At 72.4% G+C, this 115343-nt stretch carries 84 protein-coding genes, 3 pseudogenes and 1 riboswitch; of the genes and pseudogenes, 55 read left to right on the top strand and 32 right to left on the bottom strand.

Annotated elements, in window-relative coordinates; translation table 11 throughout:
- Positions 1-236 precede the first annotated feature (236 nt).
- Positions 237-548 carry a DUF3817 domain-containing protein gene (locus ACGF13_RS13105; RefSeq protein ID WP_392873025.1) on the top strand — a complete coding sequence of 104 codons (312 nt, stop codon included), beginning with the start codon at positions 237-239 and terminating at the stop codon, positions 546-548.
- A gap of 107 nt (positions 549-655) precedes the next feature.
- Here ACGF13_RS13105 and ACGF13_RS13100 read toward each other — a convergent pair whose 3' ends face one another.
- Together ACGF13_RS13100 and ACGF13_RS13095 are read right to left on the bottom strand one after the other, a co-directional pair.
- On the bottom strand, positions 656-2281 hold the full coding sequence (locus tag ACGF13_RS13100) for a M4 family metallopeptidase (RefSeq protein ID WP_392873022.1): 1626 nt from the start codon (positions 2279-2281) through the stop codon (positions 656-658).
- A gap of 463 nt (positions 2282-2744) precedes the next feature.
- Positions 2745-4373 carry a M4 family metallopeptidase gene (locus ACGF13_RS13095; RefSeq protein WP_392873019.1) on the bottom strand — a complete coding sequence of 543 codons (1629 nt, stop codon included), beginning with the start codon at positions 4371-4373 and terminating at the stop codon, positions 2745-2747.
- A 500-nt stretch (positions 4374-4873) separates the two neighbouring features.
- On the opposite strand from ACGF13_RS13095, the gene ACGF13_RS13090 reads away from it, so the two are divergent.
- The 3 genes from ACGF13_RS13090 (at position 4874) to ACGF13_RS13080 (ending at position 7788) form a co-directional block, all read left to right on the top strand.
- Entirely contained in the window at positions 4874-5410 is a 537-nt protein-coding gene (locus tag ACGF13_RS13090; RefSeq protein ID WP_392873017.1) for a MarR family winged helix-turn-helix transcriptional regulator, read from the top strand.
- Positions 5411-5486: 76 nt separating this feature from the next.
- The gene (locus ACGF13_RS13085) at positions 5487-5828 is read left to right on the top strand and encodes a DUF3817 domain-containing protein (RefSeq protein WP_392873015.1); all 342 of its coding nucleotides are present in this window, start codon (positions 5487-5489) and stop codon (positions 5826-5828) included.
- Between the two features lie 274 nt (positions 5829-6102).
- Entirely contained in the window at positions 6103-7788 is a 1686-nt protein-coding gene (locus ACGF13_RS13080; protein WP_392873012.1) for a methylmalonyl-CoA mutase, read from the top strand.
- Positions 7789-7878: 90 nt separating this feature from the next.
- Here the strand turns inward: ACGF13_RS13080 and ACGF13_RS13075 are convergent, their stop codons facing one another.
- Positions 7879-8520, bottom strand: a complete 642-nt coding sequence (locus ACGF13_RS13075) for a TetR/AcrR family transcriptional regulator (protein ID WP_392874195.1) — start codon at positions 8518-8520, stop codon at positions 7879-7881.
- Positions 8521-8948: 428 nt separating this feature from the next.
- Here ACGF13_RS13075 and ACGF13_RS13070 point away from each other — a divergent pair, with 428 nt between their 5' ends.
- The 4 genes from ACGF13_RS13070 to ACGF13_RS13055 all read left to right on the top strand — a co-directional run bounded on the left by ACGF13_RS13070 (position 8949) and on the right by ACGF13_RS13055 (position 13579).
- A complete protein-coding gene (locus tag ACGF13_RS13070; protein WP_392873009.1) occupies positions 8949-9950 on the top strand; it encodes a tetratricopeptide repeat protein in 1002 nt (333 codons plus the stop codon).
- Positions 9951-10682: 732 nt separating this feature from the next.
- Complete coding sequence (locus ACGF13_RS13065) at positions 10683-11345, top strand: DUF6230 family protein (protein WP_392873006.1); 663 nt, start codon at positions 10683-10685, stop codon at positions 11343-11345.
- A 132-nt stretch (positions 11346-11477) separates the two neighbouring features.
- Entirely contained in the window at positions 11478-12116 is a 639-nt protein-coding gene (locus tag ACGF13_RS13060; protein ID WP_392873004.1) for a DUF6114 domain-containing protein, read from the top strand.
- The gene (locus tag ACGF13_RS13055; protein WP_392873001.1) at positions 12113-13579 is read left to right on the top strand and encodes a hypothetical protein; all 1467 of its coding nucleotides are present in this window, start codon (positions 12113-12115) and stop codon (positions 13577-13579) included. Before ACGF13_RS13060 ends, ACGF13_RS13055 begins: the two co-directional genes overlap by 4 nt.
- A gap of 115 nt (positions 13580-13694) precedes the next feature.
- On the opposite strand, the gene pyk is transcribed toward ACGF13_RS13055, so the two are convergent.
- The 7 genes from pyk to ACGF13_RS13020 form a co-directional block, all read right to left on the bottom strand.
- Positions 13695-15122, bottom strand: coding sequence for a pyruvate kinase (gene pyk / locus ACGF13_RS13050; RefSeq protein ID WP_392872998.1), 1428 nt, complete (start codon positions 15120-15122; stop codon positions 13695-13697).
- 94 nt (positions 15123-15216) lie between these two features.
- Positions 15217-16440 (bottom strand): acetate kinase, encoded by a 1224-nt coding sequence (locus tag ACGF13_RS13045; RefSeq protein ID WP_392872996.1) that lies wholly within the window; start codon positions 16438-16440, stop codon positions 15217-15219.
- Positions 16437-18566: a phosphate acetyltransferase gene (gene pta, locus ACGF13_RS13040; protein ID WP_392872993.1), complete on the bottom strand. Its 2130-nt coding sequence runs from the start codon at positions 18564-18566 to the stop codon at positions 16437-16439. The genes ACGF13_RS13045 and pta overlap by 4 nt, the downstream gene beginning before the upstream one ends.
- A gap of 168 nt (positions 18567-18734) precedes the next feature.
- Positions 18735-21164 carry a 1,4-alpha-glucan branching enzyme gene (glgB, locus tag ACGF13_RS13035; protein WP_392872990.1) on the bottom strand — a complete coding sequence of 810 codons (2430 nt, stop codon included), beginning with the start codon at positions 21162-21164 and terminating at the stop codon, positions 18735-18737.
- A 140-nt stretch (positions 21165-21304) separates the two neighbouring features.
- A complete protein-coding gene (locus ACGF13_RS13030) occupies positions 21305-22786 on the bottom strand; it encodes a phosphotransferase (RefSeq protein ID WP_392872987.1) in 1482 nt (493 codons plus the stop codon).
- Positions 22787-23036: 250 nt separating this feature from the next.
- Positions 23037-24761 (bottom strand): maltose alpha-D-glucosyltransferase, encoded by a 1725-nt coding sequence (treS, locus tag ACGF13_RS13025; protein WP_392872984.1) that lies wholly within the window; start codon positions 24759-24761, stop codon positions 23037-23039.
- Positions 24758-26713, bottom strand: coding sequence for an alpha-1,4-glucan--maltose-1-phosphate maltosyltransferase (locus ACGF13_RS13020; RefSeq protein WP_392872981.1), 1956 nt, complete (start codon positions 26711-26713; stop codon positions 24758-24760). Before ACGF13_RS13020 ends, treS begins: the two co-directional genes overlap by 4 nt.
- 1030 nt (positions 26714-27743) lie before the next feature.
- Between ACGF13_RS13020 and glgP the strand changes: the two genes are divergently transcribed.
- On the top strand, positions 27744-30410 hold the full coding sequence (gene glgP, locus ACGF13_RS13015; RefSeq protein WP_392872979.1) for an alpha-glucan family phosphorylase: 2667 nt from the start codon (positions 27744-27746) through the stop codon (positions 30408-30410).
- Between the two features lie 194 nt (positions 30411-30604).
- On the opposite strand, the gene ACGF13_RS13010 is transcribed toward glgP, so the two are convergent.
- On the bottom strand, positions 30605-32452 hold the full coding sequence (locus ACGF13_RS13010) for an ABC transporter ATP-binding protein (protein ID WP_392872976.1): 1848 nt from the start codon (positions 32450-32452) through the stop codon (positions 30605-30607).
- Positions 32449-34308: an ABC transporter ATP-binding protein gene (locus ACGF13_RS13005; RefSeq protein ID WP_392872973.1), complete on the bottom strand. Its 1860-nt coding sequence runs from the start codon at positions 34306-34308 to the stop codon at positions 32449-32451. Before ACGF13_RS13005 ends, ACGF13_RS13010 begins: the two co-directional genes overlap by 4 nt.
- 232 nt (positions 34309-34540) lie before the next feature.
- Between ACGF13_RS13005 and ACGF13_RS13000 the strand changes: the two genes are divergently transcribed.
- Positions 34541-35968 carry a family 2B encapsulin nanocompartment shell protein gene (locus ACGF13_RS13000; protein ID WP_392872969.1) on the top strand — a complete coding sequence of 476 codons (1428 nt, stop codon included), beginning with the start codon at positions 34541-34543 and terminating at the stop codon, positions 35966-35968.
- A 4-nt stretch (positions 35969-35972) separates the two neighbouring features.
- Here ACGF13_RS13000 and glgX read toward each other — a convergent pair whose 3' ends face one another.
- Positions 35973-38150, bottom strand: a complete 2178-nt coding sequence (glgX, locus tag ACGF13_RS12995) for a glycogen debranching protein GlgX (protein ID WP_392872966.1) — start codon at positions 38148-38150, stop codon at positions 35973-35975.
- 180 nt (positions 38151-38330) lie between these two features.
- Here glgX and ACGF13_RS12990 point away from each other — a divergent pair, with 180 nt between their 5' ends.
- From ACGF13_RS12990 to ACGF13_RS12975, 4 genes are all read left to right on the top strand, one after another.
- A complete protein-coding gene (locus tag ACGF13_RS12990) occupies positions 38331-39566 on the top strand; it encodes an Ig-like domain-containing protein (protein ID WP_392872963.1) in 1236 nt (411 codons plus the stop codon).
- A 174-nt stretch (positions 39567-39740) separates the two neighbouring features.
- Positions 39741-40991, top strand: coding sequence for an Ig-like domain-containing protein (locus tag ACGF13_RS12985; protein ID WP_392872961.1), 1251 nt, complete (start codon positions 39741-39743; stop codon positions 40989-40991).
- Positions 40992-41201: 210 nt separating this feature from the next.
- Entirely contained in the window at positions 41202-42443 is a 1242-nt protein-coding gene (locus ACGF13_RS12980; RefSeq protein WP_392872958.1) for an Ig-like domain-containing protein, read from the top strand.
- A 200-nt stretch (positions 42444-42643) separates the two neighbouring features.
- Positions 42644-43141: an ATP-binding protein gene (locus ACGF13_RS12975; protein ID WP_392872955.1), complete on the top strand. Its 498-nt coding sequence runs from the start codon at positions 42644-42646 to the stop codon at positions 43139-43141.
- Positions 43142-43468: 327 nt separating this feature from the next.
- Here ACGF13_RS12975 and ACGF13_RS12970 read toward each other — a convergent pair whose 3' ends face one another.
- The 3 genes from ACGF13_RS12970 to ACGF13_RS12960 all read right to left on the bottom strand — a co-directional run bounded on the left by ACGF13_RS12970 (position 43469) and on the right by ACGF13_RS12960 (position 45601).
- Positions 43469-44323 (bottom strand): hypothetical protein, encoded by an 855-nt coding sequence (locus tag ACGF13_RS12970; RefSeq protein WP_392872952.1) that lies wholly within the window; start codon positions 44321-44323, stop codon positions 43469-43471.
- A gap of 208 nt (positions 44324-44531) precedes the next feature.
- The gene (locus ACGF13_RS12965; protein WP_392872949.1) at positions 44532-44792 is read right to left on the bottom strand and encodes a DUF397 domain-containing protein; all 261 of its coding nucleotides are present in this window, start codon (positions 44790-44792) and stop codon (positions 44532-44534) included.
- Positions 44789-45601, bottom strand: coding sequence for a Scr1 family TA system antitoxin-like transcriptional regulator (locus tag ACGF13_RS12960; protein WP_392872946.1), 813 nt, complete (start codon positions 45599-45601; stop codon positions 44789-44791). Before ACGF13_RS12960 ends, ACGF13_RS12965 begins: the two co-directional genes overlap by 4 nt.
- A gap of 162 nt (positions 45602-45763) precedes the next feature.
- Between ACGF13_RS12960 and ACGF13_RS12955 the strand changes: the two genes are divergently transcribed.
- A complete protein-coding gene (locus tag ACGF13_RS12955) occupies positions 45764-46198 on the top strand; it encodes an ATP-binding protein (protein WP_392872943.1) in 435 nt (144 codons plus the stop codon).
- Positions 46199-46459: 261 nt separating this feature from the next.
- Positions 46460-47767 carry a protein-L-isoaspartate O-methyltransferase gene (locus ACGF13_RS12950; protein WP_392872940.1) on the top strand — a complete coding sequence of 436 codons (1308 nt, stop codon included), beginning with the start codon at positions 46460-46462 and terminating at the stop codon, positions 47765-47767.
- A 68-nt stretch (positions 47768-47835) separates the two neighbouring features.
- Here the strand turns inward: ACGF13_RS12950 and ACGF13_RS12945 are convergent, their stop codons facing one another.
- Positions 47836-49092, bottom strand: a complete 1257-nt coding sequence (locus ACGF13_RS12945; protein WP_392872937.1) for a hypothetical protein — start codon at positions 49090-49092, stop codon at positions 47836-47838.
- Positions 49093-49590: 498 nt separating this feature from the next.
- Here ACGF13_RS12945 and ACGF13_RS12940 point away from each other — a divergent pair, with 498 nt between their 5' ends.
- Positions 49591-50451, top strand: coding sequence for a DMT family transporter (locus tag ACGF13_RS12940; protein WP_392872934.1), 861 nt, complete (start codon positions 49591-49593; stop codon positions 50449-50451).
- A 37-nt stretch (positions 50452-50488) separates the two neighbouring features.
- Here ACGF13_RS12940 and ACGF13_RS12935 read toward each other — a convergent pair whose 3' ends face one another.
- From ACGF13_RS12935 to ACGF13_RS12925, 3 genes and pseudogenes are all read right to left on the bottom strand, one after another.
- Entirely contained in the window at positions 50489-50713 is a 225-nt protein-coding gene (locus ACGF13_RS12935; RefSeq protein WP_392874292.1) for a hypothetical protein, read from the bottom strand.
- 21 nt (positions 50714-50734) lie between these two features.
- Positions 50735-51022 (bottom strand): annotated as a pseudogene (locus tag ACGF13_RS12930) (hypothetical protein); the annotation flags it as partial.
- Between the two features lie 128 nt (positions 51023-51150).
- A pseudogene (locus ACGF13_RS12925) lies at positions 51151-52134 on the bottom strand (IS630 family transposase); the annotation flags it as partial.
- A 191-nt stretch (positions 52135-52325) separates the two neighbouring features.
- Between ACGF13_RS12925 and ACGF13_RS12920 the strand changes: the two are divergent.
- Positions 52326-53087: a class I SAM-dependent methyltransferase gene (locus ACGF13_RS12920; protein WP_392872931.1), complete on the top strand. Its 762-nt coding sequence runs from the start codon at positions 52326-52328 to the stop codon at positions 53085-53087.
- Between the two features lie 430 nt (positions 53088-53517).
- Here the strand turns inward: ACGF13_RS12920 and ACGF13_RS12915 are convergent, their stop codons facing one another.
- Positions 53518-54258: a TetR/AcrR family transcriptional regulator gene (locus tag ACGF13_RS12915; protein ID WP_392872928.1), complete on the bottom strand. Its 741-nt coding sequence runs from the start codon at positions 54256-54258 to the stop codon at positions 53518-53520.
- A 145-nt stretch (positions 54259-54403) separates the two neighbouring features.
- Between ACGF13_RS12915 and ACGF13_RS12910 the strand changes: the two genes are divergently transcribed.
- Both ACGF13_RS12910 and ACGF13_RS12905 read left to right on the top strand, forming a co-directional pair.
- Positions 54404-54997, top strand: coding sequence for an NADPH-dependent FMN reductase (locus tag ACGF13_RS12910; RefSeq protein ID WP_392872925.1), 594 nt, complete (start codon positions 54404-54406; stop codon positions 54995-54997).
- Between the two features lie 25 nt (positions 54998-55022).
- Positions 55023-56636, top strand: coding sequence for an MDR family MFS transporter (locus ACGF13_RS12905; protein WP_392872922.1), 1614 nt, complete (start codon positions 55023-55025; stop codon positions 56634-56636).
- A 69-nt stretch (positions 56637-56705) separates the two neighbouring features.
- Here ACGF13_RS12905 and ACGF13_RS12900 read toward each other — a convergent pair whose 3' ends face one another.
- From ACGF13_RS12900 to gcvT, 4 genes are all read right to left on the bottom strand, one after another.
- Positions 56706-58073 (bottom strand): L-serine ammonia-lyase, encoded by a 1368-nt coding sequence (locus tag ACGF13_RS12900; protein ID WP_392872919.1) that lies wholly within the window; start codon positions 58071-58073, stop codon positions 56706-56708.
- Positions 58074-58243: 170 nt separating this feature from the next.
- Positions 58244-59524: a serine hydroxymethyltransferase gene (glyA, locus tag ACGF13_RS12895; protein WP_392872916.1), complete on the bottom strand. Its 1281-nt coding sequence runs from the start codon at positions 59522-59524 to the stop codon at positions 58244-58246.
- A gap of 78 nt (positions 59525-59602) precedes the next feature.
- Positions 59603-59977, bottom strand: a complete 375-nt coding sequence (gcvH, locus tag ACGF13_RS12890; RefSeq protein ID WP_392872914.1) for a glycine cleavage system protein GcvH — start codon at positions 59975-59977, stop codon at positions 59603-59605.
- A gap of 100 nt (positions 59978-60077) precedes the next feature.
- Complete coding sequence (gene gcvT, locus ACGF13_RS12885) at positions 60078-61199, bottom strand: glycine cleavage system aminomethyltransferase GcvT (RefSeq protein ID WP_392872911.1); 1122 nt, start codon at positions 61197-61199, stop codon at positions 60078-60080.
- A gap of 229 nt (positions 61200-61428) precedes the next feature.
- Positions 61429-61530, bottom strand: a riboswitch (glycine riboswitch).
- A gap of 408 nt (positions 61531-61938) precedes the next feature.
- On the opposite strand from gcvT, the gene ACGF13_RS12880 reads away from it, so the two are divergent.
- The 8 genes from ACGF13_RS12880 to ACGF13_RS12845 all read left to right on the top strand — a co-directional run bounded on the left by ACGF13_RS12880 (position 61939) and on the right by ACGF13_RS12845 (position 71167).
- Complete coding sequence (locus ACGF13_RS12880) at positions 61939-62742, top strand: enhanced serine sensitivity protein SseB C-terminal domain-containing protein (RefSeq protein WP_392872908.1); 804 nt, start codon at positions 61939-61941, stop codon at positions 62740-62742.
- Positions 62743-62859: 117 nt separating this feature from the next.
- Positions 62860-63801 carry an enhanced serine sensitivity protein SseB C-terminal domain-containing protein gene (locus ACGF13_RS12875; RefSeq protein WP_392872905.1) on the top strand — a complete coding sequence of 314 codons (942 nt, stop codon included), beginning with the start codon at positions 62860-62862 and terminating at the stop codon, positions 63799-63801.
- A gap of 445 nt (positions 63802-64246) precedes the next feature.
- Entirely contained in the window at positions 64247-65236 is a 990-nt protein-coding gene (locus ACGF13_RS12870; RefSeq protein ID WP_392872902.1) for an ABC transporter permease, read from the top strand.
- A gap of 90 nt (positions 65237-65326) precedes the next feature.
- A complete protein-coding gene (locus ACGF13_RS12865; RefSeq protein WP_392872899.1) occupies positions 65327-67090 on the top strand; it encodes an ABC transporter substrate-binding protein in 1764 nt (587 codons plus the stop codon).
- A 98-nt stretch (positions 67091-67188) separates the two neighbouring features.
- A complete protein-coding gene (locus tag ACGF13_RS12860; protein ID WP_392872896.1) occupies positions 67189-68199 on the top strand; it encodes an ABC transporter permease in 1011 nt (336 codons plus the stop codon).
- Complete coding sequence (locus ACGF13_RS12855; RefSeq protein WP_392872893.1) at positions 68196-69266, top strand: ABC transporter ATP-binding protein; 1071 nt, start codon at positions 68196-68198, stop codon at positions 69264-69266. Before ACGF13_RS12860 ends, ACGF13_RS12855 begins: the two co-directional genes overlap by 4 nt.
- A gap of 34 nt (positions 69267-69300) precedes the next feature.
- A complete protein-coding gene (locus tag ACGF13_RS12850; RefSeq protein ID WP_392872890.1) occupies positions 69301-70365 on the top strand; it encodes an ABC transporter ATP-binding protein in 1065 nt (354 codons plus the stop codon).
- A gap of 142 nt (positions 70366-70507) precedes the next feature.
- Positions 70508-71167 (top strand): trimeric intracellular cation channel family protein, encoded by a 660-nt coding sequence (locus ACGF13_RS12845; protein ID WP_392872887.1) that lies wholly within the window; start codon positions 70508-70510, stop codon positions 71165-71167.
- Here the strand turns inward: ACGF13_RS12845 and ACGF13_RS12840 are convergent.
- Entirely contained in the window at positions 71073-71840 is a 768-nt protein-coding gene (locus ACGF13_RS12840) for an IclR family transcriptional regulator (RefSeq protein WP_392872884.1), read from the bottom strand. The genes ACGF13_RS12845 and ACGF13_RS12840 overlap by 95 nt on opposite strands.
- A 193-nt stretch (positions 71841-72033) precedes the next feature.
- Between ACGF13_RS12840 and ACGF13_RS12835 the strand changes: the two genes are divergently transcribed.
- The 3 genes from ACGF13_RS12835 (at position 72034) to ACGF13_RS12825 (ending at position 74707) form a co-directional block, all read left to right on the top strand.
- Positions 72034-73215: a cysteine desulfurase family protein gene (locus ACGF13_RS12835; protein ID WP_392872881.1), complete on the top strand. Its 1182-nt coding sequence runs from the start codon at positions 72034-72036 to the stop codon at positions 73213-73215.
- A 35-nt stretch (positions 73216-73250) separates the two neighbouring features.
- A complete protein-coding gene (gene mnmA, locus ACGF13_RS12830; protein WP_392872879.1) occupies positions 73251-74387 on the top strand; it encodes a tRNA 2-thiouridine(34) synthase MnmA in 1137 nt (378 codons plus the stop codon).
- A gap of 65 nt (positions 74388-74452) precedes the next feature.
- The gene (locus tag ACGF13_RS12825; RefSeq protein WP_392872877.1) at positions 74453-74707 is read left to right on the top strand and encodes a hypothetical protein; all 255 of its coding nucleotides are present in this window, start codon (positions 74453-74455) and stop codon (positions 74705-74707) included.
- A gap of 50 nt (positions 74708-74757) precedes the next feature.
- Here the strand turns inward: ACGF13_RS12825 and ACGF13_RS12820 are convergent, their stop codons facing one another.
- The 4 genes from ACGF13_RS12820 to ACGF13_RS12805 form a co-directional block, all read right to left on the bottom strand.
- The gene (locus ACGF13_RS12820) at positions 74758-75912 is read right to left on the bottom strand and encodes a methyltransferase domain-containing protein (RefSeq protein ID WP_392872874.1); all 1155 of its coding nucleotides are present in this window, start codon (positions 75910-75912) and stop codon (positions 74758-74760) included.
- Complete coding sequence (locus tag ACGF13_RS12815) at positions 75909-76046, bottom strand: hypothetical protein (RefSeq protein ID WP_392872871.1); 138 nt, start codon at positions 76044-76046, stop codon at positions 75909-75911. Before ACGF13_RS12815 ends, ACGF13_RS12820 begins: the two co-directional genes overlap by 4 nt.
- A gap of 204 nt (positions 76047-76250) precedes the next feature.
- Positions 76251-76682: an ATP-binding protein gene (locus ACGF13_RS12810; protein WP_392872868.1), complete on the bottom strand. Its 432-nt coding sequence runs from the start codon at positions 76680-76682 to the stop codon at positions 76251-76253.
- Positions 76683-76786: 104 nt separating this feature from the next.
- Complete coding sequence (locus tag ACGF13_RS12805) at positions 76787-77971, bottom strand: helix-turn-helix domain-containing protein (RefSeq protein ID WP_392872866.1); 1185 nt, start codon at positions 77969-77971, stop codon at positions 76787-76789.
- A 101-nt stretch (positions 77972-78072) separates the two neighbouring features.
- Between ACGF13_RS12805 and ACGF13_RS12800 the strand changes: the two genes are divergently transcribed.
- From ACGF13_RS12800 to ACGF13_RS12705, 20 genes are all read left to right on the top strand, one after another.
- Positions 78073-78630, top strand: a complete 558-nt coding sequence (locus ACGF13_RS12800; RefSeq protein WP_392872863.1) for a flavoprotein — start codon at positions 78073-78075, stop codon at positions 78628-78630.
- A gap of 146 nt (positions 78631-78776) precedes the next feature.
- On the top strand, positions 78777-79754 hold the full coding sequence (locus ACGF13_RS12795) for a cytochrome P450 (RefSeq protein WP_392872861.1): 978 nt from the start codon (positions 78777-78779) through the stop codon (positions 79752-79754).
- 86 nt (positions 79755-79840) lie between these two features.
- Positions 79841-80365: a TIGR00730 family Rossman fold protein gene (locus tag ACGF13_RS12790; RefSeq protein ID WP_392872859.1), complete on the top strand. Its 525-nt coding sequence runs from the start codon at positions 79841-79843 to the stop codon at positions 80363-80365.
- Positions 80366-80378: 13 nt separating this feature from the next.
- Positions 80379-81068: an SDR family oxidoreductase gene (locus ACGF13_RS12785; RefSeq protein WP_392872857.1), complete on the top strand. Its 690-nt coding sequence runs from the start codon at positions 80379-80381 to the stop codon at positions 81066-81068.
- A gap of 77 nt (positions 81069-81145) precedes the next feature.
- Positions 81146-82156: a methionine synthase gene (locus tag ACGF13_RS12780; RefSeq protein ID WP_392872855.1), complete on the top strand. Its 1011-nt coding sequence runs from the start codon at positions 81146-81148 to the stop codon at positions 82154-82156.
- Between the two features lie 18 nt (positions 82157-82174).
- Positions 82175-84463, top strand: a complete 2289-nt coding sequence (gene ligA / locus ACGF13_RS12775; RefSeq protein ID WP_392872853.1) for an NAD-dependent DNA ligase LigA — start codon at positions 82175-82177, stop codon at positions 84461-84463.
- A gap of 322 nt (positions 84464-84785) precedes the next feature.
- Complete coding sequence (locus ACGF13_RS12770; protein WP_392872850.1) at positions 84786-86618, top strand: putative bifunctional diguanylate cyclase/phosphodiesterase; 1833 nt, start codon at positions 84786-84788, stop codon at positions 86616-86618.
- 246 nt (positions 86619-86864) lie between these two features.
- On the top strand, positions 86865-87161 hold the full coding sequence (gatC, locus tag ACGF13_RS12765) for an Asp-tRNA(Asn)/Glu-tRNA(Gln) amidotransferase subunit GatC (protein WP_030057414.1): 297 nt from the start codon (positions 86865-86867) through the stop codon (positions 87159-87161).
- Positions 87162-87166: 5 nt separating this feature from the next.
- The gene (gene gatA / locus ACGF13_RS12760) at positions 87167-88660 is read left to right on the top strand and encodes an Asp-tRNA(Asn)/Glu-tRNA(Gln) amidotransferase subunit GatA (RefSeq protein ID WP_392872847.1); all 1494 of its coding nucleotides are present in this window, start codon (positions 87167-87169) and stop codon (positions 88658-88660) included.
- Positions 88657-88917, top strand: coding sequence for a hypothetical protein (locus ACGF13_RS12755; protein WP_392872845.1), 261 nt, complete (start codon positions 88657-88659; stop codon positions 88915-88917). The genes gatA and ACGF13_RS12755 overlap by 4 nt, the downstream gene beginning before the upstream one ends.
- 83 nt (positions 88918-89000) lie before the next feature.
- The gene (gene gatB, locus ACGF13_RS12750) at positions 89001-90512 is read left to right on the top strand and encodes an Asp-tRNA(Asn)/Glu-tRNA(Gln) amidotransferase subunit GatB (RefSeq protein ID WP_392872842.1); all 1512 of its coding nucleotides are present in this window, start codon (positions 89001-89003) and stop codon (positions 90510-90512) included.
- A gap of 282 nt (positions 90513-90794) precedes the next feature.
- Entirely contained in the window at positions 90795-90953 is a 159-nt protein-coding gene (locus ACGF13_RS12745) for a hypothetical protein (RefSeq protein WP_158077676.1), read from the top strand.
- A gap of 152 nt (positions 90954-91105) precedes the next feature.
- The gene (locus ACGF13_RS12740) at positions 91106-94144 is read left to right on the top strand and encodes an AAA family ATPase (protein WP_392872839.1); all 3039 of its coding nucleotides are present in this window, start codon (positions 91106-91108) and stop codon (positions 94142-94144) included.
- Between the two features lie 494 nt (positions 94145-94638).
- Entirely contained in the window at positions 94639-97590 is a 2952-nt protein-coding gene (locus ACGF13_RS12735) for a putative bifunctional diguanylate cyclase/phosphodiesterase (RefSeq protein WP_392874192.1), read from the top strand.
- A 329-nt stretch (positions 97591-97919) separates the two neighbouring features.
- The gene (locus ACGF13_RS12730; RefSeq protein ID WP_392872836.1) at positions 97920-99773 is read left to right on the top strand and encodes an acetolactate synthase large subunit; all 1854 of its coding nucleotides are present in this window, start codon (positions 97920-97922) and stop codon (positions 99771-99773) included.
- An 85-nt stretch (positions 99774-99858) separates the two neighbouring features.
- Complete coding sequence (gene ilvN / locus ACGF13_RS12725; RefSeq protein ID WP_049657946.1) at positions 99859-100383, top strand: acetolactate synthase small subunit; 525 nt, start codon at positions 99859-99861, stop codon at positions 100381-100383.
- Positions 100384-100493: 110 nt separating this feature from the next.
- Entirely contained in the window at positions 100494-101492 is a 999-nt protein-coding gene (gene ilvC / locus ACGF13_RS12720) for a ketol-acid reductoisomerase (protein ID WP_097236149.1), read from the top strand.
- Between the two features lie 241 nt (positions 101493-101733).
- The gene (gene serA / locus ACGF13_RS12715; protein ID WP_392874189.1) at positions 101734-103323 is read left to right on the top strand and encodes a phosphoglycerate dehydrogenase; all 1590 of its coding nucleotides are present in this window, start codon (positions 101734-101736) and stop codon (positions 103321-103323) included.
- A 284-nt stretch (positions 103324-103607) separates the two neighbouring features.
- On the top strand, positions 103608-103769 hold the full coding sequence (locus ACGF13_RS12710; RefSeq protein ID WP_363382932.1) for a hypothetical protein: 162 nt from the start codon (positions 103608-103610) through the stop codon (positions 103767-103769).
- 227 nt (positions 103770-103996) lie between these two features.
- Positions 103997-107368 (top strand): S8 family serine peptidase, encoded by a 3372-nt coding sequence (locus tag ACGF13_RS12705; protein WP_392872832.1) that lies wholly within the window; start codon positions 103997-103999, stop codon positions 107366-107368.
- Between the two features lie 48 nt (positions 107369-107416).
- On the opposite strand, the gene ACGF13_RS12700 is transcribed toward ACGF13_RS12705, so the two are convergent.
- The gene (locus ACGF13_RS12700; protein ID WP_392872829.1) at positions 107417-109921 is read right to left on the bottom strand and encodes a YfhO family protein; all 2505 of its coding nucleotides are present in this window, start codon (positions 109919-109921) and stop codon (positions 107417-107419) included.
- Positions 109922-110024: 103 nt separating this feature from the next.
- Here ACGF13_RS12700 and ACGF13_RS12695 point away from each other — a divergent pair, with 103 nt between their 5' ends.
- The 4 genes from ACGF13_RS12695 to cimA all read left to right on the top strand — a co-directional run bounded on the left by ACGF13_RS12695 (position 110025) and on the right by cimA (position 115035).
- Positions 110025-110642 (top strand): Uma2 family endonuclease, encoded by a 618-nt coding sequence (locus ACGF13_RS12695; protein ID WP_392872826.1) that lies wholly within the window; start codon positions 110025-110027, stop codon positions 110640-110642.
- Between the two features lie 9 nt (positions 110643-110651).
- Positions 110652-111689, top strand: coding sequence for a 3-isopropylmalate dehydrogenase (locus ACGF13_RS12690; protein WP_392872823.1), 1038 nt, complete (start codon positions 110652-110654; stop codon positions 111687-111689).
- Positions 111690-111938: 249 nt separating this feature from the next.
- Positions 111939-113051 carry a branched-chain amino acid aminotransferase gene (locus tag ACGF13_RS12685; RefSeq protein ID WP_392872820.1) on the top strand — a complete coding sequence of 371 codons (1113 nt, stop codon included), beginning with the start codon at positions 111939-111941 and terminating at the stop codon, positions 113049-113051.
- 379 nt (positions 113052-113430) lie between these two features.
- Entirely contained in the window at positions 113431-115035 is a 1605-nt protein-coding gene (cimA, locus tag ACGF13_RS12680) for a citramalate synthase (protein WP_392872817.1), read from the top strand.
- 78 nt (positions 115036-115113) lie between these two features.
- On the opposite strand, the pseudogene ACGF13_RS12675 reads toward cimA, so the two are convergent.
- Positions 115114-115343: pseudogene (locus tag ACGF13_RS12675) on the bottom strand (ATP-binding protein); the annotation flags it as partial.

The raw sequence follows: 115343 nt of genomic DNA, 5'->3' as shown, positions 1-115343 counted from the left end.
TCCGGATCGGTGGGCGCGCGGGCAGCAGGATAGGGGTTTGCGGGGACGGGCGGTCGCGCCCGGTGGCGTTCCGGCACAGAGCTGTGACAGGGCGGCCGGAGCGCTGTGAGATCGGGCACGGTGGCCACCCCCGGCCGGGGGGCCGCACGTCCGCTCGGCGATAATGGCCCGAATGCTTGTGAGTCGCTTCACAAGCGTGCCCGCGCCGCCCACCCCCCTGTATCGAGGTATCCATCGTGAACAGCAGCGCCGTCCACCGCCTGCGCCTGGTCTCCGGCCCCGAAGGGGTCTCCTTCATCCTGCTGCTGATCTGCTCGGTGCTGAAGCGGACCACCTCGTTCGACGCCGTCCCGGTGATGGGCATGGTCCACGGCGTCCTGTTCATCCTGTACGTGGTCTTCTGGATCCAGGCCTGGCAGACGCAGAAGTGGGACGCCAAGCGCGGCGTCCTGCTGTTCGTGCTCGCGGTGCTGCCCACCGGCGGTTTCTTCGCCGAGCGGATGCTGGCCAAGGAGGAGCGGGGCGAGCCGAAGCCCGCCACCGCCTGATCCCGCCACTGCCTGATCCCGGCAGCATCGTGGACGGTCGACAGGCTGCCACGGCCTCCTCTCCCAAAGGGCCGCGGCAGCCTGTCGCCGTTTCTTACCGGGGATGGCTAGTTGACGCTCACCGCGCTCCAGGCCGCCGCGACCGTGTTGTACTCGGTGCTGGTCGCGCCGTACAGGTCGGAGGCCGCCTTCAGGGTCGCGGTGCGGGCCGCCTTGTAGTTGGTGGTGGAGGTCATGTAGACGGTCAGCGCGCGGTACCAGATCGCGGCCGCCTTGGTGCGGCCGATGCCGGTCACCGTCGAGCCGTTGGAGGTCGGGCTGTTGTAGCTGACGCCGTTGATGACCTTCGCGCCGCTGCCCTCGGACAGCAGGTAGAAGAAGTGGTTGGCGACGCCGGACGAGTAGTGGACGTCCTTGTTGCCGACGGTGGAGGACCAGTAGTCGGCCGAGGCGCCGTCCTTGGACGGCTTGTCCATGTACCGCAGCGGGGTGCCGTTGCCGTTGATGTTGAGCTTCTCGCCGATCAGGTAGTCACCCGGGTCGACGGACAGGTTGGCGGACCACTCGACCATGGTGCCGAAGATGTCCGAGGTGGCCTCGTTGAGACCGCCGGACTCGCCGGAGTAGATCAGGCCGGCGGTGGCGGAGGTGACGCCGTGGCTCATCTCGTGGCCGGAGACGTCGATCGCGGTCAGCGGGTGGGTGTTGCCGGAGCCGTCGCCGTACGTCATGCAGAAGCAGGAGTCGTCCCAGAACGCGTTGACGTAGTTGGTGCTGTAGTGGACCCGGCTCGCGGCGCCGACGCCGTTGTTCTTGATGCCGTTGCGGCCGAAGGTGTTCTTGTAGTAGTCCCAGGTGGCCGCCGCGCCGAACTGGGCGTCCACGCCGGCGGACTCGCGGTTGGACGGCAGGCCGTTGCCGAAGCTGTTGGTGGTGTTGGCGAAGAGCGTTCCGCTGCCCGAGGTGCCGCCCTTGAGGTCGGTGGTGGACTGGTTGCCCCGGGAGGCGTCCTTGAGCTGGTAGCTCGTGCCGCTCTGGGTGGTGGTCAGCGTGACGGTGCCGACGTTGACGCCCTTGCCGGTGCCGGTGGCGGTCTGCACCTTCTCGTCGGTGGCGAGCACCCGGCCGGTGGCGGCGTCGGTGATCACCTCCTGGCGGCTCGGGGTGCCGTCCGCGCGCTGGCCCTGGACCACCGTGCGGTGGGCCAGTCGCGGGCTGCCGTCGGCGGCCCAGACGACCAGCTCGGGCGCGCCGGCGCCGTCGACCCGGCTGAGCGCCGCCCCGTCCGCGTCGGCGGCGATGCCGACGGTCGCCCGCACCGCGGAGGTGGCCGCCTCGGCGGCCTGGGGTGCGGCGAGGCCCGGGGTCAGGCTGGGCACCGACAGCTGCCCGGCGAAGGCCCGGTCGACGGACTTCACCGAGCCGTCGGCCTTCTGGTGGACGACCAGGTCGCCGCCGATCACCGGCAGGCCCGCGAAGGTCCGGTCGTACCGCAGGTGCCGGGTGCCGTCCTTGTCGACCACCACGTCCTTGGGCACCAGCTGCTCCTGGCCGCCGAGGGCGAGGGCCCGGGCGACCGGGGCGCTCTGCCCGGAGGCCAGCGCGAGCAGCGCGGACTGCTGCTGCGCCGGCGAGGGGGCGGCGGCCTGGGCGGGGGCGGCGGCGATCTGGATGACGCCGGCCAGCAGGGCGGTGGCGGAGAGTACGGCTCCGACAGTCAGCTTTCGCTTCACGTGCGGGGTTCCTTCCACGAGACCCGCGGGTGCGTGCGGGTGCGCCGCGTACCGGGGCGCCGGGGTTGGCACCTTGGGGGCGGTAGGGCGCGGACGTGCCGGTCCCGCGCGGTTCCTGACGCTCCGCCGGAAGTGGGTGGGGCGGCGACGCGTCGGACGGGACTTGGTCAGAAGCATGACAATTGTTGGCAGGGATGGACAGGCGTCTCCGGGGATTGGCCAGGAACCGCCAGTCCCGGTACGGATGGTTCGGTTGCCGCCCGCTGCCCGGTTCGGGCGGTTCGTCCCCCTGGCGGGACTCCGCCAGCCGGGCGGCCTTGACAACGGTCCGCCCCCGCCCGTTCGCCCCGCCCGCCGGCCCCTGCCCGTCCGCCTCAGCCGTCCGGAACGGCCGTCCGGAACGGGCGGGCGCCCGGGCCCTCCGGCAGGAGGACCCGGGCGCCCGATGCGCCTGCGCGGTGCGTCAGTTGACGTTGACGCCGCTCCAGGTCGCGGCGACGGCGTTGTACTCGGCGCTGGTCGCGCCGTACAGGTCGGCGGCGGCCTTCAGGGTGCCGGTGCGGGCGCCCGCGTAGTTGGTGGTGGAGGTGAAGTAGGTGGTCAGCGCGCGGTACCAGATGGCCGCGGCCTTGTCCCGGCCGATGCCGGCGAGGGTCGAGCCGTTGGAGGTCGGGCTGTTGTAGCTGACGCCGTTGACGGTCTTGGCGCCGCTGCCCTCGGCGAGCAGGTAGAAGAAGTGGTTGGCGACGCCCGAGGAGTAGTGGACGTCCTTGTTGCCGACGGTGGAGGACCAGTAGTCGGCCGAGGCGCCGTCCTTGGAGGGCTTGTCCATGTAGCGCAGCGGGGTGCCGTTGCCGTTGATGTTGATCTGCTCGCCGATGAGGTAGTCCGGCTTGTCGGCGGGCAGGTTGGCGTACCACTCGACCATGGTGCCGAAGATGTCCGAGGTGGCCTCGTTGAGGCCGCCGGACTCACCGGAGTAGTTGAGGTTGGCGGTGGCCGAGGTGACGCCGTGGCTCATCTCGTGGCCGGCCACGTCCAGCGCGGTCAGCGGGTGGGTGTTGCTCGCGCCGTCGCCGTACGTCATGCAGAAGCAGGAGTCGTCCCAGAACGCGTTCACGTAGTTGGAGCCGTAGTGGACCCGGCTCGCGGCGCCGACGCCGTTGTTCTTGATGCCGTTGCGGCCGTAGGTGTTCTTGTAGAAGTCCCAGGTCGCCGCCGCGCCGAACTGGGCGTCCACCGCGGCGGACTCCGCGTTGGAGGCCAGGCCGTTGCCGAAGCTGTTGGTGGTGTTGGCGACCAGCGTGCCGGAGCCGGAGGTCTTGCCCTTCAGGGTGTAGGTCGCCTGCCCGCCGCGGGTGGCGTCCTTCAGCTGGTAGGAGCTGCCGCTCTGGGTGGTGGTCAGCGGGACGGTGCCGACGAAGACGCCCTTGCCGGTGCCGGCGGCGGTCCGCACCTGCTCGTGGCTGGAGAGCACCTCGCCGCTCGCCGCGTCGGTGACCAGCAGCTGGCGGCTCGGGGTGCCGTCGGCGCGCTCGCCCTCGACGGTGGTGCGGTACGCCAGGCGCGGGTTGCCGTCGGTGGCCCACACGACCAGCTCGGCCTTGCCGGTCTGGTGGACGGCGGTCAGCGGGGACTCGTCCTCGTCGGCGGCGATGCCCACGGTGGACTGCACGGCGCCGGTCGCCTGGGCGGCGGCCTGGTCGGCCGGGATCTGCGGGGCGAGGCTCGGCAGGGCGATGGTCGCGCCGGTGGCCTTGTCCACGGAGGTGGTCGTGCCGTCTGCCTTCTGGTGCACGACCAGGTCGCCGCCCAGGACGGGGAGGCCGGCGAAGGTGCGCTCGTAGCGGAGGTGGCGGGTGCCGTCGGCGTCCACCTGCGCGTCCTTGACCACCAGTTGCTCCTGGCCGCCCAGGGCCAGGGCGTGCGCGACCTTGCCGACCTGCCCGTTGGCGAGGGCCAGCAGGTCGGCGCGCTGCGCGGCGGAGGAGTGCGGGGCGGGGTCCGCGACGGCCACGGTGCTCACCTGGACGACACCGGTGAGCAGGGCGGTGGCGGAGAGTACGGCGACTGCGGCGAGCTTTCGCTTCACGAACGAGTCCTTCCGGGAAACCGCGAGCGGACGCGGTCGCGCCGCGCTCCGGGGAGCCGGGATCGGCACCTGCGGGGCGGAACGGGCGCTGACGTGCGGGTCCCGTGCGGTCGGAGCGGCTGCGCCACCGGTGGGTGGGGGTGGTGGCTACCGAACGGGGTTGGCCGAAAGCATGACAATCAAGCAATTCAAATGACAGGTCTTGCTCATGAATTGGCCAAGTCCCGCCAGGGCGAAGGATTGTGAACGGACGGACAAAGGGGGCGGATCGCCCGTTCCCGCAATGGGTTACCGTCCGAACCGACGCCTGCTGGCGGGGGCGGCGGAGTGATCAGAGGCCAACCCCGGTGCGCCGGGGGACGGTTGCCGCGCGTTCACGCCGGCGCAATGTCCTGGTATGGACCTGGCCGTCCCATTGGCGGGTTCCCGCCACGTGCCGCGCTTGTCCACCATCAGGGACGCCTGGTAACGCGCGCCCCTTCCGCCGGTACGGTAAGGAGGTGGCCAAGCCCCTCGCTCTCGACTTCGACCCGATCGCCCGCGCCGACGAGTTGTGGACCCGCCGCTGGGGCGGAGTCCCCTCGATGGCGGCGATCACCTCGATCATGCGCGCCCACCAGATCCTGCTCTCCCGGGTGGATGCGGTGCTCAAGCCGTACGGGCTGACCTTCGCCCGCTACGAGGCGCTGGTGCTGCTGACCTTCAGCCGGACCGGCGAGCTCTCGCTCTCCAAGATCGGCGAGCGGCTCATGGTCCACCCGACCAGCGTCACCAACACCGTCGACCGCCTGGAGCGGGCCGGCCTGGTCGCCCGTCGCCCCAACCCGCTGGACGGCCGCGGGGTGCTGGCCACGATCACCCGGCGCGGGCGCGAGGTGGTCGAGGAGGCGACCCGGGAGCTGATGGCGATGGAGTTCGGGCTGGAGGAGTACGGCGCCGAGCAGTGCCGGGAGGTCTTCGAACTGCTCCGGCCGCTGAGGGTGGCCGCCGGCGACTTCACCGAGTCCGACGAGGGGTCTGCGAAGGGGAGGGCGTGAAGGCGGCTACCCTCGTGTGAGCGGTGCGCGGATCCGGGCGTACCGGCCGATACTGCCGAGCGAGGCGAGGAAGATCATGAAGGCGACCCCCCTGCTGGGCTGGTACCGGGCCCTGGCCGTCGCGACCGGTGTGGCACTGCTGGTGTTCTGCGGCTTCATGGTCGCGAAGTACGGCTTCGACGCCGCCCAGGACGTGACCACGTACGTCGCGATGCTGCACGGCTACCTCTACATCGGGTACTTCGTGGTGACCTTCATGCTCGGGCAGAAGCTGAAGTGGCCGATGGGCCGGCTGGTGCTCACCCTGGCCGCGGGCTGCATCCCCTTCCTCTCCTTCGTCTTCGAGCGCAAGGTGGCCCGCGAGGCCGCCGGGAAGCTCCCGGCGGGCGACGGCGCCCGCCAGCCGGCCGGGGTCTGATCCCGACCGTCCGCGCGTTCCGAGAGCGCCCCTTCCCCGGCCACGGGGGAGGGGCGCTCCGGCGTTCCCGGGCGTTCCCGGGCCCCGGGGTCTCGAAGGCTTCCCGGCCGTCCGGGCGGTTTCCGGGCGCCTTCCGGGTGCTTTCCGGTGCTTTTCGGGCCGCGCGGGCGATCATCCATCGACAAGTACTAGGACGTCCGAGTAAATTGTTAGGACGTCCTACTAGCTGTGCCGCCCGTCGCAGTGGCGGCCGTACGGAGCGGAGTTCGGGGTCATGGACGCCGAGGAGATCGAGCGCGGCCGGCAGCGTTGGCAGCAGCGCTACGACAAGGCCCGCAAGCGCGACGCGGACTTCACCACCCTCTCCGGCGACGAGGTCGAGCCGGTCTACGGCCCGCCCGCCGGGCAGGCCTACGAGGGTTTCGAGCGGATCGGGTGGCCGGGCGAGTACCCGTACACCCGCGGTCTGCACCCGACCGGTTACCGGGGCCGCACCTGGACCATCCGCCAGTTCGCCGGTTTCGGCAACGCGCAGCAGACCAACGAGCGCTACCGGATGATCCTGGACGCGGGCGGCGGCGGCCTCTCGGTCGCCTTCGACATGCCCACCCTGATGGGCTACGACTCGGACGACCCGAAGTCGCTCGGCGAGGTCGGCCACTGCGGCGTGGCCATCGACTCGGCCGCCGACATGGAGGTGCTGTTCAACGGCATCCCGCTCGGCGAGGTCACCACCTCGATGACGATCAGCGGCCCGGCCGTGCCGATCTTCTGCATGTACCTGGTCGCCGCCGAGCGCCAGGGCGTGGACCCGGCGGTGCTCAACGGCACCCTCCAGACGGACATCTTCAAGGAGTACATCGCGCAGAAGGAGTGGCTCTTCGCCCCCGAGCCGCACCTGCGCCTGATCGGCGACCTGATGGCCTACTGCGCCGAGGGCATCCCCGCGTACAAGCCGCTGTCGGTCTCCGGCTACCACATCCGCGAGGCCGGGGCGACGGCCGCGCAGGAGCTGGCGTACACCCTGGCGGACGGCTTCGGCTACGTCGAGCTGGGCCTGTCCCGCGGCCTGGACGTGGACGTCTTCGCGCCCGGCCTGTCCTTCTTCTTCGACGCGCACGTGGACTTCTTCGAGGAGATCGCCAAGTTCCGCGCCGCGCGCCGGATCTGGGCCCGCTGGATGCGCGAGCGCTTCGGCGCCAAGACCGACAAGGCGCAGTGGCTGCGCTTCCACACCCAGACCGCCGGCGTCTCGCTCACCGCGCAGCAGCCGTACAACAACGTGGTCCGCACCGCCGTCGAGGCGCTGGCCGCGGTGCTCGGCGGCACCAACTCGCTGCACACCAACGCCCTGGACGAGACCCTGGCGCTGCCCTCCGAGCAGGCCGCCGAGATCGCCCTGCGCACCCAGCAGGTGCTGATGGAGGAGACCGGCGTCGCCAACGTGGCCGACCCGCTGGGCGGTTCCTGGTACGTCGAGGCGCTGACCGACCGGATCGAGGAGCAGGCCGAGGCGATCTTCCGGCGGATCCTGGACAAGGGCCGCGAGGACCACGAGATCGGCCCGATCACCTCCGGCATCCTGCGCGGCATCGAGGAGGGCTGGTTCACCGGGGAGATCGCCGAGGCGGCCTTCCAGTACCAGCAGTCGGTGGAGAAGGGCGACAAGCGCGTGGTCGGCGTCAACTGCCACCCGCGCAGCGTCACCCCGGAGCTGGAGATCCTGCGGGTCAGCCACGAGGTGGAGCGCGAGCAGGTCCGGGTGCTGCGGGAGCGCAAGGCGGCCCGGGACGAGGCGGCCGTGCGGGCCGGGCTGGACGCCATGCTGGCGGCGGCGCGCTCGGGCGAGTCGATGATCCCGCCGATGCTGGACGCGGTGCGCGCCGAGGCGACGCTGGGCGAGATCTGCAACGCGCTGCGCCAGGAGTGGGGGACGTACCAGGAGAACGCGGCCTTCTGAGGCCCCAGGCCGTGGCCGTCCGAGGCCGCGGCCGACGAGCAGCCGCCCGTACGGAACCCGTACGGGCGGCTGCGCCGTGCCCGGGCGTCCTCAGCAGGTGGTGAGCGGCCCGAGCAGCAGGTCGGTGAAGCGGCGGGTCCACTCCGGGGTGATCGGTTCGCCGCTGACCAGGACGCGGTGCTCGACGGTGCCCGCGATGGTGTCGAAGATGATGTCGACCTCCTCGTGGGCCGTCGCGCTGTCGGTGTCCGCGTCCAGCTCGCCGCGTGCCTGGGCGGCCGCCCGGCCCTGGCGGACCAGCCGCTTCTGCGGGTCCACGATGGACTCGCGGATCCGGCACCGCAGTTGCCGGTCGCGGGTGCCCTCGGCGAACAGCGCGAGCAGCGCGGCCTGGGTCTCCGGGCGGGCCAGCAGGTCGGCGAACTGGGCGACCACGGCCTCGATGTCGGCCCGCAGGCTGCCGAGGTCGGGCATCACCAGTTCGTCGAAGAGGCTGGCGACGGCGTCCACCACGAGCTCGTTCTTGGACGGCCAGCGGCGGTAGAGGGTGGTCTTGGCGACCCCGGCGCGGCTCGCGACGTGGCCCATGGTCAGTCCGCCCCAGCCGAGTTCGGCCAGTGCCTCGCGGGTGGCGTCGAGGATGGCGCGGTCGGCGGCGGCGCTGCGCGGGCGGCCCTTGGCCCGGGCGGTGCCCGCCGTTTCGGGGGCCCGGCCGGTCGGGGCGGGCCGCACCCGGCCCGTGTTCTCCGTGCTCTCCGTGCGGTCCGGGGTCGCTGGGGGCTGGGCGGCCGGCACCGGGCCTCCTTGCGCTTTACTGGTAAGTAACTTGGGTGGGGCTGGTAACGGTAGCGACTGTTCGCCCGTTCGGGCAGCGGGGCGGCCCGGGAAAGTGGGGCAGGTCACGTCCCCGAAGCGCCGGTGGGGCTTGCGGGCGGGGCACCGCCTCCAGTTACGCTACGACTCGTAGCGAAAGCAGTGACAACCAGGCGCCGCGTCCCGTGGGACGGGAGCGGCGCGGGCGCGGGTGGGGATCCGCGCCGAACGGTCCAGGCTACCGGGGGACGGGCACGACGCCAGGGAACCGGCACCGCGCGCCCCGCGCGGGGCGACTTTCCGGAGGTTGGTGCCCGCGAGCAGCGCGGACGGGGGAGGATGGTGCCATGCAGCCACGGAATTCGCGTCTCAACAGCTCCGCCCTGCGCGGCGCGGTCGACCTCGCCGCAGTGAAGGCGGCCGGCGAAGCCGCCCAGAAGGCCGAGCAGGCCAGGGCCGAGCGGGCCCGCCAGGCCGCCGCCGCCGAGTCGGGCGGAGCCGCCCCGGCCCCGTCCGCCTATCAGCTCGTCATCGACGTCACCGAGGACACCTTCGAGACCGAGGTCGTCCAGCGTTCCACCGAGGTGCCGGTCGTCATCGACTTCTGGGCCGAGTGGTGCGGGCCCTGCAAGCAGCTGAGCCCGGTCCTGGAGGGCCTGGTCGAGGAGTACGCCGGCCGCTTCGTGCTCGCCAAGATCGATGTGGACGCCAACCCGCTGCTCTCCCAGCAGTTCGGCATCCAGGGCATCCCGGCCGTGATGGCCGTGGTGGCCGGCCAGCTGGTGCCGCTGTTCCAGGGTGCGGAGAGCGCCGCCAACATCCGCAAGATCCTGGACCAGCTGATCCTGGTCGCCGAGCAGCGCTTCGGCGTGGCCGGCGTGGCCGGCGGTGCGGCCGCCCCGGGCGAGGTCGAGGCCGCCGCCCCGCAGCGCCCCGAGGACCCGGCGCTGTCCGCCGCCCACGAGGCGCTGGACGCCGGTGACCTGGGCGGCGCCATCCAGGCGTACCAGAACGTGCTGGCCGAGCAGCCGGGCAACACCGAGGCCAAGCTGGGCCTGGCCCAGGCCGAGCTGCTGAAGCGGATCGAGGGTCTGGACCTCCAGGCCGTCCGGGCGGCGGCTGCGGCCGACCCGAAGGACGTCGAGGCCCAGCTCAGGGCGGCCGACCTGGACCTGGTCGGCGGTCACGTCGAGGACGCCTTCGGGCGTCTGGTGACCACCGTCGGGCGGACGGTGGGCGAGGACCGGGACACCGCCCGGCTGCGCCTGCTGGAGCTGTTCGAGGTGATCGGCCCGGAGGACCCGCGGGTCGTCGCGGCCCGTACGGCGCTGGCGCGCGTGCTGTTCTGACACCGGTTCAGGTCGGGCCCGGGTCCGCTCGGTGCCCGGCCGGGGCGCGCCGTCTGGCACGGCGGATGACCTGCGGTGTCGCCTGGTGATTTGGCGACAATCCGGTCAACCGGACAGAGGTTTACCAAATCTTGATTTCACCCGCGGGTGGTCACCATGTGTGACCACCCGCGGGTGTTTCGCTTCTGTTTCCGGTGGATTTGGTCGTCACGATTCCTTCAAGGCGTCACGCAGGGTGCAACTGGGGCCGATTCCATGATCAACGCCACCTGATGTTGCATTACCCGTCAGTAAGGAACCTCTTGTGCTTCGCCCGGGATTCAAGCACGATCGGCCACGCCCGGTCCCAGACTCCACACCCGCCGACCCGGTCGGCCACGCGGAGCGCGGGATCCCCACCGGGTGATCCGCCGGCCCCGGCCGGCGGGAGGGAGGGCAGGGGGGTATCCGCGGTCCCACGGCGGTTCCTGTCCTTCGACCGGCCGCGCGGCCCTGCGCGGTCGCTGGTTGTCGCTCGGGGGTGATCGCCGATGTCGTCGGTCCTGCCCGCCGCCCCGCAAGGACGGCCGGTGCTTGGACGGGAGGCCCGCCGCAGGCAGGCCGTTCCCGCGTCCGACGACGCCCAAGGCGCTCTCCGCTACCGAGGACGTAGCTCTCTCCCATCCCAGGCCCCCACCGGTGCGGGACGCACCGCCGGGAGCCGGAGATGTACGTCCTAGAAGGAGGACTCGCATGTCCCAGACCTACGGCAAGACCCGCTGGAAGCGCTTCGCACTGGTGATGGTCCCGAGCGTCGCGGCCACCGCGATGGTCGGCATGTCGATCGCCAACAACGCGCTGGCGGCTTCGTTCAGCGTGTCCGGCCAGAGCTTCAAGGTCACCACGCCGGAGCTGCACGGCAAGAACTTCGCCCAGTTCGGCTCGATCGACGTGGAGCAGAACGGCACCCCGCACCCGGTCGCCGTCTCGGCCTTCGACGAGGCCACCATCAAGGGCCTCTGCCAGTCCGTGGTGACCGACCCCAACGTCATCCCCGGCCTGCCGTGGAAGCTGCCCAAGATCATCCTGCGCCTGGAGGCGGGCAACAGCGACGACGTCAAGAAGCAGGTCTACGCCAAGAACCTGCTGATCGACCTCGACCAGCTGAACGCAGACGCCGAGTTCAGCAACATCAACATCGGCCAGGACGCCTCGACCCTCAAGGGCGAGGCCACCCAGGGCTGGAAGTCCAAGCTCGGCGGCCTGCCCACCGGCGCGACCGGCTTCGCCCAGGCCGCCGAGAAGGCCGACCTGTACAACGTGCAGCAGACCGCCTGGGCCACCTCGGCCGGCACCTTCCGGCTCTCCGGCCTGAAGCTCGCGCTGCACACCGACGGTACCGGCGAGTGCTACTAGGCCGTTGACGGCGGCGGGCCGGACCCGGCCCGCCCGCCGTGACGGCACCTGCGGGACCGGGGGCGGCGCGTACGCCGTCCCCGGATCCCGCGTCTCGTCCATCCCTCGTTCACACCATCGAGGAGCTGCACCGTGTCCAGCGCCCTTGCCTCCTACCGGCCCGCCGAGCACGAGAACCCCGCCCAGTGGCTGCGCCGGGTGTTCCGTACGTTCCGCCGGACGCGGCCGTACTACGGCGGTCTGCTGGCCATGATCGCCGGCGTCCCGATCATGTACTTCCCTTACGCCCACCTCTCCTTGGGCGGCATGACGGTGGCCATGGCCACCACGGGGGGCGCCGGGGCGCTGATCATCGGCGTGCTGCTGATCGTGCTCGGGCTGACGGCCTGGTTCCAGCCGGCCGTTCGGGTCTTCGCCGGTATCGCCACCACCCTGCTGACGCTGGTCTCGATCCCGGTCTCCAATCTGGCGGGCTTCGGACTGGCCCTGTTGCCGGGCCTGATCGGCGGCGGGCTGATGGTCTCCTGGGCGCCGCTGCCCGAGACGGCGCAGGCGGAGGCCGCCCGGGGCCGGCGCCGACGCCGCGGCAAGGGCGGCGCCGAGGCCGCGGCGGCCGACAACGCCGTGGCACAGAGCGTCGCTGCTGAGAACGCCACCGGGCCCGCCACCGAGAACGCCACCGGGCCCGCCGTCGAGGCGCCCACCGCCGAGCTGCCCGCCCAGGCCGCGCCGCGGCAGGCCGGCACCGTGGACCAGGAGGAGGCACGGTGACCGGGCCGGCCGAGCAAGCCGACGGTACGACCGTTCCCGCGCAGCGCTCCGGCCGGCACGCGGCCCCGCGCACGCCCGTACGGGCCCGGCTGAGAGGCCGGGCGCTGGCCATGGCGGCGGTGCCGACCGCACTGCTGATGGCCGCCGCCTACACGCCCAACCCGGCGGTCGCCGAGTCCGCGGCGGGCAAGCCCTGCGGCACCGCTCCGGCCGCGGTGCCGGACGTGGCGCCGGTCGAGACGCCGGTGCCCAAGAGCGAGCTGCCCGAGCCGCCGCCGGGCCCGTCCGGTGCGCCGGGTTCGGCCCCGGCCACCGCGCCCCCGGCCGGCCCCTCGACCGACCCGGGCTCGGTGCCGGGTCAGGTGCCGAGCGCCGCGCCGACCGGGCAGCCCACCTCGCCGGTCAAGCCGTCGGCCACCGGCACGCCGGCCCAGCAGTCCGCCGTCCGTTCCGCCGCCACCGGTGGCGCGGGCGCGTCGAGCGCGGTCCTCCAGGGCAGCGGCACCGGTACCGGTACCGGAACGGCGGCCCGGGCCGGGCTGATCGACGACCTCGTCGGCGGCGTCAGCCGGCTGCTCGACCCGAACGGTTCGCCGAGCCAGAGCCCGAGCGGCGCCCCCGCCACCACCCCGGCGGCGCCCGCCAGCCCGGCCGCTCCGACCACCCCGGCCGCCCCTGCCACCCCGGCCCCGGGCACGGGCGCCCCGGCCCAGGCCACCCAGCCGCGGGCCAAGGCCGCCGCCCCGCAGGCCGCGCCGTCCACGGCCCCGCCTACCGCCGACGAGCCCTCGCCCGCCGCCACGCCGAGCGGCGGGGCGAGCGGCAAGCCGGCGCCCTCCGCGACGCCGTCCGCGGACGCCTCGGCGACGCCCTCCGAGGGCGCCTCCGGCACCCCGTCCGCCACGCCGACCGAGGCCCCCGACTGCGATGTGGACGCCCGGGGTCTGACCGCCGGCGCGGCCGCCCCCGGGCACGTCGTCCCGGAACAGAACTGGACCCTGAAGACCAGCCGGCTCGCCCTGCACGGCGCGGCCTTCCACGGCGTCTACGACGTGCGGACCCCGACCGGCACCAAGCGCGTCCTGAAGTTCGTGGTCGACAGCGTGGACATCGACAACCTCGACATGTCCACCCTGGAGGGCAACGGCGTGACCTTCCACGTCCAGGGCGCCCCGGGATCGACCTCGACCATGCGCAACGGCCCGGTCACCATGTACGTGGAACGGCTGTCCGGCCACCTCTCCAAGGTGCTCGGCCTGCCGATCCTGATCGACCTGGGCGAGATCACCCTCACCCCGGACACCCTGCCGCGCTGGCTGTACGACCTGATCGGCGCCATCCCGATCCCGCTGGACCTGGAACTGACCGGCGTCACCGCCAAGCAGGCCGGTCAGTTCGGCGGCACCCTGCGCATCCCCGGGATGCGCATGTTCAACGACGACGCCCCCTACAGCGACAAGTAGCCCGGTGGCCGGCGACAAGTAGCCCGGCGGCAGTAAGTGCCCGGCGCCACAAGGCCCGTGGGGCGGCCCTCCGGGAAGGAGGACCGCCCCACGGGCGTTCGGGCCGTACGGGTGCTCACTCGCTCCGGGTGCCCAGGTGGTGCACCTGCACCATGTTGGTGGTGCCGGGAACGCCGACCGGGACACCGGCGGTGACGATGACGGTCTCGCCCTCGCCGAGCCGGCCCATCTTCAGCAGCTCCCGGTCGACCTGCGCGACCATCGCGTCGGTGGTGGCCACCTGCTCCGTGACGTACGCCTCGACGCCCCAGCTCAGCGAGAGCTGGTTGCGGGTGGCGCTGTCCGGGGTGAAGGCGATCACCGGGATCGGCGAGCGGTAGCGGGACAGCCGGCGGGCGGTGTCGCCGGACTTGGTGAAGGCGACCAGCGCCTTGCCGTCCAGGAAGTCGCCCAGCTCGCACGCGGCGCGGGCGACGGAGCCGCCCTGGGTGCGCGGCTTGCGGCCCGGGTTGAGCGGCTGGAGGCCCTGGGAGAGCAGCTCCTCCTCGGCCTTCTCGCAGATCCGGCTCATGGTGCGGACGGTCTCGACCGGGTACTTGCCGACGCTCGACTCGGCGGACAGCATGACCGCGTCGGCGCCGTCCAGGATGGCGTTGGCGACGTCGGAGACCTCGGCGCGGGTCGGGCGCGAGGCGTGGATCATCGACTCCATCATCTGGGTGGCGACGATGACCGGCTTGGCGTTGCGGCGGGCCAGGGTGACCAGCTGCTTCTGGACCAGCGGCACCCGCTCCAGCGGGTACTCGACGGCCAGGTCGCCGCGGGCGACCATGATGGCGTCGAAGGCGAGGACGATCTCCTCCATGGCCTCGACGGCCTGCGGCTTCTCGATCTTGGCGATGACCGGCACCCGGATGCCGACCTCGTCCATGACCTCGTGGACGTCCCTGACGTCGTCCGCGTTGCGGACGAAGGACAGGGCGATCATGTCGACGCCCAGGCGCAGCGCGAAGCGCAGGTCGTCCTTGTCCTTCTCGGACAGGGCGGGCACGTTCACGGCCGCGCCGGGCAGGTTGATGCCCTTGTTGTTCGAGAGCACGCCGCCCTCGACCACCACGGTCTTCACCCGCGGGCCGTCGACGCTGACGACCTCCAGGGCGATGACGCCGTCGTTGATCAGGATCGGGTCGCCGGGCTTCACGTCGCCGGGCAGGCCCTTGTAGGTGGTGCCGCAGATGTACTGGTCACCGGGGACGTCCTCGGTGGTGATGGTGAACTCGTCGCCGTTGTCGACGGTCACCGGGCCGTTGGCGAAGGTCGCCAGACGGATCTTCGGACCCTGGAGGTCGGCCAGGACGCCGATGGCCTTGCCGGTGTCCTCCGAGACCTGGCGGACCTTGCGGTACCGCTCCTCGTGGTCCGCGTGGTTGCCGTGGCTCATGTTCAGTCGGGCGACGTTCATGCCCGCCTCGACGATGGCCTTCAGCTGTTCGTAGGAGTCCGTCGCCGGACCCAGGGTGCAGACAATTTTCGCTCGGCGCATATGGATCAGTCTATCCGTTCGTGTTATACGTGCATTCGGCATGCACCGGGAGGAATCGCCGACGAAATGTTCCGAGGAGTGGGACAGATCCGTGTCAGTCCTCGGACACCCGGCGTTCCCGGTGCACCAGTGCGAAGGCCTGTCGGGCGATCTCCAGCTCCTCGTCGGTGGGTACCACGGCGACCGCCACCCGGGCGTACTCGGGGGAGATGATCCGGGCCTCGCCGGACCGCACCGAGTTCAGCTCGGGGTCGACGGCGATGCCCAGTTCCTCCAGTCCCGCGGTGGCCGCCGCGCGCACCGGCGCGGCGTTCTCCCCGACACCGGCGGTGAACGCGATCGCGTCCACCCGGCCGAGCACCGCGTAGTAGCCGCCGATGTACTTGCGCAGCCGGTGGACGTACGAGTCGAACGCCAGCTTGGCGTCCTCGTCCCCCTCGTCGGCCCGGCGCATGATCTCGCGCATGTCGTTCTCGCCGCACAGCCCGCGCAGGCCGCTGCGGCGGTTGAGCAGGTCGTCGATCTCGTCCACGGACAGCCCGCCGACCCGGTGCAGGTGGAACACCACGCCGGCGTCGATGTCGCCCGAGCGGGTGCCCATGACCAGGCCCTCCAGCGGGGTCAGGCCCATCGAGGTGTCCACGCACTGGCCGCCGCTGACCGCCGAGGCGGAGGCGCCGTTGCCCAGGTGCAGCACGATCACGTTGACCTCGGCCGGGTCCCTGCCGAGCAGTCGGGCGGTGGCCCGCGAGACGTACTGGTGCGAGGTGCCGTGGAAGCCGTAGCGGCGCACCCGGTGCTGGTCGGCGACGGCCTTGTCGATCGCGTACCGGGCCGAGTACTCGGGCATCGAGGCGTGGAAGGCGGTGTCGAAGACGGCCACCTGGGGGAGGTCGGGGCGCAGCGCGCGGGCCACCTCGATGCCGGTGATGTTGGCCGGGTTGTGCAGCGGGGCGACCGGGATCAGCCGGCGGATCTCCTTGAGCACGTCGTCGGTGATCACGGTCGGCTCGGTGAACCGCAGGCCGCCGTGGACGACCCGGTGGCCGATCGCGGCCAGCTCGGGGGAGTCCAGCCCGAGGCCGTCGGCGGACAGCTCCTCGGCGACGGCCTTGAGCGCGGCGGAGTGGTCCGGGAAGACCTGGACGCTCTCGCGCGCCTCGCCGCCGCGCGGGGTGTGCACCAGCCGCCCGCCGGCCTCGCCGATCCGCTCGACCAGGCCGGAGGCCAGCTTGGCCCCGTCCAGCATGTCGATCAGCTGGTACTTCACCGACGAGGAGCCGGCGTTCAGGACCAGAACGCGGGTACCTTCGCTCATGCCACCGGCTCCTTGTGGTCCTGGGACTGGATCGCGGTGATCGCGACGGTGTTGACGATGTCCTGCACCAGCGCCCCGCGGGAGAGGTCGTTGACGGGCTTGCGCAGCCCCTGGAGCACCGGGCCGACCGCGACGGCGCCGGCCGAGCGCTGGACCGCCTTGTAGGTGTTGTTGCCGGTGTTGAGGTCCGGGAAGATCAGCACGGTGGCCCGCCCGGCGACCGCGGAGCCCGGCAGCTTGGTGGCCGCGACGTGGGCGTCCACCGCCGCGTCGTACTGGATCGGGCCCTCGACCAGGATGTCCGGCCGCAGTTCGCGGACCAGCTCGGTGGCCTTGCGGACCTTGTCGACGTCGGCGCCGGAGCCGGAGGTGCCGGTCGAGTACGAGAGCATCGCGACCCGCGGCTCCACCCCGAACTGGGCGGCGGTGGCGGCGGACTGGATGGCGATGTCCGCCAGTTGCTGGGCGTCCGGGTCGGGGTTGACGGCGCAGTCGCCGTACACCAGCACCTTGTCGGCCAGGCACATGAAGAAGACCGAGGAGACGATCGAGGCGCCCGGCGAGGTCTTGATCACCTCGAAGGCGGGCCGGATGGTCGCGGCGGTGGAGTGCACCGCGCCGGAGACCATGCCGTCCGCGATGCCCTCCTGGACCATCAGGGTGCCGAAGTACGAGACGTCGGTGACCACGTCCAGGGCCAGTTCGACGGTCATCCCCTTGTGGGCGCGCAGCTTCGCGTACAGCTCGGCGAACTGGCGGCGCAGCGGGCTGGTGGCCGGGTCGACGATCCGCACCTGGGCGCGGTCGGCGGTCGGTGGCTCGGTCGGGAGGTCGATGCTCAGGCTCGCGGCCTTGCGGCGGACGGCGTCCACCTCGCCGAGGAGGGTGAGGTCGCAGATGTTGCGGCGCAGCAGGATCTCGGCGGCGCGCAGCACCCGTTCCTCGGTGCCCTCCGGCAGCACGACGTGCCGGCGGGCGCCCCGGGCGCGTTCCAGCAGCTCGTGCTCGAACATCATCGGGGTGACCCGCTCGGACCGGCGGACCTCGATCAGGTTGGTCAACTCGGCCGTGTCGACGTGCAGTTCGAACAGGCCGAGGGCGATCTCGGCCTTCCGGGGGCTGGCCGAGGTGAGCTTGCCCTCCAGGTGGGTCAGGTGGGCGGCGGTGGGCCAGCTGCCCTCGGGGACGACCGCGACCGGGGTGCCGGGGGCGAGCCGGGCGGCCAGCGCCATGACGTTGGGGCCGGGGTGCTGGCCGAGCGTCAGCAGTACGCCGGCGATCGGCGGGGCGCCGGCGGCGTGCGCGGCCAGCGAGCCGATCACCAGGTCGGCGCGGTCCCCGGGGGTGACGACGAGGGCGCCCTCGGTCAGCGCGTCCAGGAAGGTGGGCAGCATGGCGCCGCCGAAGACGTAGCCGCGCACGTCCCGGGCGAGGCCGGCGGCGTCCCCGATCAGCACCTCGGCGCCGGTCGCCTCGACCAGCTGCGCGACGGTGGGCGCGGCCAGGGCCGGTTCCTCCGGGATGACGTAGGCGGGGATCGGCAGCTTCTCGGTGAGGGTGCGCTGGATGCGCTGCTTGGCGCCGGGGGCGACCCGGTTGGCGACCATCGCCAGGGTCTGACAGCCGAGGTCGGTGTACGCCCGGTGGGCGTTGCGCACCTCGGCGATCACCGTCTCGGCGTCCGCGCCGTGCCCGCCGACCACCGGCAGCACGGCGGCGCCGAACTCGTTGGCGAGGCGGGCGTTGAAGGCCAGTTCGTCCGGGATGCCGGTGTCGGCGAAGTCGGTGCCGAGCACCAGCACCGCCTGGCAGCGCCGCTCCAGCGCGTGGAAGCGGTCGACCAGGACGGAGACCAGCTCGTCCTGCCCCAGGGCGGCCTGGAGCGCGGCGGCCTCCTCGTAGGTGAGGCCGTACAGCTCGGTGCTCGGCAGGTCGAGCCGGTAGCGGCCGCGCAGCAGCTCGACCACGTGGTCCGTGCCCGGCTTTCCGGGTGCCGCGGCGTGCACCAGCGGGCGGAACACCCCGACCCGGTCCACCTGGCGGGTGAGCAGTTCCATGACCCCGAGTTCGACCGCCTGTCGGCCGTCCCCCCGGTCGATGCCGGTCACGTACACGCTGCGCGCCACGTGGGTGTCTCCGTCCCGTCGTCTCGGAAAGTGGTCATATCGACCATACCTTCGCACCCCGAACGGCCGTCCGCGAGCAGAACGGCGGGGTTCGGGCAAGGGGCGGAGGTCCCGCCCGGGTGCCCGCCGGGAAGGGCGGACACCCGGGGCGTTCGACGGGGTGTGCCCTCAGCGGGCGGGGCGGAGCCAGACGGTGGCGAGCGGCGGGAGGACCAGTTCGGCGGACCGGGGCTGGCCGTCCCACTCCACCGGCTCGGCCTTGACCGGGTGGGAGTTGCCGATGCCGCTGCCGCCGTACTCCTCGGCGTCGGTGTTCAGCACCTCCTCCCACAGCTGCTCGCGGCCCGCCAGCCGGGGCAGGCCGACCCGGTGGCCGTGCCGGACGACCGGCGAGAAGTTGCAGACCGCGACCAGCGGCGAGCCGTCGGTCGCGTACCGGACGAAGGAGAGCAGGTTGTCCTCGGCGGCGCCGCCGTCGAGCCAGCGGAAGCCGTCCGGGACGCTGTCCAGCTCCCACAGTGCCGGGGTGTCGAGGTAGCACCGGTTGAGGTCGCGGACCAGCCGGCGCACCCCGAGGTGGTCCCCGTGGGCCGGCCACTGCTCGTCGAGCACCCACCACTGCGGGCCCTGCTCGTGGTCCCACTCCGCGCCCTGGGCGAACTCCTGTCCCATGAACAGCAGTTGCTTGCCCGGGTGGGACCACATGAAGCCGAGGTAGGCGCGGTGGTTGGCGCGCTGCTGCCACCAGTCGCCCGGCATCTTGGAGACCAGCGCCTGCTTGCCGTGCACCACCTCGTCGTGCGAGATCGGCAGGACGTAGTTCTCGGAGTAGGCGTACACCATCGAGAAGGTGATCTCGTTGTGGTGGTACTTGCGGTGCACCGGTTCCTTGGACATGTAGACCAGCGAGTCGTGCATCCAGCCCATGTTCCACTTCAGCCCGAAGCCGAGGCCGCCGGCGTCGGTGGGGCGGGTGACCCCGTCCCAGGCGGTGGACTCCTCGGCGACGGTGATCACGCCCGGGCAGCGCCGGTAGACGGTGGCGTTCATCTCCTGGAGGAAGGCGGCCGCGTCCAGGTTCTCCCGGCCGCCGTGCCGGTTGGGCGTCCAGTCGCCGCCCTCGCGGGAGTAGTCGAGGTAGAGCATCGAGGCGACGGCGTCCACCCGCAGGCCGTCGATGTGGAACTCCTCGCACCAGTACACCGCGTTGGCGACGAGGAAGTTGCGCACCTCCTTGCGGCCGTAGTCGAACTCCAGCGTCCCCCAGTCCGGGTGCTCGGCGCGCAGCGGGTCGGCCGGCTCGTACAGCGGCTCGCCGTCGAAGCGGGCGAGCGCGAAGTCGTCCTTGGGGAAGTGCGCGGGCACCCAGTCGACGATCACGCCGATGCCGTGCCGGTGCAGGGTGTCCACCAGGTACCGGAAGTCGTCGGGGCCGCCGAGCCGGGCGGTGGGGGCGTAGTAGCCGGACACCTGGTAGCCCCAGGAGCCGCCGAAGGGGTGCTCCATCACCGGCATGAACTCCACGTGGGTGAAGTTCAACTCCTTGAGGTAGCCGGGCAGTTCCTCGGCGATGGCGCGGTAGTCGGTGAGTTCGGGGCGCCAGGACGGCAGGTGCAGCTCGTACACCGACATCGGCGCCCGGTGGTGCGTGGCGCGGGCCCGGCGGGCCATCCACTCACCGTCCCGCCACACGTGGCCGGAGGAGGTGACCACCGAGGCGGTGCCGGGCGGGCACTGGGCGGCCCGGGCCAGCGGGTCGGCCTTGTCCAGCACCCAGCCCTGCCGGGTGTGCACCTCGTACTTGTAGGTGGTGCCCTCGGCCAGGCCGGGGACGAACAGCTCCCAGATCCCGGACGAGCCGAGCGAGCGCATCGGGTGCCCGGTGCCGTCCCAGTGGTTGAAGTCGCCGATCAGCCGCACCCCGACGGCGTTCGGCGCCCAGACCGCGAAGGCGGTGCCGGGCACCCCGTCGACGGTGCGCACGTGCGAGCCGAGCGCCCGCCACAGCTGCTCGTGCCGGCCCTCGGAGATCAGGTGCAGGTCGAGTTCGCCGAGGGTGGGCGGGGTGCGGTAGCCGTCGTACTGGCGCAGCGGCTCGCCGCCGGGGTACGTCACCAGCAGGGTGTACTCGGGGAGGTCGCCGCCGGCCACCAGTCCGGTGAACAACCCGCCCTGCTGGTGGGTGAGTTCGGCCGGCCCCTGGGAGGTCTCGACGACCACCCGCTCGGCGAACGGGCGCAGCACCCGGATCGCCGTGCCGCCGTGCACCGGGTGCGCGCCGAGCAGGGCGTGCGGGTCGTGGTGCTGCCCGCCCACCAGCCGGTCGACCTCGGCCGGTGGCAGCGGCGCCTCGGGCAGCCGCAGCGCCCCGCTGGGGGCCGGACGCCCGGGCTCCAGGGGGTCCGCGGCTGCGGGTGGGAGGGCTGCCGGGGGCTCCGCGCCGGTGCCGGCGCCCCCCTCCTCCTCGGCCGCCCGGTGCGCCCCGCGCCCGCGGCCGGCGCGCCCTTCGGCTGCCCGCCCTTCGGCTGGGAGCGGTCCGGCCAGGAAGGTGGCCGGTACGGAGCGGGTGGGGCGGCCGGTCGGGTCGATCGGCGTCACGGCGGGGTCCTCCTGCGACGGGGGTGGGCGAACTCCTGCGGGCGGAACAGGAATCGGTGGTCAGGAAGCGGTGGTCAGGAAGCGGGGCTCGGAAAGCAGTGGTGAAGCGGTGATCGGAGGCGGCGGTCGGGAAGCGGGACTCAGACGGGCAGGGCCAGCCGGCTGATCGCGGCCAGCGGGATCGGCAGCCAGCTCGGCCGGTGCCGGGCCTCGTACACCACCTCGTACACCGCCTTGTCGATCTCCAGCGCCCGCATCAGCTCCGGCGAGGCGGCCGGGTCGGCGCCCCCGCCGGCGGTGTAGCCGGCGCAGTAGGCGGTGCGGTTGCGCTGGGCCCAGGCGGCGGCGAGGTGGGCCAGTTCCGGGTCGACCGGGCCGCCGGCCAGCAGGTGGGCGGCCGCGTAGTCGAAGGAGCGCAGCATCGCGGAGACGTCGCGCAGGGCCGGCTGGGGCTCGCGGCGCTCGTTGACCGACTTGGCCGGCTCGCCCTCGAAGTCCAGCAGTACCCAGCCGTGCGGGGTGCGCATCGCCTGGCCGAGGTGCAGGTCGCCGTGGATGCGCTGGACCGGCAGGCCGTCCGGGTGGGCGTCGGCGAGCTGCTGGAAGGCGGTGCGCAGCGCGGCCCGGAAGCGCAGCAGCCCGGGGACGGCGGCGACGGCGCTGTCCAGCCGGTCGGCCATCGCGCCGGCCAGCCGCCCGGTCTGGGTGCGGTCGAGCCGGGCGACCGGCATCGAGCGGGCCAGCACCCGGTGCACCTCGGCGGTGGCCCGGCCGAGCCGGTGGGCCTCGATGGCGAAGTTGCCGGGGGAGCGGTCGCCCTTGAGCCGGCCGACCTGGTCGAGGGCCAGCTCCCAGCCGTCCTCGGCGTCCGGTAGGTAGCGCTGCAGCAGTCCGAGGGTGGCGGGCTCGGCGCGCTCCATCCGGCTCTCGAACCAGGCGGCGACCCGGGGGATGCGGGTGGAGCCGGCCCGGGAGAGCGCGAGCGAGAGTTCGAGGTCGGGGTTGGTGCCGGGGTGGATGCGGCGGAACAGCTTCAGGATGTACGAGGTGCCGTAGATGACCGAGCTGTTGGACTGTTCGGCGGTGGAGGCGCGGCCGGGGAGGTTGGTGGGCAGTCCGGAGCCGGGGGTGCGGCGGAAGGACAGCGCGCCGAAGCGGTCGCCGGTGGCCAGGTGCTCCAGTAGCCGCCCGGTGAGCTCGGGGTCGTGCACCGCGTCGTAGAGGGTCGCGCCGTCGTACGGGCCCTGGGTGAGGCGGCCGAGTACGGCGCCGGGCCCGATGTCCCCGAGCCCGCCGGAGCGGATGCCGAGCAGCAGCTGGTAGATGTCGCCGTGCGGGGCGCCGGCCGTGGTGGCGTGCTCGACCCGCAGCAGCAGGTGCAGCAGGGCCGGGTCGCCGACCTGCAGCGGGGTGCCGACCACCGGGGTGAGGCCGGTGATCGGCCGCCCCTTGCCGGCGTACCAGCGCTGGGTGGGCAGCCACGCGGCGATCAGTGGCAGGGCCGCCTGGACGAGTTCGCTGACGCCCAGGGTGGTTCTCCGGGCCCCGGTGCCCCGGGGGCCCGCCGCGGTGGCGGGGGCGTCGCCCGGGAGGTGGGCTTGAGAACGGGAGGTTTCGGACATGGCTCCCTTTCCCCGGAAGCACGCGGACTGCCCGACGGTTCGTGGCCGGGTCCGTCAGTCTTCCGGATTGCGGCGGCGCGGCGGTCGCGGCACGCGAGCACGGCTCGGGTGTCACGCCTTCGTGTGGGTGGCCGTTGGGCTGTTCTCCGTACGCGGTGGTGCAGAGAACACCGGGGGCGCGGGGGTCAACTCGCGCCCCCGGAGGGTCTGGTGGTGCTGTCCATGCTGGTGTGCGGCGTGCGACGGATCGTTACTTCGACCGCCTGGTCCCGCTCAGGCGCGGGGGCTGCCGGAGCTGGAACCAGTAGAAGCCGTGCCCGGCCAGGGTGAGCAGGTAGGGCCACTCGCCGATCGACGGGAAGCGCACCCCGCCGATCAGCTCGACCGGGTACCGCCCGCCGTACTGCCGCAGGTCCAGCTCGGTCGGCTGCGCGAACCGCGAGAAGTTGTTCACGCACATGACCAGGTCCCCCTCGTACTCGCGCACGAACGCCAGCACGGCGGGGTTGCTGGAGGGCAGTTCGGCGTAGCTTCCGAGGCCGAACGCCGGGTTGAGCTTGCGGATCTCGATCATGCGACGCGTCCAGTGCAGCAGCGAGCTCGAACTGCTCTGCTGCGCCTCGACGTTGGTCACCTGGAAGCCGTACACCGGGTCCATGATGGGCGGCAGACTGAGCCTGCCCGGGTCGGCGGAGGAGAAACCCGCGTTGCGGTCCGGGGTCCACTGCATCGGGGTGCGCACGCCGTCCCGGTCGCCGAGCCAGATGTTGTCGCCCATGCCGATCTCGTCCCCGTAGTAGAGCACCGGGGAGCCGGGCAGGGAGAGCAGCAGGGCGGTGAACAGCTCGATCTGGTTGCGGTCGTTCTCCAGCAGCGGGGCGAGCCGGCGGCGGATGCCCACGTTGGCGCGCATCCGCGGGTCCTTGGCGTACTCCGCGTACATGTAGTCGCGCTCCTCGTCGGTGACCATCTCCAGGGTCAGCTCGTCGTGGTTGCGCAGGAAGATGCCCCACTGGCAGCCGCCGGGGATCTGCGGGGTCTTGGCGAGGATCTCCGAGACCGGGTAGCGGGACTCGCGGCGCACCGCCATGAAGATCCGCGGCATCACCGGGAAGTGGAACGCCATGTGGCACTCGTCGCCGCCCGAGCCGAAGTCGCCGAAGTAGTCGACGACGTCCTCCGGCCACTGGTTGGCCTCGGCCAGCAGCACGGTGTCCGGGTAGTTGGCGTCGATCTCCTTGCGGACCCGCTGGAGGAACTCGTGGGTCTCCGGCAGGTTCTCGCAGTTGGTGCCCTCGCGGGCGAACAGGTACGGCACCGCGTCCAGCCGGAAGCCGTCGATGCCGAGGTCGAGCCAGAACCGCAGCCCGGCGATCATCTCGTCCTGGACCCGGGGGTTGTCGTAGTTGAGGTCCGGCTGGTGCGAGAAGAAGCGGTGCCAGTAGTACTGCTTGCGGACCGGGTCGTAGGTCCAGTTGGAGGTCTCGGTGTCGACGAAGATGATCCGGGCGTCCGGGTACTGCTTGTCGTCGTCGGCCCACATGTAGAAGTCGCCGTACGGCCCGTCCGGGTCGGAGCGGGAGGCCTGGAACCACGGGTGCTGGTCGCTGGTGTGGTTCATGACGAAGTCGATGACGATGCGCATGCCGCGGGCGTGGGCGGCGTCGACGAACTCCATGAAGTCGGCGAGGTCGCCGAACTCCGGCAGTACCGAGGTGTAGTCGGAGACGTCGTAGCCGCCGTCGCGCAGCGGCGAGGCGAAGAACGGGGGGAGCCAGAGGCAGTCGATCCCGAGCCACTGGAGGTAGTCGAGCTTGGCCGTGAGCCCCTTGAGGTCCCCGACCCCGTCGCCGTTGCTGTCCTGGAAGGACCGCACCAGCACCTCGTAGAAGACCGCACGCTTGAACCACTCGGGGTCGAGCTTCTTCTTCGAGGTCTCGGGGAAGGTGTCGGGGACGGGCTCGTTCACTGTCACGCTGGGTTCCTCCGAACCGTGAGGAGGTGAGCCGGCTCGGCTGAGGGATCGAGCCGGACGTAGTTGTGCCGGCCCCAGGTGTAGACGGCGCCGGTGAGCTCGTCGTGCACCGCGTACGGGCCGTCGCCGTCCAACGTGACGGTGGCCTCCTGGACGTGGTGCGGGTCGAGGTTCACCACGGTGATGACCTGGTCGGTGAGCCCCTCGGGGGTGGTCGCGGTCTTGGAGTAGGCGAGCACCTGGTCGTTGTCGGTGGGGTGGAAGCGCAGGTCGCGCAGCTGCTGGAGGGCGGGGTGGCGGCGGCGCAGCCGGTTCAGCACGGTCAGCAGCGGGGCCAGGGTGTCGGTGCGGCTCCAGTCGCGCGGGCGCAGTTCGTACTTCTCCGAGTGCAGGTACTCCTCGGAGCCCGGGTGGGCCGGCTCGTTCTCGTACAGCTCGTAGCCGGCGTAGACGCCGTAGCTGGGGGAGAGGGTGGCGGCGAGCACCGCGCGGACCGCGAAGGCGGCCCGGCCGCCGTGCTGGAGGTACGCGTGGAGGATGTCCGGGGTGTTGGCGAAGAAGTTGGGCCGCATGTGGGCGGCGGCGTCACCGGTGAGCTCGGTGAGGTACTCGGTGAGTTCCGGTTTGGTGGTGCGCCAGGTGAAGTACGTGTACGACTGGTGGAATCCGATCTTCGCCAGGGTGTGCATCATCGCCGGGCGGGTGAAGGCCTCGGCCAGGAAGACGACGTCCGGGTCGGTCCGGGCGACGTCGGCGAGCACGCTCTCCCAGAACACCACGGGTTTGGTGTGGGGGTTGTCGACCCGGAAGATCCGCACGCCGTGGGACATCCAGAACCGGAGGATCCGGATTGTTTCCTTGACGATTCCGTCCATGTCCTGGTCGAAGTTGATCGGATAGATGTCCTGGTACTTCTTCGGCGGATTCTCGGCGTACGCGATGGTGCCGTCCGTGCGGTGGCTGAACCATTCCGGATGCTTGTTCACCCAGGGGTGGTCGGGGGAGCACTGGAGGGCGAAGTCCAGCGCCACCTCCAGGTGCAGCGCCTGCGCCTCGGCGACGAAGTGGTCGAAGTCCTCGATGGTGCCGAGGTCCGGGTGGACGGCGTCGTGGCCGCCCTCGGGGGAGCCGATCGCCCAGGGCGAGCCGACGTCGTGCGGACCGGCCGTCAGGGTGTTGTCCGGGCCCTTGCGGAAGGCTCGGCCGATCGGGTGGACCGGCGGCAGGTAGACCACGTCGAAGCCCATCGCGGCGACGGCCGGCAGTCGCTCGGCGGCGCTGCGCAGGGTGCCGGGGCGCGGCGGCTCGACCCCGGTCGGGTCGACCACGGCGCCCTCCGAACGGGGGAAGAACTCGTACCAGGAGCCGAACAGCGCGCGCTCGCGGTCGACCTGGAGCGGCAGCGGGCGGGAGGCGCTGAGCAGCTCGCGCAGCGGGTGGCGGGTCAGCGCGTCGAGCACCTCGGGCGCGAGCGCGGCGGCCAGCCGGGACAGCGGCGGCAGGGACGGGTCGCGCAGCGCGTCGGCGGCCGCGAGCACGTCGGCGCGGCCCTCCTTCTTGGGTACCCCGGCCGCGGCCTGCTCCAGCAGCCGGGCGCCCTCCTCCAGCACCAGCGCGGTGTCGATCCCGGCGGGCAGCTTCACCGAGGCGGTCCTGCGCCAGGTGGCGACCGGGTCGCTCCACGCCTCCACCAGGTACGACCAGCGGCCGGGCGCCGTCGGGGTGACGTACGCGCCCCAGCGGTCGGTGCCCTCGGCGAGTTCGCGCATCGGCGTCCACGGGCCGCTGCGGCCGCGCGGGTCGCGCAGCACCACGTTGGCGTTGACGGCGTCGTGGCCCTCGCGGAAGACGGTCGCGGTGACCGGGAAGGTCTCGCCGACGACGGCCTTGGCCGGGCGGCGGCCGGAGTCGACGAGGGGACTGACGTCCAGGACGGGGATGCGGCCGATCACGGTGTCGCTCTCTGTCGTCTTGCGGGCGGCGGGCTTGCGAGCGGGGGACTTGCGAGCGGGCGCCCTGGTGGCCGGGGGCTGCGCGGCGGCGGACTCGACGCCGGCCTTCGCGGCGCCGGCCTTCGGTGCGGTGGCGGTGGTGCGGCGCGTGGTGGTGGTGCGCCTGCGGGGTGCCGCCGTCCGGTCCTCCTCGACCCCGGGGTGTCGAGTCGCTGGGGAGGCTTCGGATTCGGAGGATCCGCCAGGGACCGCTCCGGACGTCCTCGGCGCCGGCATCGCCGGATCTGTCCGAGTGTCAGAATCCATCCGTCCGGCGGATTCCGCGACCGCTGCGTCGAGGCCTTCGGCCACCGGTGTGGACTGGTCCCGCGTGTCGCCGTGCATGCCAAGCTCCTGCCCGAGATCGGCGGCAGCTCCCCGCGGGCCGGGGTCGGGCCGGGGGAGTACCGGAGGACTGCTGGGTGGGGAGGACGTGCGACCGGAAGCCTGCCCGCGCCGCTGTTCCCGGCAACCTGCCCGACGCCCGCCGAGCCGGTGGCGGGGCGCCCCGGAGCCCGTGCGCGTCCCGGCGCACGCCTGCGCGGGCCGCGTCCCCGTCCGACCCGGTCCACCCGTGAACGAGCGGGCCGGGCGTGAGGACACGCGTCCGTGCGCGGTGAGCGCCGAATGGGCTAAGAAGGGCGGGAACGGTCAACGCGAAAAGGATTCGGACGTGCTGCTTCGCGGGGGACGCCACCCGTCGTCGTACTCCCCACAGCATCAACGGCCTTCGGTCATCCTCGCACCGGCGACAAGGTTTTTGCAGCGGTACGACAGTAGTTTCGGGCCTTCTCCCGGCCGGATGAGCGGTCGGAAATGGAGCCGTACCGAAGAGTTCACGTATTGGTAGCGCGGGCCCCCGAAATGTGCGCCTCGCGCGCCCCCCGTGCAGACCAATGCGCCGAATGCGATCTCATCAATAGCCCGAACGGATGCCCAATAGCCCACTTGACGCACTGTCGGGCCGACCGCCGAGGCTACGCTTCACGCCGTGAAGGCAATCCGCAGATTCACCGTCCGCACCGTCCTGCCCGAACAACTCCAGCCGTTGCACGAGCTGGCCCTCAACCTGCGCTGGTCCTGGCACCCCGAGACCAGGGACCTCTTCCGGTCCGTGGACCCGGAGGTCTGGGCCGCGACCGGCGAGGACCCGGTACGGCTGCTCGGGGAGGTCCCGGCCGCCCGGCTGGCCGCGCTCGCCACCGACCGGCGCTTCCTGCGCAGACTCGGCGACCTCGCCGACGACCTGCGCGAGTACCTCACCGGCCCCCGCTGGTACCAGAACCGGCAGCACTCCGACGCCGCCCCGCTGCCCGCCGCGATCGCCTACTTCTCGCCCGAGTACGGCATCGCCGCCGCGCTGCCCCAGTACTCCGGCGGGCTCGGCATCCTGGCCGGCGACCACCTCAAGGCCGCCAGCGACCTCGGCGTGCCGGTCGTCGGCGTCGGCCTGTTCTACCGGCACGGCTACTTCCGCCAGTCCCTCAGCCGGGACGGCTGGCAGCAGGAGCGCTATCCGCTGCTCGATCCGGACGAACTCGCGGTCAGCCTGCTACGCGAGGCCGACGGCACCCCGAGCCGGGTCGACCTCGCCCTGCCCGGCGGCCGCACCCTGGCGGCCCACATCTGGAAGGCCCAGGTCGGGCGGGTCCCGCTGCTGCTCCTCGACTCCGACATCGAGGCCAACTCGCCGGCCGAGCGGGACGTCACCGACCGGCTGTACGGCGGCGGCAGCGAGCACCGGTTGCTCCAGGAGATGCTGCTCGGCATCGGCGGCGTCCGGGCGGTACGCGCCTACTGCCGGCTCGCCGGCCACCCCGCCCCCGACGTCTTCCACACCAACGAGGGCCACGCCGGCTTCCTCGGCGTGGAACGCATCCGCGAACTGATCGCCGACGACCGCACCGGCCTCGACTTCGCCGCCGCCCTGGAGGCCGTCCGGGCCGGCACCCTCTTCACCACCCACACGCCCGTCCCGGCCGGCATCGACCGCTTCGACCGCGAGCTGGTCGCCCGCCACTTCGGCGGCGACGCCGCGCTCCCGGGCGTGCCGGTCGACCAGGTGCTCGCGCTCGGCGCCGAGAGCTGGTCCGACGGGGACCCGAAGCTCTTCAACATGGCCGCCATGGGCCTGCGGCTGGCCCAGCGTGCCAACGGGGTCTCCACCCTGCACGGCGAGGTCAGCCGCTCGATGTTCAACGGCCTGTGGCCCGGCTTCGACCCCGCCGAGGTGCCGATCACCTCGGTCACCAACGGCGTGCACGCCGCCACCTGGATCGACCCGGCGGTGGTGCGGGTCGGCGCCGCCGAGATCGGCGCCGAGCGCGCCGAGGAGGCGATGACCACCGGCGAGACCAAGCGCTGGACCGGCCTGGAGAGGATCGGCAACACCGAGGTCTGGGAGCTGCGGCGCACCCTGCGGGCCCAGCTGGTGGAGGAGGCCCGCCGCCGGCTGCGCGCCTCCTGGCGCCGGCGCGGGGCCGGCGAGGCCGAGCTCGGCTGGGTCTCCTCGGTGCTCGACCCCGACGTGCTCACCATCGGCTTCGCCCGCCGGGTGCCCTCGTACAAGCGGCTCACCCTGATGCTGCGCGACCAGGAGCGGCTGCGGGCCCTGCTGCTGCACCCCACCCGGCCGGTGCAGATCGTGGTGGCCGGCAAGGCCCACCCGGCCGACGACGGCGGCAAGCGGCTGATCCAGCAGATGGTCGCCTTCGCCGACGACCCGGCGGTGCGGCACCGGATCGTCTTCCTGCCGGACTACGACATGGCGATGGCCCAGCGCCTCTACCCGGGCTGCGACGTCTGGCTGAACAACCCGCTGCGCCCGCTGGAGGCCTGCGGCACCTCCGGGATGAAGGCCGCGCTCAACGGCTGCCTCAACCTGTCCGTCCTGGACGGCTGGTGGGACGAGTGGTACGACGGCCGCAACGGCTGGGCGATCCCCACCGCCGACGAGAGCGGCGGGGCGCTCGACCCGGACAGCGGCGAGGCCGAGCGGCGTGACGACATCGAGGCGGCCGCGCTCTACGACCTGATCGAGAACCAGGTCGCCGCCCGCTTCTACGACCGGGACGCGGACGGGCTGCCGCAGCAGTGGATCGCCATGGTCCGGCACACCCTGGTCACCCTCGGGCCCAAGGTGCTGGCCGGCCGGATGGTCCGGGAGTACGTCGAACGGCTGTACGCGCCGGCGGCGCTGGCCCAGCGGGAGCTGGCGGGGCAACACGGCGACGGCGCGCGCGAGCTGGCGGCCTGGAAGGCGAAGGTCCGGGAGGCGTGGCCGGCCGTCCGGGTCGAGCACGTGGAGGCGGACTGCCCGGCCGAGGCGCAGGAGCTGGGCAGCTCGCTGGCACTGCGGGTGCAGGTCGCGCTGGGGACGCTGGAGCCGGGCGACGTCGAGGTACAGGTGGTCTCCGGCCGGGTGGACGAGCGGGACCGGATCTCGGAGGCCTGCCTGCTCGCCCTCAAGCCGGTCGGCGGGCCGGATCTGGACGGCCGCACCCGCTACGAGGGCTCGCTGGAGCTGTGCCGGACGGGCCCGTTCGGCTACACCGTCCGGGTGCTGCCCGCGCATCCGCGGCTGGCCTCGCCGGCCGAGCTGGGGCTGGTCGCCCTGCCGGCCGAGTCGGCCGGGATGGACGCCGGGCTGCTGCGCTGAGCCCGGGGCCGTCCCCCGGACGGCCACCCTCCGCCCGTCCGTCCGCGCGGGCGGAGGGCGGCCGTCCGGTCGTGAACCGTGGGGACGGTCGTGCCCGTACCCCTGTTCGGGAAGTGGGGTGGCCCGGCCGGGTGCGTGACGGCGCACCCGGACGGGCACATTCGTGGGGCCCTGGAGCCGGGCCCGGGCCGACCCTAGACCAGGCTGTCCCGCCAGGCCCGGTGGAGGGCGGCGAAACGGCCGGAGCCGTCGATCAGCTCCTGTGGGGAGCCATCCTCCACGATCCGGCCCTGATCCATCACCAGGACACGGTCGGCGATCTCCACGGTGGAGAGCCGGTGGGCGATGATCACGGCCGTCCGGCCGGCCAGCACGGTGCGCATCGCCCGCTGCACGGCCTGCTCCCCGGGGACGTCCAGCGAGCTGGTCGCCTCGTCCAGGATCAGCACCGAGGGGTCGGCCAGCAGGGCGCGGGCGAAGGCCACCAGCTGGCGCTGGCCGGCCGAGATCCGGCCGCCGCGCTTGCGCACGTCGGTGTCGAAGCCGTCCGGCAGGGCGGCGATGAACTCGTACGCGCCGATGTCGCGGGCGGCCTGCTCGACCTCCTCGCGGGTGGCGCCGGGGCGGCCGATCGCGATGTTCTCGGCGACGGTGCCGGAGAACAGGAAGGACTCCTGGGTCACCATCACCACCCCGCGCCGCAGCTCGGGGGTGGCCAGCTCGCGCAGGTCCACGCCGTCCAGCCGGATCCGGCCGTCGGTCGGGTCGTAGAAGCGGGCCAGCAGCTTGGCGACCGTCGACTTGCCCGCGCCGGTCGCGCCGACCACCGCGACCGTCTGCCCGGCCGGGATCAGCAGGTCGAAGACCGGCAGCACCTCCTTGCCCGTCCGGTAGGCGAAGCGGGTGCCCTCGAAGGAGACGGCGCGGCCCTTGCCGGAGGACTCGGGCAGCCCGGTGGGCTCGGCCGGCTCGGCGACGGTCGGCTCGTGGGCGAGCAGGCCGGAGATCTTCTCCAGGGCCGCGGCGGCCGACTGGTAGCTGTTGAGGAACATCGCCAGCTGGTCGATCGGGTCGAAGAGCCGGCGCAGGTAGAGCGCGAAGGCGGTGAGCACGCCCAGCTCCAGCGCGTCGTCCACGACCAGGTACGCGCCGAGCAGCACCACGCCGGCGGTCCACAGGTTGGCGGTGGCGCGGGAGAGGCCGACGTAGCGGGCGATCTCCAGCAGGCCGTCCGCCGTCGCGGTGGCGGACTGCTTGTTGACCACGGCGAAGGCGGCGTCGTTGGCCTTCTCCCGGCGGAAGGCCTGCACCGGGCGGATGCCGTTCATGGTCTCGGTGAAGCGGACGATCAGCGAGGCCGCCGAGGTGCGCGAGCGCCGGTAGACCCGGCGCGAGCGGCGGCGGAAGGAGCGGGCGATCAGGGTCAGCGGCAGGAAGGCCGCCAGCGAGACCAGGCCGAGCTGCCAGTCCAGCACCAGCAGCAGCACCGAGATGTAGCAGACCGACAGGAAGACCGTCAGCAGCTCCTGCAGGCCCTCGGAGAGCAGCTCGCGCAGCGCGTCGATGTCGCTGGTGGCGCGGGAGATGATCCGGCCCGAGGTGTAGCGCTCGTGGAAGTCCAGGCTGAGCCGCTGGGCGTGCCGGAAGATCCGGCCGCGCAGCTCCAGCAGGATGTCCTGGTTGACCCGGGCGCTGATCTTGATGAACGCCCACTGCAGCACCGGGCTGAGCAGCGCGCAGAACAGGTAGGCGGCGACCACCGCGATCAGCGGGCCGGAGTCGTGCTCGCGCAGCGCCGGGATGCCGCGGTCCATCGCCACCGCGACCAGCAGCGGGCCGGACTGGAGCGCGGCCTGCTGGACCAGGATCACCACCATCGCGACGGCGATCCGGGCCCGGTGCGGGCCGAGCAGCGAGCGCAGCAGCGCCCGGGGCGCGCCCGGCGGGACGGGGATGTCCTCCTCGTCGGCGGGCGGAGGGGGCAGCTCCTCCTCGGCCGGCTCGGCGGGCCCGGCCTGTACGGGTTCGGCGGTGGTGGTCATACGCTGCTCCGTTCGGGCACCGGGGCGGCCTCGCCCGACATCAGTTCTCGGTAGTGCGCGCAGTCGCGCAGCAGCTCCTGGTGGGTGCCGACGGCCACGATCCGGCCGTCCGCCAGCACCGCGACCCGGTCGGCGAGCAGCACGGTGCTGGGGCGGTGGGCGACCACCAGGGCGGTGGTGGTGCCGAGGACCTCGCGCAGTGCCCGTTCGACCAGCGCCTCGGTGTGCACGTCCAGTGCGGAGAGCGGGTCGTCCAGCACCAGGAAGGCCGGGTCGCCGACCACCGCGCGGGCCAGCGCGAGGCGCTGGCGCTGGCCGCCGGACAGGCTCAGGCCCTGCTCGCCGACCTCGGTGTCCGGGCCCTGCGGGAGCTTCTCGACGAAGTCGGCCTGGGCGGTGGCGAGGGCGGTGCGCAGCTGCTCCTCACCGGCGCCGGGGGCGCCCATCAGGACGTTCTCCCGGACGGTGGCGGAGAACAGGGTGGGCTCCTCGAAGGCGACGGCGACGAGTTCGCGCAGCCGCTGCCGGGGCAGTTCGCGGATGTCCCGGCCGTCCAGCGTGATGGTGCCGGCGGTGGCCTCGTACAGCCGGGGGAGCAGCGCGGTGAGCGTGGTCTTGCCGCTGCCGGTGGCGCCGACCAGGGCCATGGTCTCGCCGCTGCGGACGTGCAGGTCGATGCCGGCCAGCAGGTCGGGGCCGTCCTCGGGGGCGTCGGGGTAGCGGAAGCGGACGCCGGTGAAGCGGATGCCGTCCGGGGCGGCGAGTTCGGTCGCGGTGCCGGGGTCGGGGCTGTCGGGCTCGTCCAGCACCTCGAAGAAGCGGTCGGTGGCGGTGGCCGCCTCGTTGGCGTAGGCGAGCAGCCAGCCGAGCGACTCGACCGGCCAGCGCAGCGCGAGCGCGGTGGAGAGGAAGGCGACCAGGGTGCCGGCGCTCAGTTCGTCGTGGGCCACCAGGTAGGCGCCGACGGCGAGGGCGCAGCCGAGCGCGATCTCCGGCAGGCCGACGATGACCGCCCAGAGGTTGGCGAGCAGGTGCGCCTTGCGCAGTTCGGTGCCGCGCAGCTCCTGGGACTGGGCGCGGAAGCGCTCGGCCATCGAGCGGTGGCGGCCGAAGGCCTTGAGGATGCGGATGCCGAGGACGGACTCCTCGACCACCGTGGCGAGGTCCCCGTTCTGGTCCTGGGCGAGCCGGGAGGCGCCGGAGTAGCGGGCCTCGAACCGCCGGGTGAGCACGAACAGCGGGGCGGCCGGGACGAGGGCGATCAGTGCGAGCCGCCAGTCCTGGGTGAACATCACCACCGTGCCGGCCAGGAACATCACCGAGTTGACGACCAGGAAGACCAGCGGGAAGGCCAGGAACAGCCGCATGGTGTACATGTCGGCGGTGGCCCGGGAGAGCAGCTGGCCGGAGCCCCAGCGGTCGTGGAAGGAGACCGGCAGCCGCTGGAGCTTGGCGAAGAGGTCCCCGCGCATGGCCGTCTCCAGCCCGGCCAGCGGGCGGGCCAGCACCACCCGGCGGGTGAAGAACAGCGCGGACTCGACCAGGCCGAGGACCACCAGCAGGCCGACCAGCGGCCAGAGGCCGGCCAGGTCGTGCTCGGCGAGCGGGCCGTCCACGATCAGGCCGAGGACCACCGGGACGGCGAGGGTGCTCAGCATGCCGAGCGAGGCGGCCGTCACCGAGACGGCCAGTCGGCCGCGGACGGCGCGGGCGTACGGCCACAGGCGGAGCAGGGAGCGGACCGTGGAGTGGCGCGGTGCGGTCCCGGCCGGGCCGGCCGCGGTTCTCGCGGCGTCCGCGTCGGTTCGGGGGGTTGCCGGGGTCGGGTCGTCGGGGTCTTGTCTGTTCTCGGCCATCGCGGTGAGGGTAGGCAGAGAGACCGTCACTTCTCATCCGGTTTTTCGCCCCTGTCGGTGGTGTCAGGCGAGAACCGGCCACCCGAACGGGCGGTGCGGGCGCGAACATGGGGCGCGCGCATCCGTTCGTGCGGGGACGAGTGCGCCGCGCGCCTCTTGCGAGCGCCTGCTCGTCGGCCGATTACATCTCCTGACGGATGCCCATTGACACGCAGGCGACAGGAGTGCGCAGATGACGGTCGAAACCGAGCCCACCCCCGGTCACGGTTCCGCAACCGTGCGGGTACGGGCCCAGCTCAGCCTCAGCACGACCGCGGCGCGGAACCTGGCGACGACGACCAAGTCGAAGCCGCAGATGCAGGAGATCAGCTCCCGCTGGCTGCTGAAGATGCTGCCGTGGGTGCAGGTCAGCGCGGGCACCTACCGGGTCAACCGGCGGCTGAGCTACGCCCCCGGGCAGGGCCGGGTGAGCTTCACGAAGACCGGCTCCGCGGTGACGGTGATCGCCCCCTCGCTGGCCGAGGTGCCGGCGCTGCGCGGCTTCGAGGACGGGGAGGTGCTCGCCGAGATGGCCCGCCGGTTCGTGCAGCGGGACTTCGCAAAGGGCGACGTGCTGGTGCAGGAGGGGGCGCCGATCGACGAGGTGTTCCTGATCGCGCACGGCAAGGTGGACCGGATCGGCACCGGCAAGTACGGCGAGCAGACCGAGCTGGGCTCGCTCGCCGACGGCGACCACCTCGGCGACGAGGCGATCACCGAGGGCGGCGGCACCTGGCCGTACACCGTGAAGGCGGCCACCTCCGGGGTCGCGATGGCGCTGTCCTGGCCGGTGCTCCAGGAGCTGGTCGGCCGCTCCGAGTCGCTGCGCGAGCAGCTGCTGGGCTTCGCCGCCGACGCCGCGCAGGCGCAGAACGAGCACGGCGAGGCGCGGATCGACCTCTCGGCCGGCCACCGGGGCGAGTACGAGCTGCCCGGCGCCTTCGTGGACTACGAGCCGGCGCCGCGCGAGTACGAGCTGAGCGTCGCGCAGACCGTCCTCAAGGTGCACACCCGGGTCGCGGACCTCTACAACAAGCCGATGAACCAGACCGAGGAGCAGCTGCGGCTGACCATCGAGGCCCTGCGGGAGCGGCAGGAGTACGAGATCATCAACAACCCGGAGTTCGGGCTGCTCGGCAACGCCGACTTCGACCAGCGGATCCAGACCCGCACCGGGGCGCCCACCCCGGACGACCTGGACGAGCTGCTGAGCATGCGCCGCGACACCGACTTCCTGTTCGCCCACCCGCGGGCGATCGCGGCCTTCGAGCGGGAGTGCAACCGGGCCGGCGTCTACCCGTCCACGGTCGACGTCCTCGGCAAGCACCGGCCGGCCTGGCGCGGGGTGCCGATCTTCCCGTGCAACAAGATCCGGGTGTCCGACCAGCAGACCAGCGCGTTCATCGCGATGCGCGTCGGCGAGGACAACCAGGGCGTGGTCGGCCTCACCCAGATCGGCATCCCGGACGAGGTGGAGCCGGGCCTGAACGTCCGGTTCATGGGCATCGACGAGAAGGCGATCGCCTCGTACCTGGTCAGCACCTACTACTCGGCGGCGGTGCTGGTGCCGGACGCGATCGGTGTGCTGGAGAACGTCGAGGTCGGGCACGCCGGCAGCTGACGCCCTACGTCTCCTGGGCGGGGGAGCGGAGCAGGCGCAGCGAGCGCCCGCCCAGGACGACGGTGCCGCCCGGGGCGACGGTGCCGCCCGGGCCCGGGGCCGCGGTGTCGACCACGCTCTCGTACGGGGCCGCCGGCGCCGCCCAGGGGTCCCCGGGCAGGGTGAACACCACCGGTTCGTGGCCCGCGTTGAGCAGCAGCAGGAAGCTGTCGTCGCCGGGCGCCGGCCCGTCCTCGTCCCGTTCGGGCAGCGCGGTGCCGGAGAGCAGCATGCCGAGGCAGGCGGTCGGTGCGAACCAGTCGGCCTCGGTCATCTCGGTGCCGCGCGGGGTGAACCAGGTGAGGTCGGGCCGGCCGCCCGGGGTGGTGGCCCGGCCGGAGAAGAACGCCCGCCGGCGCAGCACCGGGTGGGCCAGGCGCAGCCGGACCAGCCGGGCGGTGAACGCGCACAGCTCCTGCCAGCCGGGCTGCTCCAGCAGTGACCAGTCCAGCCAGCCGACCTCGTTGTCCTGGCAGTAGGCGTTGTTGTTGCCGCCCTGGGTGCGGCCCAGTTCGTCCCCGGCGGTGAGCATCGGGACGCCGGCGGAGAGCAGCAGGGTGGCGGTCAGGTTGCGCAGTTGGCGCAGCCGCAGCGCGTTGACCGCGGGGTCGGTCGTCTCGCCCTCGGCGCCGTGGTTCCAGGAGCGGTTGTCGTCGGTGCCGTCGCGGTTGTCCTCGCCGTTGGCCCCGTTGTGCTTGCGGTCGTAGGAGACCAGGTCGCGCAGGGTGAAACCGTCGTGCGCCGTCACGTAGTTGACGGAGGCGTACGGGCGGCGGCCGGCCCGCCGGTAGAGGTCGGAGGAGCCGGAGAGGCGGTAGCCGAGCTCGCGCACGTCCGGGCGGGCGCCGCGCCAGAAGTCCCGTACGGTGTCGCGGTACCGGTCGTTCCACTCGGCCCACAGCGGGGGGAAGCCGCCGACCTGGTAGCCGCCCGGGCCGACGTCCCAGGGCTCGGCGATCAGCTTCACCCGGCCGAGCAGAGGGTCCTGGGAGACGGCGGTGAGGAACGGGTGGTCCATGTCGACGGTGTCGCCGCCGCTCGGGCCGCCGCGGGCCAGGGCGGCGGCCAGGTCGAAGCGGAAGCCGTCCACGCCCATCTCGGTGACCCAGTAGCGCAGCGAGTCGGTGATCAGCCGGACCACCTGCGGGCGGCGGGTGTCCAGGGTGTTGCCGCAGCCGGTGTAGTCGGCGTAGCCGCGCGGGTGGTTCGGCGGGAGGCGGTAGTAGGCGGCGTTGTCGATGCCGCGCAGTGAGAGCGACGGGCCGAGGGCGCCGCCCTCGGCGGTGTGGTTGAACACCACGTCGAGGATCACCTCGATCCCGGCGGCGTGCAGGGCGCGGACCATCCGCCTGAACTCGCCGACCTGGCCGCCGCGGGAGCCGGAGGCGGAGTAGCCGGCGTGCGGGGCGAAGTAGCCGATCGTGTTGTAGCCCCAGTAGTTGACGAGTCCGCGGGCCTGGAGGTGGTCCTCGCTGGTGTACTGGTGCACGGGCAGCAGCTCGACGGCCGTCACGCCGAGGCGGGTGAGGTGGTCGAGGGCGGCGGGGTGGGCGAGGCCGGCGTAGGTGCCGCGCAGGTGCGGGGGGATCTCCGGGTGGCGCATGGTGAAGCCGCGCACGTGGAGTTCGTAGAGGACCGTCTCGGACCAGGGGGTGTTCGGGCGGTCGCCGTCCTCGTGGCGTTCGTCGTCGTGGACGACCACCGATCTCGGGACGTACGGCGCGGAGTCGCGGTTGTCCCGGACGGTGTCGGCGACGTCCGCCTCGGGCCAGTTGCGGACGGCGGCGCAGGCGGCGTCGTGGGAGGTGTAACAGCCGTCGACGGCGCGGGCGTACGGGTCGAGCAGCAGCTTGGCGGGGTTCCAGCGGGCGCCGGTCCACGGGTCCCAGCGGCCGTGCACGCGGAAGCCGTAGCGGGTGCCGGGGAGCACGCCGGGGAGGAAGCCGTGCCAGACCTGGGCGTCCTGCTCGGTGAGGGGGTGGCGGGTCTCGTGGCCCTCCTCGTCGAACAGGCAGAGCTCCACGGCTTCGGCGCCGGCCGCCCAGAGGGCGAAGTCGGTGCCCCGGCGGCCTCGGTGGTCGGTGATGAGGCGGGCGCCCAGGGGTTGCCAGTTGCCGGGGTTCAGGTGCGGTGCCGACGCCATGGCGGTGGCCTTCCTGGGCGGGGTGTTCCGGGTCCATTCACCTTCTCTTTCCCGGATTGCGTCCGGCAGAAGCGGTGGGCGTTTCCGTGGGTCGGGGGATTCCGGGTGATCGGCGTGTCCCCGTGTCGAGGGCCATCGTTGTTCCGGGCGTCGGTTGTGAACAGTGGGAGGGGCCCCGGGATGCGGCGCCGAGGACGGGTGTGGGCGCGGGGCGTGGCGGCGGTGGTCTGCTGTCTGGTCGTCCTGGCGGGTTGTGGCGGTCCGGCGGGGGTGTCGGAGGGGGACGCGGTCGAGGGCGGTGCGCGGGCGGTGCCGGCGGTGCCGTCCCGGGCGGTGCTCGCCGTGCAGCCGGTCGACGGGGCGCAGGACGTGCAGCCGGCGGGCGCCGTCCGGGTGGGGGTGACGCAGGGGCGGCTGGTGTCCGTGCGGCTGGCGGACGGCAAGGGCGCCGAGGTGCCGGGGAGGATCGCGGCCGACGGCGGCGGGTGGGTGCCGGACGGGCCGTTGCCGCTCGGGACGGCGTTCACGCTGGACTCCGTCGCGGAGGACGACCAGGGGCGCAAGGCGGCCTGGCACTCGGCGTTCACGACCGTCGCGCGGGCGCACACCTTCGCGGCGTTCTTCACCCCGGAGGACGGCTCCACGGTCGGCGTCGGCATGCCGGTCTCGCTGCGCTTCAGCCGTTCGATCACCGACCGGGCGGCGGTGGAGAAGGCCGTCCAGGTCGTCGCGGACCCGCCGGTGCCGGTGGCCGCGCACTGGTTCGACGGGCAGCGGCTGGACTTCCGTCCGCAGCAGTACTGGGCGGCGGGCACCCGGGTGACGGTGGCGTTGCGGCTCAAGGACGTGCAGGGGGCGCCGGGGGCGTTCGGGACGCAGAGCCGGGACCTGCACTTCACCGTCGGCCGGGCGCAGGTCTCGACCGTCGACCTGGACGCCCACACGATGACCGTCCGGGCGGGCCGGGGCGGCCAGGTGGTCCGGGTGCTGAAGATCTCCGGCGGCAGCCCCGACCACTCCACCTACCGGGGGGTGATGGTGGTGTCGGAGAAGTACAAGGTGACCCGGATGAACTCGCAGACCGTCGGCATGGGCGACGAGTACGACATCCAGGACGTTCCGCACGCGATGCGGCTGACCACCTCCGGCACCTTCGTGCACGGCAACTACTGGGCGGATCCCGGGGTGTTCGGCACCGCCAACACCAGCCACGGCTGCATCGGGCTGGCCGACGCCAAGGGCGGGGCGAGCAAGGACTCCCCGGCGGGCTGGCTGTTCGAGCACACCGTCCCGGGGGACGTGCTGGAGGTGAAGGCCTCCGCCGGGGACTTCGTGCCGCCGCAGAACGGGCTCAACGGCTGGAACGTGCCGTGGGACCAGTGGGTGGCCGGGAGCGCGCTGCGGCTGGTGCCGTAGGCCTCCTCCGAACCTTCACCTCTCGTCAACCCGACTCCTCTCAGGTTTCACTCGGAAGGCTTAGCTATCCTGCTCCGGCGCGTCCGGGATCCGGCCGGAAAGATCGGCCGGACGGTGCAACTCATGGGGGCACTCAACGCGTCAAGTGAGTGAAATACCGGGAGGGGAGAAACCGTGAAGACGGGTAAGACGGTCGGCGCAGCGATACGCACCACCAACCGCTACGGGCGCCGGAGCGCGATGGCGCTGGTCATGGGCGGGGTGCTGCTGCTGACGGCCGCCTGCAACGACGACAAGGGCGGCGGCTCGGGGGGTACGGGCGGCGGCAACGCGGCCTCCGCGCCGGCGGCGGACGCGGGCGGCGGCTCGGCGACGCCGAAGCCCTCGGCCGCGGTGTTCGCCGTGCAGCCGGCCGACGGCGCCCAGGACGTCGCGCCGAACGGGCTGGAGGTGGCCGTCTCCAACGGCAAGCTCAGCACGGTCGAGGTGACCGACAAGGACGGCAAGCCGGTCGAGGGCGCGATCACCCCGGACGGCACCGGCTGGAAGCCCGCGGGGGCGCTCGCCGTCGGCATGGCGTACAAGGTGAACGCGCAGGCCAAGGACGCGGAGGGGCTGGTGGCCGCGTCCACCACCACCTTCACCACGCTGACGCCGGAGAAGAAGGTCTCCACCAACGACAACATCAGCGACGGCGCCACCTACGGCGTCGGCATGATCGTCTCGGTGAACTTCAACAAGGACGTCAAGAACAAGGACGCCGTCCTCAAGGGCATCACGATCGAGTCCAACAACGGCACCGTGGTCAAGGGCCACTGGTTCGGCGACCGCCGGGTGGACTTCCGTCCGGAGAAGTACTGGGCGCCGGGCACCAAGGTGACCGTCAAGTACCGGCTGAAGAACGTCGAGGTCGCCCCCGGCATCTACGGCGACGTGGACAAGGACGAGCCGTTCACCATCGGCCGGTCGATGGTCTCCACGGCGGACGCCAAGGCGCACCAGATGACCATCGAGCGGGACGGCCAGAGCACCACCGTGCCGGTCACCCTGGGCGCGGACGCCACGCCGTCCTGGGGCGGGACGATGGTGGTCATGTCCAAGGAGAAGGTCACCCGGATGAACTCGCAGACCGTCGGTCTCGGTGGCGAGTACGACATCAAGGACGTCCCGCACGCGATGCGGCTGACCACCTCCGGCACCTTCGTGCACGGCAACTACTGGGCCAGCCCGTTCGGCAAGACCAACGCGAGCCACGGCTGTGTGTCGATGCAGGACGTGAAGGGCGGCAGCGACTCCTCCGTCGCCGGCAAGTTCTTCAACGACTCGATGGTCGGCGACCCGATCAAGGTCGTGAACACCAAGGAGAAGACCGTCGCGCCCTCCAACGGGCTGGGCGGCTGGAACGTGGACTGGGCCGCCTGGTAGGCCCTTCCCGGTAGCGGGCCCGGCTGATCCGGGCCTTCCGGCGAGTTTGCCGTCGTGCGGCCCGATCCTCACCCGTTGGGGTCGGGCCGCCGCGGTTTCCGGGGCGACGAGCCCCACGAATGGCGCAACCTTTCCGATGGCCCGAAGCGTGTGACGTTCGGGTCCGTCGGATTCACGGGGATCACGGGGTTTCTGAGGGAGGGATCGACGTTGAGGTCGATACGCAGAGTGGTGGCGGTCGGTCTGGTCGGCGGCGCGATGGCGCTGACGGCCGCCTGCGGCGGGGGCGGCGGGAGCACGGCGGGCGGCGCGGCCAAGGCCGACCTGGGGGCGGGCGCGGCCGGTGCCAAGCCCGCGGCGGCGCCCAGCGCGGCGGCGTCCACCGGCACGGTGCCGAAGGTCTCCAAGGCGGCCGTGAGCATCGAGCCCAAGCCCGGCTCGGTGGACGTGGCGCCGAACGCGCTGAAGATCGGCGCGACCGGGGGCAAGCTCACCACCGTCAAGGTGAACGACAAGGCGGGCAAGGAGGTCCCCGGCACCATCTCCGCCGACGGCTCCTCCTGGACGCCCACGGCCGGCCTGGAGGTGGGCACCGCCTACCAGGTCAGCGCGATGGCCGCGGACGCCGACGGCGCGGTCGCCACGGCGGACAGCGACTTCTCCACGCTGACCCCGACGGAGCTCGCCAAGGCCTCGGACAACGTGGACAACGACGCGACGTACGGCGTCGGCATGATCGTCTCGGTGAACTTCAGCAAGGACGTCGCGAACAGGGACGAGGTCGCCCGGGGCATCAGCTTCGAGACCAGCAACGGCACCGTGGTGAAGGGCCACTGGTTCGGCGACCGCCGGCTGGACTTCCGCCCGGAGCAGTACTGGACGCCCGGGACGAAGGTGGTCGTGCACTACCGCCTCAAGAGCGTCGAGATCGCCCCCGGGGTGTACGGCGGGGACCGGGACGAGCCCTTCACGATCGGGCGGTCCCAGATTTCGACGGTTGACGCCGCGACGCACAAGATGACGGTCGTATCGGCAGGTCAGACGAGCGACATCGACATCAGCGCCGGCGCGCCCGAACACCCCACCTGGAACGGGACGATGGTGGTCATGTCCAAGGAGGGCGTGGTGCGGATGCAGTCCAGCACCCTGCCCGGCATGACCGGTGCGCCGTACGACCTCCAGGTCCCGCACTCGATGCGGCTCACCGACTCCGGCACGTACGTGCACGGCAACTACTGGAGCAGCAGCAGCACCTTCGGCGAGGACAACGTCAGCCACGGCTGCGTGGGCCTCAAGGACGTCCAGGGCGGCGGCGCCAACACCTCGATGGGCAAGTTCTACGACGGCACGCTGGTCGGCGACGTGATGGTCGTGAAGAACTCGACGAGGAAGGAGACGCTCGACCCGTCGAACGGGCTGAGCGGCTGGAACGCGCCGTGGAGCACCTGGTGATCGGTCGCTGAGGTGGGGGAGGGGTCAACCCGGGCTTGACGGAAGTCGGCCCGGGTCGGCCCCTTCTTGCATCCGGCATATGCCGACGCGACGTGATCGTTTGCTCATTGTCCGTACGCGGCTGCTTGCGTTCCGCAATGATGGTCCGCATGGCGGGTTGGGGCGAAGCAGATCAGTCAGTGGTTCCCGGGGCCGGAGTGGTGGCCGAGGCATCCTGGATCGACGTCCGGGGCGGTGGGCTCTCGGCACTGGAGCGGCTCACCTCCGAGGAGCTGGAGGAGCTGTACTCCGGCAGACTTCGCGACCCGTCGGCCCCCAACGAGGTACGGCTGCCGTCCCGGCCCGAGTCGGGCCCGGTGGCCCGCAGACTGGTGCTCTCCGTCCTGGAGTCCTGGGAGCTCCACCAGCACCTGGAGGCCGGGGAGTTGCTCACCAGCGAGCTGGTCAGCAACGCGGTCCGGCACGCGGCCGGGCGCACCATCGGCCTGCACGTCAGTCGCAAGCCCGGGTGGCTGCGGATCGAGGTCCGGGACTCCTCGCGGGCGCTGCCGTGCATGATCCTCGCCGAAGCCAAGCCGGTGAACGAGCGCGGGCGGGGGCTGAGGATCGTCGACGACCTCGCCGATCGCTGGGGCGCGGACCTGCTGCCGCGCGGCAAGGGCGTCTGGTTCGAGCTGAGGGTGCGCGAGCGGCCCTGAGGGCGGGTGAACCGCTGTTCCTTGTGTTCCCGTGTTCCCGGGAAACACGCAGGGCCCCCGGGTGCGCCGTGGTCCGGCGGATGGGGGCCCCTGCAAGTCATCGCGCCGGCCAAGGGGGTGCGTGCCGCGCGATGGGCGTCGGCAGTGCCAGGTCGGGCCCGCCGAAGTCATCAACCCAGGGCGGCGTGCTGTGTCGCCCGCCGTTGGGCTGCTCTGACTATCGCACGGATCTCAGCATGTGGGCAAACCGGATGGCTTGGAATGCAAGGTCTGTTACCTAGTTCACCTTTGGAATTTGCATAGGTTAACGCCATCGCCTGTGAATATTCATGATCGCGGCAATGTGACCATGGCTTGGCGGGCTCGGGCGGCGTGTGCGCGCACGGCGGCGGGGGAGAGGTGCCGGCGGGGTGGCGGGGCGCTGGGGGTGCCGTCGCGGCAGGTGCGGCAGAGGCCGCCGAGGAGGGCGTGGGGGCGGCAGGGGGTGCGGCAGGCGGTGCACTCGATGACGCGGGCGGGGTGGTCCGGCTGTGGGGGTGGGGTCGGAGCCGGGTGGCGTTCCGGGGGCATCTTGTCGAGCAGGCGGCGGCGGGTGAAGGCGGCCGGGCTGTGGACGTCCGGCGGGAGGCCGCCGGTGAGGGCGGCCGTGAAGAGGGCCGGAGAGGTGCCCCGGGCCAGCCACTCGGCGGCCAGCGGTTCCAGGGCGGTGCAGTCGGCGGCCGAGAGGGCGAGGCGGGGGTCGGCGAGGCCGAGGCCGGCGAGGGCGGCGTAGGCGGCCGAGGTGGGGGACGTGCGGTTGAGCGTTCGCTCCTTGGGGGGATCGGGCGCGGCGGGCGTTGACGTCTCGCCGGTCATGACGAAGCGCGTCCACCAGGCGTCGGAGCGGGGCGTACGGGAGAAGTAGGTGCGGAACACCCAGCGGCAGTCCTTGGAGCTGACGCGCTCGCGGACGCGGCGCAGATGACCTGCGGTGGAGAGGTTGTTGAGGGCGGTGCGGCAGGCCATCTGCCCGTAGTGGGGCTGGAGGACGGCGAGGGTCTTGACGTCCATGGCGGCGCCGTCGGGGAGATGGTCGACGAGCGAGGCGAGGTACGCCTCGCGGGCGGGGAGGTGGGCGAAGTCGCGCGCGGAGCGGGGGAGTTGCTCCGGGGCGGACTGCTTGCCGTATCCGGGGGTCGCCATGGCGGTAGGGTTGTGGGTAGCCACAGGATCGAGCTCGATTCGATCGTGCCGGTCAGACCCCCGTTCGGTGTTGGTAGCACCGGCGGGGGTTGTTTCTTGCTGCGCACGCTACATGGGGAAACCGCCTGTGGAGAAGTCGTGACGATAAGTCATATCTGCTGCGCACGGGGGTGGTTGGAAGGTGGTTGCCCACCCATTCCATTGAGGGTCACTCGGCCTGTGCGGCTTGAGCTTCGGAGGCGAAGGAGACGAAGGCGGACCAGGCCTCGGGGGAGAAGGTGAGGGTCGGGCCGGTCTTGTCCTTGGAGTCGCGGACGTGGATGGCGGAGGGGCAGGAGGCCACCTCGACGCACTCGCCGCCGTCGTCGTTGCTGTAGCTGGACTTGAACCAGGAGACGGCGACTTCGACGCAGGCGCCACCGTCGTCGTTGCTGTAGCTGGACTTGAACCAGTCGGCTTCGGCGCTCATAGCTCCTCCGAGACTTTCCCGATGAACTCTACGGACTCCTCAACGCTGAGGGCCTGCATGCGGATCATGCCATGCCGCTGCGTGAGGACGTTCACCTTGTCCGGATCGGCATGCAGTACGCCGGTGCGGTGTCCTTCCACATAGGCCAACTGCTCGTGCTCGGCCGTCTCCAGCAGGATGATGGGGCCGGTGAGGGCCGGGTAGGCCGCGCGGTTCGCGGGAAGCACCTGAATGGCGACGTTCCGCAGACTGCTCATGTCGATGATGTGCGCGAGCTGCCTCTTCATGAGGTCCGCGCTGCCGACCTTTGCCCGCAGCGCGGCTTCGTAGATCACGAAACCGAACAGCACCCTCGGCGAGTTCGCCAGCTTCTCCTGGCGTTGCATCCGGCCCACGACGCGCGCTTCGACCGTGTCATCATCCAGAGGCGGCAAGGCGTGGCTGATCAGCTCTCGGGCGTACTCCTCGGTCTGGAGCAAGCCCGGGATGAGCAGGGCTGCATACGTGTGGATCGCGATGGCAGTGGCTTCGGCATCCGTGTAGCCCTGCAAATAGGGCGGGAACTTCTCCGGCGCCATGAAGGTCGCCGCTCCCAGCAGCATCCCCTTCGCGTCGCACAACTCATCGGCCGCCTGAAGCAGTTGGAGCGTCGGCTTGCGCCTGCCCGCCTCCATCGACCGCACGCTCTCGATGTCGTAGCAGGCGGCCTGGCTCAGCTGCTCCCGGCTCACGCCCGCGAGAGTGCGCCAGCGCTTGACCTGATCGCCGCAGTACCGCCACGACATCGGGTTCTGCTTCGGCGTGCTCACGACCCGGCACCCCTTCCTGCCCTGGTCGCAGGGCGGTCAGCGCTCTCGCCGTACGTGCGGCGTTACTCCTGAGGCTATGCCCGCCTGTCGACGCTTGAAGGGTGAAATGGCCGAACTCAGCCCTCGCGAGTGAAGCCGTCCGTAAACCCACCAAGGACTCTGATGCTCACTCAGCCCGTCGACCTCGTCGAGTGGATGTTCCCCCGCCTCCCCCGCAGCGCAGGCCGTGCCCGCATCCGCTTCATCCGGCAGGCCTTCGAGTGGGAGGTGCCCGTCGACGCCGCCGAGACCGCCCTGATCCTCCTCAGCGAACTCGTCACCAACGCCTGCAGCCACGCCCGAGGCCCGCGTGACCGGATGATCGGCGTGCGCGTCCTCCTCCCCACCGCCTCCGTGCTCCGCATCGAGGTCTCGGACGCCAACTCCAAGCTCCCGACCGTCCGCCAGGCCACCCCCGAGGACGAGTCCGGCCGGGGCCTCGAACTCGTCGCCGCCCTCGCCACATCCTGGGGCGCCCACCTCCGTGGCGACGGCCACATCGGCAAGACCATCTGGTGCGAACTCGCCCTCCCCGCCCCCCTCGACCCTCACGCCTGAGCCCTACCCGCCGACCGCGCGAGAAGTCGGGTGGGCCGACTTCTCGCGCACGCCCTCCGGTCGCTGCCGCACGCCTCTACCGCCTTCTGCGGTGCCGGGACAGGGTGGCGACCGACCGTATCCGTCTCATCAACAGGAGAACAGCATGGGAGAGCACTCGAAGCCGCCGAAGGACCCGAGCCAGGGGACTCCGCCGCCGGACAACGCCGACGGCAAGGTGCCCCCGCCGCCGCCGAGCAACGGCAAGCACAAGAAGAAGTGATGGCGAGCGACGACGGGCGCCTGGCCGAGCACCGGGCACGCCTGCACGCGGAGATGGCGCGACGCGGGGCGTGGCCGGAGGACTCGCCGTGGCTGCGCGAGGCCTTCGCCGCCCTGCCGCGCGACCGGTTCGCGCCGGACCGGCTGTGGCGCTGGGACGGCTGGGCCTACGTGCCGGTCGACCACGCCGACGACCCGGACCGCTGGGCCGCCGAGCTGTACTCCGGCGTCGACGCGGCTGCCGTCACCCAACTCACCGACGGCCGCCCGTCGTCCTCACTGTCCGCGCCCTCCGTGGTGGCGGACATGCTGGACAGCCTCAGGGTGGAGCCGGGCCACCGGGTGTGGGACGTCGGCACCGGCCAGGGCTGGACGGCAGCGCTGGCCGCCTGGCGGGCCGGGCCGGGCCTGGTGGTGACCACCGAGGTCGACGAGGACCTGGCCGCCTTCGCCCGGGCCCGCCTCGCGGACGCCGGGCTCGACGTCCACGCAGCGGCAGGGGACGGCACCCGCGGCGGGGTGCCGGGCGGCGACCGAGTCGACCGCCTCCACGCCACCTACGCCGTCGAAACCGTCCCCTGGTCCTGGGTGGAGGCGGTGCGCCCGGGCGGACGGATCGTCTACCCCTGGGGCCGGTTGGGGTACGTCGCCCTCACCGTCGCCGACGACGGCACCGCCGCGCACGGCTGGGTCCACGGCCTGGCCCAGTTCATGGGCGACCGACACGCTCCGGCCCAGCCGGGCAGTGGGCCCGCCGCGTACGCGCAGGTGCGCGGCGATGCCGAACCCGAGGCCTGCCGGGTACTGGACCGCGACCCGGCAGGCCTGGAGGACTGGCACCTCAGGTTCGCGCTGCGCGTCGCCGTCCCGGACGCCGTGCTGTCCACCGACCGGGCCGGGGAGGGGTCGGCCACCCTGGTCCACGACGGCGCCCGTTCGTGGGCCGAGATCCGTCCGGGCGCGGACGGCGGGCCGCTGCTGTCGCAGGGCGGGCCGCGCCGCATCGGCGACGAACTGGTGGCCGCCTGGTCCCAGTGGGAGGCGCTCGGCCGCCCCGATCTCCACGACTACGGCGTCACCGTCACCCCGGACGCCCAGTGGGCCTGGCAGGGCGACCCGAACGACGGCCCCCGGTGGCCGATCGGACGCCGTGAGCGGTCGACCCCGCCTCTGCCCGGCGCCCTCGGGCAACGGACCGCGCCGAATGACGTTCTCCGGCGGTTCGGGCCGGATGAGGACTTTGCGGCGGACGTGGCATCCGCTCACGCCCTGCTCAACGACAAGGTGGCCGAGTGGCCCGCCGACTGAGGGTGCTGCGCGAGAAGTCGGCCCGGCCGACTTCTCGCGCAGCACGGGCGTGTTGATGACGCCGCGGGTCAGGAGAGCGAGAAGCCCATCTGGTTGACCACCGGCGTCATCGGCACGTACAGCACCTGCGAGTAGCACTTGGCCGGGTGCGCCGTCGATCCGGCCGGGCAGCCGACCTCGGACCTCGCCGCCACGATCACGCCGCGGGCCTCCATGTCACCGTTCGGGCCGGACGGGTTCGCCACCGCCGGGCCGCCGCTGTCGCCCTGCGCGGCGATCGCCCGGCGGTCGCCGCCCTTCGACTCGGCGACGTCCACCGGCCTGATCTTCGTGCCCTCGTCGTTCGTCGTCTCCACGTCGACCCGCTTGATCTGCACGTCGCACTTCCACCCCGACTGGGCGCCGCTCAGGCAGACCAGGTCCCCGACGTTGTTCCGCCCGGCCCCGTACGTGTGCCGGGACGAGCCGCCGTGGTCCGACCAGGCGCCGTCGTAGAACCGGCCGCCGCCGCTCCCGTTGACCGCGATCATGCCGACGTCCAGGCCGTCGCCGACCGAGGACAGGTCGCCGATGTAGCCGCCGGTGCCGTTGTAGTACCGGCCGCCGCCGCAGTGCGCGGCGGTCAGTACCACCCTCGTCCCACCCTTCCAGCCACTGAACGCCGTCGAGCAGAACGACGCCTTCGCCGTGCTCACCTCGGCCCCCGCGTAGTACGGCGCGCTGTCGGAGTGCCGGCCGCCGGACAGCGCCACCGGTGTTCCCTCGACACTGGCTGTCACCGGCATCCCGGCGATCTCGGCGGCCCGCGAGGAGTACGCCTGCACGGTCGCGTCACCGTCGGTGAGCCGCTTCGCCGCCGCCGTCTCCGGCGCGTACGTGATCGCGATCGCGGCGCCGTCCTCCTGGGGGCCGATCGACGTCCAGGCGTCGCGGGCCACGGCGGCGGTGAAACGGTCGATCGCGGCGCGCATCTCCGCGCGGGAGTACGGGCTCCGGTGGACGTCGACGGTGTAGCCGGGCCGGGCGTTCGCGTCGAGGAGGAGGCGGACCGTGGCCGGGGTCGCACCCTTCCAGTAGACGTCGGCGTGCTGGTCGGACGCGTCGACCACCGTCCCCGCGTAGCCGGCCGCCGCCGGGTCCCCGGACTCCACCCAGTCCTGCACCGGGTCCGTCATGCGGTGGAGCACCTGCTGGGCGTCCGGATCGCGGAGCACCGGCAGACTCACGGACAGGTACGGCTCGTCCTGCGCCACATCGGCGGCGACCAGGCCGGAGCCGACCACGACGGCCAGGACCACGGGCAGCACGAGGCGGGAGCGGCGCATGAGCGGGGTCCTTCCGGTGAGCCGACGGGCCGACACTCAGCGTAGGGATCCATCGACGGTCCGCTATGGGGGAAAGCCGAACACCGGGCCGCCAACGGGTGTGCGCGAGCGGCAACGCGCCCCCGCGAGGGGCGGGGCGACCCCCCGGAGGCAGATGGGGCGCCTGCGCGGGAAGTCGGCCCTGTCGACTTCCCGCGCGGACGGCTAGCATCGGGCCCGTGAACCTGTACTGGCACGTCGTGCTGCCACCGCTCAGCGCCTGATCGGGCGCGCGCTTCGGTGGCTTGACCCCCTGCGACCCCGGCCCGGCCCGATGGCGGCCGCCGTGGGCCGGCGGCGTGCGCCCGTTCTCGGAACCCCTCTCCTGATGGTCTTCGACGACGGAAGTTCACGACTGTGCCGAATCGCTTGCCCTCGCCTGCCCGTACCGCTTCCCCCGTTTCCCCCGTGCCCCCCGTTCCCCGGGCACCCCGCCGCGCCCGTCCCCGCGGTGGCGCGGTGCCGATCCTGACCGCCGCCGTCCTCTGGGGCACCACCGGCACGGCCAGCTCGCTGGCACCCTCCGGCGCCCCGGCGGCCGGGATCGGCGCCGCCGGACTGGTGCTCGGCGGGCTGCTGCTGTTCCTCACCGACCGCACCGCCCGGAAGTTGCCCCGGGTGTGCGCGCCGCGCGAGCGGTGGCTGCTCGCGGCCGGAGCCGTCGCGGTGGCCGGGTACCCGCTGACCTTCTACCCGGCGGTGAGCCGTACCGGCGTGGCCGTCGCCACCGTGATCGCCCTCGGCAGCGCGCCGGTGTTCACCGGACTGCTCGGCTGGCTCGCCCGGCAAGGCCGGCCCGACGGGCGGTGGGCCGGGGCCACGGCGCTCGCCGTACTCGGCTGCGCCGTGCTCGTACTGGGCCCCGAACTCGCCGGGCGCGGCACGGCGGTGGACCCGTTGGGCGTACTGCTGGCGGCGCTCTCCGGGCTCTCCTACGCGGTGTACTCGCTGATCGGCGGACGACTGATCGCGGCCGGGCACCCCTCGGGCGGGGTGATGGGCGCCATGTTCGGCGGCGGGGCGCTGATCGTCCTGCCGGTGCTCCTCGCGGGCGATGTGCAGTGGCTCGCCTCGGCGCGCGGAGCAGGCGTGGTGCTGCACCTCGCAGTGGTCACCACGTTCGTCGCCTACTGGCTCTTCGGCCACGGCCTGCGCCACACCACCGCCCAGACCGCCACCACCCTGACCCTCGCCGAACCGGCCGTCGCGGCGGTCCTCGGCGTGGCCGCCCTCGGCGAGCGCCTCCCCGCCCTCTCCTGGTGCGGCCTCGCCGTCCTGGCCTGCGGCCTGGCCGTCCTCGCCCTCCCAGCGCGCCGCTAGTGCTCTGACCGCATAGGTTCGCCGGGGTGGGTGCTTCTCAGTCGGATCGTGCCGCCTTCCATGTCCACGATGTTCGGCGGGGAAGGCTGTCCAGTTCCCGGCGGCCGGTGCACCAGAGAAGCACCTGGACAGGATCTCCGGGTGGGGCGTCGGGGAAGAGGCGATCGAGCACAGCCGCACACAGCGGTGCCGGCGGCAACCAGTCCACGCCCAGTCCCTGCGTGATGTCGTGGGTGTGCAGCAGGGTTTCGGCGACGCCCATGGCTGCGAACCCCTCGGGGTCGCACGGACCCCAGTGCCAGGCCCGCAAGGTGGGGCCGGCTGTGGCCAACGCGCTGCCGAGGAGTCGGCCGCAGGCGGTGACCGTCTGAAGTACATCGGCCGGCGAGGCGGTGGGGCGAACGTTCAGGTCGAAGGGGAGGTAGGCGTCGGCAGCACCTGATGCCACTTGCCCTGCGTAGGCCAGGAGGTCGTGTCCGATGTGCGCCGCCGTCTCCCAGCAACTCCACTCCAGCGGACCCGCCCGCACCGTCCAATCCGCAGCCGTGTGGGGGCCGAGCGTCCTCGACATCTCCGCCACGGCCGTGTCGACATCCTGATAGTCCATGCGGAGCTCCTTACGAGGTTCGTGTTGTGCGACTGAGCTGTGTCGGTGGTCCGGTCACGCTGCTTGGGCTCCGGGGCGCCCTCCCCACCGGACGCCCTTCTCTGAGCTGTGTGGTTCGGATGGTTCGAGTCCGCCGGCGTGAACTGCCGCAGCGGTCCGAAGTGCGCCTCGATCGGGTTCGCCCAGGACGCGTTGGCGGGTGTGAAGCAGAGGTGGACGTTGTTGTTCTTCGTCCAGCGAATGATCTTCTTGCCGTTGTGGGCGGAGAGGTTGTCCGGGATCACGTAGACCGGGGCGCCGTCCGGGCGGGCCGCCCGGATCGACCTGAGCGCGGCCAGGGTGTTCACGGTGCCCTCGCGGCGCCTGTTCACGCCCCACAGGGCGTCGTCGCCGACCGAGTAGCAGCCGTGGAAGTAGGTCACGCCGTGGGTCCGCTTGTAGGTCGCCGGCAGCCGGCCGGGCCGGCCCTGCTCGGCCCGGCAACTTCCCGCGGTGGGGCGGATGCCGAGCGGGCCGAACCCGTCGAACGCAAATGTGCGGTCCGGGAAGCGGTCCAGGACGTGCTCGATCCGGTCGAGCTTGGCGTCGTAGCCGGGGTCGGTGGACTCCTTCCACGTCTTGGCCCGCTGGAAGGCGACGCCTCGTCGGGCGAGCAGACAGCGCAGGGCCTCACGGCCGATGCGGATCACCCGGCCATGAACCCGGCGCAGGTAGGCGAGCAGTTTGCGGACGGACCAGCGGGTGAACGGCTGCCCGAGCTTGGCGGGGCGGGTGGTGGCCGTCTTGATGACGAAGGCCTCGTCGTCAGGACTGAGCAGGCGGGGACGGCCTCCCGCCCGCTGAGGGTCCAGGCAGGCCAGGCCGATCCCGTTGAACCGGTGGACCAAATCCCGCACGGTGTTCCCATCCGCCTGGACCAGCCGGGCGATGACCGGCACCCGGTTCCCGCCAGCCGACGCCAGCAGCATCATCGCCCGCCGGTAGCGCACCGAACTGGTACTGCCCCGGCGCACGATCCGCTGTAACTGCTGCCCCTCTTGATCGGTCAGTCTCCGGACCTTGACCGGCTCTGCCACCATGCCTCCCCACACCGGACCGGAGGTCCACCGACATTCAACCGGTTCAGGCGTCACCGCCGCCAACCCGGCGAACCCATGCGGTCAGAGCACCTAGCCGCCCGCCTTGTGTGGGAAGTCGGCCCGGCCGACTTCCTGCGGGTTGGGGTGAACCGGTTGTCGGTAGTGGCGCCGTCTGTTGGGCTGACCGGATGGGACACCTGGAAGAGCAGAGCGGGCCCGCGGCGTATGACCGCATCGGCTTCGGGTACCGGCGGATCCGGCGGCCGGATCCACGGCTGCACGCGTTGATCGGGTCCGCGCTGCAGGGGGCGCGCACGGTGGTCAACGTCGGGGCGGGGGCGGGGTCGTACGAGCCGGAGGGCGCCGAGGTCACGGCCGTCGATCCGTCGCAGGTCATGCTCGACCAGCACCCCGGGCGGCGGAAGATCAAGGGCTCGGCTTCGCAACTCCCCTTCGCGGACGGGGCGTTCGACGCGGCGATGGCCGTGCTGACCGCCCACCACTGGCCAGACCTGCAGCAGGGGCTCGCCGAGCTGCGGCGGGTCGCGCGGCGGCAGGTGGTGTTCACCTGGGATCCGGCGCACCGGCCGCAACTGTGGCTGTTGGAGGACTACCTGCCGGAGATCCGGGAGCTGGAGGACGGCCGCTTCACCCCGCTCGCCGAGGTGGTGGAGGCCCTGGACGCCCACACCGTGCTGCCGTTCCCCATCCCGCACGACTTCACCGACGGCTACCAGGCCGCCTACTGGCGGCGGCCCGAGCTCTACCTCGACCGGGCCGTCCGGCAGGCCAGTTCGACCTTCGCGACGCTGCCTCCGGAGGTGGTGGAGCCGGCGGTCGAGCGGCTGCGGGCCGACCTGGCCTCGGGGGAGTGGCACCGGCGGTACGCCGACCTGCTCGACCGGGAGAGCGTGGACTACGGCTACCGCCTGATTATCGCGGGCAAATAGGCCGGGTAGCGGCTGCGGCCGCCGCGCGGGGAGTCGGACCGGCCGACTTCCCGCGCGGCGCTGGTCACTTGACGAACACGCTGGCGCCGAACTCCTGGGTCGTGTGGCTGCAGGGGGAACGACCGCGATCACGTGCCCGGTGCAGTTCGGGCCGTCGTACACCAGGGCGTACTCGTCGGTGTGTTCCGCGTGATGAGCGGAAAGATCGGGTTGTCGATGACCACGTTGGGGGAGATGGCGAGCTGCCCGTCGGCGGCGAGGGTGCCGAGTGCGGTCGCGAGGCGTCGCATGAGGACACCTTGGGAGTGGAGGGTCGGGTCCGGGGTCAATGCGGCCCCGGAGGCAACCTCCCCGCCCGCTGGGGAGGCCGCAAGCCCCGTGCGCCGAGCGGGCGACACGTATGCGCACCAGCGGGCGCGGCCCCGGCGGGTCAGAGGCCGAAGTGGGTGGCGATGCCGTCGAGGACGCAGTCGAGGCCGGTCTCGAACTGCCAGTCGGGGTCGTCCTTGCGGGTGGCCTCGTGGAGGTAGCGCTGGTAGCGGGGGTAGCGGCCGGTGCTCATCAGCCAGCTCATCCGGGAGGCCAGGCCGGCCCGGGTCTGGTCGCCGTCGGACCAGCCGCGTTCGCGGCGCAGGGTCGCGAGGGTGATCTCGGTGGTGACCGAGCCGTGGACGTAGCCGGTGACGGTGCGGAACACCGCCATGGTGGTGTCGGCGTCCAGGCCGTGCTCGGCGAGGGCGGCGAACGCGTGCTCGGGGACGGCCAGTTGGTTGGGGCTGAGGGAGAACGGGGTGGCCGCCCGGACGGTCCAGGGGTGGGCCAGGTGCATGGCCCGCAGGTGGACGGCCAGGGTGCGCATGGTGTCCCGCCAGTCCTCGGCGGGGGCGTCCAGGGGGAGCCGGCCGTAGGCGAAGTCGACCATCAGCTCGATGAGTTCGTCCTTGCCGGAGACGTACCGGTAGGCGGCCATCGGGGCGACGCCGAGTTCGGCGGCCAGCCGGCGCATGGTGACGGCGTCCAGGCCCTCGGCGTCGGCGATGGCGACCGCGGTCTCGGCGATCCGGTGCGGGGTCAGGGTGGTGCGCGGCGCGGGGGCCGGGCGGGCCAGGCGCTCCCAGAGTGGGACCTGGGTTCTGTCGCTGTCGCCACTGGGGGCCTGCTGGGCGGGCATGGGGCGGGCTCCTTCCGGCCGGGATCGTTCTCACCGTAGCACTTCTGGTGTACGGCGTATCGGCAGTGGACGGCGTACGCGTCGATGTGTACGTTGTATTCGACTGATACGCCGTACACAGCGCCCATCCCGGAGGGGGATTCCCATGTCCACGGAGCAGAACCTGAAGGTCGCCGTCCTCGTCGGCAGCACCCGCGAGGGCCGTTTCGGCCCGGTGGTCGCCGACTGGCTGCTCGGCCACCTCGAAGCGCGCGGCGACCTGACCGCCGACCGGATCGACCTGGTGGAGACCCCGCTGCCCGTCACCTTCCCGTCCTTCGGCGGTGAACTGGCGCCGGGTGACGCCGAGTTGCTGGCCGCCGTGTCGCCCCGGCTGGAGGCGGCCGACGCGTTCGTGATCGTCACGCCCGAGTACAACCACAGCTTCCCGGCCCCGCTGAAGAACGCCATCGACTGGCACAACCGGCAGTGGCACGGCAAGCCGGTCGGCTTCGTCTCGTACGGCGGCCTGTCCGGAGGCCTCCGCGCCGTCGAGCAACTCCGCGTGGTGATGGCCGAGTTGAACGCCGCGACGATCCGCAACACGGTCAGCTTCCACAGCGCCGCGCAGTGCTTCGACGCCGACGGCAGGGCGGTCGACCCGGCCGCCGACGCGGCCGCCAAGACCATGCTCGACCAGCTCACCTGGTGGGCCCAGGCGTTGCGGGACGCCCGCCGGGCCCGCCCGTTCGCGGCCTGAGCCGACGGGGGGAGGTACGAACGCCATGGCCAGCGAACCCGCCACCGAACCCGCCACCGGCCCGGTCACCGACCAGGCCGCCGACCCCGCCGTCGAGCAGCGGCCCAAACCGCGGCTGCTAGGCGTGGTCGGGCTGATGCTCGGCATCTTCCTCGCGGCCCTCGACGGGGAGATCATCAGCACCGCGCTGCCCACCGTCGTCGGCGACCTCGGCGGGCTGGAACACCTCTCCTGGGTCATCACCGCGTACCTGCTGACCTCCGCCGCCACCACCCCGCTCTGGGGCCGGCTCGGTGACCTGTACGGACGCAAGGGCGCCTACCAGTGGGCGGTGGTGCTGTTCCTCGCGGGCTCGGTGCTCTCCGGGCTCGCCCAGGACATGGCGCAGCTGGTCGCCTTCCGGGGCCTCCAGGGGATCGGCGCGGGTGGGCTGATGGTCGGCGCGCTCTCCGTGATCGGGGTGCTCGTCCCGGCCGACGACCGGGCCCGGGTGCAGTCGGTGATCGGCGTGCTGATGCCGATCGCGTTCGTCGGCGGCCCGCTGGCCGGCGGCTTCCTCACCGAACGCCTCAGCTGGCGCTGGGCCTTCTACGTCAACCTGCCGATCGGGCTGTTCGCGCTGCTCGCGGTCGGCGTCGGGGTGCAGCTGCGGACCGAGCGCGTGCGCGCCCCGTTCGACTGGACCGGGGTCGTCCTGCTGACCACCGGCATCACCGCGCTCACCCTGGTCGGCAGCTGGGGCGGCGTCGCCTACTCCTGGACCTCCCCGCAGCTCCTCGGCGCGGCGGCGGTCGCGGCGGTCGCGCTGGGCTGGTTCGTCCGGACCGAACTGCGCGCCCCGGGGCCGCTGATCCCGCCCGCCCTGTTCCGCAACCGCAACTTCACGGTCGCCCAGGTGCTCGGCTTCCTGGCCGGAGCGCTCATGCTCGCCCTGATCGGCTACCTGCCGCAGTACCTCCAGTTCGTCCAGGGCGCCTCGCCCACCGTCGGCGGGTTGCTCCTGCTGCCCCTGATGCTCGGCATGATGGGCACCCAGCTGGTGACGGCGCGGCTGATGGGCCGGCCGGGCGGCGAGCGGCGCTACCCGCTGCTGGGCGGCGCGCTGGCGTTCGCCGGGGCCGCCCTGCTCCTGTTCCTCGGCACCGGTACGCCGGTGGCCCTCGCCTCGGGGCTCACCCTGGTCGCCGGGGTCGGGATCGGCCTGTTGACCCAGAGCACCCTGCTGACCTCGATGGGCGCCGTGCCGCCGCAGGACATGGGCGCGGCGATGGGCGTGGTCACCCTGCTGCGCAGCATCGGCGGCTCGCTCGGCATGGCCGTGCTCGGCGCGGTCTACACGGCGCGGCTCACGAGCTCGCTCGCGGAGCGCCTGGGGCCCGCCGAGGCCGACCGCCTCACCGGCGGCGGTGGTCTGACCCCGTCCGCCCTGGCCGGGCTCCCGGCCGGGGTCCGCGACGCGGTCGGGGCCGCGGTCACGGGCGGCCTGCACGGTACGGCCGCGGGCGGTGCGCTGTTGGCGGCGGTGGCCACCGCGGTGGCCTGTCTGGCCCGCCCGTCCAGGGCTCCGGGCCCGGTCGGGACGGGCACCGCCGCCGGCGCCGCGGCCGGGGCCGGGGCCCGGGCGGAGGCAGGCAGCTGAGGCGCGCGGGACGTGCGAAGGCCCCCGGGCGGAGGGGAACTCCGCCCGGGGGCCGTCAGACCGCCGCGATCAGCACTCGATGACGTTCACGGCGAGGCCGCCGCGCGAGGTCTCCTTGTACTTGATCTTCATGTCGGCGCCGGTCTCCTTCATCGTCTTGATCGCCTTGTCCAGCGAGACGTGGTGCCGCCCGTCGCCGCGCAGCGCCATCCGGGCCGCGGTGACGGCCTTGACCGAGGCCATGCCGTTGCGCTCGATGCAGGGGATCTGGACCAGGCCGCCGACCGGGTCGCAGGTGAGGCCGAGGTTGTGCTCGATGCCGATCTCGGCGGCGTTCTCGACCTGCTCGGGGGTGCCGCCGAGGACCTCGGCGAGGCCGCCCGCGGCCATCGAACAGGCGGAGCCGACCTCGCCCTGGCAGCCGACCTCGGCGCCGGAGATGGAGGCGTTCTCCTTGAAGAGCATGCCGATGGCGCCGGCCGCGAGGAGGAAGCGGACGATGCCGTCCTCGTCGGCGCCCGGGATGAAGTTCAGGTAGTAGTGCAGGACGGCCGGGATGATCCCGGCGGCGCCGTTGGTCGGCGCGGTGACCACCCGGCGGCCGGAGGCGTTCTCCTCGTTGACCGCCATCGCGTAGAGGGTCACCCACTCCATCGCGTTGGCCGGCCCGATGCCCTCGGCGCGCAGCGTCCGCGCCGCGGCGGCCGCCCGGCGGCGGACCTTCAGGCCGCCCGGCAGGATGCCCTCGCGGGTCATGCCGGCCCGCACGCACTCCTGCATCACGGACCAGATCTCCAGCAGCCCGGTGCGGATCTCCTCCTCGCTGCGCCAGGCCTTCTCGTTCTCCAGCATCAGGCCGGAGATCGACAGCCCGGTCTCCCGGCTGAGCCGCAGCAGCTCGTCACCGGTGCGGAAGGGGTACTTCAGCACGGTGTCGTCGGGCTTGACCCGGTCCGCGCCGATGGCGTCCTCGTCCACCACGAAGCCGCCGCCGACCGAGTAGTAGGTCTTCTCCAGCAGGGTCGAGCCGTCCGCCGCGTACGCCCACAGGGTCATGCCGTTGGCGTGGTACGGCAGCGAGCGGCGGCGGTGCAGGACCAGCTGGCTGTCCGGGTCGAAGTCGATGGTGTGCTCGCCGAGCAGGCTGATCCGCTTCTCGGCGATGATCCGCTCGACGTCCTTGTCGGCCTGGTCGACGTCGACGGTGCGGGGCGAGGCGTCCTCCAGGCCCAGCAGGACGGCCTTCGGGGTGCCGTGGCCGTGGCCGGTGGCGCCGAGCGAGCCGTACAGCTCGGCGCGCACGCCGGTGACCCCGTCCAGCAGGCCTTCGGTGCGCAGTCGGCGGGCGAACATCCGGGCGGCGCGCATCGGGCCCACGGTGTGGGAGCTCGACGGGCCGATGCCGATGGAGAAGAGGTCGAAGACGCTGATGGCCACGGGGGACGTCCTTGTCTGGTCTCGTGGAAGGACTTGCAGGCAGGGGAGGGCTGACACGGGACGGGGCACCGCACGCACTGTCCAGTGTGCGCGGTGCCCCGGGGTCCCCAGGTACGCCGGCGGGGTGAGGCCGGTCACCTGTTCCTGAGCCCGACCGGGCCCTGGAAGGACTACTCCTGGTTGCCCAGGTTGGGGTACAGCGGGTACTTGTCGGCCAGGGCGGTGACCCGGGCCTTGAGGGCGGCGGCGACGGTCTCGTCGAAGGCGGGCTTGAGCGCCTCGGCGATGATGTCGGCGACCTCGCGGAAGTCCTCGGCCTGGAAGCCGCGGGTGGCCAGGGCCGGGGTGCCGATGCGCAGGCCCGAGGTGACCATCGGCGGGCGCGGGTCGTTCGGGATCGCGTTGCGGTTGACGGTGATGCCGACCTCGTGCAGCCGGTCCTCCGCCTGCTGGCCGTCGAGCTGGCTGTTGCGCAGGTCGACCAGGACCAGGTGGACGTCGGTGCCGCCGGACAGCACGCTGGCGCCGGCCTCGGCCACGTCGGCCTGGAGCAGGCGCTCGGCGAGGATGCGGGCGCCGTCCAGGGTGCGCTGCTGGCGCTCCTTGAACTCCTCCGAGGCCGCGACCTTGAAGGCGACCGCCTTGCCGGCGATCACGTGCTCCAGCGGGCCGCCCTGCTGGCCGGGGAAGACCGCGGAGTTGATCTTCTTGGCGAACTCGGCCTTGGACAGGATGACGCCGCCACGCGGGCCGCCCAGGGTCTTGTGGGTGGTGGTGGTGACCACGTCCGCGTAGGGCACCGGGTTCGGGTGCAGCCCGGCGGCCACCAGGCCGGCGAAGTGCGCCATGTCCACCATGAGCAGCGCGCCGACCTCGTCGGCGATCCGGCGGAACGCGGCGAAGTCGAGCTGGCGCGGGTAGGCCGACCAGCCGGCGATGATCAGCTTCGGCTGGTGCTCCTTGGCGAGGCGCTCGACCTCGGCCATGTCGACCTGGCCGGTCTTCTCGTCCACGTGGTACGCGGCCACGTTGTAGAGCTTGCCGGAGAAGTTGATCTTCATGCCGTGGGTCAGGTGGCCACCGTGGGCCAGGCTCAGGCCCAGGATGGTGTCGCCCGGCTGGATCAGCGCGAACATCGCGGCGGCGTTGGCCTGCGCGCCCGAGTGCGGCTGGACGTTGGCGTGCTCGGCGCCGAACAGGGCCTTGATGCGGTCGATCGCGATCTGCTCGACCACGTCGACGTGCTCGCACCCGCCGTAGTAGCGGCGGCCGGGGTAGCCCTCCGCGTACTTGTTGGTGAGGACCGAACCCTGCGCCTCCATGACCGCCACCGGGGCGAAGTTCTCGGAGGCGATCATCTCCAGGGTGGTCTGCTGGCGGTGCAGCTCGGCGTCGACCGCGGCGGCGATCTCCGGGTCGAGGGCGTGCAGGGACTGGTTGAGAACCGTCATGGTGTGGTCTTCCCGGTGGAGGAGAGCGGAGGGACGGTGGGGGCGGGCCGGCGAGCGGCCCGCCCGGTCACGGGCTGGTCAGCCGCCGATGAAGGCGGTGTACTCGTCCGCGCTGAGCAGCGTGTCGGTGGCCTCGACGCGCACCTTGAACAGCCAGGCGTTCCCGAACGGGTCCGCGTTCACGGAGGCCGGGTCGTCGATGACGTCCTGGTTGATCTCGGTGACCTCGCCGGTGGCCGGGGAGAACAGGTCGCTGACCGACTTGGTGGACTCCAGCTCGCCGCAGGTCTCACCGGCGGTCACGGTGTCGCCGACCGCGGGCAGCTGCACGTAGACGATGTCACCGAGCGCGGTGGCGGCGTGCTCGGTGATGCCGACCGTGGAGACACCGTCCTCGGCGGCCGTCAGCCACTCGTGCTCCTTGGTGTACTGCAGGTGCTGGGGGTTGCTCATGGCGTCATTCTCCAGGATGGGAAGCGGGCACGACGAAGCGGGCCGCCGCGCGGACGGCTGCGACGTGCGTGTATGGGAAAAACGGGGGCGGGACGAAGACTCAGCGGGCGCGCTTGTAGAACGGCAGCGCCACGACCTGGACGGGCTCGTGCTTGCCGCGGACGTCCACCGCGACGGTGGTGCCGGGCTCCGCGTGGGCGGCGTCGACGTAGGCCATCGCGATCGGCTGGCCGAGCGTCGGGGACGGCGCGCCGGAGGTGATCCGGCCGATCGGCTCGCCCTCGGTGGAGACCACGGTGTACTCGGCGCGCGGCACCCGCTTGCCCTCGGAGACCAGGCCGACCAGCTTCTTCGGCGGGTTGGTCTCGGCCGCGGCGGCGGCCTGCTCCAGCGCCTTGCGGCCGACGAAGGCGCCCTCGTTGGTGGTCTTGTCGAAGCGGACGACCCGGCCCAGGCCGGCGTCGAACGGGGTCAGGTCGGTGGACAGCTCGTGCCCGTACAGCGGCATGCCGGCCTCCAGGCGCAGCGTGTCGCGGCAGGACAGGCCGCACGGGATCAGGCCGTGGCCCTCGCCGGCGGCGGTCAGCGCCTGCCAGACGGGCTCGGCGTCGACCGGGTGGCAGAAGATCTCGAAGCCGTCCTCGCCGGTGTAGCCGGTGCGGGCGAGCAGCACGTCGCGGCCGGCCACCTGGGCCGGGAGGATCGCGTAGTACTTCAGGCCGGGCAGGTCGGCGTCGGTGGTCTTCGCCAGGATGCCGGTGGCCTCCGGGCCCTGGACGGCGATCAGCGCGTAGGTGTCGCGGTCGTCGGTGACGACGGCGTCGAAGCCCTTGGCGCGGGCGATCAGCTCGTCGAGGACCAGCTGGGCGTTCGAGGCGTTGGCGACGACCAGGAAGGCGTCCTCGCGCAGGCGGTAGACGATCAGGTCGTCCAGGATGCCGCCGTCCTCGGCGCAGATCATGGTGTAGCGGGCGCGCAGCACGCCGAGCGCGGAGACGAAGCCGACCAGCGCGTGGTCCAGCATCTCGCCGGCCTGCGGGCCGGTGACGGTGATCTCGCCCATGTGCGAGAGGTCGAACAGGCCGGCCTTGGTGCGGACGGCGAGGTGCTCCTCGCGCTCGCTGCCGTAGCGCAGCGGCATGTCCCAGCCGGCGAAGTCGGTCATGGTCGCGCCGAGGGCGCGGTGCAGCGCGTCGAGCGCGGTCAGGCGGAGGGACGACATGGCCAGGAACTCCTCGGTCGGGGCACTCAGGGGTGCACGCACCGGATCGGACCCGCTCGGGGGCCGACCCTGCGCGCGGGCATGCGGCGGCGTGGGTCTCCCCATCTGTCGTCGAACCTGAGAGCTTCACCGCCCGCCGCCCGCAGCCGTTTCCAGCTTGGGGGACAGCATGACGGCTTGCACCGTGGGTGGGCACACGACATGGCCGTGCGCCGCTTTCCAGATGTGCCTAACCCGTGCGGTAGGGGTGCCTGAGAGATTCCGGGGAGGACTTGCTCCTTCGGCGCCGGCTGTGCCTGAGCGGCACTCCGGGCTCTCCCGCGCGGGTTCGAGCGGCCGGTGTGGAGTTGTAGGGGCCCGCGGCGCATGCCGTCGGACGGGCACATCATGGCACGTCCCGGGCGACGAGGGGAGGGGGGACCCGGTCACACCGCGCGGTATCCGGACACGGGCCCCGGACGGCACCCGAACACGAGCCCTAAAGAGGAAGGCCCCGGGGCCGCAGGGCCCGTCTTCGAACGCCCGCCTGCGGGGCGACGCCGGGGCACGCACCTCGCCGCGTTGTCGTCGGTCACCAATGCTCCGCAGTGGCTCCCTCCTCCGCCTTGCGATGCACGCACCCCAACGCCGCCCCGCCCGCCCTTCGGGCGGACGACGGGCGTTCGAAGACGGGCCCTAGACTGCTGCGCGTCGGCGCAGCAGTGGGCGGCCGACCGGCAGAGGGCGGAATCGGCGGCGCATGGGGTACCCGGTGGAGCAGCAGCAGGGGTGGGGCGGACCGGAGGAGGCGCCGGCGGGCGGCTCCTGGCCGGCCAACGAGCTGGAGCAGGTGCTGACCGCGGCCCTGGGGGACCCGGGCGCGACGCCGCGGGTGATCGAGGTGCTGGCGCGCAGCCAGGTGTGGGTGCCGCTGCCGGCCGGGGCCGACCCGCAGGGGCAGTCGCTGGACCTGCCGACCATCGAGCTGGGTGGCGACCCGTACGTGCCGGTGTTCTCCTCGCAGGAGGTGTTCCTCCAGCAGGCGCCGGGGATGGCCTTCGCGATCGCGCCGGTGTGGGAGTTCGCCCGCGGGCTGCCGCTGGGCCTGGGCATCGCGGTGAACCCGGAGGCGGCGGTGGGCATACCGGTGCCGCCGCAGGGGGTCGCCGAGCTGCGCCGCGGTCCGCGCGTGGACCGCTGGGAGGGCGCCGGCGACGCGTCGGAGCCGACCGGCGGGCGGGTGGCGCTGCGCGAGCCGGTGCCGGGCGAGGACCCGGAGCACTTCCTGGCCGTCTGCCGGAGCGAACTGTCGGCGCTGCCCGGGGTGCTGACCGCCCGCAGGGCGCTGGCCAGCATCGAGGGCGAGCCGACCGTGATGTTCGTGGGCGTCCAGCTGGACGCGGCGGCACCGGCCGATCCGGCCGCGGTGAACGAGGCACTCGGGCGAGCCCTGGGAACCGCGCCGCTGCCCGGCGGCGTCCACCTCGTACTGCTCGACCTCGCCGACGACCCGGTGGTCGAGTGGCTGCTCACCCGGGTACAGCCGTTCTACGCGCGGGTCTGAGCGGGGTCCGTATCAAAGGCACGTCGCCGTGGCGGTGGCCGGTGCCGCGCCATAGGGTGCGTGCAGACGGCCGACGGGTCGGCGGGTTGAGGGAAAGAGGCGCGGCGAGGTGGGCGCATGAGTGCGGGAACGGGAGCGGGCGGTGTGCCGGGGCCCTGGGGCCAGGCACCGGCCGGGCGCCCGGGAGCTGATCCCGGCGCGTTGGAGCGCGCCCTGCGCGACGTCGCGCCGGAGCGCTACGACGCGTACGAGCGGCTGCTGCACGCGCTGGCGGACGGTCAGGTCTGGATGCTGCTGTGGCACGGCACGCCGGGCAGCCCGGACGCCCAGTACGGGAACATGGAGATCAGCGGCCACGGCTACGCGCCGGCCGTCACCTCGTCCGAGCAGCTGACCGCCTCCGGCTGGGCGCGGGCCCACGAGGTGGTCTCGGGCCGGGAGATCGCGGCCTCGCTGTACCGCACCCGCTGGGGCCTGTGGCTCAACCCGCACGCGCCCGGCGGCGGCGTCGGGGTGCCCTGGGCGGACCTCCGGCGGATCGCCGCGGGCCTGGACCGGCTGCCGGCGGGGCCGTTGAAGCTGAGCGAGCCGCAGCTGAACGCCCAGCCGTTCTTCGCGCTGCTGGAGCGGCAGGCCGTCGAGGTGCGCCCGGTGCGGGCGCTGCGCCGGGCCTGGGTGCAGCCCGCGGTGGGGGAGCCGTACCTGGCCATCGGCCTTGACCTGTACGAGAGTTCGCCGCCGGCCGTGGAGGCGGTGCGGGCGCTGATGCAGCGCGCGATCGCGGTGGCCCCGGAGGGGCTCGCGGTGTCCACGGTGGCGATGTCGGACGAGTACGACCCGGTGGCGCTGTGGATGCGCGCCAACGCGCGGCCGTTCTTCGACCGGGAGGCGGGGCGCCCGCCGACCGGCCCGTACCCGCCGGTGCCCCCGCCGCCGTACCCCGGGCAGTCGATGCCGGGCTACGCGTACGGCACCCAGCCGCCGGCCCAGGGCTGGCAGCAGCAGCAACAACAGCAACAGCCGCCGCAGCGGCCGTGGCCCGGCTACCCCGGGAACTGATCCCCAAAACCCATTCCGCGAAGCCGACTTGATTGTCCATCAAGTCGGCTTCGATGCTTTCCGGACGAATTTCCGGATGTGTGCTCCGGTCATCTTGACATGGCAGTAACAGCTATGTGAAGAGGTATATGCGGAAGATCGGGGAGGTGCATGTGCGCAGATCACAGTTGGGCATCTGTCGGTTGGCAGGGCTGGCGCAAGTCAGTTCGGATGGCAGAGAGTTCTGCGCAACGCACCGCGCGTGCTGGAACCCCACAAAGGTGAGCGCGCACGCCGACAGCCCCGCCCACGCGACGCCCATCCCGCGTGGTGGCAGTGCCCGTGCACCACTCACTGCCGTCAAGACCGCTCCTCCACAGCACTTCCGCACGTCCGCAGCCGCACCGCCGAAGCCGGCGACCGGCACCCGTGGGCCGGCCACCGTCGGCGAGGGGACCAACTGACCATGACCGCATCCGTGACCACCGCCGGGAACGAACCGGAGGCACCAGCCGCCGAGAGCCCGGCCAAGAAGATCGAGGGCCGCTCCCTCGGCCAGATCGCCTGGACCCGCTTCAAGCGGGACAAGGCCGCCGTCGCCGGCGGCGTCGTGGTGATCGTGCTGATCCTGCTCGCCCTGCTGGCGAAGCCGATCGAGTCGTTGTTCGGGCTCGACCCGGACGCCCTCCACCAGGACCTCCTGGACGCCGACCTCGGTGGTCTGCCGTTCGGTGACTGGGGCGGCATGAGCATGGACCACCCGCTCGGCATCGACCCGCTGCAGGGCCGTGACCTGCTCACCCGCGTCATCGAGGGCTCCTGGGTCTCCCTGCTGGTCGCCTTCGGCGCGACCGTCCTGTCCAACACCATCGGCACCGTGCTCGGCATCATGGCCGGCTACTACGGCGGTTGGGTCGACACCGTGATCAGCCGGGTGATGGACGTCTTCCTGGCGTTCCCGCTGCTGCTGTTCGCCATCGCGATCTCGACCTCGCTCCAGGGCGGCGCGTTCGGCCTGCACGGCCTGCCGCTGCACATCCTGGTGCTGATCTTCGTGATCGGCTTCTTCAACTGGCCCTACATGGGCCGGATCGTGCGCGGCCAGACGCTCTCGCTGCGCGAGCGCGAGTTCGTCCACGCGGCCCGCAGCCTGGGTGCCCGCGGCCCGTTCATCCTGTTCAAGGAACTGCTGCCCAACCTGGTCGGTCCGATCCTGGTCTACTCGACCCTGCTGATCCCGACCAACATCCTCTTCGAGGCCGGGCTGAGCTTCCTCGGCGTCGGCATCCAGCCCCCGCAGGCCTCCTGGGGCGGGATGCTCCAGGACGCGATCCGGTACTACCAGGTGGACCCCCAGTACATGGTGGTCCCCGGCCTGGCGATCTTCGTCACCGTGCTCGCCTTCAACCTGCTCGGCGACGGCCTGCGCGACGCCCTCGATCCCAAGAACAACTGACCGAGCGTCATCGAGCAGCCCTGAACGATCGACTGACCCCGTGTCAGGACACTCCACCGCCTCCACATCCCCAAGGGGTTGATCTCACCCATGCGTAGGTCCCGTACCGTCGCCCTGACCGCGGCGGCTGCCGCCGCGGTCCTGGTCGTGACCGGTTGCACCAGCTCGTCGAAGAGCGGCGGCTCCTCCTCGGCCTCCGGCTCCGCCGGGGGCGGCGCCAACGCGGCCACCAAGAGCATCGTCAACGCCTCGGACAAGAAGGGCGGGACGGTGACCTTCGAGATGAAGGGCACCCCGGACTCGCTCGACCCGGGCAACACGTACTACGCGTACATCTACAACTTCTCGCGTCTGTACGCCCGTTCGCTGACCACCTTCAACCCGGCGCCGGGCGAGGAGGGCAACAAGCTCGTCCCGGACCTGGCCGAGTCGGAGGGCAAGCAGAGCGCGGACGGCCTGACCTGGACGTACAAGCTGCGCGCGGGCCTGAAGTACGACGACGGCACCCCGATCACCTCGAAGGACGTCAAGTACGCCGTCGAGCGCTCCAACTTCACGGACGTGCTCACCAACGGCCCGACGTACTTCCGCAACCTGCTGGTGGACAACCCGACGCCGTACCAGGGTCCGTTCAAGGACAAGGAGGGCGGCCTCAACTCGATCGAGACGCCCGACGACCTCACCGTCGTCTTCCACCTCCAGCACCCGTTCGCGGACTTCGACTACCTGGTCGCCACCCCGCAGACCGCTCCGGTCCCGCAGCCGAAGGACACCGGCGCCGACTACGTCAAGCACATCGTGTCCTCGGGCTCCTACAAGTTCGAGTCCTACGAGGACGGCAAGCAGGCCGTCCTGGTGCCGAACCCCAACTGGGACAAGAGCACCGACCCGATCCGCAAGCAGCTCGGCGACAAGATCGTGCTCCGGTTCAACATCGACCAGGCCACCATCGACAAGGACCTGCTGGCCGGCAACGCCCAGGTCGACCTCGGCGGCACCGGCGTCGACCCGCAGACCCAGGCGCAGATCCTCCAGGACCCGAAGCTCAAGGCCAACACGGACAACGCCTACGGCGGCCGCCTGGTCTACCTGGCGATCAACTCCAAGCTCGCGCCGTTCGACAACGTCGAGTGCCGCAAGGCGGTCCAGTACGCGGTCGACAAGGTCTCGGTGCAGACCGCCCTGGGCGGCCCGATCCGCGGCCAGGTCGCCAACACGGTGCTCCCGCCGGACATCCCGGGCCACCAGGACTTCAACACCTTCGAGACCAAGGACAACAAGGGCGACGAGGCCAAGGCCAAGGACGCCCTGAAGGCCTGCGGCAAGGAGGGCGGCTTCAACACCGTCATCTCCGCCCGCACCGAGCGCGCCACCGAGATCGCCGGCGCGACCTCGATCCAGGCGGCGCTGAAGAAGATCGGCATCAGCGCCGAGATCCAGCAGTACCCGTCGTCCAAGTACCTGACCGACAACGCCGGTTCGCCGAAGTTCGCGGCGGACCACAACATCGGCCTGATGATGATGCAGTGGGGCGCCGACTGGCCGACCGGCTACGGCTTCCTCCAGCAGATCGTCGACGGCCGCGCGGTCAAGGACACCGGCAACAACAACCTGGGCCAGCTGAACGACCCGGCGGTCAACAAGCTGATCGACGACGTCGCCGTCAACCCGGACAAGGCGGCCCGCGAGAAGATGTACGCGGACATCGACAAGAAGGTCATGGACTCGGCGGTCTACGTCCCGCTGACCTACTTCAAGGTCTTCCTGTACCGCCCGTCCAACGCCACCAACCTGGCCTCCACGTCGGCGTTCTCGGGTCAGTACGACTACCTGAACATCGGCACCACCAAGTAAGAGCCTGGCTCCGCATCCCTGAAGGCAGGTGAAGGCAGCGGCGCCCGCCGCCGTCCGGAAGACCCCGGACGGCGGCGGGCCGCCGGAGCCGCCCAACTGTGTTTGCCTACATCATCCGCAGGATCCTCGCGGCCCTGGTGCTACTACTGGTCGTCAGCGCCGTCACCTTCGCGATCTTCTTCCTGCTCCCGCGCATCGCCGGTGAGACGGCCGACCAACTGGCCGCCCAGTTCATCGGGAAGAGCCCGTCCCCCGAGACGATCGCGGCGGTCAAGCAGAACCTCGGCCTCGACCAGCCGCTGTACGCCCAGTACTGGAAGTTCCTCAAGGGCCTGGTCGCCGGCGCCGAGTACAACTTCGGGCCGGAACCGGCCACCTGCCACGTGCCCTGCTTCGGCTACTCCTTCAAGAACCACCTCGAAGTCTGGCCCGAGCTGTCCAAGCGGATCCCGACGACCATCTCGCTCGCCGCCGGCGCGGCCGTGCTCTGGCTGGTCTCCGGCGTCGCCACCGGCGTCGTCTCCGCCCTCAAGCCGAAGTCGATCTTCGACCGGCTCTCCATGGGCATCGCGCTCGCCGGCGTCTCGCTGCCGGTCTTCTTCACCGGCGCGCTGCTGCTCACGCTGTTCAGCTACGAGTGGCCGATCCTGGACAACCTGCAGTACGTGGACTTCACGGACAACCCGCTGATGTGGGCCCGCAACCTGATCCTGCCGTGGATCTCGCTGGCCTTCCTCTACTCCGCGCTCTACGCCCGGCTCACCCGCGCCGGAATGCTGGAGACGATGAGCGAGGACTACATCCGCACCGCCCGGGCCAAGGGCCTGGCCGAGGGCAAGGTCGTCGCCCGGCACGGGCTGCGCGCCGCGCTCACCCCGATCGTCACGATCTTCGGCATGGACCTCGGGCTGCTGCTCGGCGGCGCGCTGATCACCGAGCAGGTCTTCTCGCTCCAGGGCGTCGGCCAGTTCGCCGTCCAGGCGATCACCGACAACGACCTGCCCAAGATCCTCGGCGTCACCCTGCTCGCCGCCTTCTTCATCGTCGTCTGCAACCTCGTGGTCGACCTCCTGTACGCCCTCGTCGACCCCCGGGTGAGGCTCTCGTGACCGACCTCCAGAAGACCCCGGCGGACGCCGCGCAGAGCCCGTCCGGCGACCCCTTCCTCTCCGTGCGCGACCTGCGGATCCACTTCGACACCGACGACGGCCTGGTCCGCTCGGTGGACGGGGTCAGCTTCGACCTGCACAAGGGGCGCACCCTCGGCATCGTCGGCGAGTCCGGCTCCGGCAAGTCCGTCACCTCGCTGGGCATCATGGGCCTGCACCGCTCCAAGCGGGCCCGGATCAGCGGCGAGATCCGGCTGAACGGCGAGGACCTGATCGCGGCCGGCCCGGACCGGGTGCGCCAACTGCGCGGCCGTGAACTGGCGATGATCTTCCAGGACCCGCTGACCGCGATGCACCCCTACTACACGGTGGGGCAGCAGATCGTCGAGGCCTACCGGGTGCACCACCCCCAGGCCTCCAAGAAGCAGGCCAGGGCCCGCGCCGTCGAGATGCTCGACCGGGTCGGCATCCCGCAGCCCGACCGCCGGGTGGACGACTACCCGCACCAGTTCTCCGGCGGCATGCGCCAGCGCGCGATGATCGCCATGGCGCTGGTCAACGACCCCTCGCTGCTGATCGCCGACGAGCCCACCACCGCCCTGGACGTCACCGTCCAGGCGCAGATCCTGGACCTCATCCGCGACCTCCAGGAGGAGTTCGGCTCCGCCGTCATCATCATCACCCACGACCTCGGGGTGGTCGCCGAACTGGCCGACGACGTCCTGGTCATGTACGGCGGCAAGTGCATCGAGCGCGGCCCGGCCGAGACCCTCTTCGACGCGCCCGAACACCCCTACACCTGGGGCCTGCTGGGTTCGATGCCGCGACTGGACCGGGAGCTCCAGGAGCGGCTGGTGCCGGTCAAGGGCACCCCGCCCAGCCTGATCAACGTGCCGTCCGGCTGCGCGTTCCACCCGCGCTGCCCGTACGCCGCCCTGACCGACGGGCGCTCCACGAGCGAGACCCCGGTGCTGGCCGAGGCCGCGCCCGGGCACTTCGCGGCCTGCCACCTGGCGGCCGGCGAGCGGCACCGCATCTTCGCCGAAGAGATCGCGCCCCTGCTGTGAGCCCGGCCTCGTACCACCTTCCTGGAGAGAACCGATGACGGACACTCAGGCGGCGTCGATCCCGTCGCCGGCCCCCGCCCCCGGCCGCGAGCCGCTGCTGAAGGTGGCCGGTCTGACCCGGCACTTCCCGATCCGCAGCGGTCTGATGCGGCGCCAGACCGGCGCGGTGCGGGCCGTCGACGGCATCGACTTCACGGTCAACGCCGGCGAGACCCTGGGCGTCGTGGGCGAGTCCGGCTGCGGCAAGTCGACCATGGGCCGACTCGTCACCCGGCTCGACGAGCCGACCGGCGGGACCATCGAGTTCGAGGGCACCGACATCACCCACCTGGGCGTCGGGGCGATGCGGCCGCTGCGCCGCGACATCCAGATGATCTTCCAGGACCCGTACTCCTCGCTGAACCCCCGGCACACCGTCGGCACCATCGTCGGCGCGCCGTTCAGGCTCCAGGACGCGGTGCCGGAGGGCGGCCTCAAGAAGGCCGTCCAGGAGCTGCTGGAGCTGTGCGGGCTCAGCCCCGAGCACTACAACCGCTACCCGCACGAGTTCTCCGGCGGCCAGCGCCAGCGCATCGGCATCGCCCGGGCGCTCGCGCTGAAGCCGAAGATGATCGTCGCGGACGAACCGGTCTCCGCGCTGGACGTCTCGATCCAGGCGCAGGTGGTCAACCTGCTGGACGACCTCCAGACGGAGCTCGGGCTGACCTACCTGATCATCGCGCACGACCTCTCGGTGGTCCGGCACGTCTCGGACCGGGTCGCGGTGATGTACCTCGGCAAGATCGTGGAGATCGCCGACCGGGACTCGCTCTACCGCAGCCCGAAGCACCCGTACACCACCGCGCTGATGTCCGCCGTGCCCGTCCCCGACCCGCGCCGCCGCCAGCGCGCGGGCCGCGAGCGCATCCTGCTCAAGGGCGACGTCCCCTCGCCGATCAACCCGCCCAGCGGCTGCCGCTTCCGCACCCGGTGCTGGAAGGCGCAGGACGTGTGCGCGAGCCAGGAGCCGCCGCTGGTGACGCTCGGGACCGGGCACCAGGTGGCGTGCCACTTCCCCGAGAACGCTCCGGAGAACGCCCCGGCGGACGCCACGGCCTGAGGCCCTCGACGAGAAGAGGCCGCCCGCCCGGGCTCGCGGGGCGGGCGGCCTCTTCGTCGAGACGTTCGTATTCGTCGAGACGGTCGTATCCGGATCATGAGCGTTTACCGGAGCACTCCGGGACATCGGGTACACATGGACGGTGACATCCCAGCTCTTCCCGTCCGAGGTGCAGCAGTCGCTGGACCTCGTCGGCATCTTCGTCTTCGCCCTCTCCGGGGGCCTGCTCGCCGTCCGCAAGAACATGGACATCTTCGGGATCTGTGTGCTGGCCGAGGCCACCGCCCTGGGCGGCGGGGTGATGCGCGACCTGGTCATCGGGGCCACCCCGGTCGCCGCGTTCACCAACCTCGGCTACTTCCTGACCCCGCTCGCCGCCGGGCTGGTGGTGTTCTTCCTGCACCCGGAGGTCGAGCGGATCAACCGGGCCGTGCAGACCCTGGACGCCCTCGGGCTCGGGCTGTTCTGCGTGACCGGCACCGCCAAGGCGCACGACTTCGGCCTCGGCGCGGTCGCGGCGATCGCGCTCGGCATGGTGACCGCGGCCGGCGGCGGCGTGATCCGCGACGTGCTGGCCGGGGAGATCCCCTCGCTGCTGCGCTGGGACCGCGAGATCTACGCCGTCCCGGCCCTGGTCGGCGCCACCGTGGTCGCGCTGCTGATCGGCACGAACCGGCTCACCGGCGTGACCGGCACCGCGGCCGCGCTCACCGCCTTCGGGCTGCGGATGCTCGCGCTGAAGTACGGCTGGCGTGCCCCGCGGGCCTGGCACCGCAACGGTTCTCGCACCAGCGAGGAGTAGGCGAGCCGCCGTACGCGAGCGAGATCGCCTCGGCGGTGCAGAGCAGTTCCGGCACCATCCGGGCCAGTTCGGCCGACGGCACCTCGCTCGCCGGGGCGCTCAGCGCGCAGGCCGCCACCGTCCGCCCGCCGCTGCCCGCGACCGGCGCGGCCACGCAGGTCACCGGCTCCCGGTGCTCGTAGGACTCGGCCGCCCAGCCCCGGCGGCGCACCGCCGCCAGCTCGGGCTCCTCGCGCTCGCCGTCCGCGGCCAGCCCGGCGAGCAGCACCCGGCCGACCGCCGTCCCGTCGACCGGGGCCCGGCGCCCGATCCGGGACGGCTCGGCACCCGGCGGCCCGGCCACCTCGTCCAGGTAGAGCACCTCGCCGTCGTGCAGCACGGCCAGCCGGACGGTGTAGCCGCAGCGGGCGTTGAGCGCGGCCAGGTACGGCGCGGCGACCTGCCGGACGTCGAAGTCCTCCAGCGCGCGGTGGGCCAGCGAGAGCACCCGGCCGCCGATCCGGTAGCGCAGGTCCGGCTGGCGGCGGGCGAAGCCGTGCTCCTCCAGGGTGCGCAGCAGCCGCAGGGCGGTGGACTTGTGCACCCCGAGGCTGCTGGCGGCCTGCTCCAGCGAGAGCGGCGCGTCGCCGAGTGCGTCGAGCAGGGTCAGCGCGCGGTCGACCGACTGCGACATGGCGTTTCCCGTGGATCCGGCTGACTGGTGGCGTCAGGCTAACCGCTGGGTGGCGCAGTGGTGCAAACCAGTGCCGGACGCGGCCGTCCGGCAGCGGTGCGCCGGCCCCGGCCCGGGGCGTGCGCGGCCGGTGGCCTGATCGGTCCGTAGGGCTGGATGGCCGCGCGACGGGGCGCTCTACAATCGGATGGTTATGCCATACCTGGACCATGCGGCGACCACGCCGATGCTGCCCGAGGCGATCGCCGCGATGACGGCGCACCTGGGGGTGGTCGGCAACGCCTCGGCCCTGCACGCGGCCGGCCGCCGGGCCCGCCGGGTGGTCGAGGAGTCCCGGGAATCGCTGGCCGATTCGCTGGGCGCCCGCCCCAGCGAGATCGTCTTCACCGGCGGCGGCACCGAGTCCGACAACCTGGCGGTCAAGGGCCTGTACTGGGCCCGCCGGGACGCCGACCCGGCCCGCACCCGGGTGCTGTGCAGCCCGGTCGAGCACCACGCGGTGCTGGACGCGGTGCACTGGCTCTCCGAGCACGAGGGCGCCGACGTCGAGTACCTGCCGGTGGACGAGTACGGGCGGGTGCACCCCGAGGCGCTGCGCGAGGCGATCGAACGGGATCCGGCCGCCGTGGCGCTGGTCACCGTGATGTGGGCCAACAACGAGGTCGGCACCGTCCAGCCGGTGCGCGAACTGACCGCCGTGGCGGCCGAGTACGGCATCCCGGTGCACGCCGACGCGGTGCAGGCGCTCGGTCAGGTCCCGGTCTCCTTCGCCGAGTCCGGCCTCACCGCGCTCACCGTCACCGGGCACAAGATCGGCGGCCCGTTCGGCATCGGCGCGCTGCTGCTCTCCCGGGGCGCCTCGCCCGTACCGCTGCTGCACGGCGGCGGGCAGGAGCGCGACGTGCGCTCCGGCACCCTGGACGCCCCCGGCGCGGCCGGCTTCGCGGCCGCCGCGACACTCGCCGTGGAGCGGCGGGCCGAGCACGCCGTCACGCTGGGCGCGCTGCGCGACGAGCTGGTGGCCTCGGTGCTGGCCGCCGTCCCGGACGCGATCCTCAACGGCGACCCGACGGCCGAGGGCCGGCTGCCCGCCAACGCGCACTTCTCCTTCCCCGGCTGCGAGGGCGACGCGCTGCTGATGCTGCTGGACGCCCAGGGCATCGAGTGCTCCACCGGCTCGGCCTGCTCGGCCGGGGTGCCGCAGCCCAGCCACGTGCTGCTCGCCATGGGCGTCGACCCGCTGCTGGCGCGCGCCTCGCTGCGGTTCTCGCTCGGGCACACCTCGCTGCGGGAGGACGTCACGGCGCTGGCGCAGGCCATCGGGCCCGCGGTGCAGCGGGCGCGCAACGCGGGGCTGGCCTCGGTCCGGCGGTAGGGCATGTACGGGAGCCCCGTACGCTTGTAGTCACCATGACTGACTTCCCTGGTGCCCCGACCACTCCGTCCACCGGCCGCCTGCGCGTGCTCGCGGCGATGTCCGGCGGAGTCGACTCCGCCGTCGCCGCCGCCCGCGCCGTCGAAGCCGGGCACGAGGTGACCGGCGTCCACCTGGCGCTCTCCGCCAACCCGCAGTCCTTCCGGACCGGCGCCCGCGGCTGCTGCACCATCGAGGACTCCCGGGACGCCTGGCGGGCGGCCGACGTGATCGGCATCCCCTTCTACGTCTGGGACCTCGCCGAGCGCTTCCGCGAGGACGTGATCGACGACTTCGTCGCCGAGTACGCGGCCGGGCGCACCCCCAACCCGTGCCTGCGCTGCAACGAGAAGATCAAGTTCGCGGCGCTGCTGGACAAGGCGATCGCGCTGGGCTTTGACGCCGTCTGCACCGGCCACTACGCCCGGATCGTCGACCTGCCCGACGGCTCGCGCGAGCTGCACCGCGCCGTCGACGCCGCCAAGGACCAGTCCTACGTGCTCGGCGTCCTCGACGCCGACCAGCTCGCCCACTCGCTGTTCCCGCTCGGCGACACCACCAAGGAAGCCATCCGCGAGGAGGCCGAGCGCCGCGGCCTGGCCGTCGCGAAGAAGCCCGACAGCCACGACATCTGCTTCATCGCCGACGGCGACACCCAGGGCTTCCTGGCCAAGCACCTCGGCACCGCGACCGGCGACATCCTCGACGTCGACGGCACCAAGCTCGGCGAGCACGACGGCGCGTACGGCTTCACCATCGGCCAGCGCAAGGGCCTGCGGATCGGCCGCCCGGCGGCCGACGGCAAGCCGCGGTACGTCCTGGACATCTCCCCGGTGAACAACACCGTGACGGTCGGCCCGGTCGAGGGCCTCGACGTCACCGGGCTGACCGCCATCCGCCCCCGCTGGTGCGGCACCGAAGCGCTGGCCGACGGCCGCTACACCGCGCAGCTGCGGGCCCACGGCGAGGAGGTGCCGGTGAGCGCCTCGGTGGTCGACGGCGAGCTGCGGGTCCGGCTGGACACCCCGGTGCGGGGCATCGCCCCCGGCCAGGCCGTGGTGCTGTACGACGGCACCCGCGTCGTCGGCTCGGCCACCATCGCCACGACGGAGCGCCCGGCCGTCACCGCCTGATCCCGCGTCATGGGGTGGCCAAGCGGTCACCCCGTGACACGCGTGATCACATTTAGTGCTGGTACATGCCGTCGCCCGCCGACCTCGACCCCGGCACCCAGCTGACCTGCACGCTGACCGACCAGGACATCGTCAACGGCACCATCAGCAACACCGCGACGGCCACCGGCACACCGCCGTCCGGCCCGCCGGTCACCTCGCCCCCGGCCGTCTCCTGCAGCCCGGTGCCGCCGTGCCCGGAGCCGGGGGACGGGTGGAAGACCGCTGCGCCGGCCATCGTCGAGCGCGACCGGAGGGTGCTGATGCTCAGCAGTAGCTGACGTTCCACGTCAACCAGCGAACGGGCCGCTCGTCGGCCCGTTCGCCTTTTTCATGACCTCCTGAGCGGGAGCACCTGGGCGGGCCGGTCGAGCCAGGCCCACTGCGCTTCCGCGGTGACCGTCAGCCCGAAGCGCTCGGGACCGGGGCAGCCGTGCTCCTCCCACCAGCGGTGGGCGGCCTCGACCTCGTCCCAGAGGCGGCGCGGGCCGTACTGCCAGACGATGGGGTGGTCGCCGTCGGTGTCGACGGCGGCCCAGGAGCGGGTGTCGGTGGTCGCGACCCAGAGCCGCTTGTCGTCGGCGTCCCAGGCGGTCCAGGCGTCGCCGAGATGCAGGCCGAGGGCGAACCTGGCCTCCCAGTTGTCGCCAGTGATGTCGTGCGGGGACAGGGAGGTCTGGGATTCCTCCGGAACGTGGTCGTCACGGACGATGTCGCGGAAGATCCGCAGGTCCTGCCGCTGGCCGCGCATGAGCATGAAGGCGGAGTGCGGGCTGAACCGGCCGAGGGCCCGGCCGGGTTCGACGGTGAGCTTGAGCAGGCCCCAGCAGAGCATGGGGTTGTCCCAGGGGGTGAGGATGATGCCGCCGGGGCGCGTCTGCTCGATCCAGGACCACGGGACGCGGCGCACGGAGCAGGTGGAGACGATCCGGTCGTACGGCTGGCGGAGGGGCCAGCCGTCGGCGCCGTCCCCGCAGATCACCTCGACGTTGAGGCCCGATGCGTTGAGGGACGCCCAGGCCGTGCGGGCGATGTCGGAGTCGACCTCGACGGAGGCGACGTGGCCGTCGCCGAGGCGGTGGGCCAGGAGAGCGGCGTTCCAGCCGGTGCCGGTGCCGATCTCCAGGACGTTCATGCCGGGGCGGACGTCGAGGTCGCGGAGCATGCGGACGACGATGGAGGGGGCGGAAGCGGAGGAGGACGGCCAGGCGTCGGCGGGGTCGGGGGGTGCGGTGCCGTCGTTGACCTGGGTGACGATCGGGACGTCGGCGTAGGCCGCCTCGAACCAGCGGTCGTGGTCGGTGGAGAGGTCGCAGGGCTCGTAGTCGCCTTGGGCGTTCTGCAGCCAGAGGCGGTGGGGGAGGAAGTGGTGGCGGGGGACGGCGGTGATGGCCGCCTGCCACTCGCGGGGGACCGGGCCGTCGAGGGATGCCTCGACGGCCCGGAGCAGGGCGCTGTTCGCGGCCTGCTCCGGTCGATGCGTCACTTGTTGTTCTCGTCCTTCTTGCTGTGCTTCGGTTCGGGCGCCGGGCGGGCGCTGTCGGGGGAGGGCTTGCTCGTGCCCGGGTCCTTCTTGTCGCCGTGCTTGCCGTCGCTGGGCTTGTCGGTTCCCCACGTCATGGGTGCTCCTTGGTGGTTGGTGGTTGGTGGTTGGTGGTTCGTGGTTGGTGGCTACCGGTCCGGTGGCCGGGGCGTGGGCGGGTGCGGCGGTTTGGGAGGGGGAGGCTTCGGTTCGCGCCAGGGCATGGCGGTGCTCCTTCGCGTGGGGGAGAGGTGGGTTGGTGTTCCCGCCCGCGCCGCCGGCCCGGCGGCGCGGGCGGGGGTTCAGTGGGGTGCGGAGAGGTCGGCGTGAACGACCTTGCCGAAGGGGAGGGGCGTGACACCCCACCGGCCGTCGGTGAGCCGGTGGATCAGTGCCAGCCCTCTCCCGGAGGTGGCCCCGGGCTCGGCCTTGACCAGCACCGGAATGGCACGGGAGCCGTCCCCGACGAGGAAGCGGACGATCCGATCGCTCGGCCGACGCACGGCCACGATCATGTGCGTCTGGCACCCGGTCTCGAGCGCGTTGGTGGTGAGTTCACTGATGACCACCGACGCGTCGTCCACGAGGTCGTCCAGCCCCCACTCCCGCAGCTTGCCGGAGACGAAGCGGCGGGCAGCCCCCACCGATTCGGCCCGGTAGGGAAGGCAGATGGTCGCCGGCTCCGGGGGCGGGAGGGCAGCGTCGTCCCTCGCGACGTTGGAGAGGAGGGTCATCAGTGCTTCTCCTTGGCGTAGTCATCTCGCTACTGAGAGCATCGCCACAGGAGGGGAGCCGGACTATCACTCTCTGGTGATAGTCCGGCTCCAATAAGTGATGATCAGATGCCGACCCAGTGCGCCATGCTGCTGAGCGTGCCCGGCGTCGACCGGCGTGCGGAGACGAGCCCGGCGACCGTCTCCCGCACCATCGGGTGGTAGCGCATCTGCTGGGGTGCGAGCTCCCGTGCGTGCTGCAAGGACTTCAGTGACTCATCGGAGCGGCCGATCCACAGCTGGGCTCGGGCCACCTCGGCGAGGTGGGCGGCGACCCGTGAAGCCGGCCACTCCGCAGGCATCTGGATCTGCTCTGCGGCCCGTACGGCTTCCGCGTAGCGGTACTGCTCGGAGAGTGTCGCCACCTGGTGCACGGCCACATTGGTCGGGCCGAACGAGAGCCAGTGCACCCGCGTGGCCTCGCCCGTGATCTCGGCGATCCGCGTGGCCTCCGAGATGTGTCCTGTGGCCGCGTCGCCATCCCCGGATCGTGCGGCCAGGACGGCCGCGCCGAGGTGGAGTTGGCCCACTGCGACGTCCCGGACTCGTCCGGAGTCCGCCTGTCCGAGGGTGTGCGCGCCGACCGCGATGAGTCGCTTACCCATCTCGAACTGGCCCGAGCGCAGGTAGACCAGCGAGCGGAGATACTGGCGAACTCCCGCGAGTACCGGGTCGGATCCGCGCTCGGCCGCCCAGGCCATCCGGTCCAGGGCCACCACGCACAGATCCGCGAAACCCAGCTTCGTGGTGATGTCATAGGCCGTGCGATAGGTGCTGGCCAGTACCTGCCACGCCTTCTCGGAGGGCGCCAGGTGTGCGGCCGTCGTCGCCTCGGCGATCAGGGCGGGCAGTGTGCGGGCAGCATCCTTGATGCGCGTCTCGCGGACCATGGCGCACAACTGTTCGGCGGCGGTCTGGAGTTCGGTCATCGGGCGGGCGGCGACATCGGGGTCGGCGCCGAGGTCGTACAGGTCGAGTGCTTCGCGGATCGGCTGGATCAGCACATCGAGCTCGTCCTGCCGCAGCTCGGTCAGGTACGGCTGGCCGGTGAGGTCGACGGTCTGTACAGAGAGGACCCGCGCGACGGCGGCGAGCACGGCGGGTGTGGCCGGCTTGGCTCCCTGCTCGACCTTGGTGAGCATGCTGTATGAAATGTGTGCGCGAGCAGCCAGTTCACGCTGCGTCAGATGGCGAAGCTTGCGATACTGGGCGATGCGTTCGCCGGTGTGCTCGGAGGTGTGCCTGGGCATACGGAGACTCCGTTCGTAGCGACCACTGCGGACGATACTCGCCGAAGGTGGCGGTGGGATCGCACCGGAGCATCGCTTCCGCTAGGGGTTGGGAGTCCGGATTGACCGAGCACCGGGAGTCGTTCCTCTACATCGTCGTCTGCGCCTCTGGGATCGCCGACGGAGTGGGTGAGTTGATTGCGGCCGCCCATGCCGAAGGCTGGAAGGTCGGTGTGATCGCCACTCCCAGTGCCCTCGGCTTCATAGACCAGGAAGCCATCGAAACGCAGACCGGTTATCCGATCCGCTCTGCCTGGCGCACGCCGAAGATCCCGCAGCCGCTGCCTCCGGCCGACGCCATCGCGGTCGCGCCTGCCACGTTCAACACCATCAACAAGTGGGCTGCCGGCATCTCCGACACGCTCGCACTCGGCATACTCTGCGAGGCGTACGGACTCGGTATCCCCGTGGCCGTCCAGCCCTACGTCAACTCCGCTCAGGCTGCCCACCCGGCCTACCCGGAGAGCCTGGCACGGCTTCGCTCGATGGGCGTGCTGATCGGCGACTACGTACCGCACAAGCCCAAGTCCGGCGGTGGCCGCGACAAGTACAACTGGACTCACGTCCTCGACCTGCTCCGTCCGGCACTGCGGGAGAAGGTCAATTCCACCGGGGAGTGACGGGACTCAGGTCCGGTGTGGCACCGGCCATCCGCACCCACGACGGCCGGCACCTGCTGTGACCCGGCGGCCTGCTCGCCGAGCAGGCCGCCGGGGGCGTGGGGGAGCGTAGTGGGTGGGCGCATCCTGATCCCGTCTCGGCGCCCGTGCTCTCCGACGCGGGGCAGTTCTACGGGCCCCAGGGCGCCGACGGCGACCGTCTTGAGGACGAGTTCCGGATCCTGCGGCGCGCGACCGCCAACTCCCTTTCCGTGCGCCGGGTCCGTCAACTGCGCCCGCGGATCGAGGAGCTCGTCTCCCTGCGGCTCGACCAGCTGGAGGCCGCGGGCCCGCCGGCGGACCTCCACGCCCTGCTCGCCGAGCCGCTGCCCGTCGACGTGGTCTGCGAACTGCTCGGCGTACCGGCGGCCGACCGCGACGAATTCCGGGTCTGGACCGCGGACGTCGTCTACCTGGCCGAGCCGGACCGGGTCATCGACGCCCTGGGCAAGCTGAACGACTACATGAGGCCGTTGATGGCCCGCAAGCGTGTCCATCCTGCCGATGACGCGCTCACGGAACTCGTGCGCACCCAGCAGGCCGGGCTGATCGACGAGAACCTCGCCGTCCTCTGGTCGGTGGCGCTGCTCTTCGCCGGCCACGTGACGACCGTGACCCGGATCGGCACCGGCGTCCTCCACCTGCTCGCCCATCCCGAGCAGCGCCGGGAGATGCTGAGCGGCCCCGACCTCCTCGCGGCGACCGTCGACGAACTGCTCAGAGTCAGCCAGCAGGACCTGGGCCTCGTCTGGCGCTGGGCCGCCGTCGACGTCGAGACCCGGGGCGGCCTGATCAAGGCCGGTGACCTGGTCCTGTTCGCCAACGGCCCGGCCTGCCTGGACCCGACCGCCTACCCGGAGCCGGACCGGTTCGACATCCACCGCGAGCAGGGGCCGCACACCGCCTTCGGCGCGGGCCCCCACCTCTGCGTCGGGGCCGCCCTGGCCCGGCTGGAGCTCCAGGTGGTGTTCGAGCTGCTGTTCCGCCGGTTCCCGGGGCTGCGGCTGGCCGTACCTGAGGAGAGCCTGCGCTGGCGGGACAGCCAGTTGACCGGCGGGCTGCTGGAGCTGCCCGTCACCTGGTGACGGAGCCCGTGACGGAGCCGGTGACGAGTCCGCAGACGTAATCCCGGTGAGACGCGCAAGCTCCGCGTGATAGACCAGACGACATTATGAACATCTGTGTCTTCTGCTCCGCGTACTCCCTCGACGACCGCTACTCCGCCCCCGCCGCGGACTTCGCCCGGCTCCTCGGGGAGGGCGGGCACACCCTCGTCTGGGGTGGCTCGAACGCCGGCCTGATGGGGCTCCTCGCCGACGAGGTGAAGGCGGCGGGCGGCCGGACCGTCGGGGTGATGGTCGAGATGCTGCGGCACAAGGCGTACGTCGGCGCCGACGAGCTGGTGTGGACCGCCGACCTCGCCGAGCGCAAGGCGGAGCTGGCCGCGCGGGCGGACGCGATCGTCGTGCTGGTCGGCGGGCTGGGCACCATGGACGAGGTCACCGAGGTGCTGGAGCTCAAGAAGCACGGCCGCTTCGAGAAGCCGGTGGTCGTCCTGGACACCGAGGGCTTCTACGCGGGCCTGCGCACCCAGATGGAGCGGATGGACGCCGAGGGCTTCCTGCCCCGCCCGCTCGCCGAGCTGATCACCTTCGCGGACACGCCCGCCGAGGTGTTTGCGCAGCTCAAGGCCTGAGAGGATCGGGACCATGGCTGCACACCTGATCACCGGCGCCGGCTCCGGCATCGGCGCCGTCCTGACCGAGAAGCTCGCCGAGCGCGGGGACGAGCTCTGGCTGCTGGCCCGCGACGCCCGTCGGGGCGCCGAGCTGCGCGAGCGCTTCCCCGGGGCGAAGACCCTGTCCGGTGACCTCGGGAACCCGGGCAAGCTGTCCTGGGCCCTCGGGCACCAGCAACTGCCCGTCCGGCTGGACTCGCTGCTGCACGTCGCCGGCATGGTCGAGCTCGGTACGGTCGGCGACCTGACCCCGAAGGCCTGGCAGGAGACGCTCAACGTCAACCTGATCGCGCCCGCCGAACTCACCCGGCTGCTGCTGCCGACCCTGCGGCTCGCCAAGGGCCACGTGCTGTTCGTCAACTCCGGCGCCGGCCTGAACGCCCACGCCGAGTGGTCGGCGTACGCGGCCAGCAAGCACGGCCTCAAGGCGCTCGCCGACTCGCTGCGCCAGGAGGAGCACGCCAACGGGGTCCGGGTCACCTCCGTCTACCCCGGCCGCACCGCCACCGCGATGCAGGTCAAGGTGCACCAGCAGGAGGGCAAGGAGTACGACGCCGACCGCTGGATCGAGCCCGAGTCCGTCGCGAAGGCGATCCTCGCGGCCCTGGACGCCTCGCGGGACGCGGAGATCACCGACATCACCGTCCGCCCCGGGCGGTAGTGCACCGCGTGGGAAGTCGGCCCGGCCGACTTCCCACGCGTTCAGCGGGGGCCGTCCGGCTGAGTAGGCTCGGGCGGGTGAGCACCCCACATCCCTTCCCCGACCTGCGCGGCGCCGCCACCGGCGTCGGCTCGCTGCCCGGCACCGACGCCCGGGAGGCCGCCAAGACCTCCACCGGGGCACTGGAGCACCTGCCGTTCCTGCCCGAGCTGCCCGCGCGCGGGCCGGGCGCCGACATGATCGGCCGCGGCGCCGGCCTGCTGGTCGAGCTGTTCGCGCAGACCGAGCCGAGCGGCTGGCGGTTCACCGACCGTCCCGGCCGGGACACCCGGCGCGCCCACTCCTGGCTCGGCGAGGACCTGGACGCGCTGGAGGAGTTCACCCAGGGCTACCAGGGCGCGCTCAAGGTCCAGGCCGTCGGCCCCTGGACGCTCGCCGCGAGCATCGAGCTCAAGTACGGCGAGAAGGCGCTCTCCGACCCCGGCGCCTGCCGCGACATCGCCGGCTCGCTCACCGAGGGCCTGCGCCGCCACCTCGCGGACGTCCGCAAACGGGTGCCCGGCGCCGAGGTCGTGCTGCAGCTGGACGAGCCCTCGCTGCCCGCCGTGCTGGCCGGGTCGGTGAAGACCGCCAGCGGCTTCCAGCGGCTGCGCGCCGTCGACCGGCAGGTCGCCGAGGAGGTGCTGCGGGAGACCGTCCGCGGTGTGGACGCGCCCGTGGTGGTGCACAGCTGCGCGCCGGACGTCCCGGTCCCGCTGCTGCGCCGGGCCGGGGTCGCCGGGATCTCCCTCGACTTCTCCCTCCTCACCGAGCGCCAGGACGACGACCTCGGCGAGGCCGTGGAGGGCGGCACGATGATCCTCGCTGGTGTCGTCCCCGCCACTGACCAGGCGGTGTCCGACCCTGCCGGTAGTGTCCAGGGGGTCAGGACCCTGTGGCGCAGGCTCGGGTTCGCCCCGGAGCTGCTGGGCCGTCGCGTACTGGTGACGCCGACCTGCGGGCTGGCCGGGGCCTCCCCGGCGTACGCGCGCAGGGCGCTGTCGTCCGCGGTGCGGGCGGCGCAGAGCCTGGTGGACAACCCGGAATGAGAAGGTAGGAGGCTTGCGGTGACGGCTGTCGAGGGCTGGGAGGACGTCCCGGCGGAGGTGCGCAGGCGGCACGTCGAGCTGTCGCAGGAGATCACCGACCACCGGGCCCGGTACTACGAGCAGGACGCGCCGGTCGTCAGTGACGCCGAGTTCGACGCGCTGATGCGGGAGCTGGAGGCGATCGAGGCCGAGCACCCGGCCCTGGTCACCCCGGACTCGCCGAGCCAGAAGGTCGGCGGGGCCGCCGCCGGGCTGTTCGCCGAGGTGGAGCACCGCGAGCGGCTGCTCAGCCTGGACAACGCGATGGACGACGAGGAGCTGGCCGCCTGGGCCGAGCGGGTCGCCACCGAGCTGCACGGCATCGACTACCACTACCTGTGCGAGCTCAAGGTGGACGGCCTGGCCGTCAACCTCACCTACGAGAACGGCCAGTTGGTGCAGGCGGCGACGCGCGGCGACGGCCGGGTCGGCGAGGACATCACCGCCAACGTCCGCACCATCAAGGAGATCCCGCACCAGCTCAAGGGCGAGAACATCCCGGAGCTGGTGGAGATCCGCGGCGAGGTCTACTTCCCGACCGAGGCCTTCGACGCGCTCAACGCGTCCTTCGCGGAGGAGAACGAGCGCCGCCGGCAGGAGAACGAGGAGCGCGCCAAGGAGGGCAAGCGGCCCCGGGCGATGATCCGGCTGTTCATGAACCCCCGCAACGCCGCCGCCGGTTCGCTGCGCCAGAAGGACCCGCACGTCACCGCCTCCCGCCCGCTGCACATGGTGGTGCACGGCATCGGCGCCCGGGTGGGCTTCGACATCGACAACCAGTCGCACGCGTACCGGTTGCTGCACGACTGGGGCCTGCCGACGGCCCGGCACAACAAGGCGGTGGGGACGCTCGCCGAGGTGCGGGCCTTCATCAAGCACTTCGGCGAGCAGCGGCACTCGGTCGAGCACGAGATCGACGGCGTCGTGGTGAAGGTGGACGAGATCGCCCTGCAGGGCCGGCTCGGCGCCACCTCCAAGTCCCCGCGCTGGGCGATCGCGTGGAAGTACCCGCCGGAGGAGGTCACCGGCAGGCTCGCCGAGATCAAGGTCGGCGTCGGCCGCACCGGCCGGGCCACTCCGTACGCGGTGCTGGCCGAGCCGGTGAAGGTGGCCGGCTCGATGGTGCAGTACGCGACGCTGCACAACCAGGAGATCGTCAAGGCCAAGGACGTGCTGCTCGGCGACACCATCGTGCTGCGCAAGGCCGGCGACGTCATCCCGGAGATCCTCGGCCCGGTGTACGACCTGCGGGACGGCACCGAGCAGGCCTTCGTGATGCCCTCGCACTGCCCGGAGTGCGGCACCGAGCTGCGGCCGATGTCCGAGGGGGACATCGACCTGCGCTGCCCGAACGCCCAGTTCTGCCCGGCCCAGATCCGGGAGCGGATCGCCTTCCTCGGCGGCCGGTCCTGCCTGGACATCGAGGGGCTCGGCTATGTCGCGGCCACCGCGCTGACCCAGCCGCTGGAGCCGGCCGAGGCGCCGGTCAGGAACGAGGGCGACATCTTCGGGCTGTCCGAGGAGCAGCTCCTGCCGATCAAGGTGCTGGTGCGCGACCAGAAGACGGGCATGCCGAAGCTGGACGACGTCACCGGCGAGGAGAAGGAGGTGTTCTTCTTCGCGACCACCACGGGCGCGGCGAAGAAGACCACCGGGCTGCTGCTGGAGAACCTCGACAAGGCCAGGGACCGGCCGCTCTGGCGCTACCTCAACGGGCTGTCCATCCGGCACGTCGGCCCGGTCGCGGCGCAGGTGCTGGCCCGGGAGTTCCGCGACCTGGACCGGATCTTCGCGGCCACCGAGGAGGAGCTGGCCGCCGCGGAGGGGGTCGGTCCGACCATCGCCCGCTCGATCAGGGAGTGGTACCAGGTCGACTGGCACCGGGAGATCCTGGAGAAGTGGCGCGCCGCCGGTGTCCGCTTCACCGAGGAGTTCGCCGACGAGGAGGGGGCGGAGCGCCCGTTGGAGGGCCTGACCGTGGTGGTGACCGGCACCCTGGCCGGCCACACCCGAGACGGCGCCAAGGAGGCGCTGACCACGCGCGGAGCGAAGGTGACCGGTTCGGTTTCGAAGAAGACCGATTTCGTGGTCGCCGGTGACAACCCAGGGTCCAAGTACGACAAGGCCGTTCAGCTCGGCCTGCCGGTCCTGGACGACGCGGGGTTCGCCGTGCTGCTCGCCGACGGGCCGGCCGCCGCCCGCGCCCACCTGGGACTTCCGGAGCCGGAGGAGGCCGTGGGGGTGGAGAAGAAGCCCGTCGAGGACTGATCCCGAGCCGACCCGAGCGGTCCGTGACCGGATCGGTGTTGTTATCGTCCTGATGCAGCGTCACCGGGTGCCACACAGTGAAAGCGGGCATTGTGTCACTGTGTGACACCCGAGCGCGGTGGCGCGTTTCCGGTTGTCCGAAAGTCTGCCCACCGGGTGGAGCCCGGCATACCCTGGAGCGCAACAGAGTGTCAGCAGGGGTGGGGGCACCGGCTGGGCCGGTGCTCCTCGGGGTCGCTCCATGCCCGGCAGCTGTCGGTACCGGCACGGTGCCTCACCGTAAGGCGGCCTGACGGGGCGGGCCCGACGGAGGACAGGGCTTATGGATCGTACGACCGGCGGTGCGCCCACACGCCCGCCGCAGGGGGTGGCGGGTGCGGTCCTGCTGCTCGGCGTACTGCTGGCCGGAGCCGCGCCGCTCATCCCGCTGGCCGTCCTGGTCTACCGGTACGAACCCGAGTTGCTGCCGCTGTTCGCCGTGCCCCTGGCGGTGCTGGTGGCGGCCTGGCGGATCGCCCGGGACCGCGCCCGGGACCAGCTGAGCGACCCGCTGACGGATCTGCCCAACCGTCAGGCCCTGCTGCTGGCCGCCCAGGAGGCGATCGCGGAGTGTGAGCAGGGCTACAGCGTCGGTCTCATCCTGCTCGACCTCGATCGCTTCCGATCACTCAACGACACACTCGGTCATACGGCCGGTGACCGGCTGCTGGTTCACATCTCCCGCCGGCTGCACCGGGCCCTGCGCTCCGGCGGCCCGGCCGGCAGTGCCACCCGGGAGTCCATCGACGACGTCTTCGCCGGCCTGCCCCGGCACTACCGCCGCGGCCGCCCGATGGTGGCCCGGATGGGCGGCGACGAGTTCGCCGTCCTGCTGCCCGGCATCAACTGCCCGGACAGCCTGGAGCGGGTCGCCAAGGCGCTGATCGCCGAACTGGCCGCCCCGATCCGGCTGGACGGGCTGCTGCTCGTCCTGGAGGCCAGCGCCGGCGTCTGCGTCTACCCGCAGCACGCCCAGGACGCCGAGGCGCTGCTGCGCCGGGCCGACGTCGCGATGGGCCACGCCCAGCGCGGGTGCAGCGGCGTCGCCCAGTACGACGAGACCCAGGACGCCGACACTCCGTACCGGATCGGACTGCTGGGGGACCTGCGCCGGGCGCTGGAGACCGGCGAGGTGCAGCTGCACTACCAGCCGAAGGTGGCCTTCGACGGCCGGGTGGTCGGCCTGGAGGCGCTGCTGCGCTGGGAGCGGCCCGGCCAGGGGAAGGTCTCGCCGGACGAGTTCGTCGGGCTCGCCGAGTCCAGCGGACTGATGCCCCGGCTCACCGACTACGTGCTGGAGGCCGCCGTCGGCCAGCTCGCGTACTGGCGCGACCAGGGCCTCCAGGTGCAGGTCGCGGTCAACGTCTCGCCGCGCGACGTGCTCAACCCCGGCTTCGCCCAGCGGGTGGCCGGCCACCTCGTGCGCCACCAGGTGCCGGCCCACGCGCTCCAGCTGGAGATCACCGAGCGGCTGCTGCTGGACGACTCCCGGCGGGCCGCCGACACCCTGGCCGAGCTGCGCGGCTACGGCGTCGGGATGTCCCTGGACGACTTCGGCACCGGGCACTCCTCGCTGGTGCGGCTGCGCAGCCTGCCGGTCGGCGAGCTGAAGATCGACCGCTCCTTCGTCTCCCGGATGGTCGCCGACGACCACGACGCGGCGGTGGTCCGGTGCTCGGTGGAGCTCGCCCACTCGCTGGGCCTGACGGTGGTCGCCGAGGGCGTCGAGGACGACGAGACCTGGGAGCGGCTGCACTGCATGGGCGTGGACGCCGTCCAGGGCTGGCTGGTGTCGGCCGCGCTGCCGGCCGAGCAGGCCACCGCCTGGTTGCGGGTGCACCGCACCGGCGCCCCGCCGGTGGAGCGACTCGGCGTGCCGCCCCAGCTGCACGCCGGCTTCCGGCCGGGCCAGGGCGCCAAGCCGGTCGCCCAGCCGGCCGGGCCGCCGGTGCTGCCGCCGACGCTCCCGCCCGTCCGGCCGCCGGTCGCCCCGCCCCCGCTGCCGCCGGTGGCGCAGATGGTGCAGGCCGCGCACCGGGAGGTCGAGCAGCAGGGGTGCGCCGCCGCCCGCACCCAGCCGCAGCAGCGCCCGCCGGACGCCGCCGTCCGGCGGTGACGGCGGCCGGCGGGTGAACCGGTGGAGGCGGTGGACGAACGGGTGGAGCGACCGGTGGACGGCCCGGTGGGCGACCGGTGACGGGCGCCTCGGCTCACTCGTTGGCCGGGGTGGGGGACGGGCCCCATAGGATGGGGTCCAAAGACCACGAGGACGGAGCGCCGAACCCGGCTGCTCCTGCCCGGGCCCGGCGCCGCCCGCAAGGCACCGCCGGGTCTCACCAGAACTCACCCTGAGGATCGCTGCATGCCTGGCATCACGCGCGAGGAGGTCGCCCACCTCGCCCGGCTGTCGCGTCTTGAGCTGAAGCCCGAAGAGCTGGACCACTTCGCCGAGCAGCTCGACGTGATCATCGGCGCGGTCGCCCGCGTTTCCGAGGTCGCCGGACAGGACGTCCCGCCGACCTCCCACCCGCTGCCGCTGACCAACGTCATGCGTGCGGACGAGGTACGGCCGTCGCTCACCCCGGAGCAGGCGCTGTCCGGCGCCCCCGCCGCCGAGGAGCAGCGTTTCCGTGTGCCGCAGATCCTCGGGGAGGACTGACCGAGATGACCGAGCTGATTCGTTTCACCGCCGCCGAGACCGCGAGCGCCATCGCCAAGGGCGAGGTGTCCGCCGTCGAGGTCGCGCAGGCCCACCTGGACCGCATCGACGCCGTCGACCAGAAGGTCAACGCCTTCCTGCACGTCGACACCGAGGGCGCGCTGGCCGCGGCCAGGGCCGTCGACGAGAAGCGCGCCAAGGGCGAGGAGCTGGGCCCGCTGGCCGGCGTCCCGCTCGCGCTCAAGGACGTCTTCACCACCAAGGGCATCCCGACCACCTGTGGCTCGAAGATGCTCGAGGGCTGGATCCCGCCGTACGACGCCACGCTGACGAGCCGTCTCAAGGACGCCGACGTCGTCATCCTCGGCAAGACCAACATGGACGAGTTCGCGATGGGCTCCTCCACCGAGAACTCCGCGTACGGCGTGACCGGCAACCCGTGGGACCTCTCCCGCATCCCCGGCGGCTCCGGCGGCGGTTCGGCCGCCGCGCTGGCCGCCTTCGAGGCCCCGCTGGCGATCGGCACCGACACCGGCGGCTCGATCCGCCAGCCCGGCGCCGTCACCGGCACCGTCGGCGTCAAGCCGACCTACGGCTCGGTGTCCCGCTACGGCCTGGTGGCGTTCTCCAGCAGCCTGGACCAGGGCGGCCCGTGCGCCCGCACCGTGCTGGACGCGGCCCTGCTGCACGAGGCCATCGCCGGGCACGACCCGCTGGACTCCACCTCGATCGACGCGCCCGTCCCGGCCGTGGTCGAGGCCGCGAAGATGCGCGACATCCGCGGCATGCGGATCGGCGTCGTCAAGGAGTTCGCCGGCGAGGGCTACCAGGCCGGCGTGATGCAGCGCTTCAACGAGTCGGTGGAGCTGCTGCGCGAGCTGGGCGCCGAGGTCGTCGAGGTCTCCTGCCCGTCGTTCACCCTGGCGCTGCCGGCGTACTACCTGATCGCGCCGAGCGAGTGCTCCTCCAACCTGGCCCGCTTCGACGCGATGCGCTACGGCCTGCGGGTCGGCGACGACGGCAGCCGCTCGGCCGAGGAGGTCACCTCCCTGACCCGCGAGGCCGGCTTCGGCCCCGAGGTCAAGCGCCGCATCATCCTGGGCACCTACGCGCTGTCCTCGGGCTACTACGACGCCTACTACGGCTCGGCCCAGAAGGTCCGCACGCTCATCTCGCGCGACTTCGACGCCGCCTTCGCGGGCGTGGACGTCCTGGTCTCGCCGACCACGCCGACCACCGCCTTCCCGATCGGCGAGCGCGCCGACGACCCGATGGCGATGTACCTGGCCGACCTGTGCACGATTCCGTCGAACCTCGCGGGCAACGCGGCCATGTCGCTGCCGGTCGGCCTGGCGCCGGAGGACAATCTCCCGGTCGGCCTGCAGATCATCGCACCCGCGATGGCGGACGACCGCCTGTACCGCGTGGGCGGTGCCGTCGAGGCCGCGCTCAACGACAAGTGGGGGCACACCCTGCTGGAGGAGGCACCGGCACTGTGAGCAAGATCGAGAAGGCCAAGGCCCAGTCCACGTCGCTCAAGGGCTTCAAGCACAGCAAGCCCGGCCTGTGGCTGTCCATCGGCACCAGCGCGTTCGGCGCGATCTCCGTCGTCAAGGACGTCCGCAGGGCCCGCGAGGAGAGCGACACCCTCAAGCTGGTCAACGCCCTGGTCGGCGCGGCCGCGCTGGTCACCGGCACGGCCCTGCTGGTGCGCGAGCTGCGCCGGCTGGGCTCCGACGACGTGCTGCTGGGCTGAGCCGAGCTGAGCGCCCCGGCCCGGCCCCGCGCGATGCGGCGGCCGGGCCCGTACCTCCCAAGCTTCAAGTGAGAAGGGACGCTGTGAGCGTCATGAACCTGGTCTCCTACGAGGACGCTCTCGCGTCGTACGACCCGGTGATGGGCCTTGAGGTCCACGTCGAGCTAGGTACCAAGACCAAGATGTTCTGCGGTTGCTCGACCGAGCTGGGTGCCGAGCCGAACAGCCAGACCTGCCCGACCTGCCTGGGCCTGCCGGGTTCGCTGCCGGTGGTCAACGCGGTCGGCGTGGAGTCGGCCGTCAAGATCGGCCTGGCGCTGAACTGCGAGATCGCCGAGTGGTGCCGGTTCGCGCGGAAGAACTACTTCTACCCGGACATGCCCAAGAACTTCCAGACCTCGCAGTACGACGAGCCGATCGCCTTCAACGGCTACCTCGACGTGCAGCTGGAGGACGGCTCGACCTTCCGGGTGGAGATCGAGCGTGCCCACATGGAGGAGGACACCGGCAAGTCCAGCCACGTCGGCGGGGCCACCGGCCGCATCCACGGCGCCACCCACTCCCTGCTCGACTACAACCGGGCCGGCATCCCGCTGATCGAGATCGTCACCAAGCCGATCGTCGGCGCCGGTGAGCGCGCCCCCGAGGTCGCCAAGGCGTACGTCGCCGAGCTGCGCGAGGTCATCCGCTCGCTCGACGTCTCCGAGGCCCGGATGGACAAGGGCCAGATGCGCTGCGACGTCAACCTGTCGCTGCGCCCGAACGGCACCGAGACCTTCGGCACCCGCTCGGAGACCAAGAACGTCAACTCGCTGCGCAGCGTGGAGCGGGCCGCCCGGTTCGAGATCCAGCGGCACGCCACGGTGCTGACCGACGGCGGCACCATCATCCAGGAGACCCGCCACTTCCACGAGGACAACGGCAGCACCACCTCGGGCCGGATCAAGGACAACGCCGAGGACTACCGCTACTTCCCCGAGCCGGACCTGGTGCCGGTGGCCCCCGCCCGCGAGTGGGTCGAGGAGCTGCGCGCCGCCCTGCCCGAGCTGCCGCGGGTGCGTCGCGCCCGGCTGCAGGCCGAGTGGGGCCTGTCCGACAAGGACATGCAGTCGGTGCTCAACGCCGGTGCGGTGGGCCCGATCCAGGAGACCATCGCGGCCGGTGCCCCGGCCGACCAGGCCCGCAAGTGGTGGATGGGCGAGCTGGCCCGCCGCGCCAACGAGACCGGCACCGAGCTGAGCGAGCAGCCGATCACCCCGGTGCAGGTCGCCCGGGTCGCCGCGCTGGTCGCCGAGGGCAAGCTGAACGACAAGCTGGCCCGCCAGGTCATCGAGGGCGTGCTGGCCGGCGAGGGCGAGCCGGACGAGATCGTCGAGAAGCGCGGCCTGGCCGTGGTCTCGGACGACTCCGCGCTGGGCGCCGCCGTCGACCAGGCCATCGCCGAGAACGAGGCGATCGCCGCCAAGATCCGCGACGGCAAGGTCCAGGCCGTGGGCGCGCTGGTCGGCGCGGTCATGAAGGCCACCCGCGGCCAGGCCGACGCAGCCCGGGTGAAGGATCTGATCCTGGAGCGGCTTGCCGTGGAAGGACAGTGAGCACAGTCTGGAGAAGCTCGGCGTCTCCGCCTGAGTGCCACCCGGCCTGTCAAGCCTGTCTTCCTAAGGCATCTAAGGCATCTAAGGCCCTCTAAGTAAGGCCTAAGGCCCCGCCTCACCTATGTATCTAGGTGAGGCGGGGCCTTAAACCTTTCTTGGCGACCGATCTAAGGCAGCTGGGCCCCGGAAGATGCGGCAGGCTCCCGATGCGGCACCCCCCACTGGCGGAGGAAGCTCTTACCTGTCAGCAAGACGGAGTGAGAACCCGAGGGGGAACCGGAAATGATCGAGTACCAGACCTTCCAGCAACAGGCCCACGAGCTCGTGGCCCGCGCCGAGCACGAGCGCCTGGTGCGCGAGGCCAAGGAGGCCCGCCGACTGCGGCAGCGCCCGGTGGCCGCCCGCTTCCAGCGGCGCCCCGTGCGTCGGCCCGAATGCTGACGGTTCGGCACCACGACGGTGCCGAAGGAGCTCCGGAGGGGGAGACGCCGCGAACGGGCGTCTCCCCCTCCGGGCGTTCGGGCTCGGAACCCCGTTCGCCTCGGGAGATAACCCCTCGGCCGGGCCCCACCGGCTATGGCATGCTCGCCTCCATGCAGCAGACATCGGTCAGCCCCGTCTTCGTCGGCCGCGGCAGCGAGATCACCGAGCTGACCGACGCGCTGCGCCGCGCGGGCACCGGCAGTCCGCAGGCCGTCCTGGTCGGCGGCGAGGCGGGGGTCGGCAAGACCAGGCTGCTGGAGGAGTTCCTGGAGCGGGCCGCGGCCCAGGGGGCGGTCACCACGCTCGGCAGCTGTCTGGAGGTCGGCGCCGAGGGCCTGCCGTACGCGCCGCTGGCTGCCGCGCTGCGACGGCTGCACCGCTCGCTCGGCCCCGAACTGGAGGCCGCCGCGGCCGGCAGCGAGAGCCATCTCGCCCTGCTGCTGTCCGAGTTCGGCGAGGTGGACGGCGAACCCAACGACGAGTACAGCCGGGCCCGGCTGTTCGAGCACACCGCGAGGCTGTTCGAGCGGCTCGGCGCGGAGCGTACCCTCGTCCTCGCCGTCGAGGACCTCCACTGGTCCGACCGCTCCACCCGCGAGCTGCTCGCCTTCCTGGTGCGCACCCTGCACCGCTCCCGGGTGCTGCTGGTCGCCACGTACCGCACCGACGACCTGCACCGCCGGCACCCGCTGCGCCCCTTCCTGGCCGAGCTCGAACGGCTGCGCACCGTCCAGCGGCTGGAGCTGGCGCGGTTCGGCCGGCGCGAGGTGGCCGCCCAGCTGGCCGGCATCCTCGGCACCGCCGCCCCCGACCGCCAGCTGGTGGACCGCATCCACCGCCGCTCGGAGGGGAACCCGTTCTTCGTCGAGGAGCTGGCCACCGCCTTCGAGGACGGCTTCGGCGCCGGGCTGACCGACTCGCTGCGGGACATCCTGCTGGTGCGGGTCGAGGGCCTGGACGAGGAGGCCCAGCGGGTGGTGCGGATCGCCGCCGAGGGCGGCTCGCACGTCGAACACGCCCTGCTGGCCGCCGTCCTGGACGACGAGGAGGCGCTGATCGAGGCGCTGCGGGTGGCCGTCGGCGCCAACATCCTGCGCCCGGACAGCGAGGGCGAGGGCTACCGGTTCCGGCACGCGCTGGTCCGCGAGGCCGTCTCGGACGACCTGCTGCCCGGCGAACGGCACCGGATCAACCGCAAGTTCGCGCTCGCGGTGGAGGCCCAGCCGCAGCTGGTCCCCGGCGACGCGCTGGCCGCCCGGCTGGCCAACTACTGGTACCACGCGCACGATCCGGCCCGCGCCCTGCCGACCGCCCTGGACGCCGCCCGCGCGGCCCGCCGCCGCAACGCCTTCGCCGAGCAACTCGGCATGCTGGAACGGGCCCTGGAACTGTGGGACCTGGTCTCCGAGGAGGTGCTGGCGCACACCCTGCGCCCGTACGACTGGGCCGAGACCTACCCGCCCGGCTCCCGGGACCACGACGCCGCGGACGAGGACTGCGACCGGATCCAGCTGGAGGACGTGCTGGCCGAGGCGGTGGTCGCGGCCCGGCGCAGCGGCGACCGCGAGCGCGGCCTGAGCCTGGCCAAGCGCGGCATCCGGCTGGTCGACGAGGTGGAGCACCCGGTGCGGGCGGCCTGGTTCCGGATCAACCGGGCCCGGATGCTGGGCAGCCTGCGCCGCTCCGGGGACGAGGAGGAGATCGCCCACGCCCACCGGCTGGTGGAGCACCTGCCGCCGTCCGCCGTGCAGGCCGAGGTGTTCGCGCTCAGCGCCAACTCCGCCATGCTCAAGACCCCGGGGCCCGAGCACGTCGAGCTGGCCGAGCGGGCGATCCGGATCGCCCAGGAGGTCGGCGCCCACTCGGTCGAGGTGCACGCCCGGATGACCCTCGGCGGCCTGCGCTACGACGTGCAGGGCGACGCCGAGGGCGGGCTGACCGAACTCGCCGGCGCGGTCGAGCGGGCCCGCCTGCTGGGCGTGCCCGACCTCCTGCTGCGCGGCATCAACAACCTGGCCAGCATGCAGCGCGGGCTGGGCCGGCCCGAGGCGGCCGTCCGGCTGGCCAGGGAGGGGCTGGAGTTCGCGGACGGCAACGGCCTGCTGCGCAACATCGGCGCCATCCTGACCGGCAACCTGGTCGAGGCGCTGACCGACCTCGGACGGGTGCGGGAGGCCGCCGAGGTGCTGGCCGGCTACGAGTCGACCAGCCTGACCGGCACCCACGCCGAGTTCCTGGACCGGATGCGCGGTGACCTCGCCGTGCTGGCCGGGGACCTCGCGACCGCGGCGGCCATGCTGGCGCAGGCCCGGGCGGCCAACCGGATCGGCCAGGTCCAGCACAGCGTGCCGATCAGCCGGCTGGCGATCCGGATCGCGGCGCTCGGCGGGCGGCCGCTGGAGGCCAGGGACGAACTGCTCGCCGCGCTCGCGGAGGAGGGCAGGACCGGCAACGAGTCCGACGTGTACCCGCTGCTGGCCGAGGCGGCCGCGGTGGAGGCGGACAGCCGGGGCCTGCCGCAGGCCGAGGCGGGTCGGCCCGGGGCGCTGGCCGTGATCGCCGAGGCCGCCGCCGAGCTACGGCCCAGGGCGCCGCTGCACCACGGCTGGGCCCGGCTGCTGGAGGCCGAACTGGCCCGGGCCGAGGGCACCGACACCCCGCGGGAGTGGGCCGCCGCGGTCGAGGCGCTGCGGCCGACCGGCCTGCCGTACCCGCTGGCGCTCGCCCTGCTGCGGGCCGGCGAGGCCGAGGTGCAGGCCGGCCGGCGCGAGGCCGGTGCCGAACTGCTGCGCGAGGCGGCCGAACTGGCGGCCGTCCGGGACGACCGGCCGCTCGGCGGGCAGATCGCCGCGCTGGCCGAGCGGGCCGGGCTGAGCCTCGCCCCGGCCGAGCGGGCGGCCGCGGTGCCGGCCCAGGCCGCCGGGGACTCCTTCAACCTCACCCCCCGTGAGCGGGACGTGCTGCGGCTGCTGGCCCGCGGCTGGACCAACCGGCAGATCGCCGAGGAGCTGTACATCTCTCCGAAGACCGCGAGCGTGCACGTCTCCAACATCCTCGGCAAGCTCGCGGTCGGCGGCCGGGGCGAGGCGGCGGCGCTGGCGCACCGGCTGCGGCTGTTCCCGGACGACCTGGCCTCCTCCGGCCGTTGAACGGGGCGCCGGCACGGGCCCGGACCGGCTTAGGCCGGTCCGGGCCCGCCGTTCGTCCACCCTGGCACCGGTGTTCGGGCGCCTCCCCGTGCTCCCGTGCGCGCCGCGTGAGCCCCCGTCCGCGCGCCGCCGCCAACCGGGCCGATCCGTAGGAATCGGGGGCATTTCCCCACCCTTTCGCCATTACTCTAAGTTGAGTGTGTGTCATTGAGTGACGGAATTGGTGTAGGGTCCATTTTGGGAGCATCGGTACGGTGTGGCGTCCGGCAGGCCGCCCGCCCCCTGGGCTGCCGTCCTGACGGGGCGCCAGGCCACCGCGTACGTCCGAGAGGTGCGCGGCCGGTGGTCCGTGGCCGGGGCGCGAGGCCCCGGGCCGGAGGGGGAGAGGCCGAGTGAGCTCCACCGAAACGGTGCTGCCCGGAACCGGGCGGTCGGACGCGCCGCGCGTCGACACGTCCGCCGTCGACGTGCCCGCAGCCGTCCGCTGTAGACGGCTGTGCCGGATCCGGGACAGCCGCGCGCTGCCCGGCTTCGTCCTGGGCGCGCTCTGCGCGGCCTACGCCTGGGGCGCCGCCGCGGGCTGGGGATCGCACCAACTGTCCGTCTTCATGGGTGACTTCGGGCTGGCCGCGGCGGCCCTGGCGGCCACCCTGTCCTGCCTGGTGTACGGCTGCACCGTCGGTGGGCACGCCCGCCCGGCCTGGCTGCTGTTCGGCCTCTCCTCGCTCATGGTCGCCTTCGGCAACGGCACCTGGGGCTGGTACGAGCTGGTCCTGCGCTCCCCGCTGCCCGAGGACTCGCTCGCCGAGTACGCCTTCCTGCTGTTCGCCCCGCTCGCCATCACCGGCGTCCTGGTGCTCGCCCAGCACCCGCGCACGGCGGCCGGCTGGCTCTGCCTGCTGCTCGACGGCTGGCTGATCGCCGGCTCGCTGTTCACCCTCAGCTGGAGCCTGGCGCTCGGCCGGATCGCGGCCGGGGAGGACGGCTCACCGCTGCGCCTGGCCCTCAACCTGGCCTACCCCGTGCTGGACATCCTGCTGGTCAGCCTGGTCGTCGGGCTGCGCTTCCGGGGCCGGGACGGCAACCGGGCGGCGGTGCACACGGCCATGCTGGCGCTCGCCGTCACCGTCACCTGCGACGCCCTGTTCACCTCCCCGGAACTGCGCAGCAGCTACCACTCGGGCGAACTGCTGGACGCCGGCTGGTTCGCCGGAAGTCTGCTGCTGGGCTGGGCGCCGTGGTCGCCGCGCTGGCGCCGTCCGCTGCGCGACCACCCCTCGGCCGGCGGCCTGCCGCACCGCCGGGTGGCCACCACCTTCAGTGCGCTGACCCCGTACGCGGCCGCCGCGGTCTGCACCGCCGGAATCCTCTACAACGCCCTCGGCGGGCGGGAGTTGGACCGGGTGGTGGCCGCGGCGGCCTGCACCGTCGGGCTGGCGCTGATCCTGAGGCAGGGCGTGATGCTGCTCGACAACCTGTCGCTGGCCCAGGAACTCGCCCACAAGGAGGCGCACTTCCGCTCCCTGGTGCAGGGCTCCAGCGACGTCATCATGATCGCCGGCGCCAACGGCGTGCTCTCCTACGTCTCCCCGGCCGCGCTCGGCGTCTACGGGCGGGACCCGGAGGAGCTGGTCGGCGGCAACCTGCTGGACCTGGTGCACCCCGAGGACGTCGGCCGGGTGCTCTCCGAGGTCCGCCGCTACCTCGCCAGAGTCCGGCTCGCCACCCACCGCAGCCCCGGCACCGCCGTGCCCTCCGCCCGGGTCGAGTGCCGGATCAGCTCCGGCGCGGGGGAGTGGCTGCACGTCGAGTCCAGCGTCAGCAGACATCGCGACGGCCTGCTGCTCAACAGCCGGGACGTCACCGAACGCGTCATGCTCCAGGCCCAGTTGCACCACAACGCCTTCCACGACCCGCTCACCGACCTGCCCAACCGGGCGCTGTTCACCCAGCAGCTGCGGGCCGCCCTCGGCGCCCGCGGCCAGCAGGGCGAGACCGGGGCCGGGATCGCGGTGCTCTTCCTCGACCTGGACGGCTTCAAGGCGGTCAACGACACCGCCGGACACCAGGTCGGGGACGAGCTGCTGGTGCAGGCCGCCCGCCGGCTCCAGGGCGCCGTCCGCTGCGGGGACACCGTCGCCCGGTTCGGCGGCGACGAGTTCGCCGCGCTGGTCTGCGGCCCGCTCGGCCGCCTCCAGGTCCAGGAACTGGCCGAGCGGCTGCGCCTCGCGCTCTCCGAGCCGTACTGGATCGGCGGCGCCGAACTCAGCGTCGCCGCCAGCATCGGCATCGCCTTCGGCGCCCCCGAACGCGGCCCGGCGGCCGACCCCAGGGCCGCCGCCGACGAGCTGATGCGCAACGCCGACCTCGCGATGTACCGGGCCAAGTCCGAGGGCAAGGGCCGGGTGGTGCTCTACACCCCTGCCATGCGGGCCGACCTGGAGCGCCGCACCGAACTGGAGGAACGGCTGCGGCTGGCCGTCCGGGAGGGCGGCTTCACGCTGCTCCACCAGCCCGTGGTGGACCTCGGCAGCGGCGCGGTGACCGGCGTGGAGGCCCAGGCCCGCTGGCGCTCGGTCGGCGGCCTGCTGCTCACCCCGGCCGAGTTCCTGCGCTCGACCGAGCACGGCGACGCGGCGACCAGGTTCTCCCGCTGGCTGGTCCTGGAGGCGGTCAGCGCGGCCGCCGAGCGCCGCGGCCTGCCGGGCCGGGGCCGCGGACTGCCCGAGCCCGTCCCGGTGGCCGTCCGGCTGTCCGTCGAGCGGCTCTGCTCGCCCGGCCTGTACGAGACGGTGGCCGCGGCGCTGCGCGACAGCGGGCTGCCCGCCGACGAACTGGTGATCGAGGTGGCCCGGATGGGCCCGGACTCGCTCGCCGACGAGCTCGGCCGCCGGCTCACCGCCCTGCGCGGCCTCGGCGTCTCCACCTGGCTGGCCGGGTACGGCGCCGGCGGCGGCTCGCTCGGCGCCCTCGCCCGGCTGCCGCTGGACGGGCTCAAGCTCGACCGCACCCTCGTCCAGGACCTCGGCGAATCCCCGCTCAGCCGCACCCTCGCCGGGCACGCGCTGCGACTCGGCCGCGACCTCGGGATGGTCACCGCCGCCGAGGGGGTGGACCTGCCGCGCCAGGTCGCCGCGCTGCGCGAGCTGGGCTGCGGACAGGCCCAGGGCTCGGCCTTCGCCCCGCCCCTGGACGAGCCCCGGCTGCGCCGGGCGCTGGCCCGCCGCGACTACCCGCTGCCCACGTCGACGGGTCCGCTCCCGGCCCGCCGCCCGTACCCGCCGACCGTCGACGACACCCGGACGGGTGGCCGCCCGAACGGCCGGGCGGACGCCACGCCGGGACGTGGCGCACATCACCATGGCGGCTCTGACCTGCCCGAACACCGTGCCGTTACTGGTCCGTCGGGGGGTCCGCATGGCGAGACGGTCGTCCCACCTGCTTGACACGTTGCCCCGCACGGGAGGAAGGTCGTTGCCATGCGCACCCGAATTCTCGTACTTGGCGGGCGCGTCGGCTGAGTGGGCTCGTACGCCCTGCTCGTGACAGACCGACGCGCCACCCCTCGCATGCCCTTGGGCACGAGGGGTTTTTTGTTGCACTGACGCTGTTCCACCTCCGCAAGACCCCTGGCCTCGACCCCCGAGCAAGTCCGACCTGTCGGATCAAGCGGGACGATTGAGGCAGAGCCGGCGATCGACCCGGACCGGGACCCCACCCTCGCAGCACCGGGGCCCGCACACCGGGTCGGCAAAACCCGAGAAGAGACAGGCAGATGACCGAGCACGCCGCATCCCCCCGCCGCGGGGACAACCCGGCCGCCAACGCTCCCGCTCCCCAGCACGTCGTCGAGACCATGACCGGCGCCCAGTCGCTCATCCGCTCCCTGGAGGCCGTGGGCGCGGACACCGTCTTCGGTATTCCGGGCGGGGCCATCCTTCCCGCGTACGACCCCCTGATGGACTCCGTCAAGGTGCGCCACATCCTGGTCCGTCACGAGCAGGGCGCCGGTCACGCCGCCACCGGCTACGCCCAGGCCACCGGCCGGGTCGGGGTCTGCATGGCGACCTCGGGGCCGGGTGCGACCAACCTGGTCACCCCGATCGCCGACGCCTACATGGACTCGGTGCCGGTCGTCGCCATCACCGGCCAGGTCTCCTCCAAGGCGATCGGCACCGACGCCTTCCAGGAGGCGGACATCTGCGGCATCACGATGCCGATCACCAAGCACAACTACCTGGTCACCGACCCGGCCGAGATCCCCCGGGTGATCGCCGAGGCCTTCCACATCGCCGCCACCGGCCGCCCCGGCCCGGTCCTGGTCGACATCGCCAAGGACGCGCTCCAGGCGACCACCACCTTCCGCTGGCCGGTCGAGACCGCGCTGCCCGGCTACCGCCCGGTGACCAAGCCGCACGCCAAGCAGATCCGCGAGGCCGCGAAGCTGCTGGTCGGCGCCAAGCGCCCGGTGCTGTACGTCGGCGGCGGCGTGCTCAAGGCGCAGGCCACCGCCGAGCTGCGGATCCTCGCCGAGCTGACCGGCGCCCCGGTCGTCACCACCCTGATGGCGCTCGGCGCCTTCCCGGACAGCCACCCGCAGCACCTGGGCATGCCCGGCATGCACGGCTCCGTCCCCGCCGTCACCGCGCTCCAGAAGTCCGACCTGCTGTTCACCCTCGGCGCCCGCTTCGACGACCGCGTCACCGGCAAGCTGGACGGCTTCGCCCCCAACGCCAAGGTCGTCCACGCCGACATCGACCCGGCCGAGATCGGCAAGAACCGCCCGGCGGACGTGCCGATCGTCGGCGACGCCCGCGAGGTCCTCGCCGACCTGATCGTCGCCGTCCAGGCCGAGTTCGACGCCGGCCACAGGGGCGACTACACCGAATGGTGGGAGCGGCTCGACGAGTGGAAGAAGACCTACCCGCTCGGCTACGAGCCGGCCCCGAACGGGCAGCTCTCGCCGCAGCAGGTCATCGAGCGGATCGGCCGGATGGTCGGCTCCGACGCGATCTACGCCGCCGGCGTGGGCCAGCACCAGATGTGGAGTTCGCAGTTCATCCAGTTCGAGAAGCCGGGCACCTGGCTCAACTCGGGCGGCGCGGGGACGATGGGCTACGCCGTCCCCGCGGCGATGGGCGCCAAGGCCGGCCGGCCGGAGACCGCGGTCTGGGCCATCGACGGCGACGGCTGCTTCCAGATGACCAACCAGGAGCTGGTCACCTGCGCCCTGAACGACATCCCGATCAAGGTCGCGGTCATCAACAACGGCTCGCTGGGCATGGTCCGGCAGTGGCAGACGCTGTTCTACAACCAGCGCTACTCCAACACCGTGCTGCACTCCGGCCCCGGCCACGACGGCGTCGAGCCGCCGGTCCAGGGCACCCGGATCCCCGACTTCGTCCGGCTGTCCGAGGCGATGGGCTGCGTCGGCCTGCGCTGCGAGCGCCCCGAGGACCTCGACGCCGTCATCAAGCAGGCGATGGAGATCAACGACCGTCCGGTCGTCATCGACTTCATCGTCCACCAGGACGCCATGGTCTGGCCGATGGTCGCGGCCGGCACCAGCAACGACGAGATCCAGTTCGCCAGGGGCGTGCGCCCCGACTTCGGCGACGATCTCGACTGATGTCCCTGCCCGCCCGCCCGTCGCCCGCCACCACCCTTCTCGGGACCGGCTGTGCCGGACCCCTCCTGTGCGACTGAGGAACCCCATGTCCAAGCACACCCTCTCCGTCCTGGTCGAGAACAAGCCCGGCGTGCTCGCCCGCATCGCCGCACTGTTCTCCCGGCGGGGTTTCAACATCGACTCCCTCGCCGTCGGCTCGACCGAGCACCCGGACGTGTCCCGGATGACGATCGTGGTCAACGTCGAGGACCTCCCGCTGGAACAGGTCACCAAGCAGCTCAACAAGCTCGTGAACGTGATAAAGATCGTCGAACTCGACCAGTCCGCTGCGATCCAGCGGGAACTGGTCCTGGTGAAGGTCCGCGCCGACAACGAGACCCGGTCGCAGATCGTCGAGATCGTCCAGCTGTTCCGTGCCAAGACCGTCGACGTGTCGCCCGAAGCGGTGACCATCGAGGCCACCGGCAGTTCGGACAAGCTGGAGGCCATGCTCCGGATGCTGGAGCCTTACGGCATCAAGGAGTTGGTCCAGTCCGGCCTGGTCGCCATCGGCCGCGGCGCGCGCTCCATCACGGACCGCTCGCTGCGCGCCCTGGACCGCAGCGCGTAAACAGCGCGAGACCACGTCTCAAACCTCGAAGCAAAGACCCACACCCCCGCCGGTGCGCATACGGTGAACACCGCGTACCCGGCAACCACCACGCAAGGAGATGTGCCCCCGTGGCCGAGCTGTTCTACGAAGACGACGCCGACCTGTCCATCATCCAGGGCCGCAAGGTCGCGGTCATCGGCTACGGCAGCCAGGGCCACGCCCACGCGCTGTCGCTGCGCGACTCCGGCGCCGACGTCCGGGTCGGCCTGAAGCCGGAGTCCAAGTCCCGCGCCAAGGCGGAGGAGGCCGGCCTGCGCGTCGTCACCCCGGCCGAGGCGGCGGCCGAGGCCGACGTCATCATGATCCTGGTGCCGGACCCGATCCAGGCCGACGTCTACGAGGCCGACATCGCCCCGCACCTGAAGGCCGGCGACGCCCTGTTCTTCGGCCACGGCCTGAACATCCGCTTCGGCTTCATCAAGCCCCCGGCGGACGTCGACGTCTGCATGGTCGCCCCGAAGGGCCCGGGCCACCTGGTCCGCCGCCAGTACGAGGAGGGCCGCGGCGTCCCCGCGATCGTCGCGGTCGAGCAGGACGCCTCGGGCAACGCCTTCGCCCTGGCGCTGTCGTACGCCAAGGGCCTGGGCGCCACCAAGGCCGGCGTCATCAAGACCACCTTCACCGAGGAGACCGAGACCGACCTGTTCGGTGAGCAGGCCGTCCTCTGCGGTGGCACCGCCGCCCTGGTGAAGGCCGGGTTCGAGACCCTGGTCGAGGCCGGCTACCAGCCGGAGATCGCCTACTTCGAGTGCCTGCACGAGCTGAAGCTCATCGTCGACCTGATGTACGAGGGCGGCCTGGAGAAGATGCGCTGGTCGGTCTCCGAGACCGCCGAGTGGGGCGACTACGTCACCGGCCCGCGGATCATCACCGACGCCACCAAGGCCGAGATGAAGAAGGTCCTCGCCGAGATCCAGGACGGCACCTTCGCCAACACCTGGATCGCCGAGTACAAGGCGGGTCTGCCCAAGTACAACGAGTACAAGAAGGCCGACGAGGACCACCTGCTGGAGACCACCGGCAAGAAGCTGCGCTCGCTGATGAGCTGGGTCAACGAGAAGGCCTGAGCTCGTCAAGGCCCTTCCCGGCCCTGATTTTGTAACTCGCTTGTACAAGTAGGCTGCTCCCGTCCGGGTGATTTCGCCGGACGGGAGCAGCCCGCCACCCAGCCCGTCGATACACTCCGAGTGCGCGTCAGGCCCACAGCGTCGTGCGTCTACTCACGCGGCATGCCACCTTCCCCCGCCCTCCACGCCACCCACGTGCCCGGGGGAACCGGACAGTTAAGGACCCACTGTCGTGAGCACTGTGACCACTGCGAAGACCGGCGTAGTTCTGATCGCCGAAGAGCTCTCGCCCGCCACCGTCGACGCCCTCGGCCCCGACTTCGAGATCCGCCACTGCAACGGCGCCGACCGCACCGAGCTGCTCACCGCGATCGCCGACGTCGACGCGATCCTGATCCGCTCCGCCACCAAGGTCGACGCCGAGGCGCTGGCCGCGGCCCGCAAGCTCAAGGTCGTCGCCCGGGCCGGTGTCGGCCTGGACAACGTGGACGTCTCCGCCGCCACCAAGGCCGGCGTGATGGTCGTCAACGCGCCGACCTCCAACATCGTCACCGCCGCCGAGCTCGCCTGCGGCCTGCTGATCTCCGTCGCCCGCAACATCGCGCCGGCCAACGCCGCGCTCAAGCAGGGCGAGTGGAAGCGCAACAAGTACACCGGCGTCGAGCTGAGCGAGAAGACCCTCGGCGTCGTCGGCCTCGGCCGGATCGGCGTCCTGGTCGCCCAGCGGATGTCCGCGTTCGGGATGAAGATCGTCGCGTACGACCCCTACATCCAGGCCGCCCGCGCCGCGCAGATGGGCGTCAAGCTGGTCTCGCTGGAGGAGCTGCTGGAGGTCTCGGACTTCATCACCGTCCACCTCCCCAAGACCCCGGAGACCATCGGCCTGATCGGCGACGACGCGCTGCACAAGGTCAAGCCGACCGTCCGCATCGTGAACGCCGCCCGCGGCGGCATCGTGGACGAGGAGGCGCTGGCGAACGCGCTGCGCGACGGCCGGGTGGCCGGCGCCGGTCTGGACGTGTACGCCAAGGAGCCGTGCACCGACTCCCCGCTGTTCGCCTTCGACAACGTGGTCGCCACCCCGCACCTGGGCGCCTCCACCGACGAGGCGCAGGAGAAGGCCGGCATCGCCGTCGCCCGGTCGGTGCGCCTCGCGCTGGCCGGCGAGCTGGTGCCGGACGCGGTGAACGTCCAGGGCGGCGTGATCGCCGAGGACGTCCGCCCGGGCCTGCCGCTGGCCGAGAAGCTCGGCCGGATCTTCACCGCGCTGGCCGGCGAGGTGGCCGTGCGCCTCGACGTCGAGGTCCGCGGCGAGATCACCCAGCACGACGTCAAGGTGCTCGAACTGTCCGCGCTGAAGGGCGTGTTCGAGGACGTGGTGGCGGAGACGGTGTCCTACGTCAACGCCCCGCTGTTCGCCCAGGAGCGCGGTGTCGAGGTCCGCCTGACCACCTCCAGCGAGAGCCCCGAGCACCGCAACGTGATCACCGTCCGCGGCACGCTCGCGGGCGGCGAGGAGATCGCCATCTCCGGCACGCTGGCCGGCCCCAAGCAGACCCAGAAGATCGTCGGCGTGGACGCCTTCGACGTGGACGTGGCGCTCACCGACCACATGGCCTTCTTCAAGTACGAGGACCGCCCCGGCGTGGTCGGCGTGCTCGGCCGCCACCTCGGCGACGCGGGCATCAACATCGCCGGCATGCAGGTCGCCCGCGACGGCGGCAGCGCGCTGGCCTCCATCACCGTGGACACCGAGATCCCGCAGGAGGTGCTGTCGGCCATCGCCGCCGAGATCGGCGCCCGCTTCGCGCGCTCGGTCGACCTGGGCTGATCCACCGGCTCCGGCGGGGCCCGGACCACCGTTCGAACGGTGGTCCGGGCCCCGCTGCGTTCTCCCGGGTGACACCCGTCTCAGATAGTAGGAAATCCAAGTATTCGTGCAGACACGGCCGGGGCGCGGCCTTACCGTGGAAGGGCCATACGGTGTGCCGCCCCTGTAGCCAGGGCCTGCGGCCCGTGTAGGCGTGCGCCTTCACGAGCAGGCGACCCCTGCTCCCGCGCTCCCTTCCCCTCTTCGCGCCCGCCTCCCGCGGCGCCGCTTCCAAGGAGCCCGGTATGTCGCCGACCGCCGACCGTCACGCCACGTCCGCCCCCGCCGCCACCCCCGTCCGCGCCCCGCGCCGCCGGCGGGCCGCCGAGCGGAACCCCTTCGCGGCGGCCGCGCTGCAGCGCTCGCTGGACCGCCGGGACAACGGCGGCGTGACCGGCCACCACTGAGGTCCGGCGGAGCGGCCGGCGGTGGCGTTCATCCGCGGAATGGGCCGTACGGGTCGTCGGAATGTCACCCAGTAGAGTGCAACCCCGGTCCGTCCGAGGGAAGTTGCTCGTCCCCGGCGGCGCGATCATCCTAATTTGGGGCCCTCGGAGGGGTGATCGACGTTCGCGTGGGCGGGCGTCAGCGACACGGAGTGCGGATCAGTCCCCCTGCCGGGGGAGAGGGCCCAGTGCGTCTGCCATCCGTCCGCCGACCCGCCGCCCGGATCGGCCTCACCCTGGCCCTGCTGGCCGGAAGCGCCGTCCTCGCCGCCACCCCGGCGGCGGGCGGTCCACCGACCGCGGGGCCACCTTCCGCCGGACCGCCGTCCGCCGGACCGCCGGGGCCGGGCCGAACGGCCTCCGTGCTGCTCGAACTCACCACCGAGGCGGCCGGCCCCGCCTGGCGGCGCGCCGCCGACGGCGCCCGGCGGGCCCAGCGCTCCCCGGAGGCCGTCCGCCGGGAGGCCGCGCGGGCCGGCGCGGACCAGCGCTCCCGGGCCGGGGACGCGCTCGACCGGCTGGCCGGCGCCGTCCACCGGGCGGCACCCGCCACCCGCGAGCTCTACCGCACCCGCACCGTGCTGACCGGACTCGCCGTCAGCGCGCCCGCCGCCCGGCTGCCCGCGCTGCGGGCGCTGCCGGGCGTCCGCGCCGTCCACCCGATCGTCGTCAAGCGGCGCGACAACGCCCACTCCGTCCCGCTGACCGGCGCCCCGCAGGTCTGGGCCGGCGACCGGGTGGCCGGCACCGGGCAGGGCATGCGGATCGGGATCGTCGACAGCGGCATCGACTACACCCACGCCGACTTCGGCGGCCCCGGCACCGAGGAGGCCTTCCGCTCGGTGGAGCGCGGCAAGCCCGCGCCGCCCGCGCTGTTCCCCAACGCCAAGGTCGTCGGCGGCAGGGACCTGGTCGGCGACGACTACGACCCCGACCCGGCCTCCCCGCACCACCAGCCGGTGCCGCACCCCGGCGACAACCCGATCGACTGCGTGCGCAACGGGCACGGCACCCACGTGGCCGGCACCGCCGCCGGGTACGGCGTCACCGCCGACGGCCGCCCGTACACCGGTCCGTACGGGCCCGGACTCGACCCGGCCGGCTTCCGGATCGGCCCCGGCGCCGCCCCCGGCGCACAGCTGTACGCGATCCGGGTGTTCGGCTGCGACGGCTCCACCGACCGGGTCACCGAGGCGCTCGACCTGGCCGCCGACCCGAACGGGGACGGCGACCTGAGCGACCGGCTGGACGTCGTCAACCTCTCGCTCGGCAGCCACTTCGGCAGCACCGACGACACCGACGCCCTGGCCGTCGACCGGCTCGCCGAACTGGGCACCGTCGTGGTCGCGGCGGCCGGCAACGACGGCGACGTGTACGGCATCGGCGGCAGCCCCGGCACCGCCGCCCGGGCGATCACCGTCGCCGCCTCGGTGCACGGCCACGCCGACGTGGACGGTGTCACCGTGCTTGCCCCCGCCGCCCGGGCCGGGGTCGTCCCGGCGCACTGGAGCGAGCGCTACCGGGGCTGGTCCACCGCCGACGTCAGCGGTGAACTCGCCCTGCCCGTCGACCAGTCGGACGGCTGCGCGGACTTCGGCGAGGCCGACCGGCAGCGACTGAAGGGGAAGATCGCGCTGCTCACCTGGCGTACCCGCGAAGCCGACCGGGCCTGCAACTCCGGCCCGCGCGCCGACCACGCCGCCGACGCGGGCGCGATCGGGGCGCTGTACGCCGCCGACTCCGACCACCTCGCCGAGATCTCCGGCAACGACCGGATCCCGGCCGCGCTGCTGGCCCGCGCCGACGGCGAACGGCTGCGCCAGGCCGCGGCCGCCGGGCCGGTGCGGATCCGGCTCGCCGCGCCCGGCAACACCCTGCACGCCTCCGTCGCCCAGGACCAGCCGGAGCGGGTCGACACCCTGACCGACTTCACCTCGCGCGGCATCGGCGTCCCGGGCGTGGTCAAGCCCGACCTGGCGGCCCCCGGCGAGAGCATCCGGTCCGCCCTGGTCGGCAGCGGCACCGGCGGCCAGCGCGAGAGCGGCACCTCGATGGCCACCCCGCACGTGGCCGGGCTCGCCGCCCTGGTCCGTGCCGCGCACCCGGACTGGCCGGTCGAGCAGGTCAAGGCCGCGCTGATGAACACCACCGTGGACACCTTCCTCGGCGACGACCGCAGCGGGCCGGCCTACGGGCCCGAGCGCACCGGGGCCGGGCGGGTCCGGGTGGACGGGGCGGTCCGCACCCCCGCCGTCGCCTACGCGGCGGGGGAGGGTGCCGTGGCGGGCGCCGTCGGGGTCTCCTTCGGGCCGGTCGAGGTGGCCGGGCCGACGGCGCGGACCCGGGAGATCGAGGTGCGCAACACCTCCGGCGGGCCGCTCGCCTACCGCACCTCGTACGCGGCGGCCACCCGACTGCCCGGCGCCTCCTACCAGGTGACGCCGGCCCGGGTGGACGTCCCGGCGGGCGGCACCGCGCGGGTGCGGGTGACGCTGTCCGTGCCCGGGGAGCTGGGGCGCGCGCCCGACCCGACCATCGACACCGTGCAGGGCGACCACGCCCGCAGCTACCGGGGCGAGCTCTCCGGGCGGGTGCTGCTCACCCCGGTCGGGGACGGCACGCTGCCGCAGCTGCGGATCCCGGTGCTGGCCGCCCCGCGCCCGACCGGCGACCTCGCGGCGACGGCCGCCGTGCGCACCGCTGCGAGCGGCGCCACCCTGGTCGCCCTCGGCGGCCGCGCCGCGCCCGGCGAACAGCCGGGGCTGGTCAGCGCCTTCGCGCTCGGCGGCGAGGGGGCCCGCTGGCCGGACTGCCCGCCCGGCGGCAGCGACGCGGCCGTCGCGCCGGGCGCGGGCGTGCGGCCCGAACTCGCCGGGGCGCAGGCGGACCCGGCGGACGAGATCTGCGTCGAGCACCCCGGTGAGCGCTCCGCCGACCTGCGTGCGGCCGGTGCCGCCGTCGACGACCGACTGCTGTACGTGGGAGCGTGGTTGTGGGCGCCCGCGGCCACCCCGGTGGGGCTGTACGGGGTGCGGGTGGCGCTGGACACCGACGGGGACGGCAGCACCGACGTCGTTCTCAAGGCCGACCGGCTGTCCGGCAGCGACGTCCTGGTCTCCCGCGCGCTGGACGCCCGCACCGGGGCCGAGCTGGACGTCCAGCCGCTCAACGCCCACTGGGGCGACACCGACACCGGGCTGCTGGACAGCGACGTACTGGTGCTGCCCGTCCGGCTGAGCGCCCTGCCCGGCGTCGCGCCCGGGCACAGCACCGTCCGCTACGGCGTGTGGACCGGCTACACCGGGGGCGGCACGCCGGACGTCGCCGAGGCCTTCTCGGCCATCGGGCTGAACGGCACCACCCCGTCCGTCCCGCTGGACGTCCTGCGGCCGGCGCTCACCGCGCGGGCCGGCCTCGACGGTCCGGCCGCGGTGGCGGCCCCGACGGGCCCCGGCACCGTCCTCGACGTGCGGCGGGCGCCGGGCGACGCCTCGCGGCTCCTGCTGCTGTACCACCGGAACCCGGCCGAGCGGCGGGCCCAGGTGGTCGACCTGCCCTGACCCCCGGGCGGAAGGGGCGGCCCACCGGGACTCCGGCGGGCCGCCCCGTCAGGTACGAACGTCCAGGCCGTCGGAGCTTCGGGCCGCCCGGCGGCGGTCGCCGCGCGGGAGGCGGGTCGGGCGGCGGGAGAGCCGGGCGAAGACGGCCACCAGGGCCAGGACGGCGGCGGTGGCGGAGGTGACGGTGAGGCCCTCGGTGAGGCCGGGCGGGCGGAACGCGCAGGCCACCCGGGAGGCGCCCCCGCCCAGCGGGACACCGATCATGCCGAGCACCGGGACGGGGGCCGCGTACCGGCCGCCGTCCACCGCGCAGGTCCAGCCGTCGGTGGCCGGCACGGAGAGCAGCGCGGTGCCGGTGGACCCGGCCGGGAGCGTCGCCGTCAGGGTGTGCCCGCCGGCCTCCACCCGGGTGGCGCCGGTCGCGGTGAGCCGGGCGACGGCGGCCTCCAGGGCACCGGCCCGCAGACAGCCGACCGGGCGGGCGGGGACCTGGCTCACCACGTCCGACCGCAGCGTCACCCGGACCACCCCGTCCGCCGGGACGGTCCCCAGCCGGTGGATCGGCACGGCGGTGGTGGGCTGCTCGCCGTCGCTGCGGTAGTCGGTGCCGAGGCCGCTGACCGTGCCCCGGTACCAGAGCCCGTGGAAGTAGGCCGTCCCGCCCGGCGTGCAGGCGGCCGTGAACACCGTGCCCTCCGCGCCGCCCGGCACCGACCAGCCGCTGGTGCCGTGCAGCGTGGGCGCCGCCCCGCCCGCCGGGACCGGCAGCGGGGCGTCGTACACCTGGCTGCCCAGCAGCGACTCCTGCCGGGCCCAGACCGAGGAGGTCTCCGTCCGGGCGCCCGGGGGCAGCACGGTGACCAGCGGCGGTGCGGCCGCCGCCCGGACGGGGGCGAAGCCGTACGGCGGCGGTCCGTCGTCGAGGTGGGTGCGGACGCCGAACAGCGCCTGCCCGACCGGGTCGGTGACGCTCGCGGTCTGCCGCCCGCCGGCCGTCCAGCCCGCGCCGAGGTCGTGCAGCAGCAGGGCGGTGACGGTCGGCAGGTAGCCGCTGAAGTAGCCGCCGCCCTGCCCGTTCAGCAGCAGCGGGTCGTTCGGGGTGAACGCGTGCGGGCCCGGGTCGCTGCGGCCGTGCGGCCAGTCGGCGGCCGCGCGCAGCGCCGCGTGCCCGGCCCGGACGGCCGCCGGGGAGACGCCGGCGGAGGGGGCCGCGCCCAGCGCCGCGTACCCGGACCAGACGGCGTTGCCCAGCACCGCGCCGCCGACCACCCAGGTGGCGAGGGCGTTCGCCCGCCGGTCGGCGTGCCGGCGGTCCAGCAGCCACAGCGCCGCCGACAGGACGGCGCCGCCGACGGCCAGCAGCACCCAGGTGGCCGGGCGAACCGAGTGCCGGCCCGCCGCCAGGCCGGCGATCACCGCGACCACGGCGGCGCCGCCCAGCACGGTCAGCCGGTCCGGGCGGTGCGCCAGCGAGACCCAGCCGGCCAGCACCAGCAGCCCGCTGAGCACGAAGGCCACCCGGTACGGCCCGCCGGCCGGGATCGCCAGGCCGTGCCAGACCAGCACGGTCGGGGTCCAGAGGAAGCCGGCCACCACCAGCAGCAGCGCCGCGCACCACAGGGCGCGCTCCCGCGGCCGTACCCGCCGGTTGAACGGCAACCCGCAGACCACCAGCAGACCGAAGACGCCGATCGCCACATCCGGCAACTGCGGCCCGCCGTGGGTGGCGGGCAGCAGCCGGGCGAGGTGGCCGCCGACGCCGGACGGGCCGAGCGGCTGGACCTGGGACTCCGGCTGGGCCCGGCGGGCGGCCAGGACCGCGACGAACAGCACGGGGGAGGCGAGCAGCACCCCGGCGGCGGCCATGGTGACGGCCCGGCCGGTGGCCCGGACCCGCCGGCGCAGCGGGAGCGGGGCGACGAACAGCCGGACGGCGAACAGGAGTCCGGCCGCCAGGGTGGCCAGCGCGGCGGTGTACAGGTTGCCGGCCCAGGCGAGCGCGACGCACAGCGTGCCGGCCACCCAGTGCCGCTCGCGCAGGCACCAGTCGGCGGCCAGGCCGAGCAGGGGCAGCGAGACCAGGCCCCAGAGCCACATCGGGGCGGCCCCGCCGACGTCCAGCACCCAGGCACACAGCCCGTACCCGACGGCGGCGAGCGCCCGCAGCCGGCGCGGGCCGGGGTGGAGGCGGCCGAGCAGCCGGGTCATCAGGGCGGTGCCGAGGCCGATGGTGGCCAGGGTGACCAGCAGGACGGCGAGCCGGCCCTGGTCGCGGGGGAGGAGCGCGGCGGGCCAGGAGAAGGGGTTCATCAGGTAGGCGAAGAAGTCCGCCAGGAACGGGGTGCCGTAGCCGCTGTTCCAGTCGAGCAGCAGGTCCCCGGCGGCCTGTCCGTGCAGCAGGTCCCACAGGTGGGCGTGGTACGGCACGGCCACCGCATCGGCCCCGGCCGGCCACCGCCCGCGCAGCGCCGCCGCCAGCCCGTACCCGCCCGCCGCCAGCCCCGCGGCACCCCCGCAGACCAGCACCTCCCGCCGCCGCTCGCTCGTCCGCATCCCGCCACCCTAAGCAGGCCACCAGCGCCCTCCACGTCACGCGCGCTCGCTCGAAAGGGTGAAGAGATGGCGAGGGCGTGGTCGGGCCTGCGACTGTGTTCCCATGGCAACGGGTAGCGACCTGCCGACACCGGAGTGGTCGAGGCCACCGGCCCGCGGCTACACCGCCGACGATCTGGACCGGCTGCCGGACCTCCCGCCTCACACGGAGTTGCTGCTTGGAAGCCTGGTGTTCTCCGTTCGGCAGTCGGCGTTTCACTCCAAGACGGTCAGCTGGCTGGATCGGCAACTGGTGGATCAGGTACCGGAGGGGTGGGAGGTCTGGCGACAAATGGGGCTGAAGATCGACTCCCGCAATCGGCCGGAGCCCGATCTCATGGTGGTCGATTCCCGTGCGGACACCGGGCCTGAGCAGACGTTCTGGCTCCCGCAGGACGTGGTGCTCGTTGTCGAGGTGACCGAGGAGGGCGAGGCGGAGTGGGATCGCGAGGTCAAGCCGCGGAAGTACGCTGCTGCTGAGATCCGGTACTTCTGGCGTGTCGAGTACGTGCAGGGACGGCCGATTGCCCACATCCACGAACTGTCCACGGCCTCGGCTGAGTACGTGTTGAGTGGAACCTTCCGTGAGCGGTTGACAGTTCGACGCCCGTTTCCACTGGCAATCGCCTTCGACCGTCCGCATGGTGGACGTGAGGTGTCAGTACCTGGGACGGCGGAGTAGGGTCCGAGCATGTCTCGCACCATTCGTCTCGCAGTAGTCCCCGGTGACGGCATCGGCCAGGAAGTGGTGGCCGAAGGCCTCAAGGTCCTGGGTGCCGCGCTTCCCGCCGACGTGAAGCTGGAGACCACCGAGTACGACCTCGGGGCCCGGCGCTACCACCGGACCGGGGAGACGCTGCCGGACGGCGTGCTGGCGGAGCTGAAGTCGCACGACGCGATCCTGCTGGGCGCCATCGGCGACCCGAGCGTGCCGTCGGGCGTGCTGGAGCGGGGGCTGCTGCTCAAGCTGCGGTTCGCCTTCGACCACCACATCAACCTGCGTCCGGGCCGGCTCTTCCCCGGGGTGAAGGGTCCGCTGGCCGGTCAGCCGGAGATCGACTTCGTGGTCGTCCGCGAGGGCACCGAGGGCCCGTACGTCGGCAACGGCGGCACGCTGCGCACCGGGACGCCGCAGGAGGTGGCCACCGAGGTCAGCCTGAACACCGCGTACGGCATCGAGCGCGTGGTGCGCGACGCCTACCGCCGGGCGCAGGCGCGGCCGCGCAAGAAGCTCACCCTGGTGCACAAGAACAACGTGCTGGTGCACGCCGGGCACCTGTGGACGCGGATCTTCGCCGAGGTCGGCCAGGAGTTCCCCGAGGTCACCACCGACTACCTGCACGTCGACGCGGCGACCATCTTCTTCGTCACCCAGCCGGAGCGGTTCGACGTCATCGTCACCGACAACCTCTTCGGCGACATCCTGACCGACCTGGCCGCCGCCGTCACGGGCGGGATCGGCCTGGCCGCGAGCGGCAACATCAACCCGAGCGGCGAGTTCCCGTCCATGTTCGAGCCGGTGCACGGCTCGGCGCCGGACATCGCCGGCCAGGGCAAGGCCGACCCGACCGCCACGGTGCTGTCGGTCGCGATGCTGCTGGAGCACCTCGGCTTCGCCGCCGAGGCCGCCACGGTCGAGGCCGCCGTCGCGGCGGACCTGGCCGAGCGCTCCGGCACCCGCAGCACCTCCCAGGTCGGCGACGCGCTCGCCGCCCGAGTATCCGGCTAGCGGGCCGGATCCGAGAACGAGGTTCCGGCCAGCGGGCCGGATCCCGAAGCGGAACTCCGGCCTGCGGGCCGGACCGCGCATAACCGCAGCCTGCGGCCCCGGAAATGGGGCGGACAGCTGTTCGGCACGGCCCTCTGGATGCGAGTATCGACAGTGGGCCGTGCCGTTGTGCGTCCATTCCGGTGAATTTCGCCGAAACGTATCCGCGGCGGTGGCGGCCCTTACCAACCCACGGTGAAGGAAACAGCCATGAGCACGGCCACCCAGGCGCCCATCACGTTCGACCTCAAGCCCTCCGCCCACCCGCTGCCGGCAGCGGAGCGCGAGGCCCGGCTGACCAACCCCGGCTTCGGCCGGGTCTTCACCGACCACATGGTCACCATCCGGTGGACCGAGGGCGTGGGCTGGCACGACGCCCAGCTGGCCCCGTACGCGCCGCTGGAGATCGACCCGGCGAACATGACCCTGCACTACGGTCAGGCGATCTTCGAGGGCCTGAAGGCCTACCGCCAGGCCGACGGTTCCATCGCCACCTTCCGCCCGGAGGCCAACGCCGCCCGCTTCCAGGCCTCGGCCCGCCGCCTGGCGATGCCGGAGCTGCCGGTGGAGACCTTCGTCGAGGCCGTCGAGCTGCTGGTCCGCCAGGAGCAGGACTGGGTGCCGAACGAGCCGGAGCAGAGCCTCTACCTGCGCCCGTTCATGTTCGCCACCGAGGTCGGCCTGGGCGTCCGCCCGGCCAACTCCTACCTCTTCATGATCATCGCCTCGCCGGCCGGCGCCTACTTCCAGGGCGGCATCAAGCCGGTCTCGGTCTGGCTGTCCAAGGAGTACGTCCGGGCCGCCCCCGGCGGCACCGGCGCCGCCAAGTGCGCGGGCAACTACGCCGCCTCGCTGGTCGCCCAGGCCCAGGCCGCCGAGAAGGGCTGCGACCAGGTGGTCTGGCTCGACGCCGCCGAGCACCGGTGGGTCGAGGAGATGGGCGGCATGAACCTGTACTTCGTCTTCGGCGAGGGCAGGGACGCGAAGATCGTCACCCCGGAGCTGTCCGGCGCCCTGCTGCCCGGCATCACCCGCGACTCGCTGCTGCAGCTGGCCGCCGACCTCGGCTACGCGGTCGAGGAGCGCCGGATCTCCACCGACGAGTGGCAGCAGGCCAACGCCGACGGCACCCTCACCGAGGTCTTCGCCTGCGGCACCGCCGCCGTCATCACCCCGGTCGGCTCGGTGAAGTCCGCCGCCGCCGACTGGACCGTCGGCGCCGGCGAGCCGGGCCCGGTCACCATGGAGCTGCGCAAGGCGCTGCTGTCGATCCAGGGCGGCCAGACCCCGGACACCCACCAGTGGCTGCACAAGATCGTCTGATCACGCACACCCCGCCGGTCCGCCCGCCCGGCCCGTCCGGCCCGCCCGTTTCGCATCGCGAGACGGGTGGGCCGGATCCCGGGCAGCTGTGCCAGACTGCGAGCGTGTCCTCGCTTTCGCTGATTATTAGCAGCAGGCGCGCCGGTCCGCAGTGACCGCTTCCCGCACGACCCGATGCGGAGCGACCACTAGCGTCCAGACCCGCGCGCAGACCTCTCGCACCCGCGAGGGGTCTTTTTGTTTCTCCCGGACCGGCCGACGGCCCCCACAAGGGGCCCGGGGACACCGGGACCGCGCGCGGGATCATGGACAGTGGAGCCGGGACGGAAAAGTCCGGCAGAGCAGTACCCAACCTCCCCGAAACGGAGAACCAGGGGTCATGACCGAGGTCACCCGTACCGATGACAGTTTCCACGTGTTCGACACCACGCTGCGCGACGGAGCGCAGCGGGAGGGCATCAACCTGACGGTGGCGGACAAGCTGGCCATCGCCCGGTACCTGGACGAGTTCGGGGTCGGCTTCATCGAGGGCGGCTGGCCCGGAGCCAACCCGCGCGACACCGAGTTCTTCGCCCGCGCCGCCGCCGAACTGGAGCTGGAGCACGCCCGGCTGGTCGCCTTCGGCGCCACCCGCCGGGCCGGCGGCAAGGCCGCGGAGGACCCGCAGCTGGCCGCGCTGGTCACCTCCGGCGCCCCGGTGATCACCCTGGTCGCCAAGGCGCACGACCGGCACGTGGAGCTCGCGCTGCGCACCACCCTGGACGAGAACCTGGAGATGGTCCGGGACAGCGTCGAGTTCCTGCGCTCCCAGGACCGGCGGGTGTTCATCGACTGCGAGCACTTCTTCGACGGCTACAAGGCCAACCCCGAGTACGCCGTGTCGGTGGTCCGCACCGCGCACGAGGCCGGCGCGGACGTGGTGGTGCTCTGCGACACCAACGGCGGGATGCTGCCCGGCGGGGTCCGGGAGATCGTCGCCGACGTGCTCGCCAGGACGGGCGCCCGGCTCGGCATCCACGCCCAGGACGACACCGGCTGCGCGGTGGCCAACACCCTGGCCGCGGTGGACGCCGGAGCGACCCACGTCCAGTGCACCGCCAACGGCTACGGCGAGCGGGTCGGCAACGCCAACCTGTTCCCGGTGGTCGGCGCGCTGGAGATCAAGTACGACCGCCGGGTGCTGCCCGCGGGCCGGCTGGCCGAGATGACCCGGATCTCGCACGCGATCGCCGAGCTGGTCAACCTGACCCCCTCCACCCACCAGCCGTACGTCGGCTACTCGGCCTTCGCCCACAAGGCGGGCCTGCACGCCTCCGCGATCAAGGTCGACCCGGACCTGTACCAGCACATCGACCCCGAGCGGGTCGGCAACGCCATGCGGATGCTGGTCTCCGACATGGCCGGCCGGGCCTCCGTCGAGCTCAAGGGCAAGGAGCTCGGCTACGACCTCTCCAGCGACCGGGACCTGGCCGGCCGGGTGGTGGCCAAGGTCAAGGAGCAGGAGAACCTCGGCTACACCTATGAGTCCGCCGACGCCTCCTTCGAGCTGCTGCTGCGCGACGAGGTGCGCGGCAGCCGGGACCGCTTCTACACCCTGGAGTCCTGGCGGACCATCAGCGAGCAGGGTCCGAACGGCTTCACCGGCAACGAGGCCACCGTCAAGCTGTGGGCCAAGGGCGAGCGCCGGATCGCCACCGGCGAGGGCAACGGCCCGGTCAACGCGCTGGACCAGGCGCTGCGCACGGCCCTGGAGGGCATCTACCCGCCGCTGGCCACCTTCGAGCTGGTGGACTACAAGGTCCGCATCCTGGAGGGCCAGCACGGCACCGGCTCCAAGACCCGGGTGCTGATCGAGTCCACCGACGGCGCCGCCACCTGGTCGACGGTGGGCGTGGCCGACAACGTGGTCGCCGCCTCCTGGCTGGCGCTGGAGGACGCGTACACCTACGGCCTCATCCGGGCCGGCCTGGAGCCCACCGAATAGCCGGCCCGAACACACCCGTGGCCCGCGGGACTTCGCAGGAAGTCCCGCGGGCCGCCGGCATGTCCGAGCACCGCCGGTTCAGCGGAGTCGGGCGAGGAGGGCGTGTTCGACGAGGGTGATGAGGGCGCTCTTGGCGCTGTCGCGGCGGCGGGCGTCGAGGGTGATGACGGGGGTGTCGGCGCCGAGTTGGAGGGCTTCGCGGACTTCGTCGGCGGTGTGGGGCTGGTGTCCGTCGAAGCCGTTGAGGGCGACGACGAAGGGCAGTCCGCTGTTCTCGAAGTAGTCGAGGGCGGGGAAGCAGTCGGCGA

Origin of the sequence: Kitasatospora sp. NPDC048286, assembly GCF_043201735.1 — a bacterium.
Classification (GTDB): domain Bacteria; phylum Actinomycetota; class Actinomycetes; order Streptomycetales; family Streptomycetaceae; genus Kitasatospora.
Note: the sequence above shows the minus strand (reverse complement) of the source record. Positions and strands in the feature narration are given on the sequence as shown.

Coding starts and splice junctions, on each gene's coding strand:
- ACGF13_RS13085 (WP_392873015.1), top strand. CDS start 5,487: ATGAAGGCGACCCCCCTGCTGGGCTGGTACCGGGCCCTGGCCGTCGCG.
- ACGF13_RS12815 (WP_392872871.1), bottom strand. CDS start 76,046: ATGACGTGGGGAACCGACAAGCCCAGCGACGGCAAGCACGGCGACAAG.
- glyA (WP_392872916.1), bottom strand. CDS start 59,524: ATGACGGTTCTCAACCAGTCCCTGCACGCCCTCGACCCGGAGATCGCC.
- ACGF13_RS12710 (WP_363382932.1), top strand. CDS start 103,608: ATGTCGCCGACCGCCGACCGTCACGCCACGTCCGCCCCCGCCGCCACC.
- ACGF13_RS13045 (WP_392872996.1), bottom strand. CDS start 16,440: ATGAGCGAAGGTACCCGCGTTCTGGTCCTGAACGCCGGCTCCTCGTCG.
- ACGF13_RS12850 (WP_392872890.1), top strand. CDS start 69,301: ATGACGGACACTCAGGCGGCGTCGATCCCGTCGCCGGCCCCCGCCCCC.
- ACGF13_RS12840 (WP_392872884.1), bottom strand. CDS start 71,840: ATGTCGCAGTCGGTCGACCGCGCGCTGACCCTGCTCGACGCACTCGGC.
- ACGF13_RS13080 (WP_392873012.1), top strand. CDS start 6,103: ATGGACGCCGAGGAGATCGAGCGCGGCCGGCAGCGTTGGCAGCAGCGC.
- ACGF13_RS12700 (WP_392872829.1), bottom strand. CDS start 109,921: ATGCGGACGAGCGAGCGGCGGCGGGAGGTGCTGGTCTGCGGGGGTGCC.
- ACGF13_RS12965 (WP_392872949.1), bottom strand. CDS start 44,792: ATGAGCGCCGAAGCCGACTGGTTCAAGTCCAGCTACAGCAACGACGAC.
- glgX (WP_392872966.1), bottom strand. CDS start 38,150: ATGGCGTCGGCACCGCACCTGAACCCCGGCAACTGGCAACCCCTGGGC.
- ACGF13_RS12685 (WP_392872820.1), top strand. CDS start 111,939: ATGAGCACGGCCACCCAGGCGCCCATCACGTTCGACCTCAAGCCCTCC.
- ACGF13_RS12730 (WP_392872836.1), top strand. CDS start 97,920: ATGACCGAGCACGCCGCATCCCCCCGCCGCGGGGACAACCCGGCCGCC.
- mnmA (WP_392872879.1), top strand. CDS start 73,251: ATGACTGACTTCCCTGGTGCCCCGACCACTCCGTCCACCGGCCGCCTG.
- ACGF13_RS12935 (WP_392874292.1), bottom strand. CDS start 50,713: ATGGGCGTCGCCGAAACCCTGCTGCACACCCACGACATCACGCAGGGA.
- pyk (WP_392872998.1), bottom strand. CDS start 15,122: ATGCGCCGAGCGAAAATTGTCTGCACCCTGGGTCCGGCGACGGACTCC.
- ACGF13_RS12770 (WP_392872850.1), top strand. CDS start 84,786: ATGGATCGTACGACCGGCGGTGCGCCCACACGCCCGCCGCAGGGGGTG.
- ACGF13_RS12810 (WP_392872868.1), bottom strand. CDS start 76,682: ATGACCCTCCTCTCCAACGTCGCGAGGGACGACGCTGCCCTCCCGCCC.
- ACGF13_RS12865 (WP_392872899.1), top strand. CDS start 65,327: ATGCGTAGGTCCCGTACCGTCGCCCTGACCGCGGCGGCTGCCGCCGCG.
- ACGF13_RS12990 (WP_392872963.1), top strand. CDS start 38,331: ATGCGGCGCCGAGGACGGGTGTGGGCGCGGGGCGTGGCGGCGGTGGTC.
- ACGF13_RS12955 (WP_392872943.1), top strand. CDS start 45,764: ATGCTCACTCAGCCCGTCGACCTCGTCGAGTGGATGTTCCCCCGCCTC.
- gcvH (WP_392872914.1), bottom strand. CDS start 59,977: ATGAGCAACCCCCAGCACCTGCAGTACACCAAGGAGCACGAGTGGCTG.
- ACGF13_RS12905 (WP_392872922.1), top strand. CDS start 55,023: ATGGCCAGCGAACCCGCCACCGAACCCGCCACCGGCCCGGTCACCGAC.
- ACGF13_RS12825 (WP_392872877.1), top strand. CDS start 74,453: ATGCCGTCGCCCGCCGACCTCGACCCCGGCACCCAGCTGACCTGCACG.
- ACGF13_RS12875 (WP_392872905.1), top strand. CDS start 62,860: ATGAGTGCGGGAACGGGAGCGGGCGGTGTGCCGGGGCCCTGGGGCCAG.
- ACGF13_RS13010 (WP_392872976.1), bottom strand. CDS start 32,452: ATGACCACCACCGCCGAACCCGTACAGGCCGGGCCCGCCGAGCCGGCC.
- ACGF13_RS12805 (WP_392872866.1), bottom strand. CDS start 77,971: ATGCCCAGGCACACCTCCGAGCACACCGGCGAACGCATCGCCCAGTAT.
- ACGF13_RS13070 (WP_392873009.1), top strand. CDS start 8,949: ATGCAGCCACGGAATTCGCGTCTCAACAGCTCCGCCCTGCGCGGCGCG.
- ACGF13_RS12790 (WP_392872859.1), top strand. CDS start 79,841: ATGAACATCTGTGTCTTCTGCTCCGCGTACTCCCTCGACGACCGCTAC.
- ACGF13_RS13030 (WP_392872987.1), bottom strand. CDS start 22,786: ATGTCCGAAACCTCCCGTTCTCAAGCCCACCTCCCGGGCGACGCCCCC.
- ACGF13_RS12970 (WP_392872952.1), bottom strand. CDS start 44,323: ATGGCGACCCCCGGATACGGCAAGCAGTCCGCCCCGGAGCAACTCCCC.
- gatA (WP_392872847.1), top strand. CDS start 87,167: ATGACCGAGCTGATTCGTTTCACCGCCGCCGAGACCGCGAGCGCCATC.
- ACGF13_RS12745 (WP_158077676.1), top strand. CDS start 90,795: ATGATCGAGTACCAGACCTTCCAGCAACAGGCCCACGAGCTCGTGGCC.
- ACGF13_RS12915 (WP_392872928.1), bottom strand. CDS start 54,258: ATGCCCGCCCAGCAGGCCCCCAGTGGCGACAGCGACAGAACCCAGGTC.
- gcvT (WP_392872911.1), bottom strand. CDS start 61,199: ATGTCGTCCCTCCGCCTGACCGCGCTCGACGCGCTGCACCGCGCCCTC.
- ACGF13_RS13065 (WP_392873006.1), top strand. CDS start 10,683: ATGTCCCAGACCTACGGCAAGACCCGCTGGAAGCGCTTCGCACTGGTG.
- ACGF13_RS12880 (WP_392872908.1), top strand. CDS start 61,939: ATGGGGTACCCGGTGGAGCAGCAGCAGGGGTGGGGCGGACCGGAGGAG.
- ACGF13_RS13000 (WP_392872969.1), top strand. CDS start 34,541: ATGACGGTCGAAACCGAGCCCACCCCCGGTCACGGTTCCGCAACCGTG.
- ACGF13_RS12920 (WP_392872931.1), top strand. CDS start 52,326: ATGGGACACCTGGAAGAGCAGAGCGGGCCCGCGGCGTATGACCGCATC.
- ACGF13_RS12740 (WP_392872839.1), top strand. CDS start 91,106: ATGCAGCAGACATCGGTCAGCCCCGTCTTCGTCGGCCGCGGCAGCGAG.
- ACGF13_RS12945 (WP_392872937.1), bottom strand. CDS start 49,092: ATGCGCCGCTCCCGCCTCGTGCTGCCCGTGGTCCTGGCCGTCGTGGTC.
- ACGF13_RS13005 (WP_392872973.1), bottom strand. CDS start 34,308: ATGGCCGAGAACAGACAAGACCCCGACGACCCGACCCCGGCAACCCCC.
- cimA (WP_392872817.1), top strand. CDS start 113,431: ATGACCGAGGTCACCCGTACCGATGACAGTTTCCACGTGTTCGACACC.
- gatC (WP_030057414.1), top strand. CDS start 86,865: ATGCCTGGCATCACGCGCGAGGAGGTCGCCCACCTCGCCCGGCTGTCG.
- ACGF13_RS12785 (WP_392872857.1), top strand. CDS start 80,379: ATGGCTGCACACCTGATCACCGGCGCCGGCTCCGGCATCGGCGCCGTC.
- ACGF13_RS12695 (WP_392872826.1), top strand. CDS start 110,025: ATGGCAACGGGTAGCGACCTGCCGACACCGGAGTGGTCGAGGCCACCG.
- ACGF13_RS12690 (WP_392872823.1), top strand. CDS start 110,652: ATGTCTCGCACCATTCGTCTCGCAGTAGTCCCCGGTGACGGCATCGGC.
- ACGF13_RS12835 (WP_392872881.1), top strand. CDS start 72,034: ATGCCATACCTGGACCATGCGGCGACCACGCCGATGCTGCCCGAGGCG.
- ACGF13_RS12910 (WP_392872925.1), top strand. CDS start 54,404: ATGTCCACGGAGCAGAACCTGAAGGTCGCCGTCCTCGTCGGCAGCACC.
- ilvN (WP_049657946.1), top strand. CDS start 99,859: ATGTCCAAGCACACCCTCTCCGTCCTGGTCGAGAACAAGCCCGGCGTG.
- ACGF13_RS12870 (WP_392872902.1), top strand. CDS start 64,247: ATGACCGCATCCGTGACCACCGCCGGGAACGAACCGGAGGCACCAGCC.
- ACGF13_RS12950 (WP_392872940.1), top strand. CDS start 46,460: ATGGCGAGCGACGACGGGCGCCTGGCCGAGCACCGGGCACGCCTGCAC.